The sequence below is a fragment of the Pseudoalteromonas sp. JC28 genome (assembly GCF_013319255.1).
In the GTDB taxonomy this organism is placed as follows: Bacteria; Pseudomonadota; Gammaproteobacteria; order Enterobacterales; family Alteromonadaceae; genus Pseudoalteromonas.
The window spans coordinates 57,672-173,014 of the sequence record NZ_QOKX01000003.1 but is presented as its reverse complement, the minus strand read 5'-3'; the positions used below and the strand labels follow the sequence as shown (position 1 = coordinate 173,014).

The window sequence follows — 115,343 nt, the reverse complement described above, 5'->3', positions numbered from 1 at the left end:
CAAAATGGATAGTTAATGTTACGCCTTGATGAGTTGACACATCAAGACTGCCGCCGAGTTCTTGGATCCGCTCCTGCATACCAGCCAGACCATTTCCAAATCGAATACTATTTAAGGTAATGCCGTTATCGCTTATTTGTACTTTTAATCCTTGTTGACAATACACTCGTACTTGCATTTTATCCGCCTTGGCGTGCTTCAAGGTATTAGTGATGGCCTCTTGGCAGCATTTTAGAATGCAATTGGCATAACTTAGTTTCTCGAGTAATGGGTGATGTTCATAGTCGAGTTCAATGTTAAGACGAGGGATAGATTCAGTAAGCCTCAGCAAAGCATCATGGAGATCGATATGCTCGTTGCTACGCTTGTCGCTGACTAAATCGCGAATACATTTTAGGGTGTCTTTAGCTTGCAAATAGCAGCTATCTAATAGCTCGGTCAATGGTGCCGCTGCAGTTCGTCTTGCGACATCTAAATTTACAATCAGACTGGTTATTTGATGTCCAACGTCGTCATGTAACTCTCGTGCTAATTGAAGCCGCTCTTGTTTAGCAATACTTTGGCTTAGCAGAGACTGCGTTGCAGATAGCTGACTGTGGGCGAGTTGTAGCGCTTCTTTGGCTTCTTGTTCCTTTTGCATTCTTTTACACACCACGTACGCAAATAACTGAAAACAGGCAAATAACACTGCGTTGAGATATTCAAAGCCATGTCCCCAAAAAAAGTATTGCGACGCAACATACAAGCAAGAGGTAACTAGGATATATCCAAGCGCAAAGCTCAAAGGAACATAAAAAGCAAGGATCCCAACGAGTTTTACATTGTAAATGAGATGAATTGCGGCGGGGGAGGTAAGGTTAATTGACTGGATCAAAAGCGCCAATACAAACAGCATCGAATATCTAACCTTGTAGCCATAGTATTTTTCGGATTCATTGATACATAAAAGCACGAGGATCAAAACACCGATATGCTGTACCCAAGGCAGCCATTGTGCTTTTTGCTGAGCATAAACCAAACTTGGTATTGCAACGGCTAACCAAGTGAAAATGGTTGTTACTAACCAAGCCGTCGGATAGCGAAAAAACGCCGACATCTACTTACTCCGCTAAAAACCTGCTCTGCAGGTATTATTCCTTTATTCTCTTGCGAACCTATCCTAGCAGATATTTGTGACTCTGTGATGATGACGAATGTCATAAGTTTTACATTGTAAATCAAAGTGCAATAACGGTTTTTCATCCTTAATAGTGCATTGATTTGTGGCACCACTATTCCTGTTCTATCTTTATGTAACAATCTTTTCATAATTAGGGATACTCAGAATGAAAAGTGTAAAGGCAAAACTTATTTCTGCGGTAACAGCGGGTTTAGTGGTAATGCTCATCGGGGCGATGGTTACTGTTTTGGTGATGAAACGCGTAGCGGAACAGTATGACAGCATGATAGACAATGAATTGGCTGCTCGCGAGCAAATAAACATAGTGCTCGATGATTTCAAAACCCAAGTACAAGAGTGGAAAAATGTACTCATTAGAGGAAGAGATCCTGCCCAGCTAAATAAATATTGGTCAAGATTTGAAACCAAAGAAGCTGAGGTACAAAAACAACTCAGTTCAATTGTTTCAGCCTATACGTTACCACCTACCCTAGAAAATAAGTTGCGTGAATATCAAAAAGAGCACCTCACCTTAGGACAAAAATATCGTGAAGCGGTGGATCTATTCAAAAGTTCAGGCTTTGATATTAACCTTGCTGATGCTTCAGTGAGTGGAATAGACCGCCAAGCAAGTGTGTACCTACTTGAAATTAATGAGCAAATTAACGCGTTAGTAGACACGAGAACGAGTGAAATTGTCGCAACAAAAAACCAACTTATCTTTTTTAGTACCCTAGGACTCATCGTTGTTGCGCTTGTGACTTTAGGATTACTGACTTGGTATATGCAGCATTTAATCACTCGTCCAATCCGCCGTGCATCTGATGTGGCAAAGGCAATTGCGAGTGGTCGATTAGACAACAAAGTCGTTGTACACAGTGACGATGAAATAGGTAACTTACTGACAAATCTACGGCAAATGCAAACTAGCTTACTTGATGCGACCCAAAAGCTAGAGCTACAAGCAAAAGAAAACTTACGGATCCGTTATGCGCTAAATAACGTGGCCGCGCCCGTGCTTTTATGTGATGACAGTAATCAAGTGATCTACGTAAACGCACAATGTGAGTCTCTATTTGATCGTTACCGCACTGCGCTAAGCGTGCCTACTGAAATTGTTAATCATCCAATTCCCGAAGCTTTACTTCACAGCTCTAAAGCACTACACCAAGCCTCGGGTCAATTAGTACGCCAGTTAGAGTGGGAGTGGTGCGTAGGTGACATAATCATTGCGGCTACCGCCAACCCGGTCTCCGATCAAAATGGTAGGGTGTTAGGTACGGTATTTGAATTTAAGGATTTAAGTCAGACAAGGCGTGCGGAGCAACAGGTTGAACAGCTCATTAAATCAGCTTCCGATGGCAAACTAAGTGAACGTCTAAACCTTGAGGGATACGTTGGCTCCATGAAATTAATAGCCAGCGGACTTAACAAACTACTTGATGCTGTTGAGCAACCTATTAGTCAAACAAAACAATATCTTACTTCGCTTTCAAAAGGAGAAATTCCTGAGCAGATTAACGGTGAGTTTAAGGGCGAATTTGCGCAAATACATATGGCCTTACAACGTGCCACGTCTTCGCTTTCGTTACTTATTGAAGATACTTACAGTTTAGTTGCCGCCGCAGGAGAGGGGAGGCTTTCTACTCGGGCGGATGAGGCTAAACACCAAGGTGAATTTCGAAAAATCATTCGTGGTGTTAATGAAACACTTGACGCGGTCTCTAAACCCGTTGCACTTACAAGCGGATATCTAGAAAGTATCGCAAAAGGAGAGTTACCCGCCTTCACGAATGATGGTTATAAAGGAGAATTTGATAGCATCTATCAAAGCCTCTTCGCTTGTGTTGGTGCGATAAAATTGATGCTAACCGATGCCGAAAAGCTTGCTGAAGCGGCCAGTGAGGGAGACTTACAACATAGAGCTGATGCCAGTAAACACCACGGCGCATACGCCAGTATAATCACAGCCATGAATGAAACGCTGGACTCGATAGAAGCGCCGCTTAAGGAGTGCATGAATGTGATGGATGGGCTATCTCAAGGCAATTTAACTCGCCAAGTTGAAAAAAGCTATGCAGGTGATTTTGCGCTGTTGAAACAATCTGTGAATACCAGCGTTGGCAACTTAGCCAATATGATGCAAAAGCTGCTGGCCATGGCGGAATCCATCACTGTCTCGGTACAGCAGATCACCACAGGTATTGAAGAGTTAAGTGAGCGGTCCTCTTCTCAAGCCGCATCTATTGAAGAAACACGAGTATCAGTCGGTGAAATCACCGAAACCGTGCACTCAAACGCCAATAATGCGCAATCTGCTAATCAGTTGGCTATAGAAGTTAACCAGCAAGCACAGCAAGGTGGAAAGGTTGTTGAGTCAACGATTGAGGCAATGACCGAGATTAGTAAGAGTGCCAAAGAAATACTCACAGTCATTGAGGTTATTGATTCCATTGCATTTCAAACTAACTTATTAGCACTGAACGCCTCTGTTGAAGCTGCACGAGCGGGAGAAAAAGGAAAAGGTTTTGCGGTCGTTGCCTCAGAAGTAAGAAATTTAGCGCTGCGTAGTGCAAGTGCCTCAAAGGATATCTCTGAGCTGTTGGGAAGCAGTAACGTCAAAGTGAAGCAAGGGTCTAAGCTGGCTTCAGAATCCGGTGAAACGCTAAAAACCATTGTGGAAAGTGTATATGGGCTTGCATCGCAAGTGCAAACGATCGCTGAGGCTTGCAATACGCAATCGAGTGGTATTGAGCAAATTAATCTAGCGATTAAACAAATTGACGGTATTACTCAGCAAAACAATACCTTGGTAGAGATGACGAATGCATCGGGGCTGTCATTGTTGAGTAAAGCCAATGAATTGCGAGAGATGGTTGAGCAGTTCGATATCGGCAAGACTAAAGCGGAGTTGATGAAAGTGGTGAGCTAAAGGTCAGCAAAATCTAGGGCCTGCTGACCTTTATTGTTTTTAGGAACATCACGTGACATGATTGGCGTAATTAGATGGCTTTTTAGCCGCTAACAATGTTAGGGGATAAGGCATAAACTATGGTTACACCAATCATCATTATACTGTTACTTTGCGGCCCGTTATTGTTCGGTGTTATCTATTCAAAGATAAGAGACGTACAGGTAGAGGCAGCAACGCTTGCCTGTTGGGGTCTCGGTATCGCATTTATGTTCTTTTTTATTGGCCATATCGTAAAAGCACAAGGGATGGTAGAAATGTTACCTAGTTGGATGCCGTATAGGCTTCCTTTGGTGTACTTCACTGGTGTCATCGAACTCGTAGTAGCGATTCTGTTATTTATACCAAAATACCAATTACCTGCAGCAAAAGCGGCAATTGCCATTTTTATGCTGTTTTTTCCCGCAAATGTGTATGCCGCGCTCAACAGCGTTGGCCTGGGAGGACATCAGTGGGGACCAGTTTATTTGCTAATTAGAGCACCACTGCAAATCATATTGATTGCTTGGGCATATTTTATGTGTGTAAAACCGCTATCAATGCCTGTGGCTGAAATTAAATAAAGCTCAGCTCAAGCAGAACACATAAACAGAAAGGGGTGTGAGATTTACCCGCTTCCCTTTCTGCATTTCGCGACTAGACTATTGGTCATTTGCTTTTTCATTCTCTAAGCAAGGTATACCAGCCAAATGATCAGCCAAAATTTGTGCTATTTTGTCGGTTAGCCAGCTCGGACCTTCGTCAGTCATGTCATTGTGTTTTGCGCTCGCTATCGTGACAACACAATCCTGATATTTGTGCTTTTCAGTACGACTTGGCAACACCCCTTTGTCCGCTGGAAAGTCACTTGCTCGTATCGACAATACCTTTACATCAAGGCTTCTCGGTAATGGCACTCTGCGATGATCTAGCGTAATGATTTGGTTTACAAATTTAGCCCCGTGATTGATTAACCATGCTGAAATGTCGCCGCCATTAGAATGGCCAATTAAGAGGATATGCTCAAAATCAAAGGTGGTGAACTTTGGCTTAAAGTAATCGTGAATAAACACCAGCGTATCAGCGCCTCGTTGCCAGTTTTCTGCGCGTGTTTCGTATAAGTTCCCCTCGACGGAAAGAGGAGGATCGTTGCAAGCTCATGGCCTACAGTAATAACCAAATATCCAGCTCGGTTTAGCGTCTTGACCAAAAATTGATAGTCAGTATGTGAGACACCATAGCCGGCGCTTAGCAGTGCAACAGGACAAGGTGCCGCTTTTGAACAGGGGTTGGTGTCGGTTGGCAAATGAGTTTCTACTGGAATTGCTCTATCACGAGCTGGATCAATTACGGTTTCAGCGGCCAAAACGAATGGCAGACATAATAATAATAAAAGTGGGCGTAACATATTTATCCTAAAAAATAGTGGCGCTCGGCAAAAGCCAAAAGCGCCACAACTGGTTGGAGTCTTTTACAGATTATTCAAAAATTGATTGACTGAAGCTAGCTCTCTTTGCTTTTGCATGATGCAGGTATTTGTTGCCAGTTCCAGCTGCTTAAGTGATTTACTTAAACCTTCTACTTCTTTTTGCATCGGTTCAAAAAACTGCTGAGCTTGTTTTAATGCATCCGCGTCACAATACGTAAATAGGTAAAAAGGTAGCTGTGGCTTTGCAAAAGGAGGGAAGCGTTCCTTTAAGCGCTCAAAGTGCTGATAAAACCACTTTTGATAAAGCGCTTTTCGCTCATCGCCTTTACCATTCCCGCTTAATATATAATTAAAGTCGGAGGCCGTTACATGCTCGCTTAGCGCATAATCTAGTACTTGTTGTTGCAGTTCTTGTGGACCAAAATAACCCATTGCAAGCAATAGATTAGTACGTTGAGTTGGGTTATTGGTGGTTTCAAATACTTTTTTGTATGACTTCAACAGCTCAGCATCACCGTAGTAAGCGGCAATTTGCAGGAAGCTTCTAGCCAAGTAGGGGTCAACTTTATCAGGTGACGTTAAATATAAACTCGCTTGCTTTTTTGCATGCTTAATAATGGTTTGATGCTTTGTCTCGAAAGCCAGTGCTCTGACCAATGCTGCACGTATTTCCGATGTGGCAGCTGGTTCATTTGCATTTGCCTCAAGTCCATATCGAGAAAACGCAGGCTCAACATAAGTGGTATAAAGTTTCTTCCAAAGTAACTTATTTGAATCGTCTTCATACTGTTTATGTTGTGATAGTAATTGAGTAAGAGCGGCCTTTGCTACTTTGGGATGAGTGTCGTTAATAAACTCACTGAGCGTTAACATCAACGCATTGGCGTTTATTTTTCCAGACTCCATCAGCGCGTCAACATTGCTTAGTAAGTCTAATCTCTCCCGCTCATTTAGCTTGTTTGGGGCATGTGATATTAGGCTTGCGAGTTGAGACTCAGAAAGATCCCAGCGATAATAACCTGTCGCGTTGTCGTTTGGTAAGATCCACTCAGGCTCAAAGTCTAATTTAATCTGTTGCGCCTTGGAGTCTAAAAGTATTGTCTTAGTGGCTGTTTTGTCACCTCTACCATAGCGCAGTGTGATGGGGATATGCCAAGTTTGTGCTGCTGCTTCTTGTCCTTTTATTACAAAACGTTGTTGCGATACGGTGGCATTCTGGCCATCTAACTTAATCGTCAAAAGTGGAAATGAAGCTTGTGATACAAATGAGTCTAGCACTGTCGCTACATCTTTATTAGATACTTTACCCAGCTCATTCCATAGATCTTTGGCTTCTGCATTCTTATAAGCAAATTTACGGATATAATTGCGCATGCCTTGCTTAAATACCTCTTCCCCAAGCCACTGCTCAACCATGTAAAGTACCGCGCTACCTTTGCTGTACGCAAGACCCAAGCCGTCTGTTACATCAGACTCTGTAATAACCGGTTTACGGATCGGTGAGGTAGTTGCTTGAGCATCATAGGGCATTGCATTGTGTTGAGATAGGGATAAATTTGTTTCTAGCTCAGGAAATAGCTGCTGGGTGATCTTTGCAGCCATCCAAGTGGCAAACGCCTCGTTTAACCACAGGTCATTCCACCATTTCATCGTAACTAGGTTGCCATACCATTGGTGTGCAAGTTCGTGAGCGATAACATTCACATGTGAGGTTTGAGCTTGTTGTGTTGACGTTGCAGGGTCAATAAGTAGTATATCCTCACGATAAGTCACCAGGCCTGCATTCTCCATTGCGCCGAACGGAAATTCAGGGACTGCAACTTGGTCTAGTTTTTTATAGACATAGGGTAAGTCAAAATAGTCTTCAAGTGCTTTGAGTATCTTTGGCGTGTTTTCGATGGAATAAGCGGCAAGATTTGATTTCTTTTGTGGGGTAATAATGTTACCCGGAACCGACATCCCTTTAACATCAAGTACTTCGAACGGACCAACGGATAAGGCGACTAAGTAAGAAGGAAGAGGCGGCGTCTTGTCGAAGTAATGGGTGGTCATGCCATTCGACTTTTTGGTCTCTAAAACAGGCGTGTTGGCGAATACTTTTTGATCGTCTGGGGCTGTAATAGTGAGCTGAAATGGGATTTTATACTCAGGCTCATCAAATGTAGGCATTGCTCTTCTTGCATCACTCATCTGAAACTGTGTAAATAAGTAAGGCACGCCGTTGTCTATGGTTTTGTAGAGACCGACGCTATTACGGTTGAAGGGGGCGGTATAGTCGATAGTAAGCGTGTAGCGACCGGGTTGCAGTGTTTTTTCGCAACTCAATCTCACTTTACCGGTTTCGAGCATTTTATCTCTGAGCTCACACGACGTTTTTCCGACTAGTTCAGCGGTATCTATCGCATAGTCTAATCCGTTGAGCTCAATAAATTGGGTGGCTTTGAGCACCTCAAGTTTTATAGTCGTGTGTCCTGAAAAACGCTCTTTAGAAGGGTCTAAGTTAAATGTGACCGCTTGCTCTATAGGTTTAGCCACGGTGGCTAGACGATGAAGTTCAGCATTTGGTTGGGCCTGAGCTGAAGCGCTGATAGACAGCAAAATAGCACTGCATATTAAAGACCTAGATAGCATAAAAATCCTTTATTCATTTTGTTATTGTTGATTTATCTTGCGAATCAATGCTCTGTATGTTGTCACTTGGTGTGATAAAAGCATAGATAGTTAGCGCAATGTTCCTTTTACTTTAACAAAACTTGTTGCAAAAAGAGTGGGGGTAAAGGTTTACTATCGGGCTAATATTTTAAATATTAAGTAATATCAATAAATTGAAGAGGTGGATTAGCCGACTTTTTGTGTAACAAAAATTGTAACAGACTCCACCGTACTTAATTAACCTGAGGTCTGGATAAGGAATGTTCCCACATATTGAAACTACTTATGTTTCACTATGTGTTCTAACTTCAGATAGGCCCCGATTATAGTTAACCAGTGTAATAACTGTGACTTTGGCTTTGGTTTACAATAATTCATTGTTGCTCCTGTCGTAGTAGTGAATAAACTGCGTTTAGGTTAAGTAATTTATGACTGTATCTTGGGTCAAAATATGGCAGGATACCAACGATAGTTAATTACAATTAATATAAGTTGAGCTTATGGATAAGAGGTTAAGGCACTTAAGTGCATTACGCTGTTTTGAGAGTGCAGCTCGGCTCCAAAGTTACACTCAAGCTGCACTCGAATTGAACATTACGCAAGCGGCAGTAAGCCAACAAATGCGGCAATTAGAAAATGCACTTGCAGTTAAGCTTTTTGTAAGAAAAGGCCGCAATATGCACTTAACTGAAGCCGGCGAAGTGTTGTTAATGTCTACTCAAAGTGCGTTTAAGCGCATTATTGGGGGATTGAACCAAATTCAAACACAAGAATTGGCTGGTAGCTTGACTATCACGTCAACCCAGTCTTTTTGCTCTTTATGGCTAATGCCTAACCTGTGCTCGTTTTACGAGTCTCATGACGACATCCAAATTCGCGTGCTTGGCTCTAATCGCTTTGAAGATATTCGTTTAAATCATATTGATATCGCGATCCGGTTTTCTACCAAGCGAGAGTTAGCCTGCCCCGCCGGACTTGAGCAGTTATATCTTGGGGAAGATAGTAACTATCCTGTTTGTTCACCAAGCTACAAAGAATCGCTGCAAATTAAGTCTCCGAATGATTTAGCAAGGTGTAATCTTATTCACCACGACGATGATAAAGTAAGCTGGGAGCAATGGTTTGAGTCTCAGGGGATATGCGGTTCAAGTATTTGTGCCAAAGGCCCACACACTCGAGTCTCTTCTAATGACATGGCATTGAGTGCAGCGCTTAAAGGCCAAGGTGTTGCAATCGTCTCCAGAGAGCTATTTTTAGACTTTCAACAAGCTGGCCTTATTGTGCAGCTTTTTGATACCCCTCACCCTGTGGTATGGCAACGCTATGTGTTATTTGATCCCTATTCACCAAAAAGAGCTCGGATCCAAGTATTTATTGATTGGCTTATCAATCACTTGCCATAAGGCCTCGTTATGGCTCATTTATTGAGCCACTTTCGTATTATTTCATGAATGCGGAAGTAAATGTGAACTTGAAATAAATATTAAACTAAAATTTAACATTGCCGGATTAGACTCCGTTCCCGCAAGGAAAACTAGCAAGGATGCCAACATTCAAATACCGAGGAAACGATGAAAACTTATACTCTCACGCCAGCCGTGTTGATGCTCATGAGCAGCGTCGCTAGTGCAGAACCTGAAGTTCACTACGAGTCTTGTAAATCCACCTTTAACTATCTAGCCGCACAGTATCAAGGGACAACGGATAAAAATAATTCAGGTTCCCAGTGGTGCTATTTAAAACAAAGCATCGAAGGCGCAACATGGGGTCATGTCAGAACAGAAACCATCCCAGAATTCAAAACAGTAACCGGAAAAGCGTGTAAAACGCCATCTGAGTATCAAGGTGAAAAGTTTTATGGCTGTACAACCCGAAATCACACCGCACCTTGGTGTTATGTCGAAGAGGGCGGTTGGGAAGAATGTCAACCAGAAGCGCCGCCAACGCTTTTAGCTCACACTCAACCCCTACAAAGTAAACGATTAGATAGAGTTGCGTTAGGTTCATGTTTCAAAACCAAAGGAGATATGCCAGAAGCGCTCGCTAAGTTAATTGGCCAACAACCGGATCTGTTTCTTTGGTTAGGGGACAATATCTACGCAGATACCACTGATATGGCGGTGATGCGCCAGAAGTATGATGATAAAAAGAATAATAGTGAATATCGCAAGTTTTTAGAGGCTAAGATCCCTGTGATGGCGACTTGGGATGACCATGATTTTGGTTGGAACAATGAAGGCAAACATTATCCAGAGAGAGTAAACGCACAAAAAGAATATTTGCGTCACTTTGATGTCGATAAAACAGATCCAAGACTGAATGGTCAAGCTGGTATTTATGAAGCAAAAATGTTGGGGGGATCGGGCGAAACCACGCATGTGATCACATTAGATGCCCGTTACTTCCGCTCTCCAACCTTCTCAAGTTACGGAACGTGTGAGGGGGAAAGTAGCACTATATTGGGAGAGGCGCAGTGGCAATGGCTTGAGCAAGAGTTACAAAAGCCATCAGAAATCAAGCTCATTGCAAGCGGCATTCAAGTACTGCCTCCGCTGCATCAAGGCAGAAGTAAAACTAACTACTGTGCTTATGGAGACGGCAAAACATTTAATGCTGCCATCGCGTCATTAGAAGAAACAAATATGTCTGGTACTAGTTATGAGTCTTGGGCTGAAATGCCAGCACAAAGGGAACGTTTGCTTAGGTTAGTACAGAAATCAGTGAACGAAGGTAAGACTAAAGCCGTTGTGTTTTTGTCTGGCGATCAACATTGGGGAGAGCTTTTGCAAAAGACTATTCCCGCAAGCAGCACATATGGTCAAGCAGTTAACGTCTACGAAGTGACGGCATCGGGTTTTGGTCAAAACTGGCCTTATCATATTGAAAATCCATTAAGATTACCTATTTACGCAGACGACAAAGGGGATGGCAATTTTGCCAAAGCATGTCAGCTACCGTTCAAATATGCAGGCATTACCTATCAAGGTTGTATCACGCGAGACAATGATAAGCCTTGGTGTTATACCCAAGTGGATGATAACCAAAAAGGTATTGAGGGTGAATGGGGCAACTGTGCGCCAGCTGGTGCTAATATCCCAACGGGACGAGTTGGCGTAGTTAGCAAAGATATCGCAAAGTTGACAACATCTAACCGCCATTTGATTAATAAATCGGGAAGTAACTACGGCTTGATAGACATTGATTGGCAAAATCGTGAGCTGAAAATGTCTATTGAAACGGCAAACGAGGAAGCGGTTTCCACTATCATTAAATTTTGATATGTTCATATTAGCTGGGCGCTCGCTCAGCTAATATGGGGCTTACATAGTAACTCTTTGTAAATTATCGAAATAAATTGTATACTGCGTGCAATCTCTGAATAAATCAGTTAGACTTCATTATGGATTGTAGGTCACGCAAATTAAAAGGACATTAATTTGAAATTTATCATTTCTCTTTTACCCGCACTTTTTTTAACTAAATTAGTCTTTTACATCACTGATTTTGAATATTTACTTTTTGAAGAGCCTTTCGATTTTGGCAAATTGCTAATTGATATCAGTGTGTTCGGATTCTTCTATTTTACTTCAGTTATCGTTTACGAATACTTTTTTGGTGAAAAGCTAGAGCTCAAACGTCAAGTGACGAGCAAGCGGACTAAAGGTTCAATGTAAACTTATTGGGAGCTGGAAGGCTTTTTATAAGGCTCAAGTAAGCGAAATACCATAAAGCCCACCGCGCTTAATACAATTGCGATTTCATATCGCTGGTATGCACTAGAGATCCCTATTGCCCCGGTTAACCAGATACCTGCAGCGGTTGCTGTGCCATGTGTGGAATTATCGTTTTTCACAATTGAACCGCCACCAATAAAACCAATTCCAGTAATGACACCGTACATGACTCTCGCTTGTGCTTCATGTGACTCAAATACATCCATACTTGTTAAAATAAAAGCACAACAGGAAATAGCGACTAATGGGAATGTTCTAAGCCCCGCGCTATCAGAGCGACTTTCTCTATTAATAGCTAAAGGTAATGTAAGTAAAAACGCAAAAACAATTTGGTAAAAGTGATACCAAATGAGTGCTAAATCAAGATTAATCCAATCTGGCATTTTTTATCTCCTATACTGTTATTGGGTTAATGCAAAAGGCATTCCTTTGAGTTGGCATAACCCATGCAGGATGAAAGCGTCTATAACTTTTAGGAGAGAACAATGGATTTATTGAGGATCATCATTGCAATTCTGCTTCCACCACTTGGTGTATTTTTACAAGTCGGTCTTGGCGGGGCTTTTTGGTTAAATATTTTGCTGACATTGTTGGGTTATATACCAGGAATTGTGCATGCAGTGTGGGTGATCGCCCGTCGGTAAAAAGCGGACAACAAGTAACAATAACACGGTAATCTTTGCAGGGTATTATCCTGCAAAGATCTCCAGCACAATTGGCATTACTGAAAGCACAAGTAATGCAGCCATCACAAAATTAAACCATCTACGACTTTGCTCATTTTTTAATACATGTTTCAGCGATGAACCAAACACCAACCAGATCCCAACACAAGGAAATGACACCAACAGAAAGACAATGGTGATCATCAAGTTTTGACTCATAAAATCTGCGTCAGCGGAGGTATAAGTTGAAATAGCACCTATAGCGACAATCCATGCTTTTGCGTTTACCCACTGAAATAACGCGCCTTTTAAAAACGAAAAAGGTTGAGGGGTTGAGTCTGCATCAGTCGTGGGTGAAGACATCGCGACAAGGTAGGCAAGATATAAAAGGTAAATGACGCCAATGCACTTTAAAATAAAGTGCAAACTAGGAAATAGCTCAAAAAGCTGTGCAAAACCCAAGCCGACCAGCAACAGCATGATCGAAAAGCCAACACAAATACCGCTTAACAGGGGGATGCTTCTCTGTAAGCCAAAATTAACGCCAGACGTCATTACCATAATATTGTTTGGCCCGGGCGTTACGGAAGACGCAATAGCAAATAAAGTGATAGCAACCAAATAGTCCATTAAGTAGTCCTTTTTATATAGCCGGAGTGTTACATCAAGGCATTTGTTATCTTGAGAGTGCCTTTTGTCTGGTAATGCCAAGTGGATTTCATACTTCACTATTGGGTTTGCGCGCAAAATAGTCAATAGGTGATTAGTCGAGGTGTTGTTTTTAGTTTTGTTATAAGATAACATATTTAAAGTTATGGTATAACATAAATAAAAATAGGATCTCTCTCATGGTATTAAAAGGTAAACTTTTGGCAGTTGCCATTTCCGCAATTCTTCTTTCTGCATGTGGTGGTACTGAGCACACAATTGTAAAAGTAGACCCGCCAGCACAAGATAATGGCAATGATGACGATGGTCATGATGATCATGATCATGGAGATGCGATCACAGACGCAAATGGTCGCCTGTTAGTCACTAGCGCAGAAAGTAACGTTGTGAATGTGTACTCAACGGCGGATAAATCACTTATCGACTCGATTGGCGTTACACACTATCCAAAATATGTATATAGCTCTGAAAATCACCGCTTTGCTGTCTTGGTACAACGTGACCAAGGTTTAGTGGAGTTTATTGACGGTGGTTTATATGAAGAGGAGCATGGCGACCATCACCATACTCACGAAGAGTCGCCTGCACTTGCTTCGTTCCATTTAGAATCAGTGAAGCCAACACACGTGACTGTCGGTGAGTCTGGTATTGCTGTGTTCTCAGATGGCGACAAAGACAGCCAACAAAATGCCAGTGCCGCGATGTTTAGTGAAGCGCATATTAGCGGCGAGCAAAGCGAAGTCGCTGCATTACATTACGACACTTACATGCACGGTGCGGCGCAAGCTCGAGGCGAATTTCTAATTAGCACGATCAGAGACCCTCAAACCGAAACTTCTCTACCCTCGCAAATTGGTTTGTATCATGCGCATGGTGACCATTTTCATCAAGAGCAGGTATTTAACGTAAGCTGTCCAGCACTTCACGGCAGCGCACAAAATGAAGAAGCAGTGGCATTTGGTTGTGGTGATGGTGTTGCGGTTATCACTCAGCAAGGCGAAAGCTTTAGTGCAGTAAAACTAGCTAATCCAGATTACTTTGCTGACGGGCAGCGAATTGGCACCCTCAAAGGCCACCATGATGCAGAGCAATTTATCGCATCAGCAGGTAATGATGTGCTGATGGTTGACCCAGAGCACGGCCATATCGAGAAGCTTGAATGGCAAGTAAGTGATAACTATCGCATTGCGAGTTTTGGATTTAGCTTTGCGGGTGAGCATGTTGTGGTGATGGATACCGCAGGTAAACTCAGCATTTTTGCCGGTCATGAGCATGATGGTGAACACCATTTTGAAGCTGCAGGTGAAGTACAAGTAAGTGATGCTGATTTAACTACGATGCCAGAAGGTCACGGCTTCCAAATTACATTTTCTCATTCAGAGCAAGCGGTATATGTGAGCGACCCAATCGCAAAACAAATTAAAAAGTTTGATTTAGAAGAAGCCAAACTGGTAGACACATTTGAGCTAGATTACGTACCAGAAAAACTAGTATGGCTTGGTATTACTGCAGAGGAATCTCACGACCATTAACACTTAACCTCATGTAGTCCCTGACAATTTTTAACACTGTAGATAGTGGCTTTGCCACCTTAGTTAAGCTAAGGTGGCTTTTTTTAAGGAAAAAATATGATAATTAGACCAGCCACCATCAACGACTTAACTACACTTCTAGGTTTAGAACAGCAAGTGATCGAAGCGGAGCGTCCGTATAACTCAACAATCAAATCACAAGACGCCAAATACTACGATTTTGAAAAATTACTCACTTGTTCGAATACGTTAGTGGTTGTTGGTGAAGTATCAGAGCAAATAGTGGCAACAGGGTATGTGCAGATAAGAGCATCTAAACAGCAGCTACAGCACACGCAGCATGGTTATCTTGGGTTTATGTATGTAGCACCTGAGCATCGTGGTAAAGGTTTGAATCAAGCGATCATGGAGCACTTAATCGCTTGGTGTAAAACCCAAAACATCAACGACTTCTACCTTGATGTATACAGTAGTAATGCCGCAGCAATTCGCGCTTATGAAAAAGCGGGATTTACACCTTGCCTGCTTGAAATGAAGCTACACCTCTAGATTAACCAAAGTTTACAGCCAACCTTTGTGTTTAAAGAATAAATAAGGCGCAAAACCAGAGAGCAGCATAATAGCAATGGCAAAAGGATAGCCCCAAGCCCAGTTTAGCTCTGGCATATTATTAAAATTCATCCCATACACACTGGCAACCACAGTGGGTGGCAAAAATACGACAGAGGCAATGGAGAAGGTTTTAATAATTTGGTTTTGTTCGATATTGATAAAACCCTGCGTAGAGTCCATCAAAAAATTCACTTTATCGAAGAGAAAGGCGCAGTGCGACATTAGGGTTTCGATATCTCGTGTGACTTCCCGTAGCGTTTCTCGCTCCTCAGATTGCACCCCCACATGACGCATTAAAAACGAGATATTGCGCTGCGTATCCATCAAACATAAGCGCACTTTACCGTTGGCATCTTCTAGCCTTGAAATACGACTAACAGCTTCTTCTAGATCTGAGTCTTCTTCCTCAAGCACATAGGCACTGAGCTTTTCAAGCTGGTGGTGCATATCCTCAAGCATGTCCGCATGGTTTTCGACTTTTTGGTCGAACAAAGTCACTAACAGCTGTTTTGGGTTATCGCACGCCACTTGCCCTTTACGCGCACGCAGTCGCAGCAACCTAAAATCCGCAAGCTCGTCATCACGAATGGTTAATAAGCAGTTTTTTTGTAATAAGCAGGCCACGGTTACCGTATTAAAACGCCCGTCATTGGGAGACATAAACAAAGCGTGTACATGCAGACCTTCGCTGTCGATAAAACAGCGCGAAGAGGCTTCGATTTCCTCTACGTCATCCGCACCAGGAAGGGTAATATTTAGCGTGTTTGCCAGAGCAACTCGCTCCTCCTCCGTGGGATTAATAGTATCTATCCAATGGGCGTTTTTGATTGCTATTTCAATCGGGGTGTCGGCGCTTGGTTCCATTTCGGAAATTACACCGTGTTCAATCGAAAAAAAACCTCAGCATCTCATTACTCTACACGACGACTCTTTGGCAAAGTATAAGAGTGAATGTATTAATCAACAATGACAATCCAAGGATTATCCGCAGATTATTCAGCTTGATAGGTGTAGATATTACGCGCCGCAACCGAGTTATTCATAATTGTTGTGTAATTAGCAACCAATTTAAAGCCATGGCGCTGAAATAAATGATTCACTGCTAAGGCATCTACTCGACAACGAGTGTGGATAGGTTGGCGAGTAGCGGCTAAGGTGTCTTGTAGTAATTGCTTGCCAATTCCTTTGCCGCGAATATTCGCATCAACCATAAAGTTCGAAATGTATAGGCCTGACGTAAGATCAAAGCGCGCTTTATCTTTAAAATGCGCGATTGGCACTAGCGACAAACTGCCTATAAGTTGCTGTGTTGAGTCATCAAAAATAACACGTACTTCGCCTTCTTCGATTTCCTTTTCCATAAGCAAGCGAATGGCTGCTTGATCTATTTCTTCATTGCGTGGTGGCGCTGAAAAGGTCGCGATGTATAGCTCAGTAAGCTGCTCAACAATATCGCGGGTTGGGGTAGAGATTATTTCAATCATGCAGATACGCTCCGTGTTTTTGGATCAGCTTGGTAACTTTCGAGTAAGTGCTCAATATTACGTTTAAACAACTCGCTGGCATGTTCTGTTAGTACCGTATTTTTCGCTATCGCATGGCCTAGATACAAGTTGTATAGCTCGTACGCCGCGCACTGCGCATCAAGCTCAGGATGAAAAATACCGCTTTCTATCCCTTGCACAATTTTATGCTTAATATAGCTAAATAATCGGTTATGTTGCTCGGTAACTTTGGTATGAATAGGGCTGTCTGTATGGCAATTAAATTCAACCAACGCTTTGATAAACGGGCAAGTTGAATGTGGCTCATTAAATAGTTCACGAGTCCAGTCTGCCCAAATAGAAAAGAGCATTTTGAGTTGCACTAGGGGATCTTGGTGTCGTGCCGGTGCGACGACATGCAGCATAAATTGATCTTCACAGTAATCGAGGATCGCCAACTGCATATCTTCTTTACTGTCAAAATGCGAGATAAGCCCGCTGCGAGACAAGCCACAAAGCTTTGCCATAGAACCAATAGTGACTTCTATTAAGCCATATTGGCTACTAAAGCGCATACCTTGCTCTAAAATGGTTTGTCTCGTTCTCTCGCCTTTATTCATCACTTATGCAGTTATTCTTTGAGTAATACGTTGAATAACGCCAGTATCGCCTAAAATGCGGCGATGTCCAAGGCCTGAGGTTTGGATTAAACGCTCAGGAGTGGCAGCGATAAGCGACTCTACGTGTTCAAATGGCGCAAATCGGTCCTCGGTATCGTGAATAAATGTCGGCTTAAACTTAAGTACACCGTCGTGGAATTTATCTCGGATCAAATGCCAATGCGTGCCATATCTTGTAGTGATAGCGCCTAACACTTGGTGCAGCATTTTTTCAGAAATACCCGCTCGCGCAACGCGCTCAAACATCAGCTCAAAAAACTGCACGGGAGTTGCAACATTTATAACCACACGATTTTCTAGGCGATAATCCGGTAAGTTCATCAGCGCCACAGCGCCCATAGAATGCCCCACCAAAGCCACGATATCATGGCGATCGGCTTCTAGCTTCTCAATCAGGGTATCCAGTGCTTCAACAAAAGCCAGCAAATGGGCTTGCTTACCATGAGATTGTCCATGACCAACATGATCAATCGCCACAACGCAAAATCCCGCTGCTACGAGTTCAGGGATCAAAGTATCAAAGCAACTGCTGTTATCGGCCCAACCATGACTTAACACAACGGTCTTCGGACCAAGGCCAAACACGTTTACATGAACGCGACCAAGCGAGGTAAGAATATTGAACTCACCATTGGGTTTTTTATTTTTAAACTGATATTGACGCTTACCATGCGGACTCATCAGTAGTACCTGACCTAACCTCGAAGTAATAGGTGGCGCAAGCGTGCACATAAGCCCTGTAACACCCCGACTTATCTTGGTAATAAGCGAGCCGTCTTTGTCGTTAAAGTAGCTGAATTTCATCCTGACCTCTAAAAAAGAACACTTGTACTTTTATTAAAATAGAACAGTTGTACTTTTTTGTAAAGCATAACAATCACCTTTTAATATTGCAGCTGGTTTACCCAGCGATACACCTCCATGTAGGAGCTGGTTTACCCAGCGATACACCTCGCGTAGGAGCTGGTTTGCCCAGCGATACACCTCCGCGTAGGAGCAAGTTTACCCAACGATACACCTCCGCGTAGGAGCTGTTTTACCCAGCGATACACCTCGCGTAGGAGCTGGTTTACTCAGCGATACACCTCCGCGTAGGAGCTGGTTTACCCAGCGATACACCTCCGCGTAGGAGCTGGTTTACCCAGCGATACACCTCGCGTAGGAGCTGGTTCACCCAGCGATCTTTATAAGGCACCAACCGCTACACAAAGCACCTTATACGGACTCCACACCACCCCGTAGGAGCTGGTTTACCCAGCGATCTTTTTAAAACGCCGGCTGCGGATTACTCAGGGCTATGAGGGGCATACCCTCAATAAGGTTTGGCTTTAAAGAACGGTTAAGCGTGAAAAACGATGAAAATGTTTCAAATTACGTAAAGTTGGTGAAGTATTGAGTGTTTTATTGTTTTTTCATTGCAATTTATCGAGAGAAGCTTGTCTTTATATTTAACTAAATGTAATGTTTGGGTTAATTTCAAGGGAGCTAACGTAAAACAATGGTGGACAGATGCAAACGCCAGAGGAATATGAGGTAAGCCAGCGGATAGGTAGGTTAATACTTGGGTTAAAGCGTACCAGAGGTATGACCCGAGAAGATGTCTGTAAACGTTTAGGTATAGGCTCGCGCACGTTAGATAATTACCTAAACGGGGTGAGCTCATTTAAACTTGGGACATTGTTAAAGTTTGCGGATCTTTGCAAGGTAAAACTGGCTGATATTTTGGATGATACCGACGCGCTGAAGCGCTTGTATCCTGAGAATATTAAAGACAAAGGCAATATCTTTTTGTTATTTACGGGCTATTTTGTCGGCGTTATGGTGCTTGAATTTACCTTATTTGCTTTTCTTATTTTGTTATTGTTTTATGCGCGTAATGACAAGAATAGCCAAAGCATTGTTGCAATTTTTATATTTGCTTTTTCGTTAGAAATCGTTGTTGCATACTGGTTGAATTATGTCGTCTTCCCAGCTATTGAAAGCTATTACATTGAAAATATCTATGCTTTTGCAACTCAACTTTTACTGAGTTTACTGCTGGCGCTAATGATCAAATACAGAATGTTCTTAGGTGCGTGGTTTACCAAAGGGAATTCAGCCAGCATTTTTGAGAAGAACCAAGTAGATGCGCCGCTTTATGCACTCGCATGTACGTTAGCTTTGATTGATTTTGCGGCATTGATGGAAAACTTTATCCGTAACCTAGAGCGTTTAGGAATAAGTGAAGAAGTTGCCAAACCATTTTGGGAGCTAGCCTTTATTTATAATTACTTTGCTTATATCAAGGCCGTGCCTTATCTGCTCTGCATGTTTGTTTTATACGCAGGAATAACAGCGCGTCGTAAGCAGGTTTTAAATAAAGCAAATGCTGCGCCTACACAATAATGTGAAGATTTTCACATAAAAATAGAGAAGTTTGTGTGTTTTTTAATTATTGATTTTAATGGTCTGCAAAACAACAAATAAGCAGGTTTAGCGAGGGTTGCTTGAATCAATTGATACCAAAAATTCAAATATAGTGATAAGTTTGTTTCTATTTTGGGTTGTTTTGCGAGTGTGCACCTAAAAATAGTACTGTCATCTACTTGTCTTTATATTTAACTAGATGTAAACTTTTGGTTAACTTGGTTGGGGTGATTGAGAGATATGGTGGGGCGATGCAGACGCCAGAAGAATACGAGGTAAGCCAACGTATCAGCCGACTGATACGGGGACTAAAGCGCAAAAAAGGGATGACCCGAGAAGAGGTTAGCCGGCGTTTAGGTGTGGGTGACAGGACCCTGGATAACTATTTAAATGGCTCTAGCTCCTTTAAGCTTGGGACATTGCTTCGGTTTGCTGAAATCTGTAAAGTAAAGTTATCAGATATTTTAGAAGATACAGATAAGCTCTCTGGCTTGTATGGAGAAAATAGTGAGGAAAAGAACAATGAAGGCTGCACAGAAAAAACTAATAAAAATAGCCCTTAGTCACTCATTGTGTAAGCAAGTTGCTGGTGGCGTAGGCATGACCACTGGAGAGGGGCTAGGAGATCGACGAGAAGCCTCATCACAAGAAAAGTCGAATTGTTGAGGTGTATCTTGAAAAGTTTATATAGCCTGATGTTGCCAACGAGTCAAAAGAAGCCCACATATAAAACTCTTTGTCGCTCGGTTTGTGAGCAAATCTATGGTGGCACGGGTTACGGTAAAGGGGATGGTGCCAAGCCACAGGCAACTGAAAACCCTGAAAGTGAGGTAGGTGCATGAAAAGTTTGTTTAATTTAGCTTTGTTAACGAGTATTGCAGCAGCACTATCGATTACTTTTATTAATACCTCTTTGATAGAGCTAGCAGTACCCATAGCTCTGATTATTTTAGTTTTTATGTCTAAAAATGATCATAACAGTCAGATGCTTACGCTTTGTTTTGCCTTCGTGTTTGTAATAACTTCAGTTGCCATGTATGTGTTAGATGCAGTAATTAAACCAGCAGAACCGAATGTGTTTTATCAGAACATTTATGCTTTCTTGATAAATCTATCATTGAGTTTAATCTTGCTTTTTCTACTCAAGCATAGAATGACAGTTGCTGTATTACTCACACGCGGCAAATCAGCTTCTGTATTTGAGAAAAATTATGCTGAAGGTCCACTTTATTTACTGGTTTTGTTTCTTGTGTTTGTAGACCTTATGGCTTTGTTAGAAAACTTTATCCGTAACCTTGAGCATATCGGCGTAAACGAGGAAACGGCGAAGATTTTCTGGGAGTGGACTTTCTTTTATGATTACTTTGAATACCTCAAAGCAGTACCTATTTTCTTGTGCGTTGCACTTTTATACGTTGGATTGATTGTCCGGACTAGAAGACAACCAATCCAAAGCCAACCTTAAACCCAAGCAAGCGCAGTATCCTCATTTGTCGTGATACTGCGTTTTAGTATTTGTAACTGAGATGAAATTTACTATTTAAGAACAAGAATTTTTAATTTTCCTTGTTTGTAATTTCGATTCAATATTGTTCGCTTCTCTCAATCCTAATATATGAACCGCTTAATCACAAACTGCCCTGAACATTTACTTGTCTTTATATTAAACAAAATGTAATGTTTGGGTTAATTTTGTGGTTTTTTTAAAGGGGAATGTGGGGCGATGCAAACGCCAGAAGAGTACGAAGTAAGCCAGCGCATAGGGTTGCTAATAAAAGGTCTAAAGCATAAACGCGGGATGTCTCGAGAAGATATATGTCGCCACCTCGGGATTGGCATGCGAACGCTAGACAACTACCTTAATGGTGTTAGTTCTTTTAAGCTTGGCACGTTAATGAAGTTTGCCGATCTCTGCAGAGTCAAGCTTGCCGATATTTTAGATGATACCGAAGCGCTCTCACGACTATATCCAGACAATATGAAGGACAAAGGCAGTATTCTTACATTGCTTTTTGGCTCTCTTGCAACGGCAATGCTTTTTGAGTCAATCACTTTGTTTTTGCTAATTATGTTGCTTTGCTATTCATACAAAGACAAAAACAATCAATGTATGGTCGCAATTTTTGTAATGATCTATGCATTAAGTAATGCATTTGGTTACTGGCTTAAATACTTTGTTTTCCCCACAGCTGCTAATAACTTCATTCAAAATGTATACGCTTTTTCAATAAACTTGGCACTAAGTTTATTTCTGCTCTTTTTAATTAAATATAGAATGAAATTTGCGGTGCTTATCACGCGAGGAAGGTCTTCCGAAGTATTTGAGAAGAGTCTTGTTGAAGCTCCACTTTACTTCCTTGCTCTGATCCTAGCAGTTGTTGATTTTTGTGCGCTAATAGAGAATTTTATTCGCAATTTAGATCGATTAGGAATGGATGAAGAGAAGGTAAAAATATTCTGGGAGTTGACCTTCTTCTATGATTATTATGAATACCTTAAAGCCCCGCTGATGTTGCTTAGTATAGCACTTCTCTATGCAGGGGTACTTGCACGGAAAAGCAATATGCAGCAGCCCCAAAGTGCGTAGTAATAAGTCGATAAATAAATCACGGAAATAGGAGATGGCGGGCGATGCAAACGCCAGAAGAGTACCAAGTAAGCCAGCGCATAGGACTGCTAATAAAAGGTCTAAAGCATAAACGCGGGATGTCGCGAGAAGATATATGTCGCCACCTCGGGATTGGCATGCGAACGCTAGACAACTACCTTAACGGCGTTAGCTCTTTTAAGCTTGGTACGTTAATGAAGTTTGCTGACCTCTGTAGAGTCAAGCTTGCTGATATTTTGGATGATACCGAAGCGCTCTCGCGACTATATCCAGACAATATGAAGGACAAGGGCAGTATTCTAACATTGCTTTTGGGTTCTCTTGCTTCCGTTATGCTCTTTGAATCCGTTTTCTTAGTTTTACTAATTTTACTGCTTTGCTACTCACATAAAGATAAAAATAATCAATGCATAGTTGCTATTTTTGTTGTGGTCTACGTGCTAACTAATATTGGTGGCTACTGGCTAAACTATGTCGCTTTTCCAGCAGCTGAAAACTATTATATGCAGAATGTATACGCATATTCGCTACACCTATCATTAAGTCTGTTACTATTCTTTCTGCTCAAGTACAGGTTGATGTTCTCGGTATTGGTTACTCGCGGAAAATCGGCAGCTGTTTTCGAAAAAAGCCTTATTGAAACTCCTCTCTACTTTTTGGCTACGCTGCTAGTTGCTATAGACTTTTTGGCGTTAATGGAGAACTTTATTCGTAATCTGGAACGATTAGGAATCGACGAGGAGAAAGCTAAAATATTCTGGGAGTTAACCTTTTTTTACGATTACTTTAGGTATCTTAAGGCCGTACCATTATTACTCAGTTTAGTACTCCTCTATGCAGGAATACTCGCACGGAAAAGAAATACGCAGCAGCCCCAAAGTGCGTAGTAATAAGTCGATAAGTAAATCACGGAAATAGAAGGATAGCGAGGCGATGCAAACGCCAGAAGAGTACGAAGTAAGCCAGCGCATAGGGCTACTAATAAAAGGTCTAAAGCATAAACGCGGGATGTCACGAGAAGATATATGCCGCCACCTCGGGATTGGCATGCGAACGCTAGACAACTACCTTAATGGTGTTAGCTCTTTTAAGCTTGGTACGTTAATGAAGTTTGCCGATCTCTGCAGAGTTAAACTCGCTGATATTTTGGATGATACCGAAGCGCTCTCACGACTATATCCAGACAATATGAAGGACAAAGGCAGTATTCTTACGCTTATCTTGGGATCTATTGCTGGGTATTTTCTTATTTTCGAATCTATCGTATTCCTCCTTCTATTATTTTTGTTTTTTTGCTGTTACAAAGATAAGAATAGTCAAACTATCACAGGCATTTTCCTTTTTATTTATGCACTTGAGGTCGCTGTCGCATATCTCTTGAAGTTCATTATTTTCCCTGCTGTTGAAAGCTATTATATCGAGAATATTTATGCTTTTGGACTGCAGTTAACTCTTAGTCTCATGTTACTGTTTTTACTTAAACATAGAATGACGATTAGTGTATTTTTAACTCAGGGAAGATCTGCATCTGTATTCGAAAAGAATGGTATAGAGGCCCCAATTTATCTTTTGGCAATGACGTTAGCACTTATCGATTTTTTGGCTCTAATGGAAAACTTTATTCGAAATTTGGAGCGCTTGGGGGTTAGTGAGGAAACAGCAAAGATATTTTGGGAGCTGAGATTCCTTTATGATTATTTCGAATACCTCAAGGCAATCCCAATTTTTCTCTGCATCGCTTTACTTTATGTAGGGTTTATCGCGCGACGAAATGCGCCGCTACAAGTTAGAGCTACACTGTAACTTTAGTAATAACAGGTTCAGTACTAATTGATAGTTTAATATAAAAGGATAGTGAGGCGATGCAAACGCCAGAAGAGTACGAAGTAAGCCAGCGCATAGGGCAGCTAATAAAAGGTCTAAAGCAAATGAAAATAAGTGACACCTACCACTATAATTAGAGGTTGGTGTCAGCGATTTGGTGGTTCTTTTAATTCACAGATCCAAGAATGCCTAGCTTCTTAAAGATGGCTTTGAATGCTGATGATGACGTAATGTAACAAGCCACCACACTCGGAAATTTCACTTACTCCGCTCCCAAAGTTCCGGTGAGCGGAGTGTTGGTTACCTTATCAATATTACATGCTCAATTTACTGTACAAGTAGAATGGTGAAGACTATACTTGTTCCATTAAATGTACATGTAGAGGTTCTTATGAGAATTGTATCTTTTACTGAAGCTAGAAATGGTCTTAAAGCTGTTCTAGACGGTGTAGTTAATGACGCAGATACAACAGTCATTACACGTCGTGACTCTGAGGATGCTGTGGTTATGTCTTTAGATTACTACAATAGCCTTATGGAGACTGTCCACTTACTACGCTCTCCTCAAAACGCTGAACACTTAAATCGTTCGATTGCACAGTACCGTGCTGGTAAAACAACAGCACGAGAGTTAATTGATGAGTAGTAGTCAACGTTTACTGTCGTGGACTGATGACGCTTGGGATGACTATCTGTATTGGCAAACTCAAGACAAGAAAACACTCAAGCGCATCAACAAACTCATCAATGGTGTTAAGTGCTCCCCATTTGAGGGCATCGGTAAACCAGAGCCGTTGAAAGAGAGTTTATCTGGTTTTTGGTCTCGTCGTATTGATGACACTAACAGGCTTGTTTATGCAGTTGATGATCAAGCGATAACGATAATTTCGTGTCGTTACCACTACTAAATTAGAGGCGGCGATAATACAGCAAGCGACTTAGGTGTATCGAACCTGTGTTCGGCAACATCATAGTGAATAAAGGAATGAATAAACTCACATTACGAGGGCAAGGGAAAGTGAATGCGCAATGGAAGTTGTATTGCTTGGTGCATAATCTAGAAAAGTTGCAAAAAATAATACACTAAGAAGTGTAGCTCATTTTAAACCTCAAAAAGCCACAGAGACCAGCCTTATAGCCTCATAAAACACAGTAAAAAAATGACAGTGACGTTTAGAGTAAACGATTGAATCAAATAAAGAACTCGGCTAAGGTTGATACCACTATGCAAAATGTATTAAGGATGGATTGGTGATACCCATCACTAATTGCATTGACGTTAGGAAAATGAAGGCTTGAAACTTGTGGTGGGTGTCAGTGATTTTTGTTAGGAAGGTGCAAATTAAGTGGTGGGTGTCAGCGATTTGAGCGATTTGGTAACTATGTTTGACTGGTAGCTTGCTAAAATTATTAAATAAAATTTTCTTGATGATTGCGATTTTATCTCTTGTGGATAAGTGAGATATTCAGAATTTACACTAGTAGGTTGTTATATGCTTAAATGGAATTTGAAAATGCGGTTACTTTTTTTACTCTACTTTCTTCCTTGTTTTGTTTCAGCTGAGATAAATTTGCCATTGCAAGCTCAACTCATTGAAATGGCAAAACAGGATCAGGCTGTACGAAAACAGTTAGGAGATGCCGGTTGGGATAAAGCTCCAAAAGAGCTTCATGCTAAATTATCATCAGTTGATCATCAGAATACTGAAAAACTCAAAGCAATATTAAGCAAACGACAATGGCTAACACATGCTGAGGTCGGAAAGGAGGGGGTTGGAGCAGCATTTCTTATAATACAGCACTCGTCAGATACTGAGTTTCAAGAAAGAATGCTTCCAATCTTAAAGAGAGCATATTTAAATAATGAAGGCGTATCAGGACAAGAAGTCGCATTATTGACCGATCGCGTACTTATACATAGGGGGCAAAAGCAACTGTACGGCACACAAGCAGATATTAAAAATGGTAAAGTCACTTTCATGCCAATCTCAGAAGTTGATAAAGTGGATGAAAGGAGGGCTGAAATGAATATGCCTCCATTAGAGTTTTATAAAAAGATAATGGAAGAAATGTATGGTATTAAAGAGCACCCCGAAATAGAGCTGAATTAGAACGCATACAAGAGACTATGGCGTCAATGACTAAAGGATGGATTGGTGACACCCATCACTAATTGCATTGAAGTTAGGAAAATGAAGGCTTGAAATTTGTGGTGGGTGTCATTGATTTTTGCTTCTTGAGTTTTGAGCTTGGCAAATATGAAGCGTCATTCGACTTTGATTGTTTGATATGATATTTGCAATCTAATGATGACTCAGGCTCCTTGCAATGCTAGCTTCGTGTGTGGGTCATTCTGTCTATGTGCCTGAAAAACTCAGAGGACAACATGTCTAATAAAAGTCTTCGTGCTCGAATTCCAGCCTATAAAATGGCATTTGCAAGTGGCGAACTGCAGAGAACCTATAAGGATCTGGTCTCTATTGTTCAAAGTCTCAGAGCTGAATTCAGTAAGCAGTATAAAGGCCAGTTTACAGTCGCAAACGTGTTACACGGATATATTGACTTTACATACTTTTATCTGCAAAACGATTACCTTAAAAAACACAAACTCAAATTGGCAGTTGTGTTGAACCATCAAGAGGTGCAATTCGAACTTTGGCTCATTGGGCAAACAAAGGATGTTCAGATTGATTATTGGGCAAAGTTACAGGGGGTTAGGTGGGTGGATCAAGATGTTATGCCTGAGTGGTCAATCTTTGAAATTTTAATGCTTGCTGACCCTGATTTCGATAATGTAAAAGCGCTATCTGAGCGGATCCACGGTGTGTTTGCAGAACTGTCCGAGGAAATCTTTACTACATTGAAGGTGTACCAATAGTACACCTAACACACATGAATTTTCGCAGGTTATCCGCGTCGTAAAGTATGTGCAGCTAATTTTCAAACTTTAACTCTATTTCTAGCGAAAAAAAGAGTGCTAGTAGTAGCACTCTTGTCAATGCAAAACTCAACAGCAATAACCCGTAGTTGCTAGTCCATGCTTGGGGCGCTGGAATATACCAACTCAATTAGGTTATTCATCGTTCTTGATTTTTGCATATAAGCCTTTTCCATATGGGCAAGCTCTTGTAATTCAAATAAGGTCGTTTCTACGAGTGCCAGCCATTTTTCTGTGGTGTCTGGTACCGCTTCACTTTGCTTTGTTGCTTTTTTTAGTGCGTCGTAATAAATAGTTAAGTCACGATATTGGCTTTGATAGTCCATTGATGCTCCAACCCGTCTCTTTTAATTTACAGCAAGGTAACAGGAATTCTCAGCAGAAATCTGCGGAAAATAATTTTTTTTACAACTTTTTAATTCGAAAGATAATTAATATTAGCAAAGGCGGAGATCACATCTTTTGCAAAAGCAATGCGTGGGTGTTTTAACGCGCCCTTTTTCCATACTAGATAGATATTGTTTTCAGGGCCTACAGGGCCAAGTTGGATCAGTTCACCTGCTTTTATGAGATCTCGGCAGAGATAATCAGGGAGGACGGAGTAACCTATTCCAGAGCGAATGATGTTAGCAATTGCTCTAATGTCTGGGCAAATAGCGATGACATTAGAGTTGCAGCCCGCATTAAATACACGATCAAAGTATTGTCTAACCAAAGGCAAGTCTTGATCGTACGTGACGACGTTATAACTAGAGAGTAAGTCGGCGGTAATATCGCTGTCTTGAATTTCTCTGCCCTCTAAACGGTTCATCACTAGCCACAATTGCTCTTTGTCTAAAACGAGATAGTCAAAGCTTGTGGGATCTGGCGCAGAGGCGGCAATGGCGATGTCGGCGGTGTCGTTTATTAGTGCGTCGAAAATGTTAATTTTATTGCCAATATGAAGTACCACGTTAATGTTGCCCGCTTGCAATAAGTTGGCGATTTGTGGACCGGAGACAAAGCTTAAATACTCCGCGGGGCCAGCAATATTTAGTGTGCCAAACACCGCGTTGGAGCGCGCTCGAATTGAGGTGATCTTCTGCTCTAAAATATCGATATGACCAGACACCTGCAGCGCTAAGTCATGTGCTGTTGGCGTTGGCTTTACCCCTCTTGCTTGGCGTTCAAACAGGGCTTTTCCTACTACCGCTTCCATGGTTTGAATATGTGCCGTGACAGCTGGCTGCGACATCCCTAAGTTGGCCGCTGCCTTGGTGATATTTTTGCAGCGGTATACTTCCACAAAGGTTTTTAGTTGGGTGAGATGAGACATAAATTACTTGAGCCATAAATATTCTGATTGCTCCTACCAATTTATCCGAATTCACCTGTGTCCGCAAATCGCCTAAACTCGTCGATATTGAACTGGTATGAGGAGCCGGGATGAAAAAGAGTATACTGAATACGATGGTGTGGGTGTCATCGTTATTGGGTGCAACACATGTGCTTAGCGCTCATGCAAGTGAAGGTGAAGTATTAGTGTTACTTTCGAGCGAAACCTCTATGGAACTTGCCAGTGGTGAGACAATAGAAACAGGTTATTACCTCAATGAGTTTGGGATACCTGCAAAGGCTTTAGTGGATGCTGGATATAAACTGATATTAGCAACACCAAAAGGCAATGCCCCTGCTGTTGATCAAAAATCAGTGTCGGTTAATTACTTCGGCGGTGATGAGACTAAATTACAAAGCATCAAAAAATTTATTGCTAACCTGCCAGATCTTAATGATACCGCAAGTTTTAGCGAGATCCTTGCTGCGGGGCTAGACGAATTTGATGCGGTATTTATTCCAGGCGGACACGCACCGTTAATTGATTTGGCGAATAATCCGCAGGTGGGTGAAATTTTGCGCCATTTTAACCGCGAGAATAAACCAACAGCTGCGATTTGCCACGGCCCAATTACGTTGCTTTCGGCACAAAGTGAACCAAAAGCGTATTATCAGAGTTTAACAACACAGTCACCTGTTCAAACGAAAAACTGGATTTATGACGGATATCAAATGACGATATTTTCGAACCCAGAAGAACAAGTATTTGAAAGCACGTTAAATGGCGAAAAACTCAACTTTTACCCAGCAGCCGCGATGTCTCAGGCTGGAGGAAAAATGCAGTTTGCAAATGCATGGCAGCCAAAAGTGGTTGTTGATAGAGAGCTAATTACAGGGCAAAACCCGTTTTCAGACACATTACTAGCAGAAAAGCTGCTAGAAATGTTAGCTGAAGAACCGAATATTAAACAGTAAGGAATTGAGCATGCTTAATTTTGTATTTAAAAATCAAACCGAAATTCTTTTTGGTAAAGGCCAAATGAGTGAAATCACCTCACGATTACCAGAGGCTGCAAAGGTGTTGCTACTGTACGGCGGCGGCTCGATTAAAAATAATGGTGTATACGACCAAGCAATGAATGCATTGACAGATGTTGAGGTTGTGGAATTTGGTGGTGTGGAGCCAAACCCAACATATGAAACGCTAATGCAAGCGGTCGCGACGGCAAAGCAAAATAATGTGAATTTTATTCTTGCGGTTGGCGGCGGCAGCGTTATCGACGGCGCAAAGTTTGTGGCGGCAGCCGTGAATTTTGACGGTGAGCCTTGGGACATTTTGGTAAAGGGCGCAAGCTTTAGCAATCCATTACCGATTGGTGCTGTGCTCACTTTACCTGCTACAGGCTCTGAGAGTAACGGCAACTCAGTGGTTACAAAAAAGGCAACTTCGCAAAAGCGTGCGTTTTCGTCACCAACTGTGCAGCCGCAGTTTGCGGTACTTGACCCAGAATACACCTATTCACTGCCGCCTCGCCAAGTGAGTAATGGGGTAGTGGATGCGTTTGTTCACGTGATTGAGCAGTATTTAACTTATTCAGTAAATGCGCCACTGCAAGACAGATTTGCAGAAGGTATTTTACAAACGCTTATCAGCGAAGGGCCAAAGGCATTAAGCGAGCCTAACAATTATGATGTAAGAGCAAACGTTATGTGGTCTGCAACTATGGCGCTAAATGGCCTTATTGGTCAAGGCGTACCACAGGATTGGTCAACCCATATGATTGGTCACGAGCTAACGGCATTGTATAACCTTGACCACGCGCAAACGCTTGCGATTGTATTACCTGCGGTGATGTATGTGCAACGAGACAAAAAAGCCGAGAAAATCAAGCAACTTGGTGAGCGTGTATTTGGTATTACAGCCGCAGACGAAGCGCAGCAAATTGACCAAACAATAAAAGCAGTTCAAGACTTTTTTGAGTCGATGGCGGTGCAAACCCGTTTAGCGGATTATCAATTAGACGAAAAAGCAGTACAAGAAGTTATCGCTAATCTAGAAAAGAACGGCATGACGGCACTAGGTGAGCACGGCGATATTGATTTAGCGAAGGCGAAAGAAATTTTAATGCTGGCGTTGTAAAACAAGTAATCAGTGGCAATGTGTTACCCTTTGATAACAAAAGTAAGATGGTTTAGAGGTAACTAAACCATCTTACTCCATCGGCTTTTTATAGGCTTCTTAGTTGATCAATAACAGCCTGAATTTTGTTAAATTTGGTTTGCCTGTATTCTGTTTCAGCTTGGGATTTTTTGCGATTCCAGTATTCAACATCATCTGGATATTGTGGCTCTACCACGTACGATGCTAAATAGTTACCATACGGGTCTTTAAGCCAGCATTTATATTCAACGATTTGAGAATAAGGGTCAGGTGCTTCACAGCCGCTTCTAAGTGGCAAGTCCGCCTGCTTTTTCTGTGCCAGCATTATGCTTAACTGATCCGCTAGATTTTTAGCTGCGGTAACGACGGTTGTTTTTGGCACCATGCCAGCCAAATAACGCTCAGTATACACTGCCACTACAACCGATGCTGCTAAGGCATAGGTGTCTGCAAGGTAGAAAAAGTCATCATTGTAGCTACTATTTAAAGCTCGGTGATTTATCAGATCGTTAGCTTTTAGTAATAATCCACCAAGTAATACAGGGTCTTCTCCATTGTATTTTACGGTATCGCCATAGTGTTTTAAGCTTGCTTCAACGCTTCTAAACTCAGAAAGAAAGTCGAACTCCGCATCACGTACAATTTCTTCTCTAACGCGCTCTTGTATTGCCTGCAGGCTCTCTTCGCTCAGCATAACGTATTGTGGTCCACCAGAACCAAATACAGCATCAGCTAAAAGTGAACCAAACCCCGATAGTAATTTACTTTTTACTTTATCTAAAATCTGCTCACCGATTGTCGCGGTTTTTTCTTCTTGTTCAGTAGCACCAACAGTAAATGTTGCACTACATAACGCTAAGCTTACTACTGCGGCGATTGAATGAAATTTCATAGAAATAATCCTTTTATATTAGAAAGTATGTTTTTATAGACCTTAGCACCCACAATCCACATCAAATACAGGCTTTTTACCTAGCTTTAGAATTGTTATGCTTACTGCTTTTGGATTGGTTTGATTTATAAACTTAGTTCCAAAGGCTGGGTCTTACCTATGTTAGGTGAGTTGTGTTAAAAAAAGATTAAATAAACGATGTTTTCTTTTACGATGCGGCTAAATTGGAAGGTGTTATTAGTTTGAAAACATTTTTCATACTGCAAATGGCTTAGTCCGGATATCGCAAAATACGTAGTTTACCTAGCTTATCTTCAGTGCTACTCTACGGTGGTATTCAAAAAAAGTTTAAGGAGAATTTGATGATTGTTTTATTGAGCCACCCGGTAAAAGTTGTAGCTAGGTGTGATTAGTAGACTTTAACTTTCGTCTTTTCTAAATTTTTTACTCCTTTTACCCGGTGTGATGCCTAATGGGCTTATCCGGGGTCAATGATATTCATTAACCCTGCTTGATTTTTGCAGTCTTTCTGCATTTTTGAGATTTTATAATGAATACATCTTATTCGCCAACACAGCTTGGTTGGCAAGCATTTTTTCAACAGCAACTGACACTAACAGAACTAGAATCATCAAATCTTGGCCGCGTGATAGCGCACCACAGAAGTAATTATTTAATCCAGTTGCAATCACGACAAATTTCTTTAGCTACTCATGTATCACTGCCTAGTATGACGGTTGGTGATTGGGTTTTGTTGGATGAAAATTATCAATTTATTAGGCTATTATCCCGCAAATCGGTTATTTCAAGGAAAGCTGCGGGCAGTAAAGTCGCGGAGCAATTGATAGCTGCAAATATCGATAGCCTGTTTATTGTTTGCTCGCTAAATCAGGATTTTAATCTAAACCGGATCGAACGTTACTTAGCACTGGCTAACGAAGCTCAAGTGGAGCCAATAGTTGTTTTGACCAAGAAGGATTTGGTCGATTGTTGGCAACAGCAAGTACAACTCGTTCAGGAGTTGGATCCATTTTTGACAGTCGAAGTGATAAATGCGTTGGAGCCGAGCTCCGTTGAGTGCCTAAAAGCTTGGTGTAGCGCGGGCAAAACGTTGTCATTTGTAGGCTCATCAGGTGTGGGTAAGTCCAGCTTGGTGAACACGCTGTTAGAGTGTAAAGAGCAGCTCACCGGTTCAATCCGTGAAGATGATGCAAAAGGGCGGCACACGACAACCTCTCGCTCGTTACATTTTATGGACAATGGCTCAGTGTTGCTCGACACACCAGGAATGAGGGAGATCCAACTAGCCGATTGCCAACAAGGGATCAGTAAAACATTTGCAGAAATTGAATTGTTAGAAAGCGCTTGCCGCTTCAGTGATTGCTCACATCAAAATGAGCCCGGATGTGCTGTTCAGCAAGCGATAGAGAGTGGCGAACTTGAAGTTAGGCGCTTCAACAACTTCATAAAACTAAGAAGTGAACATCAAAGAAACAACGCCAGCCTAAAAGATAAGAGAGACAAGGAAAGAGCACTTGCAAAGAAATATCGTTTTGTACAAAGCGATACTAGAAGACTAAAAAAGGGCTACTGAGCAGTACTAGCTAGTTCTGTTTTATCTTAAACCAAAGTGGACTCGCTCCACTTTGGTTTTCGCTTTTCTACGCTAAAGTACGGCTAAAGAGACACCCACTTATCTTTTTAGGTGATAAGTTAAAAAGACACCCATTTTTAAACTGTGACGCTAGAGTGGGTGTCTGCATATGCCAACATGAAATTGTATCGTTTCAGCAAAGCTCAGAAATAATTAATGACCAAATTTAATACGGATCCCTGCATTGACCGTAAATCCGTCGTTACGAGACCAAATATCAGTTGTCCATCGTCCACTTGGAGCCTGTTGGGTTAGCAATATTGGCTCTTCTTTAGTTTGCCGAACATTGAGCAAGTTCTCTGCATTTAAGAAGTAACTTACGTTACCAAGAGTGATTTGACCAAGTAAGCCTAAGTGCCAGTAAGCGTCGCTTCTATCACGGTAAGGGTTATTTTCGAGATGCTGTGTACCAGTATAATAAGCTTCAAAACCTAGTAGGTGACTGCCATGCTTTTCCCACATAATTACTGCACCAGCAGAATGTGTTGGTGTTAGGGTTAAGGGAGTTCGGCCAGTGCCTAATCCGCTAAGTTTTGTTGCGTCAGTATATAAATAGCTTCCAGTTATTTTGATGTCATGCCAGCGGTATCGCAAGAGCAATTCTGCGCCACGAATTTCGGTCTGGCCTGGGTTATTCACTAATCGAACGTGGTTATTTGTATTCGGGCTTTGGGCTTCGATGATCTCAAGCTCAGTGACATTGTCGACATCCGAGGCAAACAGGGTGACACTTGTTTCAATGTCATCAAATATATAGCTGAGATCAATAGACGCTGTAGTCGCCAGTTCCTCCTTTAAGTTACTTAAAGGCTCAAGGCGAGACAGGCCACTGTCTTCAATATCTTCAATAAAAGGTGTCGGCGCAAAGAAGCCTTGACCGTAGGATCCGCGAATTGTCCAGCTGTTTGGATTGTACAAAATGGATGCGCGTGGACTAAACTGAGTGCCGTATTCACTGTGCCAATCGGTTCTGGCGCTCAATGATATTGAAACGTCTTTTACTGTGTCATAGTCTATCTGTGAAAATAACCCAGGTACTTGATAGTTATAGTTAAACTCTGAAAAGTCATCAGACTCAAAGCGGTCAGACTGATAGGCTATTCCAACAAGCCAAGCAATAGCTTCACGATAACCCGATACACTAGATTCAAATAAGTAACTTTCATGGTTATCTGTTTCTTGAGTCAGCCCATAAACATGGTCATGCTCCTGATGCATAGCTGAACCACGAACACTGAGGTTTATTTCTTCACTAAGTGGTTGGTCGAAAATAAAACCGCTATCTAACCTTAATGAGTCTTGGTGTTGAGGAAATGATTCGCCAGTAGGTAATGTATCCGTTTGTTGCGTACCACCTTCACGATTTTCTTTCATCGCACCAAACGTCCAATAAAGGTTGGCACCGTCTTCATCTTCCCAATAAAAACGTGGGCGAACGGTCGCGCGCTCATAGCCTGCTATATCAAGCCAGCCATCCTCATCTAAATCTTGCTGAGCTTGATGATGAAGTCCCAGAGTAATTGACGCACGAGTACTTGGGGTCAGTGGGGTTGCAAAATAGGAGGTAATATCTTGACCACTTTTTGATGTTGCATTGAGTAGCACTTCACCTTCAAATTCATCCCCTGGTGTACGAGAGATAAGATTAATCACCCCGCCTAAGGCTGACCCACCATACAAAGAAGAAGCTGATCCTTTGATAATTTCAACATTGGCTAAGTCGGTTGGAGGGATTTGAAGCAACCCAATTGACGCAGTTTGTCCACCATATAATGGCAAACCATCACTAAGTAGCTGGGTATAGCGACCATACAGGCTTTGCAATCTTATGTTGGCACTGCCTAAAGCCGGAGAGGTATTTTGTACTCGTACACCGCCAGTTTCAGCAACTAGCATAGAAATATTTCCGGGCCGCATTAAGGCTTTTTCTTGGATTTCTTCATTATTGATAATTTCAGTTCTAGTTGCCGATTCGTTCACGATCCGACCAAGTCGTGACGCGGTTACTTGAATTCTTTCTATTTTATTCTGGTTATGTTCGTCATGATGTTGGTGTTCTCCTGCATAAGATACAGACGGGCCAAGTAAGATAGCCAGCGCCACCTTTGAATATTGATTAAGCATGTTTTACCTCAAGTAATGCAAAACACTGTGAAGTTTTTTATTAGTTTAATACCAGCTCAAATTGAGGAGAAAACCTGACACGAGCTACGTTAAAGGCTTATTATTTAGAACGACTAAATAATAATATTTTCGTCTTGCCCACATGGGTGTAGATACCTTGGCGATAGCAGGGCGCGGTAGCTGTGTTATCGACAAGATTTTTTCGCCTCAAAATAAACCGCTTAATTAAGTCAATTGGTATAACTTTCGCAGCATATAAATTAAATTTTTAGTAAGAATTTAGTTTGGCTGTAGCCTAAGCGGTAAAATAGGAGGCCGATAGAATGAGGTCACAATACTATGAATATCTGGAGTCGGAGTCGATCGTACAGGACCACCAAAACGAATGAGTTCTGAGGCAATAGGGTTTACAGGAATGTATGCAAAGGTTGCACAGGTGTTTTCTGGGCAAATGCAATCGTTCTCGCAGCAATCTGTGTCACAACAATCATCTGCACCTTGCTGGTATTCGTTTTGAGATTCAAGTGTGGTTGATTGCGTGATAATAATGTCATCATCAGATACAAAAAAGGGTGATGCTAATGCTTGCCCAACAAAGGCAACCAACATCGTCATCATAATAAGTAGTTTTGACATTCCCTTACACATAATAATCTCTACTCGAAACCGCCGCACATTGTAGGGAATAATTTAAGATAAGTGAAGTGTATCGGAGACGATAAATTAGCGCTGATTATAAAAGCCTGTGGCGTAGCGATACTAAAAAGTTAAGAAAGGCTGTTTATTATCCAATATGAACTCAGGTTTTGGGTCAAGGTGGACTTATTCCACCTTTTTTGAAATACGTATAGCGACTTAAAATTATGTAAACTAGAAAGTAAATTTCAGATCTTTAATAACTCTTGATTGGATACCTCTAATCAAGCTATTTTCTTTAAGTTCACCGTTAAAATGACCTGTTCTAACTCTCTGAATTTCCATGTCAAATTCACATGGTTTTGAAGTTGAAATCTGTTCTAGATCTATGAAGCCAGCGCTTTTTGCATTGAATGTATTGCTTGTCGAGCTTCCAAACTGTGTTGAGAAAGAGCCTGTCACTAACCCCCCCGTATTATTTGAACATGCATAGTTAACGATAAGAGATGTCTCACTCGCTAAGTCTATTCCATCAATATGAATTTCAATATCTTCATCATATCGAAAAGTTTTCTCTGCTTCGGGGGTAAGTATCAGGAAGCCTAAGGGAAGCTCAACTGACGCTGAAGCATTTTCTTCCTTCTTCCGATTTAACTGGATAGTATATAGGCTGTTACCAGTTACAACAGAGGATCTGCCCTCGTAATCAATATCTAGAATGTCAGTATCTTTAATCAATTGGATCGTCTGACCATTTACGATCGCTCTTAGTGTATCGCCTTCGCTTAAATTTACATTAGAGCCGAACGAGTCCCCAACATTTAACTCGGCCACAATTCGGGCTCTTTCTCCATTTGAATTTATTGATATATCCGCACTAATTGCGTTTGTTTTCAACAGATCAGATTCTGTTTCAGATGTGCAGGCCGTGAGAAATGTGCTGATACTGGCTACTGTTATAGGTAGTAGATAAAGTTTGGATGGTTTCATTTTTTACCCGTGATTCATTTAAAAACAGATTCTCCAATTTAGAAACATAGATTGCAAGTTAAAAAATGTAATGGGATTGTACGGTATAAGGAAACAGTCAGTGTTAATAGCTGGAGTTATTTAACAACTTTTCAGTGCATTAATGCTATTCCTGTTTATGATTCACGGCTTTTGCCGTAGCTGCTCAATGCGCTGCTCAAAACTTGGGTATGTGTTTATCCAACTATGTTGCTCGTCGCTTTCCTCGGAGAGAGAACGTTAAAAAGACACCCATTTTTAAACTGTGACGATAAAGTGGGTGTCTGCATATGCCAACAATACAGGCGCTACAGTTAGTTTGATGTTTGAAACTTAATTGTCGTCAAAGCAAACTTTTTACGGCCTCAATACGACAATAATATTTTAGTGTTTGAATAGGCCGATATATGAGAGTCATGAAAATCACACTGCTGGCAGCTCTGGTTACTGTGGCGAGCTGTGCAGAACAAAAGTTGAAAGCTGTAGCACCAGATTATGTAAATAAACAACGAGTATTCGAGCAGAGTATTCGCGAAATTAATGATAACGGGGTGAGTAGTGAAACAGCGAGTACACTTCAATCCAGAATGAGCACATACCGCGTCCCTGCTGTTAGCATTACTGTTTTTGATAATAATCATATTCTTTGGTCGAAAGGTTACGGCGTTACAGATGAGTACTCAAAAGTGAATGTAACGCCGGATACGCTGTTTCAGGCTGCTTCCATTTCTAAAGCTGTAACGAGCTTTGGTGCTTTTAAGATGATAGAGCTAGGTCGTTTTGGACTACATGAAGATGTAAACAGTAAGCTTACACGCTGGCAGGTCCCCAATAATAAATTTACTAAAGAAAATAAAGTGACACCCAGTCGAATTATGAGTCACACCTCAGGGCTCAATGTACAAGGGTTCGCTGGTTATGGCAGAAACCAAAAAACTCCTTCGCTCGTACAGGTTTTACAAGGGAGTGAGTTGAGTAATTCCCCATCAGTTAGAGTGTTTCAAACACCTGGGAAGTCTGAATTTTATTCAGGTGGTGGCATGACAGTTTTGCAACTGTTGATGGAAGATAGTAGTGGGCTGTCATTCTCTGAGTTAATGGAAAAGCAGGTATTAAAGCCCCTAAACATGAATAACAGCTCTTTTAAGTTAGCGTCGCTGAATCTGCCTCAATATAGAGTTGCTAAAGGTCATGATTTACAAGCAAATATGATCGCTGGAGGTTATCGTCTATATCCTGAAAAGGCAGCTGCGGGGTTATGGAGTACTCCTTCTGATTTAGCATTATTTATGATTGCTCTAGGTAAGTCCTATCGTGGTGATGAAGAAAGCTTATTATCTCCACATCTTGCGAAAGTCATGCTTACTAGAGTTCCCGGTGCTGGTGGTACAGGAATAGGACTCGATGGAGAAGGTAACGCTTATAGATTTAGACATAGTGGTGGGAATGCCGGGTATACTTGCTATGCTGTGTCTTTTGCTAGTGTTGGCCGAGGTTTTGTCGTTATGACAAACTCAGACAATGGCTTTCAATTAATCCATGAAATCTCTAGAGCCATTTCTGAAGTTTATGATTGGCCTGCATTATGGATGCATGAATAAGCAAGCTATATTGCTTCTCGCTAAGGTGCAATTGGTCTAGGCTCTCAATTATTAATTAATTTGATGATTAACCAAAAAGTGCTAAACAATTGGAGATATTCGAACGCCGTTGAATTGAGAGTGAATCACAATATTTTTGCTTTGCTGCTGAGCTACCTGCAGCTCCATGGATCACAGTACTAAATTGTGTTGTCAGGGTTATCCAGTTCTTAGAGGTTAGATTTAACCTGTCTAAAATCGGTTGTTTGTTTATAATGCAACCTATTTTGTCACTTCTTATGCAACGCCCTGTGAGTTCGACCAGTTCGAGATATGATGACAGCTCAAGCGGTATACCTTTAGGCATATGCTTTCTCGGATTGCCAGCAAATCGGAATAGTGAGCGAGGTTGCTTACCTTGTTTGGCTAATTCAATACGCTTTTTTACACTCGTGTATTTAGATTCTTCAGGTAGCTTAGCTAGGTTAGCGCGAATGGGATTTAGATCAACATAAGCCATGCACGCAGCAAGTGCAGCTTCATCAAGTAGTGCTTGTGATTTGAAGCGCCCTTCCCAAAACCGACCTGTGCATTGGTCTTCTCGATTTGCTCGTCGTGCAATATACTCATTAAGAGTTCTCATAAACCAGCTTATACAGGTTATGCGTGATCGATATATATTGATAGTGTTATCAAGTATTGATCTTTCCGCATCTGATAATGGCTCATTACGAATAAACTTATGTGTGAGCCAATTGCCTTTAAACTGCTTGTGCCAGCGAATGATAATAGCTTTGTCAGTTAGACGTTTGGCTTTTTGAATATCAACGTGCAGAACTATATGAGTGTGGTTATTCATAACCGCATATGCACAGACATCAATGCAAAACGTTTTTTTAAGGGCGAGTAGCTTTTCTTCGACCCAATCTCTGCGATGCTCGTAAGAACGCCCAGTGGCTATATCCTGACCGCAAAGGTAGGCTTGCCTAACACAGCGAGAAATACAGTGATAATATTTGGTTTCTGATAGACAAATTTGTCGGCAGCGTGCAGTGGCCATATTAGATACCTTCAATCCTTTGAATGTATCTTAAGAGTAGATTGCCTTAGCCAATTTAACAAATGAAATACTAAATAACCTGAGCTGTGGATAATTAATGCCTTTCTAGCAGCCAGTTTTAGTGCTAACTGCGTTGAATTCACTTCCAATAGCCAGCTATTGGCGCGTAAATTCGCCTTGCCTACAGGATGTAGGTACCTTAGCGAGAGCAGGACGCGGAAGCGGTGTTTTCCCTAAAACTCTCTGGCTAGACAAGGAAAAAACTAAGTTGTGCTTTAGCAACAATGAGTTGGAACATTCCTTATCCAAACCTCAGGTTAAATAGGTGGGTGTCTTTTTAAAAGCTTCTTTTTAAAAGCTGTTTTTAAAGTTTCTACTGAGCAGAATTTAATAAGACACCCATTTTAACCTTTAAGGATCACGGGTTTTGTTTGAGCTGCTCGATGCGTTGCTCAAAACTTGGGTGTGTGCTTAACCAACTATGCTGTTCATCGCTTTCCTTGGCGAGTTTTTCGAATATAGAGATCATTGCGTCACTATTACCATACAGCGCCATTAGCTTGTTATGCGCGTACAAATCAGCCTCGAGTTCAGCTTGCTGAGAGTAATTTTGGTTGATACCTAACATTGCGCCCTGCATCATAAGATCTGAGAGCGCAGAGATGTCACCCAATACGACACTCAAACTGACAAATACGATGGACGAGCTCACAAGAGATTCCATGACGTGATTATGCTCGACATGACCAATCTCGTGGAGTAATACTGCGCTAAGCTCTTGCTGAGTAGATGCCAGTTCGACCATGTTATCGGTGATCACAATGCTACCATCGGCCAATGCCATGGCGTTGGCTTTATCTTTCCACTGCCTAAATTCAAGTTTAAATTCACGTTCACTCGATGCATTGGTGCCAAGCAGTGAGACAAATAAAGCGCGAGTCTCTTGCTGTTTGATTTCACTTAGCTTTGACTCCGAGAATTCCGAGTTATCTAGCTCGTTTAGGCTTCCTTCGTCGATGATTTGGTAGATTTGTTTGGGCAATGAGGCCGAGATCTCTTCAGCGAAGTACGGCACGCCTTTGGTATAAAACTGATAACCACTAAATAAAACGACCACTACTGTGGCCGCTATAATCCAAAGCCACTGCGTTTCTTTAGATTGTTTGACTCTGTTGTGTATCTTTGAGCTCATCTAGTACTTCTCGCATTACATCGATGTTGTATTTTCTCACTATTTTTTGGCTGTTAAATAACTGAGGTAGCTCAATTAAACACACTAAAATTAGCAGAACCCAGCCATAAAAGAGAATAAATACAAGCCCCAATAGCATTAAGGTGAGGTTAATTACACCTCGTGCTGTTTTACCCAGATAAAAGTGATGTAAACCTGCGGCAAAAAAGTAATTGAGTACGGCGTAAGTATCAGGATCTTTTACTAGCTGTTCTTCAAGTTGGTAGTACTGCTTGCGCGCTTCAGGACTTAGCTGAGCAACTTGGTTTCTTAACGACTCTTCTTGTTCTCTTAATGCTATTTCGTCCATGCAAACTCCTAGGATTGGTCACGGTAGGGGGTCTGACTTTACTTCAATACAATCTGGGTCATTACAGCGCTTGATACGACAAAAGCCGATACGCACGCCTTTAAAGAAGCCGTATTTTTCGATTGCTTGATAGGTATATTCAGAGCATGACGGCGTAAAGTTACAACTTATATTGAAGTGGGTTTTTGCTCCACCATTCGCTTGATAGCGGCGAATGGCAGACAGAGCAAAGCGTTTAAGCACGTTTACGACCAAGTGTTAAGATCACGGCTTCACGGCTCCAAAATAGCAGAAAACGTTTGTTTTCGATAACTTGGAAAACAAGCTGCCAGCCATCTTGCGCTTCCATGTTTAAAGTTGCTTCAAGTTTTTTTAACGGTAATCCACTTGAGCCAAGTAACAGTGTGCCGCAGCCACCTTCAACTACATGGATAACTTTATATTCGTCGTATTGGGTCATAATACATCCCTGATTTAATTAGAATAAGTGAGATTTAATTCTATAGTAGCCAAGTAATCGCGACAATAGCGATTTCGTTGTTATTTTTTAATTACAACAAAATTTGATATTACTCATGAATAAAGCAAGATGTAGCCCCGAGTGACCACTCTACAACGGCTTCGGCATGAAGTTTGGTCGTGTCATAAAGAGGGACTTGAGTATGCACTTGTTGAACGAGCAAACCGATTTCTGTGCAACCTAAAATAACCCCTTCAGCCCCTTGTTGATAGAGTGCATCGATGATGTCTAGATAAGTTTGCCTTGAGCTCGCGTTGACTTCACCGCGACATAATTCGTCATAAATTATGTGGTGAACTAAAGCTTGTTGGTCCCCATCAGGTGTTATGACCTCAATGCCGTGAAGATCTTGTAATCGTGCTTTATAAAAGTCTTGCTGCATCGTAAATCTCGTACCTAACAGCGCAATGCGTTTTATGCCGTCATTTTTAAGTCGCTTCGCGGTTGCGTCGGCAATATGCAGTACAGGCAATCCTGACGCTGCGCTAATTTCATCTGAAATTTTATGCATGGTGTTGGTACAGATCACAATGGCATCTGAGCCGGCAAGCTTCAATGAAGTAGCAGCACCTGCCAAAATGGTCGTCATTTTCTGCCAATCACCAGCTGCTTGAAGCTCTGCAATTTCGGCAAAGTCGACGCTATACAAGCAAAGCTTAGCACTGTGTAGTCCGCCAAGCTTTGCTTTAACGGTTTGATTGATAAGCTGGTAGTAGCTTTGTGTTGACTCCCAACTCATACCACCAATTAGCCCAAGTTGTTTCATAGTGATTGCTCGTTATTTGCTGATAATAACGACAATAACGGATCTGGATTGAAACTTGAACCGTCAGCTTAGGGCGAGTTGCCGGTTTTTCTTACTCTTGAGTTTCTTACGCTTTCTTTGCCACCATAAATATAACCCAGTAAAGCCAAGCAATACGGGGGCGAGTCCCATAATGCACCAAATTATTTTACTGGTAAGCCCTGCAAAGTGGCCAAAGTGAAGTTTTCTAAAACTGTCGATTACCCTGTCTACAGTAGAGGCCGTTCGAATATCGTAGGCAAAGGTTTGTATACCAGACTGCGCGTCAAAACTAACCGTTGCTGCATAGTTACTAATGAACGGGTTGGCATCGGCGACGCTACCAAAAATGGTAATGTTGGTTTGCTCTGGCTCAAATGGAAATAGCCAGTAGGTTGGTTTAAGTCCGTTAACCGCACGATGGCTTTGGGTCATCATGGCATCAAAATCTAATGAGTGATTAAACATTGCGTGGCTGACAATATGGTGCTCATCTTCTTGGTGTTCAAAAGCCTCGTGGTAATACTCCACTGCATTAAAGTAAACGCCAGTAATACCGAGCGCGAGCAATACTGGCGCACTCCAAATGCCAATTACCTTATGCAAGTCGCTCATCATGACGAGCTGAGGAGCTTGTCGCCTAAAGCTAAAGAATCGCCGCCAAAAGCGCCGATATATCACTAAACCGGAAACACCGAGCAGGGTAAAAAGTATAGCCACAGCTAAACCGATAACGACACCCATGTGTGGAAAGGTTTTACTCACATCATCGAGTAGTAAGGTGTAATGTAGGTGAAGAATAAAATCGGTAAAGTCGCTGTGAATACCCACAGGCTCGCTTAGCATTTTTCCCGCGTAAGGATCTAGATACGTTTTAAACCATGTGTCTGTGCCATGCTTTAATAAATAGACTCTATCAGCTTCGTAGCCATCATCGAATATTTCCCAGCTACCAATTTCATAATTTGGATGGGTGTCTGCGACATAATTAACGAGCACCTTCATGGGCTGACGTTGGACGCCTTGGTCCTGATAAGTCAATGTTGCTTGCTTTGGAAGTAATAGGCTGTCTATCTCGAATTTAAACACCAACATGCTACCCGTGATTGACATAACGGCGAGCGGCAGTATCGCGATTAATGCCATTGCACTGTGCCATTTAAATAGTGTTTTACGCATTGTTTTCCTTTGAGTTAAAGCTAAATGAGAATGAATAAAGGGATGAATAAACAGGCTGAATTAACAAGGACACCCACCTTAATGCTTGCAGGCGCGTTAATGAATTAACAAGGACACCCACCTTAATGCTTGCAGGCGCGTTAAGGTGGGTGTCCGTTTAAATCTTTCTGTCTATGTCCTTCCGTAAATTCTCCTAGATGAGTGACTAAAAGCGGTAGTGAAGACCAACATCGGCTTTGCGCTCTGCCCCCATCCAGCAGTTACTTTCGTCATAGCATGCGCCAACGTAACGCTTGTCACTGAGGTTACTAATGCTAAAGGTGAGCCTGGCTTGCTCGCTGAGTTCATAATCAAAGGCGATGTCAAATAAGGTATAGGATGGCACAGTATCAGAGTTGTATTTGCCAACATAACTCTCGCCAACATACCGAGCACCAACACTTACTTTAAGTGCGTCTAGCAGGCTTGGATAATAGTTCAACCAAAGCGATGCGGTGTTATCTGCAACCCACACTAAGCGTTTCCCCACCAAATCTTGGTCTAATTCATTTTTAGTGACTTTCTGGTCTAGATGCGTGGCATTGAACTGCACATCAACTTGTTCGTTAAAGGTGTGAGAAGCCTCAAGCTCAATACCTTTGGATTGGATTTCACCGGCTTGAGTTTTCGTGACAAAGTCTTTGCTGTTAATGATTTCGTTCTGCTTGGTGAGATCGAATAGCGCAAATGTTAGCTGTGTATCGCGAGATTGATATTTAACGCCAAGTTCCCATTGTTCTGCTTCAGTTGGTTTGAAGGCTTGTTGAGTTACGCTATCTTCTCCTGCAACGGGCTCAAATGACTGACTATAGCTTACGTAAGGTCGCCAACCAGAGTCCAGCTGATAAAGTGCGGCAATCCTCCCGGTGAGTTGGGTGTCATCAATAGTTGATTCCGTTTGCCACTCGGTGCCAGCGTAGTTTTTATCAGCAGTAACATCACTGGTGAAACTGTCGTATCTAAGACCTGCCAAGAGGGTTAGCGCTGATATTGTCACTTCGTCTTGGACGTAAAACGCACGGTTACTCTGTTCAATATCGTGCGCTTCGGTATAGAAGTTAAGTGGCAAAGCGCCTACATCAAAGGCTGCATAATTGGGCGCTGCTAGATTAATGTTTGGTGTGCCTGTCCCGAGTGTATCCCAATACCCTACGGTTGAGCTTAAGGTTTTGTATTCAAAACCCAAGAGTAAGTGATGTGATGAGTTGCCAACCGTAAAGTGAGTAGACAATTGGTTGTCTAAAACATAGCCATGTTGCGTTTCATCGGTTTTATATGCTGCACGGGCAAGTATGGTATCGCTATCTGCAATTAAGTTTTGGTTGTAGGTATTTTGCTGTAGGCCTTCTGCATCGGTGTAACGCCAGTTGGCAAATAAAGCCCAATTGTCGGACAAATTGTGTTCCAACTTTAGCCCTGCCATTAGCGTTGTTCTATCAAAATTAGACCAATTGATATCGCCTGCAAATGCATCGGCATCTAGATAACCGTAACTTGCACGCGTGAGCGTACCAACGCTATGTAAGGGAGTGGACGGTATAGCTTTGGGATCGTCTTGGTAATAAAGCTGTGTAGTTAAAGCCGTATCATGGCTCGGTTGCCAGCGCAGTGATGGTGCAAATACAGTGCGTTCTTCTTCAGTTGTTTTTTGCTGGCCATCACTTGTTCTTGATAGCGCAATGGCACGATAGCTCAGCTCATCGGTGATCACACCTCCATGATCAACGCCGATTTCTTTGAGCGCTCTGCTACCGACTCTCAGGCGGACCTGTGTTTGCTCAGTGCCATTGGCAAGCTTTGCGATTTGATTCACCATGCCACCTGGCGGGGCTGAGCCGTAAAGTACTGACGCTGGGCCTTTTAGCACCTCAATGGTGTCGGTGGCAAAGGCATCAACTTGAGGATATAAATTCCAAAGGTTATTGGATTGCAGTTCTAGGCCATCGTAATAGTTTCGATAAGATTCAAAACCGCGAATAGTGTATTGGTCAAAAATGGTGACCGTGCTGCGGCTTTCTGGTGTGATACCAGAAACATAGCGTAACGCAGCATTGACCGAGTCAGCTTGGCGTAGTTGCAGGGTATCTTGATCTATATGAGAAATAGAAAAGGGCGCGTTGATTGGTGCTAAAGACGACTTTGTTCCGGTACTTTTATATTGGCTGCCCTGAACTTCTATTCTTTCTAACTCATCTTTTTGGTTTTCATTGGCACTTGTGGTTTGAGAAAGCAGTGAGAGGCACACTGCAGCATAGAGCGTGTTAATTTTCATTGTTCTACTACTATGGATAATGAGAGTGATTCTTATTATATATATTTTGCACGGTTCAGTTTTGTCTAAGAGTGCACTCGTTGTGAAATTTGTTTGGGAGAAAGAGAAAATAATTGCTTAAAACGACGGCTGAAGTGCGCCTGATTTTTAAATCCGCTATCAATAGCAATTTGATTTAAGGATGCAGAGCTATTAAGTAACTCAAAATAAGCATGAGTGAGCCTAGTGCGGATAAGATATTCACTGGCACTCAGATCAGATGCGGCAAATAGTTTGTGAATATAACGTTTTGACCAGCCTGAATGGTCACATAGCATGTCGATACAAAATGCTTCATCATTTGCATGTGTAGAGATGAGCTGTTTTAACTCCGCTAGCGGCGACGTTGGTAATTGAGTCGGCTGGCAAACACTTAGATGCAGTACAATTTCATCTTCAAGCCATTTTGCCGCTGTTAAATTTAGCGTTGTGGCGGTTAAGGCGCTTTTGAGTAATGTTGTTAGACCAGAGGGAATTGTCAGTGCTTGTCCATGCAAAAGCCGCTTGCCCGTTCGAGATACGAGCCAATTGATTGGAAAGTTGAAGCTAACAGCGAGGTATTGTGTCGGAAGGTGAAACACATGTTTTTGATTTGCTTCAAGATAGATTAGCTGCGTTAGATCAGCACGCTGTAAAGACTGTTCAGTCAACCACCAACCACTTCCTTCAGTGATAAGGATTAAACTACCATAGTTTTCAGGCATCATCGCCGCAGTTTGCGCAGTGCGATGGTAAATAATGCCATCGAGCTTTACTTGCGAGATGCTACTGGAGATGAGTGGTACTTCGTTGTGTAATTCACCGTCAGATACATGGTCATAAAATCCTTGATGTAATAATTGGCTGTAGAGGTCTAGTACAATACTCATTAAAAACAAAAGTGGCGGCTCAAACGAACCACCACTGTACTTGTTTTTTCAATAAACCCCAAACGAAATGAGATTTATTTGTAATAAAGCCAATTAGTAGCTTGCAACAAGCGTTACGCCAGAGAAGCTAGAGTAGCCACGCAATTTGATGTAATAGGTTGCACCTTGACCTGAACTTAAACTACAAGACTCGTTATTACCATTTAAGAACGGACGACAGTCATAGGTTGATGTCGTAGGTGCTGCACCTTTACGAACATACAAGTCTGCATCGCCAGAGCCGCCAGAGCTCGCAACTGTCAAGGTTACATTTGCTGGAACATCAATGGTGTATAGTAACTCTTGGCCAGATGAACCGGCAAGACCACTTACTGGAATACCATTTTCTAAGCAGTTGCTACCACAGCCACCAGGATCTGATGAGTAAGTGCCAGTGAGCGTTGCATTTGCATACGCAGAGTACCCATTTAGCATCACATACCAATCACCAGCAGTCGGATTAGTGAAATCGCATGATTCATTGTTACCGTTTTTGTAAGGGCGACAAGCGTAACTATTCAGCGTTGGCTGTGTGCCTTGCTGTACATACAGGTCGGCATCACCAGTGCCACCAGCAAGTGAGAAGTTCAGCGCGCTAGCGCCTGCTGGAACAACCAACTTATAGAAAGTTTGCTGACCAGATGCACCAGATGCACTGACGCCTTGGCCGTTAACTAGCTCTGTGATTGGATCTGGGTCCGGATCCGGATCAGTGCCATCAGCTAGCGTATAAAGTAGCTCGTTAGGTGAACCGCTTTGTGGGTTAGACACTTTACCTTTTGATGAGCGTTGGCTCAGCAAGCTATCAATTTGTGATGGGCTTAGACTTGGGTTTTCATCCAAATATAGCGCAACAGCACCCGCAACGTGCGGCGCGGCCATCGAAGTACCACTGATGGTGTTGGTTGATGTATCTGAGTTATACCAAGCTGAGGTGATGCTTGAACCCGGTGCATAAATATCTAGACAGTTCCCATAGTTTGAGAAGCTAGAGCGGGCATCGCTGCTTGTGGTTGAACCCACAGTGATTGCATCGGCTGCACGTGCAGGTGAGTAATTACAGGCATTGCTATTGTCATTACCCGCCGCAACAACAAAGCTAACGCCTGAGGCAACTGCATTATTTACTGCGTCATCAACCGCTTGAGAAACGCCACCACCCAAACTCATGTTAGCAACGGATGGGCCTGATGCATTGTTTTTAACCCAATCGATACCAGAGATAACGCCTGAATATGAACCCGAGCCGTTACAACCCAATACTCTTACCCCAACAATGTTGACGTTTTTTGCTACCCCATATTCACCGCCACCAATTGTGCCTGCAACATGGGTACCATGGCCATTACAGTCTGTTGCATCATTGTCATTATCAACAAAGTCATAACCATGTGATGCACGGTTACCAAATTCATTGTGACTAATGCGAACACCGGTATCGATAACATAGGCCGTTACGCCAGTACCATCAAAATCATAATGGTAGTTTGAGTTTAGCGGTAGATTACGTTGATCGACACGATCTAGACCCCAAGTAGGGTTAGCTTGGTCGCCGCTTGCTGTGATAGCGGGAGTCACTGTAACCATTTGGTCTTGTTCGATATAGTCAATATTAGGGTTATTAAGAAGCCCTTTTAGTTGTTTTGCAGATGCATTAATGACCACACCATTTAGTACACCACCAAATTCTTTTGTAATGCTTACGTTATGTTTGTTTTCTAACGCTTTTGCCTGCTTATTAGCGAAGGCCGCAATTGCTTTGCTGTTTTGAACGTTAAGGACTGAAGGGGTGCTAAATACAACGATGTATTGATCTTTAATTGCTTTGTTTGATTCTACGCTAAGTATTTTAGCGGCTTGTGCGTTGACTGAAGTCAAACCCGCTAATACTGCAAAACTAATAGCACTTAATTTACGCATTTTGTTGTTCCTTGCATGTTGTTTTGTTTAATTGTGTTTACCAATCTCAAGGTTATGAACTTATCTAGCTGCTGTAGACGCGTTATTCACTAAATTTCAACGCTTGGTTGCGTTTGTTTTGTGATAGTGAACAACGCCAACTAAATTAAAATTGCACATAATTTCGACTGGTTACACTAGGATAGAAGTAAAGCTTAAAAAATAAACAAAAAATACAAAAAAAATTTACAATGCGTATTTTAATGCATAGATTAGCTGACCAGATAAGCGAGAGGTTTGCTCCTGCTTTTTATATTTTACCAATAAATACATGTGGTTAATTTTTATTTTAGGGAGAGGTAACACTACAAGGAAAGGGGAATAAATAGGCTGTAAAAATTCCAAATGAGTATAGGGTATGTGATTTTTGTTAATTTATCTTTACATTTAGGTTCGGTTTTTGACTTTTGAATTGTTAACAAGGACAAAACCAACCAAGGTGAAAACCATGCTTATTATTAAACCTGGTTGATACAGCTTTAGCTTCTCTTTGATCCTCATTTTCTATGCCGATTTGTTGAATATCGCGGTTATATAGCAACTTTAAAGCCACTAAACCATCCCAAGTTAAGCCCTTTTTGCAGTAACTGCATCACCATTGCTGTGCCTTGTGCTAAATCATCACTTTGCTCGGCCGCGTATTCACAAACAAAACTAAACGGCAGTGCATTCTTCATGCTTTGTAGACAAGCAAATTCTGCTTCCGTTAACGAGTGATACCCAGTGCGCATATCGCGCTCTCTGGCGAGTATCCAGTAGTTTGGTTTTGTCGACACTTCAGGGACCGGTGTACTGTTCTTTAGCGCTTGCCAGCAGTCAACCGCATTATGTGTAAATCCTAATAAATGAACGCTAGGGTGAAAAGTAAACTGCAAGTTTGGAAATTGTGCTGCTGCAATTTTTTGTAGGTGCACAAGTCCCAATTGAGGCGCATCTTCTGCGTCAAATGCACTGAGTAATGTACGTTCAAATTGTGCGATTTCAGTGAGAATAGGGTAGAGCTTAAATGGCTCAAATTGACTTAAATATTCAGGAAGCGAATCGCCAAACTGGCGCAATGAGGTCGAACGTGAAGGAAAGTGCTGTAGATAGCCCGAGAACATCTCATCAAACAGGGCATCACCCAAATAAAAGCCAAGCATTTCGTGATCTTGTTCTAACACTTTTTTTAATCTGATGTGGTAAGCGTTAGTGTATATTTGCGCACGTTGCGCAACATTCAGGCCACTTTGATATTCAATTTCAGCCATTAATTGGTTGTCATCGCCTTTTAGCATTGTAATAAAGGCGTGTTGCAGCGCGGCGAGATCAGCCATATGTTCTCCAACTGCTAGGGGCTATTCCTTTGGCCAAGTTCAGCTCTTGTAACAACCCCGCGAGCTCAGGAAAGTTATCATCACGCTCAATCATGGTGTTAATGGGAGATCTGTTTTGAGTATATTGTCGATATAAACTCCATACCTCTTCGCAAATTGGTTGGTCGTGCGTATCAACAATATGGGTCCCAAAATCGCTATGGCCGGCCAGGTGGATTTGCGCGACTGCTTGTGTTGGTATGGCGTTTAGGTAAGTTATTGGATCGAATTGGTGATTGCGCGAGCTTACATATACATTATTGATGTCGAGTAATAACTGGCATCCGGTACGCTGGTGTAATTCGCTCAAAAACGCCCACTCTGTCAGCTCAGATTGTTTGTAGTTTAAATAACTTGAGACATTTTCAAAGATCATTGGACGCTCAAGGTAATCTTGTACTTGATTGATTCTTGCGGTGAGATGTATCAGCGCTTCTTCAGTGTAGGGAAGTGGCAATAAATCATGGCTATTAAATTCGCCTAAGCTGCTAAAGCAGAGGTGATCTGACACCCATTCGGGTTCAACCCGTGCGATGGTGCGTTTAAGTTGCGCAAGGTAATTCATATCTAGGGGCGAAGTACTGCCTATCGACATCGATACTCCGTGCATCACAATGGGGTAGTGCTCTTTAATCTGCGAGAGGTAATACCAAGGCTTGCCGCCGTCGACAAAGTAATTCTCAGAGATAATCTCAAACCAATCTACATGTGGCTGAGTGTCGATAATAGCGTCAAAATAACACGTGCGTAGGCCAAGACCAAAGCCCAGAAAGGGTACTGACATAATTGCGCTCTTTTAATGCATTGTGCGTGTTTGTCTATTGCAATAATAATCTTGATAGATAAACACGCGCCGAGGTTAAAGCTTATTAGCTTTTCACTTTGCCACCAATGTCAGCACAGGCCTTTGCTGGCATGCTGACAAATCCAGTCCCTTTGCAAGAAGCGTGTCCCGCACAAGCATTACTTGCGGTTTTACAATCGTTATGGCCTCCGCAAACGTTGACATCGTGGCAGTGCACAAGGTCGGCCTTTGCGACACTGCCAACCCAAGTGTCTTTTTGATTGCCACCGACATCACTACACGCTTTGCTCGGCATGGCAACAAAGCCAGTGCCTTTGCAAGAAGCTTGTCCTGAGCAGGCATTACTCGCTGTTTTACAATCGTTATGTCCACCACAAACATTGACATCATAACAATGCACTAAATCTGTTTCAGCTGTCGCAGCTTGTGCGCTTGTAGAATTGTTCTCTGTGCTATTACAACCGACCAAACCCGCTACCATCATCGCCATTGCAGCGCCCGTTAATGCTTTCATGTTTTTAATCCTCTTTGTTATCTATTAACGTGCTTAGCTTCGGCCAAGGGGCTGCTTATCTTTCAAGTTTGTTTTTGCAGCAGTTTGATTGCCATTTATACAAGGCAGAGCCAGCGTAGCATAGTTGTTCTATGTAAGTCTGGCGATAACACAGTAGAAATGCCAATCAAGCGCTGCCCTTCGGGTTCACCTGAGTGTGCTTCGTTCTTTGTTGCTCAACTTTAGCTTAGCCCACTATGCGGCAAGTCGAGCACCGCGATCAAAACTCACTCAGGAGAACAAAAATCAAACAGCAAAGGTAAGCAGCCCCTGGGATTATCGAAACGCAGTCACGTTATAAAAGACCTAGTAACCGCAAGATCCATTTCAGTGTAGAAGAAAAAATGAGGGATAAAGTTAAATCTTACGAAAATAGGAAGGCGTTAATCCCGTCCATCGCTTAAATGCACGGCGAAAATTAGTGATGTCGCTAAACTGTAAAGCGGTTGCAATTTGTTCATTGGAATAGCCTTGCTCAGTCACATAAAACATGGCTTGTTGACGATGCAGTCTGTCTTTTTCGTTAATAAAAGTAGTCTGATGCAGCTTGAGTTTGCGTTTAAAAGTTGCAGCGCTCATGCCCATCATTTCGGCGATTTGCTCACTATGATATTTAGGATATTTTAACTGTAAGCGGTGCAGCTGGGCGAGAAATCCACGCTGTGGTGAGGGCAAGGCTTTTAACTGCCGAGCCACTAAATAAGGAAAAGTGCCAATTTGTTGCTGAGCTAAAGCTTGGTTACTCATTACAACGGCAAAATCACTGTGATCAAAGCTGTAAGCTAGGTGTATATGGCTCAGGTATTGCGCGACTTGTTTTGGCTTTGTATACGGAAACTGCAATGTTAATGTGGTTTCTGGGCTGCGCCACTTAAGGTAGCCACAACAAAGGCTTGCCATTGCTTCGCATAAAAATCGCGTGACCGCAGGCTTACCTTCTGCAATGGCGGGTGAAAACAGTAAATGGCAGCTTGTTTCTGTCTGGAGTTTTCTAATGTGGTAAAAAGGCAGTATATCCAAACCTTTAAGCAGTAGAACTTTGAGCAATTGTTGTATGTTGTGGCAATTAAATAACAGCTCGGCATGGTGACTGATTAGCGTATTAAGTAGGTATTGGCCGTAAATAAAACTGACTTCCTGACAGCTCGCCTGACTGACAAGGTTGCTTACTATTGTTTCAAACTGCTCATAACTAATGAAGGTTGGGTTAGCGTGCAGATCGGTATAAAACAACTTACTGCCTTTCAAAATGACGTCTGCATGTACACCGCGCTGGGAAGCCAACTCCACTAAAGGGAGTGCAAAATAGCGACTCGCAAGCTGTTTTGTTTGACACTCAAAGTAGGACATTAAGCCGCAGCTACCTTGGCCTGATTCAGCTCGTTCACAAGCGCTGCTATCAGAGATTCAAATTCACAGTGTTTGTCATTAACTTCGATACAGCTCCATCTCACTGCACTATATTGCGGCTGGTTTTCACCATCATCATAGTTGGCATGGCGAGCGATAAATTCGGCCGCACGATTGGCAAAAGCTTGGGCTTGAACATGGTTGGTTTGTGGGTGAACGACCACAAATTTATCTGCCGCAAAACGACATAGCAGATCACTCTCTCGCATGCTTAAAGAGAGCATATCGGCAATATCGCGTAGTAACTGATTACTTTTTTGCATACCATGCTGGCGAGCGTAAGCGGCAAAATCACATATATCGAATAGCGTTAAGCAAAATGGGCTATTGCCATTGGCAAGGCGAGATTGTTCGTGGCGAACTTGATTTTGCATATACTCTACGCTGTAGAGGCCGGTGACAAAGTCGGTCATGCTGTGGTCACGATAAAAGCGCTCTTTTTTCATTAAGGTTTGATTGAATATGCTTTGTTCTTTATACCAGTAATAGGCTGAAATACTCATCAGCACCATGCCAAAGCAAGCAGGGATCGCTTCAAAACTGGTTAAATAATGGGGCGTGAACACCACCATCTCATCTAAAAAATCCCACAGCATAGAAACATACATGGCACTCAACCCTGCAAACAGTAGGTTAGTGACGAGTCCTTTTGGTCGAGTGAGCAAGGTCACCGCTATCCAAATCAGTGTCATCAGCGTGAGGCCACCTTCACCAACGCTATCGAGCCAATTGACGTCCGACAGTGGTCGCAATACAGAGGTATAGGCCGTGATGGTAATGGCAACCAGTGTAAGTACCACCAGTAGCAACCACCGCGATTGATGCAGTAAAAAAGGCTGAAGTTTCATGTTTGTCGTCTAGTCAAAATTTAAAGCGATATAGTAAAAACTTGCGCTTGGTGCTGATAGGGTCAATTTAGCTCAGTAAAGGCGATGTTTTTATGACAAAAACCGCAATACTTTTGCATAACAGCAGCTAGCAAACCGATTGTTATTCAGAGTTCAGGTTAAATATCGTTGCCAAAATTCTAAGGGCTGGGGGGTCATATCGGCTCAAATTTACGCGTTCGGCTGGCATAAACGCCCTGTTATAGGCTGCAGCGCACTCAAGTGAAATAAAAGCGTCACGTTTTCGCACTAGGGTAGCCGCGACGTTTTAGCGGGGCGCTAAAATTCTACTCAACCTGTGCGAGCAAATAATGAAAAAAAATCTACCGACTAGCTTTACACTTTCTGCCGTTGCGATGATCTGCGCTGGACTGACGTTAAGCTCAGCTGCAAATGCTAACACCCTAACAGGGCAAGTCAGTTCCGTATCGAAAAAGAGCCACTTTCAAGGGGCTAAAGTGGTGATCAAAGAATTAGATAGAACCCTTATCTCTGAGCGAGATGGTCGCTTTACCGCAACGAATGTCCCAGCGGGTAATTATACGCTTGAGATAAGTTATCTTGGCGCTGAAACCGTGACTAAAAGCATCACAATTACTGATAACCAAGTCACCGATGTTCAAGTACAGCTTGGTTCTCAAACGGGCCAAATGGACGATATTATTGTTGTTGGGCAAAGAGCCGGACAAGCAGGTGCACTAAACCGACAAAAAAATGCCCTGTCACTTAAGTCGATCGTCAGCGCGGATTCCATCGGTCAGTTGCCGGATCAAAACGCAGCAGAAGCACTGCAACGTCTGCCTGGACTTTCTATTCAACGAGATCAAGGTGAAGGCCGTTTTGTGGCAATTCGTGGGATCGACCCAAATCTCAACAACGTGACCATCAATGGTGCCAACGTGCCTTCTCCTGAAGCGGGCGTGCGCTCGGTGGCGATGGATGTCATCCCAAGTGAATTAGTGCAAAGCCTAGAGGTGAGCAAAACGGTCACACCAGATATGGACGCATCAGCGGTGGGTGGTAGCATCGAAGTAAAAAGCCTCAGTGCTTTTGACCGAGAAGGGCAGAGCTACAGCGTGACGTTACAAGCGTCACACAATGAACAGGTGAGCGAGACCAGCCCAAAAGCGTCGTTTAGCTTCACCGATATTTATGCCGCAGGCAAAGAGGTGGAAGTTGGGGTTGCAACGGCGGTATCTTGGTTTGAGCGTGAGTTTGGTTCTCATAATATGGAAACCGATGGCGGCTGGATGGAACTAGAAATGGACGATGTGAACTCAGAAGAAGAAGTGAGCTTTTTTGGTGCTGAGGAAATGGAGCAGCGCCACTATCGTATTACGCGAGAGCGTTTAGGGGCGGCACTGAATCTTGATGTGCATCACAAAGGGTTTAACAAATACTACTTACGCACGCTCTACAGCAAGTTTTCTGACGATGAATTTCGTCAACGCAATGAGTACAAGTTTGACAAAGGCGATGTATTTGCCGATGAGCTAAGCCAAAATGCGGCCTATTTCTCAGGTGCAGAAATGGATAGAGATACCAAAGACAGATATGAAGAGCAAAGCATTTTATCTGTGGTTTTGGGCGGCGAAAACTTAGTGCAGGATTGGTTTATTGAATACAGCATTGGCTACTCGAAATCAGATGAAAGCGAGCCAAATCGCTTGGATACTTCATTTGCTGGAGAAGATTTTGCGTTAGGGTATGTACTGGATGGTAAGACACCCACGCTTGCAGCGGATGAAGCTTCTCAGCAGCTTAGCAATTTTGAAATCGATGAAATTGTCTGGGAGAACAACCTAAGTGAAGATGAAAATACCAGCTTTAGGCTGGACTTAACTAAAGACTTCACTTTACTTGGTCACAATGCGCAAATTAAATTTGGTGGTAAATATGCCGACCGTGAAAAGTTTAACCGCGTTGACGCCAAACTATATGACGGCGGCTTTGATGACCTAACGGCGAAAGACTTTGCCGCCAATGAACCTGAGTATGAGCTTGGGGCCTTTGGTCCGGGTTTAAATCGCGGCCAGATCCGCGACTACTTCTACAGTAATCGCAGTGCCCTTGAGCTAAACCAGCTTGAAACTGACATTGAAACACAAGGTCGTTCATACACCAGTGAAGAAACTGTCACCGCGCTCTACGCCATGCTGACGGTCGACATTGATAAACTCAATGTTATTGCAGGCTTTAGATACGAAGACACAGATTATGCAACGAGTGGTAATCGTGTTGAACTCATTAATGATGAAGTGAATGACGTTGAGCGCGTCGAGATCAACCAATGGCAAGTTGAAGATAGCTACGACCATTTATTACCAAATTTAACATTACGCTATGAAATCAGCGATAAGCTGATCACCCGTTTTGCCTATACACAAACTCTTGCGCGTCCAAGCTTTGAAGATGCAGCAGCATTTCAAATCATAGAAACAGAGACCACAGAAGATGATGGCGAAATTGAAATTGAGCGTAAAGCCGAAGTCGGAAACCCAGACTTAGACCCATACAAGTCAACAAACTATGACTTCTCGGTAGAATATTACCCCGGTGCGATTGGCGTGTTATCTGCGGGCGTTTTTCACAAAAACATCGATAATTTTATTGCCAAAGCCGAGGTGCAAGATAACGGTCAGTGGCAAGGCTATAAAGAAGTTATTCAAAGTGTTAATGGCGGCGCCGCTGAACTAACAGGGGTAGAACTTGCGTACACGAAGAACTTTAAAAATGGTTTGATGCTCTCAGCTAATGGTACATTTATTGATGCTGATGACAATCTACCAAACCAATCCGACACCGTGGGCAACCTAATGTTTGGTTATGAAAATAGCCAAATAAGCGCAAGGTTGAGTGCGTCGTACAAGAGCAAAAGCTTTTTGTTTGAAGAGAACAAGCAGCGCGTTTTCCAAGACGACCATCTGCAACTCGATTTAAGCATGAAGTACTTTTATACCGAGCAAACTCAGCTGTATTTCAACGCGATCAATTTAACCGACGAGCCGATGAGTATTTATCAAGGCGACACTCGTTACAACTACCAATACGAAACCTATGGGCGTTCATTTGAGCTTGGAGTAACGGTAACGTCTTTCTAAGAGAGAAGTAGAGGTGGGTGTCCTTGTAAAAGCAAAAAGATGTATTGAAAGGAAGGATGTATTAAAAGGACACCCACCGTATCGAGCTAGGGTCTTAGGTATAGGATGTATTAAAAGGACATCCACCTTATTTATATGCAGGAGGATGCAGTGGTAACACTGTGTCGGTAACAATGAAAATAACATCAATAGCATTACTATTCGCGCTTAGTAGCACAGCGCAAGCCGCAGAAAATATTAACTTTCTGGCCTTTGGTGATGGCGGCTATCACCCAGATTATCCAAAAACGAAGCACATTAAATCGCCTAAAAATAAGGCCGAGTTTATTGCTGCTGAAAAGGCGGATTGGTTAGAAGAGCATCGCCCGCTCGAAGAGTTTAATCATGCGCCTATCTATGTTTATCCGGGAACCGAAACCGCAACGGAGGAAACCGGTGCGTTGGTGGTTGGACAGGCAATGGCCTCTTTGTGTGAGAAAAAGCCATGCGACTTTGCTATTCAGCTTGGTGATAATATCTATCCTGATGGAGCGGCGGCTAACGATGGCAAGGACGACCAAAAGCGTATGGATGACTTGATTTTAGGGCCGCTAAAGCCGCTCCTTATTCAAAACCCAGAGTTGGTCGTGTACTCAGCATTAGGCAACCACGATTGGAAGACGTCTCGTCGCGGCGTGAAATTACAGACCGAGTGGATGGCTAAGCAAGCTAATTTTCACATGGATGGCAAAGGTTATTACAGCTACACCTTTGGTGAGACAGGCAATAATGTCGAGTTTTTTGTACTTGATACCAATATGTTGCTCTCTGGCCAGCATTATTACGAAATTCCACTAAAACCGGACGGTAGTGAACAGGGACTGGCGAGTGCACTGGCAAGCGGACAAGCTGAAGTAGAAGACATTGAGAAGCACGAGCAACCTGTAAATGGGGAAGATCACAGGCAATTGGCCTGGCTTGCAAATGGGCTTAAAAACTCAACCGCAAAATGGAAAATTGTATATGGACACCATGTACTTTGGTCTATTGGTGGCACCAAATATGACGAAGCTCATGTATTACGCCGCTTAATCTTACCCGAACTATGTGAGTACGCAGATGCATATATTGCAGGCCATGAGCATGATTTGGAGCTGTTAACGGACGACTGCTCGCGTGTACTTCCCGGAAACACAAAGCCTAAGTTACCACTTATTATCAGCGGCGCCGCATCAAAAATGCGTGGCACGCATACACCGCTTGCTAACTATCAAGAAAAGCGTTACCCAGAGTACGAGCTAGTCTGGAATAAAGCTTTTACTTGGGGCTTTGCGCATATCGAATTAGACAACCAAAAAGACATGTTAAATGTGTCGTTTTACTCAACGCCAAACGATTTAAGCGGTCAGCTGGTGCCAGAGCAAAGCTTTAGCTTCGCTCACCGCAGTAAGTAACGGATCAGCAGGCGATAAACATGCGGTTTTAAGCATTAAAAAAGGGTGAAATACAGATTAAATGTAATGCTGTGTAATTGATAACTTCCGTTTTGATGAACTAGATTTAACAGGAGTTTTACATCTTAAGGAAAGCATCATGCTACCGTCATCAATTACACGCACTAAACTTCAACTACTTGGAATATCATTATTGCTTGCTACAAGTACATTGGCTGCGCCAAGTGCGCTTGCTTACTCGAATGATACTTCTTGTAAACCGAATAACGATTGGTTTGGCAGCCCTGTGCCAAATCCTCCTGAAGGTGCAAATAGTCCGTTTGCATTTAAAGATGGTAAAGATCTTTCGACAAACTGCGATTTTCATCAGTGGTCGTGGAATAAGTTTCTCTATTTAACGCAGCCTGACAAGCGTGCTCCTGGTGGCTTGTTGATGTTTGGTTCTGGGTTTTGGCAGGTTGATAATGCGCTAAAACCTTATTTTGCCCCTTGGAATGATTTATTAAATCCAACCGGACTTCGCCCCGCAAATGTGTTGATCCTTGAAGATATAAATCAAGCTGGATCAGATGGCGTTATTTACAGCAAGTTTGGTGGGACGCCCGTACATTATTCGATCCACGTTAACGATACTTATATGAAGTCAGCAACCTCCCACCCTAAAGCAGATAGCAAAGCTGAATTTGCTGTGGGGTCGGTTGAGTTAAAGGTTGCTTGGATGGATGTCAAAGCGCTGCAGCAAGTCTATCCAAAGCTTGATTTAGCTGAGCATTTTTATATTCGTAAAGCGGTTTACCAAAAAGACAATAAATATAGCGGTACGGGAGAAGTAGCGCTCGTTGGCATGCATGTTGTCGGTGTGGTTGAAAATCACCCAGAGTTTATTTGGGCGACGTTCGAGCATAAATTGAGTGCACCAGATTACTATAGCTCTGAGGGAAAGTTTAAGAAAAGCACGGCTTACTTACAGCAAGATAAAGTAGTGAGTAACAGTCATGATCTGCTATTTTATCGGGGCGGAACAGAAGTGCAAAATGCACATTTAACGTATCCAGCTTCTGAAACTACGACCAACACGTTTCGGTTATATCAATACGGCGTGCCAAACGGCAATCCATATATAGCGGGTAATAACCCTGAGCTGGTGGGGAGTCAGACACAACAAGCTCAAGATGAAACTAACTTCAATAATATTACTGAACTAAATAGCTTAGTGAATGTAAAACTGGAACAAAAGAATCCCGTTTGGAGTAACTACTTTTACGCCGGATCAATCTGGCTGAGCACGCAAGATTACGATTTTGCAAATGGCATTAGTGGCGATATTGTGGGTAAGGGAGCCAACGAGGCGTTACGCGGCTCATTGGCGGTTGCCAATATCACTATGGAAACTTATACCCAAACTTCCATCGATAGTGATGTAACAGGCAGTGAGCCACAAATTAAGTCGTCTAACTGCTTTAGTTGCCATGGTATAAGTGCAGGTAAATCAACGATGCAAGTAAGCCATATTTACAACAACTATTTAAAGTTAATGCAAAAGAGTCAGTAAATCAGGTTTCCTGAATGCGCTCAGGCTCATAATAGTAAGCCACCGATTTTTGCGGTGGCTTACTATTTCAAGGAGTTTAATCAATTTGCTTTATGGGTTGCTTTATCTTATGCATTAGAAAGAACAAAAGTCCTATAAAAACGATATTGATGAAAGCCATGATAAGGGCTACTTGATCCTCTGAGTGCCCGCGAAAGTCAGACAGCAAATCAGCAAAGATAAACAGGCTATAAAACGTACCTGCTACATTTAAGCCCCATCCTACAAAACGGGATGTCTTTACAAGCTGAGTGTAATCGCTAAGCTTTGCCATAATAAAGTGATACCCATACATCACACCAACGGCTGCCATCATTAAGCCGACTGCTGCATTGTCGCCTCGTTTATTTAAATAATATGCATCGAAACATAAAGCACCAACTGCAAAGATGCCTATCAAAATAACAATGGCTTTAATCAAAAATTCAGCGACTGGGTTGGGCTCTCGCTTTGTTGAAACTTGAGATCTTGTCATCGTAACTTGCTGACCATTCCGTATTACTTGTTGCGGCTGTTGTTGATAAGCTTGACCATATTTGGGTTGTTGATTTTGCACACTCACATCACTGATTGCACGAGTGGGCGTTCCTTCATCTAGAATATGCTCAACGCATTTCTTAATTAACTTATTTATTGTCACAAAAACTCCTTGTCATAGAGATTAATTCGAGTATTACCAAAACTCTTTATCTAGTGGGCGGTTATTTTTTAGGTCATAAAAGGGGGCTTGTTTTACTAAATCTTCGCCTAATATTTGAATATGGTCTTGGTGGTCAAGATAGGGGCTTTCTATCGTTTCTTGCCAACCTTTATAAAACGAACTTGGTATGGGCTGAGTGGTATCCATAAAACGGTGGATTTCACTCCACAACTGCACGCTGCTGTCCATATCCTTTGGCTCCCAATCGGTTGAATAAAGTGTCTGGCGCTTAAGTGTTTTTGGGTATCGCAGTGGGGCTAAAAACGCCAAGTTATGCCTCACACCTTTACCCGAGGAGACCTTTACAATATACAGTTCAACTTCATCAAGTGTTAACGAGAAGCTCCCTTCGTTATTGCCAATGGGAAAAGTGACAAGGCCAGTATTTCGGAAGAAGTCTACCCGTAGTATCTCAGATGTATGGTGTTTAATTCTGTGAACTCGATAAAAAACGAAGCTTGCAAACGCCACTAACCCAATCATAAGGTAAAGAATATGAGGCTCAGACTCTTTCAGATATACGGGGAGACAAACAAGCGCAAATATTGAGGCCATATAAGCAAAAACGATATTCGCAAGTTTCCCTGCTCGCGCAAAGTCAGCTCCGCCTAATGCGATACGTAGGTTCGATGAGAGCACGTTATTATCTTGCAAGACAAAGTCTGCTTTACTATTTACAGCCACTTTTTGCATGCCTTTACTAATGTTAAAGTCTCGTGGTATCGAGTCCTCTATTTTTAGTAGCGGTGTTTTTTCTATTGGCCGATCATGCACTACCTTATCTACAGGCGCCGAGGGAGTTAACGTTTGCGTCTCCTTTTTACCCTCAGTTTCCATCACCATTTTTACTATTTTTTGCAGACCTAAAGCGAGCAAGGCCACCACTTTTTTCCAACTGCGGTTATGGGTAGGGCTGACTTCCTTGTGGTGTGCTTTCATTGTTTTATTGCTACCAAAACACTTTATCTAACGGACGGTTATTTTTTAGGTCATAAAAGGGGGCTTGTTTTATTAAATCTTCACCTAATATTTGAATATGGTCTTGGTGGTCAAGATAGGGGCTCTCTATCGTTTCTTGCCAACCCTTATAAAACGAACTTGGTATGGGCTGAGTGGTATCCATAAAACGGTGGATTTCACTCCACAGCTGCACGCTGCTATCCATGTCCTTTGGCTCCCAATCGGTGGAATAAAGCGTTTGGCGCTTAAGTGTTTTTGGGTATCGCAGTGGGGCTAAAAACGCCAAGTTATGCCTCACACCTTTCCCCGAGGAGACCTTTACAATATACAGTTCAACTTCATCAAGTGTTAACGAGAAGCTCCCTTCGTTATTGCCAATGGGAAAAGTGACAAGGCCAGTATTTCGGAAGAAGTCGACCCGTAGCACTTCAGAAGTATAGTGTTTAACACGGTAAACATAGACAAACAGGGGCAAAGCAAATGCTAGTAGTCCCGTGGTGAGCCATAAATACAAACTATCACCACTACCGAAATAAAAAATAATTGAAAGTAGCGCGATGATGGATGCCATATAGGCAAATACAATGTTTGCTAATTTACCAGTTCGTGAAAAATCGGCACCACCAAGCGCTACTCGCTTATTCGAAGAAAAGAGGTTATTTTGTTGGACTGGTTGAGTACGAGTAGATACCGCAGGACTCACTTTCAGCATCCCTTTACTAATGTTAAAGTCTCGTGGTGTCGAGTCCTCTATTTTTAGCAGCGGTGTTTCTTCTATTGGCCGATCATGCACTACCTTATCTACGGGTGCCGAAGGAGTTAACATTTGCGTCTCCTTTTTGCCCTCGGTTTCCATAACCTTACTTACAATTTTTTGAAGACCTAAAGCGAGCAAGGCCACCACTTTTTTCCAACTGCGGTTATGGGTAGGGCTGACTTCCTTGTGGTGTGCTTTCATTGCTTTATTGCTACCAAATCACTTTGTCTAACGGACGGTCGTTTTCTAAATCGTAAAAAGGGGCTTGTTTTACTAAATCTTCGCCTAATATGATTATTTTATCTTGCTCCGTAAAGTCACTGCTTTCGATTACCTCTTGCCAGCCTTTGTAAAAGGATGCTGGTATAGGTTGTGTGTTATCCATAAAACGATGGATTTCACTCCACAGCTCCATGCTATCTTCTAAGTCTCTTGGCTCCCAGTCGACAGGGTACATAGGTTGATGGCGAAGATGTTTGGGGTAGCGCTTTGGTACCAAATAGGCCATGTTAAACTGCACCCCTCGACCTGCAGAAACTTTACCGATATACAAATCAACCTCATCTAACGCTAACGAAAAGGTGCTAACATTGTTACCAACGGGAAAGGTAACAAGGCCACTATGGCGAAAGAAATCAACACGGAGTACTTCGGCTGAAGTGCGTTTTATATGAGAAGTACGAATGAATATAAGTGTAGCCAGTACGCTGAGCGTACCACCTAACCAGAGAAATCTTGGATCAGGATTATGAAAATAACTCCAATAGCAGATCGCCACAACTAATATTGCCATATAAGCAAAAGCTGCATTCGAAAGCTTATCGATACGATCAAGGTCAACACTCATCAATTTAATATCTCTGCTGGAGGCCATTAGGTTATTTTGCGAAAGCATGAATCGACTGTTTAGCTGAGCTGGTACTCGCTCAAATCCCCCCTTTACTTTTTTACGTCTTGGTACAGAGTCTGCTATTGGTAGTAGAGGAGTCTCTTCCACCGGTCGACCAAAATCAATGGGTGGTAGATTGTCCTCTGTATGCTCTTTTATCTCTTGTGGTGTTTTGGGAGCTACCTCAGTTTCCATCACCTTACTTACTATTTTTTGCAGACCTAAAGCGAGTAAGGCCACCACTTTTTTCCAACTGCGGTTATGGGTAGGGCTGACTTCCTTGTGGTGTGCTTTCATTGTTTTATTGCTACCAAATCACTTTATCTAACGGACGGTCGTTTTCTAAATCGTAAAAAGGGGCTTGTTTTACTAAATCTTCGCCTAATATGATTATTTTATCTTGCTCCGTAAAGTCACTGCTTTCGATTACCTCTTGCCAGCCTTTGTAAAAGGATGCAGGTATAGGTTGTGTGTTATCCATAAAACGATGGATTTCACTCCACAGCTCCATGCTATCTTCTAAGTCTCTTGGCTCCCAGTCGACAGGGTATATAGGTTGATGGCGAAGGCGTTTGGGGTAGCGCTTTGGTACCAAATAGGCCATGTTAAACTGCACCCCTCTACCTGCAGAAACTTTACCGATGTACAAATCAACATCATCTAACGCTAACGAAAAGGTACTAACATTGTTACCAATGGGAAAGGTAACAAGGCCACTATGGCGAAAGAAATCAACACGGAGTACTTCAGCTGAAGTGCGTTTTACAAAGCCAACATGGATAAAAATAGGTATGGCGACCGTAAGCAAAACGGCTATCTTCCAAACAAAAAATTGATCGTGTGTAGCCAAATAAAAACACGCCGCAATCATTGCCCCTGCTAAAGCAATATACGCAAAAGCTGCATTTGAAAGCTTATCGATACGATCAAGGTCAACACTCATCAATTTTATATCTCTGCTGGAGGCCATTAGGTTATTTTGCGAAAGCAAGAATCGACTGTTTAGCTGAACTGGTACTCGCTTAAACCCCCCTTTTACTTTTTTACGTCTTGGTACTGAGTCTGCTATTGGTAGTAGTGGAGTTTCTTCCACCGGCCGACCAAAATCAATGGGTGATAAATTGTCCTCTGTATGTTCTTTTATCTCTTTAGGTGCTTTGGGAGCTACCTCGGTTTCCATTACCTTACTTACTATTTTTTTGAGTAAAATAGCAGATAGGGCTGTAAACGTTTTTAGATTTAATTTTTCTCTCATTATTTGGCCTTTTAGTTTAATAGCCTCTGTAGCAACCCTGCTGCACTTAAACCATAATCATCGATCTCTACCTCTACGGTTTGTTCACTCCATAGCCGTGCTTCTGAAATATTGCCATCTTGATCGTGCTCTGGAGCTGGTAGCCTAAACTCTTGACTCGAGTTTGGGCTAATGGTTTGCCCCTTACCAAGGGGGTATTTTGTACAGCGCATACGCAGTTTTAACTTTGTGCAGTTTAGCTTGTCAAAATAAGGGTACAGCGCGGTTTCGTCGAATTGTAACTGAAACCCGGTAAACTGAGGGCTAACGGTAATTTTGACATGTTCCCAGAAGTGATCGATTGCGGTGGAGGCTTGCCCCTTTGCCGCTGTACTTAGCAATGATTGCCATGGTTTATTGGAAGCTACGGGTTTAATATCGAACTCTAGGTCTAAATAACTCAGTTGAGATGCAGGAATATGCCCTGGAACCTGCATATTAAAGTTTACGATATGAAATTTACCACGTTTTGATATTTTATCAGCAACACGTGAAAAGGTGTTGAGCTGCATGACCTGAGATTCAGCCATAATAGATGGGGCAAATAGCGCGTCGTAAAGTGCATGCAGAGCATACTCTGGGTGAGTTTGCCAAGAATAGGTTGGGTTGTCTGCTAGTAGCTTTTTTTCACCACCTTCAAAGGCATTTTTACCCCAAGGACAGACGGTTAACCAGTTTTTGAGCGGATCTTTATAGATTAAATAGAGAATACCGTAGCCTATAAGCACTGCTATTAGACCATAGATACTCAACCTGCCAAATTGTAACATAACTGCAGCACGGGAATATTTGGCCAACACCATAGGCAGGCTATCTATGGCCATTCCCGCAAAACCCGCTGTCACAAGTAAGTTTCCTGTGGTTGCCCATGCATCGCCCCGTTTATAGGCATAGTAAGCATCAAAAGCAGATATGGTTGCACTGTATGCTGAGGCAAGTAAATTTAATCTACTCGTCCATTTCATTAATGATGCTTTGCTTGAAAAGTTTGAACCATACTTTTGTTGTGCGCTTCGACCACCAAAAACGCGCCTATAATGCTCAAAGGCAGCATATTGTCTTACAGTTGGCAGTCCTGAGCGCATCTGGGTTACTGAAGATAGTACTGTGTAATGAATGGCTGCTAAGTCAAAAGCCATGCCGAAAGAGTCAGCTAAAGCTCTGCTTTCTAACTCTAAGTTTGTTGCAACCTGCCTCACATTTGCAATTTCAAAGATATATAAAGCGCCTAATACACCCACCATCCCTCTTTTTAGCGACTGGCTGGATGCGGCCTCGGTAACAACTTTATTTTGCCATTTCTCTAGGTTTGCTGTGCGCTCTGCGAGATTTTTGATAGTGGTGTGTTGGGTTTCTAACTCGGTTGAATAGTGTTTTGTATTTTGTACTGTGTCATCATAAATTTGTTTTGCCCTTGCTGCTGAGGCTTCAGCAGACAAATCGGCACCAGTTGCTTTAACCAAATAGGCAATGACTTTCTCTTTACTTTCAATAAAGGTGGTTGTTTGTGCTCTATCTAACGATTGAATTAGAAGTTCAAGGCGTTTATTCAAGTTTAAAACATCTTCCAGAGACACCTTATGGCTGGCGCCTCCGTATTTTATATTGACGTTTCGCTTTCTGTTAGCTCGTATCACCTGGTTTAATTCTCGGCAGAAAGCTGGCGAGATTTGGGGTCAAGCGGCATGTAACCTTTAGGAAAGTTACCATTTATATAATCGGAGACCCTCATTTCGACTTCAACAAGGTGCCCAGGTGTTGAGATATCTACTAATCGCATCAGTGGCTGTAATACATCCGCTTTTGCATCAATCAATTTTGCAAAAGGGTATTTGTGCCAGGCATTATTGACCTTTACGAAGGTAGATACTTGTTTTTGAGCTCGTGTAACCGACGCTTTTGCTGCTGCAAACTTGGCCTCAAGTCGTCGTAATCTTGCTCTTTCAACTTGTATCTTTGCGTCTAATTCTGCAGCTTTGAGCTGATGCTCTTCAGGAGTCAAACGCGATAGTTCAGACTTTCGTTGTTCATACTCAGCTTCTTTTTTTGTCAGCTCATCAAGCGCTTCATCTCTTGCAAGTTCGGCCTCTTTCAGTGCTTTTTGAGTTTGTTCATACTGCTGTTGAGTCGCGTTTGTGGCTGCTTGAGTCGCGGATTTTTGTTGGCCTAACGTCCCTTCGTGACTCGAAAGTTTATGGGCGATATCGGGGATCTCAAATACGCTAACGGCTAAACCAAAAATCACCTGAGAAAGCCGCCTGCCTAATTGTTCTCCTTCATTCCAATCTATTAATTCCTCTTGTTTATGGATCTTTTCGATTTTTGCGCTCGCAAGCTTAAGCTCAAAGCGGTTAAAGTCACGCTTTTCGTATTCACTTAGCTTATTTCCCGTAGGTTTTGGAAATAAAAACTGCGCAATTTCTTTTCCTGGTTTGCTTGGGTGTTGATCTAGACATTGCAGAATAAAGTCTTGTCCTCGGTGGCCGCTACTTAGCGTGTGCCAAAACTCTTTGTCTCTATTAATTTGGGCTATTTGTGCTGCCGGATGGGGCTTCAAAACCAAAAATAAATCGGTGAGTAAGTCATAGGCTTCAAAAAACCTTAAGTCAGTTTGATGCGCATAATCCTTAAAGCACTCGGTAAATCCAGCGGCTAAGGATTCTTGATCGAGAAAGTTAATGAGTTCATCAGTGAGCTCCGCTATATTTTCTGCAAGTTCTCGAAATGTTTTTTCCTGCAAAAACTCAAAAAAGGCCTCTTCATCTAAGCATTCTGTTCGCCATTCTTTAAGTTTGTTGGCAAAGTCGATGGCGTCTTCATCCGATTCGACTAGTTTTTCACCAGATGACTGTATTTCTATGTCTTTATCTAAAACGGCATCTGTTTGCAGATAGAAAGTTTGCAGCATGTAAACTGCAAGCTCGTATTTATTACGTTGCTGATAGTCGATTTCACCTGTGTCGCTGTTTACACCAGAGAGGTGGTTCATAAGCGCTTCAATTTCAACCACCAAATTTTGAATTTTCACCACATACATTCGAGCCACATGGATCCCGTCAAAAATCGGCACTTGGGCGATTTTATCGCGTTCTGGAAGGTGCAGTTTTTGATGGAGTGTCGGGGTGTTAACTACTTTGCCTTGGTCGTTATAGCCTGTGGCAAATTGCCCTAAGTTATCCAGCTTAGTCATGCGCTGTGCTCTGAGCGCTGCAGCATCTTCTGGGGCGGGGCAATGTCTTTCTTCGTCAGCGAGTGGCGTGCCGGTATTTAAGCGCGGATCCTGTTCATTAAAACCGCCAAACAACAAGATCTGTTCCCACGACCACTGTACTTCAGACCATGCGATTTCTACGCTTACTTCGTTGCCATTTAGTTTATGCGGGACGAGAATGCTGCTGATTGGCTTACAGGTTGCTGCACGCGTGCCTTGCGGTCGTGAGTTTGGCTTATTGGCCGACTTTTTCCAACTTAAAAAACCTTTTTGCCAATACAAATTCACATCTGAGAATAGCGCCGGAGCGTCAAAGTCTTCAGGTTCGATAACTTGTAGTTCACGCCATAAATAGCCATCGACATAAATATAGATAAACCCGCTGGTTACCGGAGAGGCCGATTGTAGTTGCTGTTCTGGCGTGTCGTATAAAAATGGATAAATGTGCACCAGCTCAATGTCGGCATCGCTGCTTTGTTGGTCTACCGTGTTTGAAGTGTAAAGGGGGACCTTATAATAGCCTTCTTTCGTGCCATCAACCGAGGTGTCTTTGAGCATCAAAGAGACCACTTCTTTGTCGCTTGCATAGCCCTCAAAAACAAGTTCTCTAAAATTACCGTTAGCATTGGTTTTGGTTGGTAAAGTGTGGCTCATCCTATCTTCACCTCTTCATCGCTAGGTTTGCTACTACCCGACACTTTTATATTGATCTTATTCGTACCGTCTTGGCTTAATGGCTCTGCGCCGATTACTACATCAAGACCTGCAGGAGTGGCACCGCCGGGTTGGCTCAAAGGTGCGGGGGGCGTATTTTTATTATTAGATACCATTAAATCTCCCTGCCGAACCGCCGGTTTTCCCTCGATGTAAACATCAAAGCTGCCTTGCAGAAACTCCGCTTTTTTACCCAATGTTCGACTAGCGATACCTTTTTTATTACCGGGTTGGTCTCCCGTACTTTTTGAAAAGTTAGACTTGATATTGGCCGCACCGTTACCTTGAATTTTTACTGAGCTGGCAACGCTTGCGGCGTCTGATGAGCGGGCGATGTTGCCATAAGGAATAGGCACAACCACTTTGCCTATCTTAGTCAAACAAACGTCTACTGTGCTTAACACACCGCCGCTGCCACTATGTACAGCGGTTCTGCCGTTAATGAGAACATTGGTATTTGAAACGATAGACGCTTGTCTGGCTTCGGCTTCAAAGTCTCTGGCAACATCACTCTCAGTTCCTACTTGCCAACCCAGTTTAAGGGTTACCAAGTCTAAGAATGCTTGTGGGTCGCTAATTGGCAGATTAACATCCATTCCCGTTATTGGCTCAATATGCGGTAGAACAGCCGTTTGGTTTTGTTCATCCCATTGTGGCGGGTCGATGATGTAGTCAGGAATAAACGCATTGACCATTTGGCCTAAGGTAAAATCGCCGTATTTGGCTCTTTCGATTTCTTCTAAAAAGGCTTGCTCTCCCGCAGCACGGTCGGGGAATATTGCAATACGATAGGCCTGTCCCAGCGCTTGATTTCGCTTTGCACTAATATTTAATGGCAGTAGGGCTGGATTGTTGTGCCGCCAAGAAGCAGAACCTGAGGTTCGTAATTTGGCAGTTTGCGCGTCGACATTGTATTGCACGCTCTGGGCTTCGTTGCCTGCACCGGCGCCGATAAAGCTCATTGTGTTGTCCTTAAATTATTCCTTTAGTCGCAGTTGTATTGGTTTTATCTAATACAAACGGCGTAATTGTTCCGCATTGTCTGCGCTTTGTCAAAGTGTGAATTATTGTGAGTGTTTATTAACGTGAGCTGTATAAAATAAGTGAGAGTGGCAATGAAGGTGGAAGTGAGTGGATAAACCACCTTACTAATGCAAAGTGGTTTGGGTCGACTTGGATTGATAAGTTCTGGGAGTTAGGCAAAGCTTTCGTTGATATAGCCTGCGTCGCCAATAATAGCGATAACGTCGTCTTCTCCTTTGGTGTGTAAATTCGCCGTGTTATCCCTAAAACTTACTGGCTAGGTGAGAAAGAAGTCATTATTTCTCTTAAAGGCAATGAGTTCATCTATTTCTTATCTAAACCTCAGGTTATTTATCTATGAAAACTCTTTTTTCTTCTGTTAGATAAATGAACAATTTTGTTTGACCTTACCATAGGGGTAAGGGTTAGTGTCCAACAATGAGAATGAACGCGTTTGCGGAGATAGAAATGGACAAGGTAATAAAATTTAATGTATCAGGCATGACATGCGCCTCGTGCGTTGGCCGAGTTGAGAAAGCCTTAGAGAAAGTGTCTGGCGTTGTCAGTGCCAGTGTTAACTTAGCCTTGGAAGCGGTGTCTGTTGAGGGCAGTGCGGAAGTGTCGGCGTTGGTCAGTGCGGTAAAAGATGCAGGCTACAAGGTCAATACCAATGAAGTGCAATATCAAGTTAAAGGCATGACTTGCGCGTCTTGTGTGAGCCGAGTGGAAAAGGCGGCGCAAACATTACCGCAGGTAATTAAAGCCGAGGTCAATTTAGCGACTGAAAAGCTAACCTTAACTTTAGTGGCAGAGTTACCGTTCGCTGAAATCGAAGCCAAGCTTAACGACGCCGGTTACACTGTGGTACAGCCACAAGCAGACCCTGATGAGTCAAGCGAACAAGTGGCAGCAATTCCCTTTTATCGCGCTGATTGGTTCCCGGCAGTGGCGTCACTGACGCTCACCTTACCTATGGTGTTACCCATGTTTGCCATGTTGTTTAACCAAAACTGGATGCTCCCGGCGTGGATGCAATGGGCATTGGCCACGCCTGTTCAGTTTTATTTTGGTGCGCGTTTTTATCGTGCCGGATGGGGAGCAATAAAAGCGGGAACGGGGAATATGGATTTGCTGGTGGCCATCGGCACCAGTGCGGCGTATGGCCTGTCGCTGTATTTGTGGTGGACATTCAGCGGTGAGCATGGCGCTCCACATTTATACTTCGAAAGCAGCAGTGCCGTGTTGAGTTTGGTGCTGTTGGGCAAGTATCTTGAACACCGAGCCAAGCGACGTACAACCAGCGCCCTTAAAGCGCTTGAAAGCTTAAGGCCAACATCGGCTATGGTCTGGCGTGATAACAGTTGGCAAGAAGTCCCTGCTGGGGCAGTAAAAAGTGGCGAACGACTATTGATCAAACCTGGTGAGCGTATACCGGTTGACGGCGTTGTAGTTGAAGGTCACTCACAGGTAGATGAAGCGCTTATCAGCGGTGAAAGCGTGCCTGTTTATAAAGCACAAACAGATAAAGTTACTGGTGGTTCGGTGAATCTTGATGGCGTGCTTGAAGTGGATGCAACCAGTGTTGGCGCGGAATCAACTTTGGCAAAAATTATTCGTTTGGTAGAACAAGCACAAGGCGCGAAAGCACCAGTGCAAGCGTTGGTGGATAAAGTGAGTGCGATATTTGTACCAGCGGTATTGGTGATTGCAATCATTACATTTTTTGCATGGGGGCTAAGTACTGGAGATTGGCCAACAGGTATTCTGAATGCGGTGGCGGTTCTTGTTATTGCTTGCCCGTGTGCGCTTGGTTTAGCAACACCTGCCGCGATTATGGCAGGTACAGGCACTGCCGCGCGCTATGGGATCTTAGTAAAGGATGCCGGTGCACTGGAGCAAGCAACTGCCATCGATATGGTGATTTTTGATAAAACGGGCACGCTTACGATGGGCAAACCTGAGCTTAGCAATATGCACACTTTTACGTATCATCAAGACGATGTGTTACAGCTGGCGGCATCGTTACAGCAATACAGCGAACACCCGCTTGCCAAGGCGGTGGTCAATAAAGCACAAGAAAAGCAATTGTCATTACTTCCTGTAAGCGACTTTAAAGTGGTAGCAGGTAGAGGCGTTAAAGCACAATACCAAGATCAAACAGTCTATTTGGGGAGCGGCTTTTGGATGCAAGAGTTAGGCTTAACTTTGCCTGCGCTACCAGAAGAAATACCCGGCGCTTCTTTATCTTGGTTAGTGAGCCAAAATAGTGAACTGAGCTGCGAGTTTTTGGCGCTATTCTACTTTACTGACGAGCTTAAAGCTCATGCCTATACCGCGGTCAAACAGCTTAGGCAGCAAGGGATTAAAGTTGCAATGTTGACTGGAGACAGCCAAAGTAGTGCACAGTACAACGCTAAATTGCTAGAACTGGACGATTATAAAGCGCAAGTTCTGCCAGAGCACAAAGCTGAGTATATTGCTAATGCCCAACAGCAAGGTTACTGTGTGGCAATGGTCGGCGACGGGATCAATGATGCCCCTGCGCTGGCACAGGCTGATCTGGGTATCGCAATGGCAACCGGTACGGAAGTGGCGGTAAGCGCATCGGCAATGACGCTGATGCGTGGCGAGCCAAGCTTAGTGGCATCTGCTTTAGCGATGGCAAAATTAACCTATCGCAAAATCAAGCAAAATCTATTTTGGGCATTTATCTTTAATGTCATTGGCATTCCATTGGCAGCACTGGGTTACCTTAGCCCTATTTTTGCAGGTGCGGCGATGGCGACCAGTAGTTTACTAGTCATTAGCAATGCGTTGTTATTGCAACGTTGGCAACCAAAGGAGTAAACGTCATGGAAAAACTGATCACAATCGGCGAAGCCGCGCAGCGTACAGGACTCTCGGCAAAAATGATCCGCCATTACGAAGCGAGCGGGCTACTAAAGTGCAGCAAAAGAAGTGAAGCAGGCTACCGGCTGTACGATTCACAACAATTACAATTGCTAGGTGTGATAAAGCAAGCACGAAAACTGGGGTTTCCTATTGCGCAGATCCAATCTTTGCTCGATTTGTTACAAAACCCAGATCGTACTAGCCGTGAAGTCAAATCGATAGCGCAGCATCATTTGAATGAGATTGAGCATAAAATCAATGAACTTCAGCAAATGCGTGAGACTTTGAAACAACTGTCGGACAACTGTAATGGTGACGAAAATGCAAACTGTCCAATTTTAGATGGGCTTTGCCAAAATAGCCTAAAGTAGCCGAAGGTTAGAATAAGCAAACGTTAAATAGCCAGTCTTCATCATTGAAGACTGGCTATTTTTGTAGTTGCTGTAATGTCTCTGTAATCTGTTGTAACTCGGTGTAATAGATAAAATCACCACCCTTAAATATGCTTTTAAAGTAATAGCTTAAAGGAGCATATTAAAATGAATAAAGAACTAGATATTGCCATTGTGGGTGGCGGTGTATCAGGTGTCTATAGTGCATGGCGTCTGCAACAAGAGCTTGGTGATACACATCGCATAGGCTTATTTGAGTATAGCGATCGTATCGGTGGTCGTTTGTACAGTCGCACGCTTCCGGGGTTACCCAACGTCGTGGCTGAGCTTGGTGGCATGCGCTTTATTCCTGATGATCATGTGATGGTGAGTACGCTGGTGGATGAGCTAAAACTCCAAACCAAAGACTTCCCTATGGGCTCAAAGCTGCCGTTATACCCTTCAAATGCAGAAAGCTCTCCTGAAGCAGGCAGTGAAAACAACCTCTTTTACCTGCGCGGACAATATTTTAGATATCGTGATTTCGCCGAGTGTCCAGACAAAATCCCATACAAGCTTGAAGAAACAGAGCGAGGCTATGGGCCGGAAGATCTTCAAGTTAAAGTCATGAACCTCATCTGTCCGGGCTTTGCCGATATGTCTCTTGCAGAGCAGATGAAAGTCAAAGTGTTTGGCAAGGAAATCTGGCGCTTTGGCTTTTGGAACTTGCTTGAGCATGTGTTGAGTAACGAAGCATACCTTTTTATGAAAGAAGCGGGGGGCTACGATGCTAATGTGGCGAATGCCAGTGCGGTTACTCAGTTGCCTGCCACTGAATATAGCGATGATACGGTATTTAAGACCCTCAAAGATGGTTTTCAGGCGTTACCGCTGAAGTTATGTGAAGAGTTTGCAGCGGCACCGGGCTGCCTTGACCGCTGTAAGCGCGTTAATATGTTGCATCGACTTGCAAAAATTGAGCTGCATCATTGTGGCGAGTATCGTTATGAACTCACCTTTCAACCAACACAAGTGAACAGCAGTGGGAAAGTGGTTGATAAAGATGCTCCAGCGTACAGCGTTAAAGTGAAGCGGCTTATTTTGGCTATGCCAAGGCGCTCGCTTGAGCTGATTGAATCGCCGTTCTTTGACGACCCTTGGTTAAAAGAAAACATTCCGTCTGTGCTTATCCAAAAAGCGATTAAGATGTTTATGGCTTACGAGCAACCTTGGTGGCGCAGTTTGGGCCTTGTTGCTGGTCGCTCTGTCACTGACTTACCAATCCGTCAGACTTATTACATGGGCACGGAATGCGATCAAAAAGAATGCCTTGAATACGAGACCAACGAAAAAGGCGAACGGGTATGTAAAGTAGAGCATACCTATGGTGAGCCTAATACCAACTCGCTGCTAATGGCTTCTTACAATGATATTGGCACTATCCCTTACTGGAAAGGTTTAGAAAAGGGTGAGCATTACCAAGGCTATATGCCAGCCTATGGTGCACAAGGCTATGCCGAAAATGAGATAGTACCTAAAAACCAGTATCAAATTACCACTGGGATGGTTGAAGCGGCACATCGCCAAATTCAAGCGTTACATAATCAAAAAGCGCTCCCAATGCCATATTCTGCAATCTACCAAGAGTGGGGGGATGACCCTTATGGCGGTGGCTGGCATGAGTGGAAAGCCAATTATCGTCTCGATGAGATCATGTGCAGAATGCGCCACCCTGTTGCGAGTGAAGAAATCTATATTGTTGGCGAAGCGTACTCCTATGAACAAGGCTGGGTTGAAGGAGCGTTAAATACGGCTGAATCAACATTGGCTGAGTTCTTTGCTTTACCAACACCGAAGTGGTTATCCAAAGACAAAGCCCAGTATGAACAGTGGCTTGAGTCACACCACAATTACTTACCAGTAGATTGCCGTAAAGGTGGCTGCTCGTGTCAGCATTCAGCGCAGCAGCCAAATGCCAGTTCGGACACCCTGGACGAAGTCACTGAATTCGCCTATCGAGGTATTAATCATGAGTACCGCTAATTTTACGGTTGCTGACCATTTACTGTGGCGGTTAAAGCAGTTGGGCCTTGATAAGGTGTTTCAAGTGCCTGGTGACTATGTGCAAGAATTTATGACCGCACTGGACAACTTTCCAGGTATTGACGCTGTAGGCGATGTAACCGAACTAGGGGCAGGCTACGCGGCGGATGGATATGCAAGATACCGAGGTATTGGCGCGGTGTCTGTGCAATACGGCGTTGGCACGTTCAGCGTATTAAACGCCATCGCCGGCGCTTATGTCGAGCGTAATCCTGTTGTCGTTATATCGGCAAGTCCGTCGGCTGAAAACCGTGTAGATATTGAAGAAACAGGCGTGTTATTTCATCACTCTACCGGCGACTATAGCGCAGATAAAAAGGTGTTTGAAAATGTCACTGTCGCCAGTGAAATTCTTTCGGATCCCGCTTCTGCTCCTGACATTATTGACAATGCGTTACGCCTTGCCATGAGTGAAAAGCGGCCTATTTATCTAGAAGCATGGCAAAACGTGTGGGGCGCAGCTTGTGATAAACCAGATGGCCATTTAGTGATCCCAAGACCTGCATCTAATCCTACGATGATGGCAAATTTACTCGATAAAGTAATCAACCGACTCAAAGAAGCTGAGAAGCCGTTGGTATTATTAGGCATAGAGATCACGCGACTTGGCATACAAAGGGAAGTCGAAAACTTGCTCTGTAATCTCAATATTCCGTACACCACGACCACGCTAGCCAAATCAGTATTAAGTGAGGCGCAAGGGCTCGGGAAGGAGCTGTTTGTTGGCACCTATGCGGGTGAAGCGTCATGGCCTGAAACGTTTGACTTTGTTAGCAAACGAGATTGCATTTTAGCGTTGGGGGCAATATTCACTGATGACTACCTGACCATGTTAAAAACGCAAGACAACGAATTGATCCGCGTGAATATGGGCGAAGCAAGAATTGGTAACTGCGAGCATTTTGGTGGTATCGATTTAGCACAGTTTATTGATGATTTAACGGTGTATATTGAGCATTACCCGATGCAGCATCATGCGCTTTGCTCGTTGCCGGAAAACCCCTACTTGAAAAGTCCCGTACGAGATTGCGATACCATCAGTTACGAAAACTTCTTTTGCACATACCAAAAGCAGTTAGCCCAATGCCAAAAGGTGCGTGACTTCAACCTTATTTTAGGTGAAAGCTCTTCGCTTTATATGGCGGCTCGTTTAACTGGTATTGAAGAAAGTCGCTTTATTAGTGACGCGGCTTGGGGGTCGTTAGGTCATGAAACCGGTTGTTCACTCGGCACAGCTTTGGCTGACAATCGACGTAGTGTTGTGGTTGCAGGCGACGGTGGGTTTATGATGATGTGCCAAACACTGTCTACCATTAGCCATAATAAACTCAATACTGCGGTGTTTGTAATGAGTAACCAAGTGTATGCAATTGAGCAGTCGTTTGTTGATATTTGTGCGTTTACTCCTGCGGGCGCGTTTGCACCATTTGATGATTTGCATCATTGGGACTATAAATCATTAGCGAGTGCGTATTTTGTCGAATATTTGCATGTAGATACCGTCGCGGATCTAAATGGGGTTTTTGCTGCGCTTCATGAAAACCCATGTAAGCCGTACCTCATTAAAGTCAATATTGATAAAAAAGATCTCGCACCGGCGATACAAGATCTCGCCGAAGCCATTACGGGTAACAAAGTGGACGACTGTCCATGTGGAAATAGCACAGCGCAAGGAAACAACAATGCCTAAACAATCCAATAAACCAATCCCTGAATATCAGTTAGAAGAAGCACAAAAGCGTATCGACCGCTATTGGCGCGCGACACAAGGATTTATACTCGCGTTAGAAAGTAAGCATGGCTTTTCTGCAAAGCAGTTGCTTACTTTATTGCCAACGGGGGATACTTCGATGGAGCGCTTTAGAGAATATCAAGCTAAAGCGCTTATCTTTAACACACGATTTCAGTTTTCGCCCTCGGTGATTGTGATGTGTAATAACACCGATGATGTAATGCGCGCCTATCAAGAGGCGATAGCGTTTAACTTACCCATTCGGGTGCGCTCTGGCGGCCATGATCACGAAGGGGAGTGTAGTGGCACAGATGTGGTGCTACTGGATTTAAGCGGTTTAAAAGACTTCTCCATTGAGAAAGAAGGCGATGACTATATTGCTCATATTGGCTCTGGATATCGCTTTTATCAATTAGTTCCAAAGCTTGCGGAATCTGGTTACAAGGATATTCCGCCGTTAACCATTCCGCACGGCACCTGTGCCACGGTTGGGTTAGCTGGGTATATTCAAGGCGGTGGTTGGGGCCCGTGGACGCGAGCAAAAGGGATGTGCTGTGAGTCACTCGTTGGTGCGACTGTTATTTTGCAAGATGGTTCGAGAGTTGAGGTATCTGAGACTGAAAATGAAGATCTCTTATGGGCACTACGCGGAGGCGGGGCGTTAAGTTATGGAATAGTGACGGAGTTTAGAGTCAAAGCTTTTGAGCTACCTGACGAAATCCACCGCTTTGAAATTAACTGGAATAATGAGGCGGTTGGCTCTACAGACTTAGCAACTTGGCAGCTGCTCAGCCAGTGGGAAGATGCGATTAACGATACGGGAAAGGATACCGAGAACTTAGTTGGTACTAACCTAAAAATCAACGCGATCCCAGATGTTAGCGAGTGTGAAAAGTCATCTGGCTACGAAAAAACGTTAAAGCACCCAAGCACCATGTATGGTTATTGGCAAGGCTCCGAAAAGGCGCTACTTCGGTTTGCTAAGCAGTATTTTCCCACTGCTAAAGTGCAGGTGACGGGCACGGACACCAAGCAGAATTATAGCGAAGCATTGATGTCTGACTGGTCGCGAAACTCTTTGGCTAATCTCAAAAAACTGGGGTTAAAAGGGACGCTTGCCGCAAGCCTTGATGGCGAACCATTTACACCAGACTTCGACGCCCCAGCGCCACACAAGATCACCTCGAAGCTAGTGCGTGAGTCTGGTCTTACCGAACAAGGCAAGTTGGCGCTATTGCGTTCACTCACATCGCCTTTATTGTTTGCACAAAATGCCCTACTTGGACTATTTAGTTATGTCACTCTAGGTGCCATTGCAGGTAAGTTTTATGCTAATGATACTTGTGATGATGCTAAGGAACGTGTTGCCTTTCCTTATACTACTGCGCAGTATACCATTCAATACCAAACTTGGTGGAATACCGAGTTAAAATATGACGGCAGTTATGACAGCAAACGCCTTGGTCAAGCAAATCCAGTATACCGTTATGTAAACCGTGCACTTGATTGGATTGAAGTTAGCCGCGACACCAGCATAGAAGGGGCATACGGCGCGTTTATCAGCTTTAAAGACGCATCCATCCCGACGCAAATCTACTTCCAAGAGAATTACGAAAAACTCATTGAAATCAAAGAGGAGTATTCGGGTTTCACAGTTAAATTAGACTGTGGTAAAGAGGTTTACGTCAACTTTAATCGCCTAAGAACCCGTAAGACAATTATTTAACAGTGTTAAATGTGAAGAGCAAAAAGCCAGTATCGGCTTTTTGCTTGGTTTCACCTTGAGGTAGGAGATGTTTTACACAGCGACTTTGTTGTTTTTATATTGAATTTTTGGCTGGTGAGATGAGGGGGATTTTTCATCAAAAATTCGTTAGAAAACATAAACTGCTCGGCGAATGAATCGCCTCCTACAAGCCTATTTACGCTACGTAGCAGGAGCTGTTTTACACAGCGATCTTGTTGTTTTTATATTGAATTTTTGGCTGGTGAAATGAGGAGATTTCTTCAGCGAAAATTCGTTAGAAAACATAAACTGCTCGGCGAGTGAATCGCCTCCTACAAGCATGACTTCACTACAGGGTAGGAGCTGTTTTACACAGCGATTTTGTCGCTTTTATCATGTGCTTTATGCTGCGGCCTTGAAAGCATTTTAAATATCTAACACCACCACTTCCATTTGGTCTTGCGTATCATAAGGCTGGATCTGCATTTTTATTTGGCTCTCAGAAAGCAACTCCAGCTGACCTTCTGCGGCTTTGTATTTGCTGTGAACGACCTTTACTGCATGAATACCAAATCCGATTTCTCGCTCTAAGCGTAAAACTAAACCATATGAAGTGGTGGCTCCGCGGTCGGTTCGGTAAAGCACATAGTTATCGTCATTGACATTCAGTCGATTAAGTTCGGCAAAGGAGTTGTCAACGCCGCTTTGTTTGATCTCGGAATAATCACCAGCGGCAAAGATGAATACGATGAAACTCGGCACTGCTGCTGCCAAAGCGACTAATAAGCCAGACATTTTGAGCAGCTTGGTGCGTCGACATAACGACCACAACAACACTGAAGCGGGTAAGATGATGGCCAGTATCATAACGAAAAGGTAATTATGCTGAGGCGCTGCAAATCTTAACTCCCAAGGCAAATTACTCATATTAAGGATGACTAGTAATACAACAATGACCAACGCAATACTTGAAAATCGTTTCATAAATTAAACCTAAACTACAACCAAAGTAAGTGATACCAAAAATAAACCTCAGGTTATTTAAACAAGCTGAATTTCCCTGTAAATTCTTTAAGCTCCGCGCTATCGCCAAACATGCAAATGCCAAAGTACTCTAAGTCTTGCTCTGGTGTTTCAGCGGTGGCGCTTACTTGCTGTTCGGATGTGCCAACAATCATGGTATTTGTAAAGTCGGTAAAGGGGATGTTACGAGCCACAAGCTCTGCTCGCACTTTTCTGATTTTATTACTGTTATCTGCTTTAAGCACAATAAAAGGGTAGTGCGAAATCGAAGGGTGAATGCCGCCATCTTTGTCTCGATACGGTAAAAAGCAGAGCTCATCAGTATTACCAATTTGGTCAATGAGCCCAGCGGTCATATGGCCAAGCGCATTAAAAAGTCGACCAAGTTCAACTTTTTTATTGAGCACAGCAACAAATCGCTTCGAGTTTTCGTCCGGTAAAACGGAAAAATCAGTCATAGACTTCCTTGAATAAGAAAAGAGACGCTTAACCATATCATAATAACACTATCACCGCGCCTAGATTTCGATAATTGATTGTAATTCCTTAAAAATTTCCTAAGGAGATACAGTAAATTTTGTTAGGCCAATCAGTTGTCCTGAACTGGTGACAACGTGCACCTCCCACTTACCTGTTGAGTCGGCGGGAAAGTTGCTCTTATGGCTCCAAGCTCGATAGCCTTCCTCGCGTCCACCGCTAATATTTAAGGGGATTCGGTCAACCACTTGCTTGTTGTGTACCCACACGTGAAAGATCTTTTCGTTTAGTCCCCGTGGTGCTTTTACCGCGCTCCAACTATACAAGCCTTGTTCGTGAAGCGAATGGGTATCGAGGTGCTGGATACTGTTCATTGGCTTTCGTTGCTGCCTATCAACTTCATAAGCCAGCGTAATGTCGGTGAGTCGTAAGGCCGCCGGGGGAACCCAGCTACGTAACTGCCACAAACCAGCGCTAAGTGCACTTAGCAGCAGAGCCAATAAGGGAAAACGCCACCATCTTGCATGTGGCATGACATTACCAAGACTCGGTAGGGTAAGAATAATGGCGGTGACTAGCGCTATTTGTATACTTTGGTCGGTTGTCAGGTGAAGCAAAATAGGTAGCGTAACTGAAATCACAACAAACAAAGCAAAATTGTGGAATACCATAAACAGCACATTGTGCCGGGCTAGCTTTTTGTAATATATCGGGTCCACAACGGAGATAAACGCGCAGAGTGCAATTAAGCAGGTAAACGCGGCCTGTGGATGATTCCATGTCGTGGCAGCCAAGAAAAAAGGCAGTGCGAAGAATAGGCTTTCCTGTTGCACCATTTGTAGGGCAAAGCGCATAAAGTTGGGTGACAACACAATACCAAAACGTTGCTCCACTTGGTCGCGAAGCCAGTTATCAATAATAAGCCACAGCCAACTGGTGAGTAAAAGCAGAGCGATGATCTGTGAAAACGACTCTTTACGTTCAACTAAAATAAAGCTCGCTATACCACTGCAAAAAGCCAACAGCGCCATTAGGCCGGGCCACTTCTGCATCATCAAAATAAATTTTGTTATTAGGTTTTTGAAATAACGCATTGAAATAGAAATTGCTTGCTGGTCTGTAAGATTCAAGCACTTCAACCATGAATGCAGTATGAGTTTAGTAATTAACACACATAACTAGCTAACATTGGTTTGGATGGCGTTAAATGTGTTTTGATTTTAGCGCGAATGTCACTCGACTGGTTTTGGCTTAACTTAAAAGCGCCATGCATCGTATTGATTTTAATCTTGAAAAAGTTAATGGCGTTAAACAGCGATTGGCGTTGATTAGCAGGCACGCTATCAAGTTGCCAATTACTATTTGAAAACTGCTCAAAATGCATTATCTGCGCTTGCATTGACGCGTATTTTTCATCATCAGTAGCAATAAGTGCGAGCTCACCTTCAACTACCACATTTGCGTACAACCACGTGGGGAGCTTAATGTCAGGGATAACCGTGGGTGAGAGGTAATGATCTTCACAGTGGAAAACTGCTTGAATAACACCACCTGTGTGAAAAATCGGGTTGTCTTTTGTAGCGTGTCCGAGCAAATAAGCATGGTCATCACTTAATGTTAGCGGTACAAAAACCGTCTTTATCTTGCCTTCCTGGATCACCGTCAGCGTGGCCAGCGGGTGTTTTGTGATCACAGAGCTGAGTATGTTTGGATTGCTTTCAATGTAGTAGTTTCTTGGGTAGCTCATAACTTTTCCTCCAACCTCGCTTTCACTTCAGGCCACATCTCATCAGTGATGGCAAATCGTGCTGTATTACGGTAACTTCCGTCAGGCAAGCGTCTATCTTTTAACGACAAGCCTTCAAAATGGGCACCGAGTCGAGCGATGGCATTACGAGACTTATGATTACATTCATGCGTTTGAAATTGCACACGCACCAGTCCAATCGCTTCAAAGGCATATTTGAGCAACAGGTATTTGGCGTGGGTATTAACATGCGTACGTTGAAATTCAGTACCAATAAAAGTATGGCCGATTTCGGCACTTAAGTTGAGTTTATCAAGTCTAAACAAGCGGCTATTACCAGCCAGTTTACCTGAGTCTTTATCTATGATTGCAACAACAAGTTGTTCGCTTTCGTCAAATTGCGCAGAGCCGTAAAACCATTGCTCTATGGTTTTTTGATCGCGACAATAATTATTAAATACCCATTTCCAGATCTCAGTTTTTTTGCCTCGAGCCAATAACTCAGGTAAATGCGCGGCTTCAAGCGGAGTGAGCTTAACGCGATTGGATTCTAGCGTTTGTTTTGAAAGCATCAATTTTCCATTCATTCTGTGTTTTTAATGCTTGCATATTGCGCTGATTTTGGTTGATATAAAACAACCAGATTTAATAATTTAATTAGACCAGACTTGATTTCTATTAGCCCAAAAACACAGTCTCAAGATGCTAAACATAAACGCTTAGCAGATGTTTTGCGCAGTGCCATTACTGAAGGTAAGCTCACACCCGGTGACAAACTTCCTTCTGCCCGAAAGCTGGCTGAGTTACATGGTATGAATCGGCACACGGTGATGAATGCGCTACAAAACTTGGTAGCTGAAGGCTGGCTGGTGGTTAAAGAGCGCAGCGGCTATCGAGTCAATACTGAACTACCTATTTTCAGTAGCCAACAGATAGACACAAGAGTGCCTGCTACACCACAAATCGTACCGCAATTTGCTAAAACACTGACCCCAGTAAGCAGCACTAAGCGTACGGCCTACCGCTATAGTTTTGCAGGGGGCTTACCAGATCTTCATGCTTTTCCTTATGATGAGTTTAAGCGGTTTTTAGTAAAGGCGTGCCGCAAAACCAATGTCAGTCATTTTCACTATTCAGACATTGCGGGGTGCGAGTTACTGAAATCCCAAATTCAGGCGTATTTGCGCAGAGCGAGGGGACTGGTATGTGATGATTTACTGATTTGTAATGGCTCCCAAGAAGCGCTCTCATTGGTGGCAAATGCATTTATTAATCCAGGTGATGGTGTTGCCATCGAAATGCTTGGTTATCCGCCTGCGCGACACGCCTTTACTAATGCAGGGGCTGAAGTTTTTGCATTAGCACAAGATGCAGAAGGCATTAAAGTGGAGGCCTTGGCGCGCTGCCTTGAACAAAACAAGGTGAAGCTGTTGTATTTAACTCCTCTACATCAATACCCCACGACAGTGACTTTATCTGTACCGAGGCGCATGGCGATTTATCAGCTGTGCCAGCAGTATGGCGTGTTTATTATTGAAGACGATTACGACCATGAGTTTCATTATCTCTGCCCACCGTTACAGCCGATGGCGGCAAGCGATCCAAGTGGTATTGTGATTTATATTTCTACTTTCTCAAAAATCATGTTTGCCGGTGCTCGTGTGGGTTATATGAGTGCGCGGGCAGATGTGCTTGCGCAATTGGTGGCACGTAAGCAGCTACTTAATCACAAAAATGATGCCCTTACCCAGTTGGCTGTGGCTGACTGGATGGAAGAGGGAGGGTTTGAGCGCCATTTACGCCGCATGACCAAAGCCTATCAAGGACGCCATCAGGCGATGGCGCAGCATCTAAGCGAGCTTAAAGCCAAGTTAGATATTGACTTTGAAGTGCCACAAGGCGGCATGGCGTATTGGGTAAACAGCAAACGCGACGTCTCGAGATTATCTGAAAAAGCACTTGAAAAAGGGATTTACGTACAATGTGAGCCTGAATTTACTCTCGGTAAGGCTAGTAGTTTAAGTCATATTCGCTTAGGCTTTGCGGCGCAAGAAGTCGAGCAACAGCAAGCGGGGCTGAGTGAGTTATTTGCTTTGGTCGCAGAGCTGGAGAAAAATCATGAATAAGCAACAAGTACTGGCCGAGTTTGTTACATTCGGCCCACACAAAGAACAGGCATTAAATATATTATTGAGCGATAACAGTGCAGTATCGCTCGCTATCAGCAAGGCGATGTTAAGCGTGGTATTAGCAAAATATCTCAGCGGTGAAATTGACGAAGATGACCTCGAAAATTGGGCTGGGTTTGTTGAACTGCGTGACGAGATTGATTGCACCTTGATAGAAGATTACCTCTATGCGTTGAATAATCCAGAGCTGATGGGTGGAATTAACCTCGATTCCATCGGTAATATGTTGAAACTCATTAAAGGTTAAATACAAAAGGAAATATCATGAGATTGATAGCGGCTGCATTGTTTTTATTAAATTGCCAAATCGCGTTGGCGGGAGGAGATGTGTGTGAAAACCCTATCTCAACCATAGACATCAACGAGTGTGCAATGAGCGAGCTTAACGCGCGAACCGAAGCGCTTGAACGTTACTACCAAAAAAGCCTTGAGCATAATGCCTTTGATGTGCAACTGGTGGAAGCGATTAAAGCCTCGCAGTTGGCGTGGCAAAGCTATCTCGATGCCCACTGCGGCGCGGTATATACACAATGGCGAGAAGGCACTATTCGTGGCGTGATGGCACTCGAGTGTCGTAAGGAATTAGTAAAAACTAGAACCCATACTCTTTGGGCTAACTTTTTGACTTATATGGATAGTACGCCTCCAGTATTACCAGAACCAGAGTAAACGCGTGGTTCTGGCAATAATTTTGCAATTGCCCCTTGGAGATATTATCCAGCTGTGGTTATGCGCCTATGCTGGTGTTTCATCTCTCAATAACATCACACCTAATACGATAAACCATAGGATTTGCCCCAACCCGAAGATAGCAGTGGTCACGTCAAAAAATGGGTTTGCTGAGAAAGAAGAAAGGCCAGAAAACAATGTAAGGATTCCTGCAATACTGACCAACAACCCCCAATAATGCAACAGTGGACTAAAAACGTTATGTTTAATGCCAACATAGCTAACCGCTAGTACCCATATTGCACCGACCAACTCGATACCACCGCCAAGCGCATCTACCACTATCGAGATGGTGCGATTAACCGTTAGGGCAAGTGCTGGATCGATCTCATAAAATTTTGCAATTGCTGCAATGCTGGTTAAAAAAACCATGGTACTTGCAAGTACAATTGCGGCCCATATATAACCCACTATGCTAGCAAATTTCATCAGCTCAGGAGAGGCTTTACTCAAGCGCTGCTGCATGGCTTGTACCAATACGATAAGCGTGAAGCTGAAAATAATCCCAATGACAATATAGCCGAGGAAAAAGGTGTCGCGATTTTGGATGAAAAAATCTAGGTAAAGCGCTGGGGTATTATGTCCACTGGAGTCCAATACTCCAAAAAATAATACAAAGCCAAACAAATAAGTTGCCGCTTCTGTGAGTGCAGCGACTCCTCCCCATTTTTGTAATGACATGGCTACTCCAAAAACTTGATTATTATTGTTGTGCTCAGTTTAGCAACATATGGAGAGTCAGCGCCAAAACAGGGGGGATTATTTGTAACAATAGTTTATCGGTGTGGGTGTTTTAGGAACAACGCTATCCGCATTACTATTTCGCATCATAATCACAGTACAGGCTGCAGGTGGAGCCATTGAGATGCCAGACATGGGTTCTCATGCAATCTGGTGAAGGTAAACAGCATAGCGAAGCGTCGCTATGCTGTTGAAATGAGGTATGCAGGTTATGCAGGTGTTCTGCGTCTAACAAAAGCCAACAGCGTGCTTAGCATCGCTAGTAAAAAGCCGAACGCACCACCGGAACTACCTTTATCTTCCTTATCGGTAGTCGTTGGATTAGAACTCGCTTTATACTGCGCTTTAACAACTAGTTCACTGGTGACGTTGTCAAAAGTAGTATCCCACCCAGTAAATGCGTAGCCATTTCGTTTTGGCTCTAGAGGCGGTGTTGCTGCTTGCCCATGAGAGATTTCCACGGCCTTGATGACTGTACCATTCCAATCTACGAACTTAACTTGATACATATTAATTTCAAATTGTGCAGTAATGATAAGGTCTTGCTCCACTTTGCTAAAATCTCCATTCCATCCAGAGAATGTGAAACCTTCTCTGGGCGGAACTTGAGGAGCATTCGCGGAAGTACTTTCTTCAATAGTTTGAGTAGCAAGCACGCCACCATCCCAATTCTTAAACACGACATTAAACAGTTTTGGTTCGTAGCTTGTTACTTGAAACGCGGTTTTGTTGTCTGTGTAGTCTAATTCAGGGAATTCTGACGAGAAGCGGACGGTTGGCGTAAATACGCCTACTTCGCTGGGCGTTACATTAAACGAGACTTGAACTGATTTAATGTCAGCGCCATTGCTAAAACTACATATGTGACGGTTACTTAACGCTTCACAGCTAGTAGTATATTCGTTATCTACTGACTCGAAATCAAGCTTTAATGCGGCTTCAGAATCTAGGTAAAGATGAAATTGACTAGGTAAACTGGGTAGTGTGTTTTCAGTTATTTCTAACGTAACTGGGATGCTAGACCCCATTTTTACCTGCTTGGCTCCCGTTATATCCCTAACAGAAATTTTATTGATCTGTTCTTCATCAACAAAGATATAAGGCGTAGCGCCTAACGTTGTTAACTCTCGCGCTTTAGCACCTTGGCTATATATTCCCGCAGAGTCTATTTGAGTACTAGCGTCTAATTGCCAAACACCTTGACCTTGTTGCAAGTCATCGTTGCTGAAACTCAAACCTTTAGTACCAACAAACTCATTTTGACTATTGCCTTGTTGCCATTGCTCTATAGTGAAAAGCTTATCTTCCGCGTCAGAACCTTCTGGTGCTCTGAGAGCATAATAACCTTTGGCCATCCCCGATAGATCCGACGCTGTGACTGTTAACGTTATGTTTTGCTCACCATTCGCTGATGCCAGTTGATTAGATGAAAAAGCGATATGGTTGATTCTGGGTGGTACTAGATCTAGTTCCGTTTCATTTTTTACAGTGATGACAGAAGGTAAGCCTAGTGTATTAAAGTGTCCTCGGTTGTAAACTCCCATATTTCCGTTGCTGTCAGTGAGCATAGCTGTGGCAACAAACCACTCACCAGGTAGGTCTTTATCAGTAAAGGTGAAAGAATAATTCGAACGATAAATTCCTTCGACATCTGTTTCTTGCCAATCAGATGACTCAGCCTGTTTTATAGCAAGTGATTTATACTGGCTAGGTGGTGAAACCCTAATTACGCCTTTAGACATAGTCGACTGGTCGTAAGCTTCTACGGTTACGTTAACCGTCTTATCGCCTGTATTTACATCAACTTCAGTGTCAGAAATCGTAATAGATTTTATTTCAGGGTTAACGCCCTCTGAGACTTTATCATTTGAGACGACGATGTATGGGTTAAAGCCGGCGGCTTCAATTTCACTCTCGCGAAGCCAAAAACGAACCGCGTTATTTACGTCAGTTACGTGGCCTAAGGTTAAAAACCATTTACCATTGATGTCGGCATCAGTGAAAGTAAAACTGACTTTACTTTCATACACACCAGTCTCATCGGTTTTCTGCCAATTAGAAGCTACTGCTGATTTGTTGCCACCCCAACTAAAGCCTGTTGGTGGTGATAAATAAACACGTGCGGATTTTACACCGCTTTCATCGTAAAATCTCAAGTTAATATCTACGGTTTTGTCACCGTCGTTGACATTAACTGAGTTTGAGGTCAAGTGGATTGCTCTTAGCTCAGGTGGGGTTCGTTCAGTTTCATTTGTAGTTTGTTGGTGTTGCTGGCAATGGGTATTGAGCACTTCTAACATAGTCTCAGCGGGCAATAAATTGTCACTTACGCCACTGGCAGCATTTGCCATCAGTAATTCAATTTTTGTATCACAACCTATTTGTGGATCGGTGATGGTATCTAAACTGAGCGGTTGGCTTGCTTGTGCATTCATTGCAGCTAGCCCAGAGACTAGTGTTGCCAGTGTGGTTTTCGTGAAGAGATTAAAACTCATTGTTAGTCCTTTAAAGTTATAGTATGTGGCTCTATTTTTAGCGAAATACTCTGTTAGCACGGTTTAGTACTACAAAGTTGAGTAAATATCCTAAATTAGCATGTGGCTCTAAATCTTTAGAGAATTTTTTGTACTTGAATTGTGAACAAATGTGAAAGTCATTCTTCTCTACTCTGTTGCTTTGAGGTGCTTTTTAAGGTGATCAATAAAAAGTTGAGTTTTATAGGGGGTGTAGTTTGCCTTCGGATAATACGCCCACAATTGTTTTGTTTCTGATTTCACTTCAGGTAAAACAGGTGTGAGCAAACCTTGGTCAAGCTCTCTTTTCACATAGCTAGGAGAAATAAACACCAGCCCCAAACCTTGCACGGCCGCAGTCAGCATTGCATCTAACTGATCAGAGACGAAGTTGTAATTGTCAAATTGGAAGGTGTCTCCATTTTCAAGAATAATCCCACCTAGCTTATGGTAGTAACTGCTTAACAACATTTTATGTTGGCGGAGATCATCCAGAGATTCGATAGGGTTATGCTGTTTGAGATAGTGAGGAGCACCAAAGATTTGCATTTGGTAGTCAATGAGCCGGCTGCCTTTGTGAGAGGCTGAGTCAAACGCTTCATAGTAGCGTGTGATCACTAAATCGTGATTAAGATCTGGGTGTGCGCCAGGGGCGATGACATTAAGATGAATTTTTAGCTTGGGATATTTAGCTAAAAATGAGGCGATATTTGGCATCAAGATGGTGCTGCCTACCGCGAGAGTTGATGCGATTTTCAAGCTACCTGATGGCGCTTGATTCAGCGTTTGTCCGTGATCAGTTAAACATTCAAACTGCGCAAGCCATATTGAAGCTTTCGGCAAAAAGTGCTCCCCAGCCTCAGTGAGATTGACTTGGCGAGTAGTGCGAATAAATAGCGTTAAGCCTAGTTGTTGTTCTAGCCAGTCAATTCGTTTGCTCACTGCAGACGCTGAAACACCTTCTTCATCTGCGGCCCGGGTAAAACTGCCAAACTCTACAACTTTGCTAAAGCTCCGTACTCCGGTTAACCAATCCATTAATTGTTTCCTGATGGGAATAAGTGTTTTTATTATTACCTTGTTTTTTGGATATTAAAAGCTCGGTAAAATTACCCTCTATTAAGTTAAGAGGAGCTGACGTGTTTCAAGTGGTGTTTTTAGCTGTTTTGCTGATGTCTTGCTCTCAGATCGCAAGCCAAATCTACATCCCTGTTTTACCTAATATTACGGATTCCTTACAGCTTACGCCTAGTCAAGGACAAGCAGCAGTAATTAGCTATTTCACTACACTAGGAGCTGCGCAACTGCTGGTTGGGCCGCTACGAGATAAGTTTGGCGATAGGCCTTTATTTTTTAGTGGGCTGGGTATTTTACTGTTAGGTACGGTTTTTTGCTCAATAGCATCTAGCGCCGAGGTATTTTTTATCGGTCGAGTGTTGCAAGGCATTGGTGCTGCATCGCCGGTGTTAATTGGCAGAACGCTTCTTGCTGCAAGATTATCAGGTGCAGAACTTAAAAGCGCGATGGCGACACTGGCAATGTCGGTGAGTGTGACTGCTATTTGTAGTCCATTCTTGGCTGGGGTGTTATCTGGCTGGGTAGGGTGGCAGGGGATGTCATGGTTTGCATTCGCATACTATGTTTTGATTTTGGTGTACGGCTATAGAATTATGCAGCAGAGCAGTAAAACTACTTTGTCGTTACGGCCAAACGCGCTCTTTTATGAATATCAAAGTCTATTGCTAAACCGATCATTTATTTCCCTCGCGTCGCTCAAATGGTTACCTACTTTTTTGTATCTTACCATTCAGTTGTATCTGCCGTTTTTACTGGCAAGGCAGTTTGGCTTGGAATCCAAAGCAATAGGTCAGGCGATGATGATCCCCATGTTTGGCTTACTCATAGGGTCAATATTAACTAAGGTATTGCAACGTAAGCGCTCCTATTTAGATATTGTAATTTGGACTTGGCCTGCATTAGTTGTCAGCGTGTTATTGCTGCTATTTGCAAGTGGTAGTGCGCTTGCTGTTCTGCTCGCTTATGCTGCGATTATGTTTGTATTTGGCGCGTATTTTCCAAGTTACATGCATCTCATTGGGGTTTTACATCCAGAAAAGGCAGGAACAGCGAATGCGCTGGTTGGGGCGGTTGAGCTGCTATTTTTTTCTTGCGTGGCATGGGTAGTTAATAAGTGGTTACTGAGTGGTGTAGAGTCTCTTGCGGTACTCGTTTTTGGCTGTGCACTGTTACTGTTTTTAACCTGGCGGCATTTATGCACTGTTTTTATGCCGGTTTGTAAAGAGTAATAAAATGCAGGGCTGCTTGCTACTACGGGGCGTTTATTTATGAGACTGGTGATTATGTGTGGTCTGCGAGTGAGGAAAAATACCAATGCAGTTTGAAACCGAACGTTTGTCCATGAGACGTATGACAATGGACGACCTTGATGCAGTTTATAGCCATCGGAAAAATCCAAATACGTCAAAATATATTGGTGCGCCTGCCACGTTCGAGTCGGCAAAAGAGCGGCTAGTTCAAGCATGCCAGCCTTGGAAGGGAGAACAAAACGAGCGCTTGATCTTGGCTATAGTGAGCAAACAAAAAAGAAAACTGATTGGCGAACTAGTTTTTAAATATGTCGACGAAGAGAAAAAGGTTGGTGAAATTGGATTTCGATTAGCGGAGGATGAAATTGGTTGTGGTTACGGCTATGAGGCTGCTGCGGCGCTGATAAAGGAGGCTTTTCAACAGTGTTCTGTCGATACCATTCAGGCAATGTGCGCTGTTGGCAATCAACAGTCGCAGCGGTTGATGCTGAAGTTAGGGATGAAACGCAAATGTCGTTTAAAAGCATTTTTGGATATAGGCGGTGAAAAGCACGATATCTATATCTATCAATTAACTAAGGCCTGTTATCTGGAATTGTAAAGGGAACAAAATACAGTTACTGTAAAAGTGGTTGATAATCCTTTGTCCGTATTATGTTTATTTGAGGGATTAAAATGGAATTTAAACTTTTAGCGCATCACAAAGCATTCATCCCAATCATTGCCAAGTGGTATTTTGATGAGTGGGGAAGTATTGTTGAGGAGGCCTCTGTAGAGCGTTTTGAGCAAAAGCTTTTAGACTACCTTAGCGACTCTAGTATTCCTTGTGTAATCGTCGCGCTGGATGGCGACACAATCGCAGGAGTTGTGCTGCTTAAATTTCATGAAATGAGTATCTACACAGATAAAGAGCACTGGATTGGTGGCGTTTATGTGGATAAGCCCTATCGTGGAAATAAACTAGCGTCACGCTTAGTCAAAGAAGCAGAGCGATTAGCCTCAATATTTGGTGTTACCACGTTATATTTACAAACAGAGCATCCAGAAGGTGGACTCTATCGAAAACTCGGCTGGCAACCGCTCGAAAACGTCAATTACCGAGGTGTTGATGTCGTGGTGATGAGCAAAACAGTAGTTTAGTTAAACAAGCTAGATTATAAGCTCAGGTATAAGGCTTTGAGGCATTAACGCAAGCACCAAGGCGATAGTTTCTTATAAAATAATGAAGCGATTAGCTTAAAGTGAATAATATTAACCAGAACTGTTAGATTTGAAAGCTGGGGCTTAATCAAACCTGATCGGTTCCAGCGTGAAAGTGTCATTCAGACAGAGTGGCTCAAGCATTCTGAGCAAATTAGCACCATTTTAAACAGCCGATATTCGGTGGTGCCCGCGCAAACCTGCAACTGAATTTTCCCCATTTTTTAACAGTTTTTTATGTATACAAGTGCCTTACTTGACCAAATAAAGTTAATAAAGTAATTACTACAAACAACAGTTGGTGGGCTAAATAAAAGCGCTTTATGGCATTTAAATCAACACTTGAAAAATACGCCTATTTATAAATAGCCCCGTAAATAAGCACCACTGCAAGCATAGCTAAAACAAGAACCAAAGCCACTAATTTTGTAACAAATGGATTTAGTAATTTAAAAAACTAGAGCCAGCTAACGCAATAAACATAGTGAGAATCGTAGTCTCAAAAAGGGCTTCAAATTTTACTTTTGACTTTTCCATTTGCACTAATTCTCAACGTATAACTGACACCTTGCGAAGGTATGAGCAGCGCAATACTGAAGCCGTCACATACCACTTTTAAATACCAATCACAACGCATAGTAAAATGCCACACGTTGCGAATCACTCTTAAACAGTTTGTAGGTTTTAGCCGAAATGTTCCTCTCGATGACAATTTGGACACAGGGCCAGAACATTTTCGATTGTGTCGTCTCCACCTTGTGCTAGGGGTAGAACATGGTGAACCTCTAAATAAGGCGTGTTATCTGATTTTCTGATGAATGGTGCAGGCTTGTTGCAGTTTTCGCAGATTCCGTCAGCACGAATCAATGCTTCTGCGACAACATCTGGATTGCGAATATAGACAGTTGTTTTAACCTGAATTGCTTTTGGTGTAGCTTCCGCTTTTGATAAACGCTCAACTCTCTGAGCTCGAGTTAATGCTCTAGACCACGTTACTTGTTGTTCAAATTCTAATTGCTCGCTTACCTCGCTAAGGTATATTGCCCTACTAAGTTGATACTTTCGCCCTGCTTGCTTTCGGATCTTTTCTAGAGTTGATCCGTCTACAATCGTCGATTCTACTGAGAAAAGTCCTTGGTATACCCATTCATTTGCCTTTCTCTTTACGAATATCGGCACTGGCTCATCCTGTTGAGACAGCCAAAGACCATGTTTAGCGATATCTATTCCAGTGCCACATAAAATTTCTCTTGGTGCATTTGGGTTCGAATTCAACTCAAGGTAAACACCAATAACTTTTTTGTTCCGAGTTCCCATGTAGCCTTGTATTTGACCACCGATTAAAGAACTAATTTCTTTACGGCTATATTCTTGACCTTGTTTGAACATGCTTAGTCCTATTCGAAATGGATATTTACAAAGAAACATAACGCAGCATTAAGTGGTTAACCGCGCATGCCGCCGAGCCTAAGCCATTGTGCCGTAAATACTTCAGTTGAATCAATCCAAAAATGCGGAGCATTGGGAGCCAATCTTAAACGCCTTATTAGTTTTCCTTTCGTGCAAATTGCACAAAGGAAAATAAAAAATAGGTGACACCCGTCACTATTAGCATCAAAGCCGAGCAGCACCTTATTTAGGGTGGCTCAAAGTGACTGTTTATCAATACATACAAATAGTAAATGAGAGATAAATAAAAGAAGCAACAAAAAAATAAGAAAAATAAGTGACATCCATCACTATTAACGTCAAAGCTGAGGAATAGGCAAATTAGTGGTGGGTGTCAGCGATTTGTTGCGCATTTTCTAATAAAAAGGAGTTGGCTGTGTGGCTTGGGATCACACCACGTCAATATGCTTCGGGTGAAACCAATAAGATGGGAGGGAGCACCAAACGAGGTGATAGTTATCTAAGAACAACTCATTCATGGTGCCCGTACAGTGGTCAATCATGCGCACAAAAAGCAGGATGATTTAAACAAATGGATCAACGCATTGGTAGAACGTCGTGGTAAAAATAAAGCGGTGGTGGCCACGGCCCATCGATTGGCTCGCTTAATGTGGATATTGCTACGAAGAAATGAACCTTATAAAGCGCAATTCACACAAAGTGAGGCGCAATCATGACTCAAATTATGGTTATCAAGGAGCTCGTTCAAGACAAGGGTTCTGAGCCCGCGTGGGTGTATTCTACTTTTTGGGTGGCTAGGTTCGAATCTCATTAGGGGCGCTGAAAATACAGTTAAGCCCGGATATATGTCAGAGCAGTACCTTATTATTTGAGGTGACTCAAAGTGACTGTTTATCAGTGTATAAATGGCTAATGTGGGAGAAATAAACGAAAAAACAAGGTTGTTAAAACAGCTTTGTGGGGTGGGTATTACTTGATAGCGGCAGAGCGTCCATATAAGTCTGTGTTAGCCCTTTTGAGTTTCGTAACAGCTGGTAGCCGGCCGAAAGCGTATCGTATCTTTGGTGTACTTAGACGGTTTGAAGCCGTTTTCCGTGGGTTTGAGTAAAAGCCATCAGATGGCAGCTTGAAATACCCGTTGTCCGGCATTTTCTCTGATGATTTGCACTGGACTGGCCACTTGGACATAGGTTGGGGACGGTTGGTGTTAGGTACAAATTCACTTCCAGTGGCTCTACCTCGCTTTAACAAAAGGAAGCTTCTGTAACTTTGAGTTGTCCGCACATAACACTGTCCTTCTGCGTAACCATGACAAGCATAATCTGATTTTTAGCACATTGTTGGTGTTTTAAATAGGATGGGGTGCCGCAACGGTTTGTTGGAAATTTAAACAATTTATTGCGTCAGCTTCTTTCGACGTTACAATTAACATTGGATAGGTTCAATGTGATACTTTCGTTTTTTCTTTTTCAATAATCATTGCAAAAACTCCAGTTTATTGTGTTTCAGGCTAGGGTAAACAAAATATGCGCTTTACATTTGTAACTATATTTTTATTGTTTCATGTTTTTTTTGGAGTATCAGCGTTGGGACAGGCGTTTGAGACTGTCTTTGAGCTGGGACACTCTCATCATGTCACGAGCTTAGATTTTCATCCCACGAAAAAGATTTTGGCCAGTGGCGGACGTGATTTCACAGTGAAAATTTGGGATTTGGATAATTGGGCATTGAAGCGAGCTCTACCTAACCATGGTGGTACTGTTTTGATGGTACGCTTTTCGCCAGATGGGCTGTATTTGTTAACAGGGGATAGAGGTAATGTAATTCAATGGGATTTCGAAACCGGGACAAAAATCCACACTTATCAATTGGGCTGCAGTCACATTGCGCAGCTTAAATTTATAGATGCTACGCGTTTTATCAGTGGCTGTATTGGTGATATGAACGTGTGGGATCTTGCAAGCAAGACCAAGGAATACTCGTTTGGCATAGTAACTCCTGGCTGGGTGACACGATACTTGGATACCTCTCTCGATGGGCGCTGGGTTGCCTATACCAATTCTAAGATGATAGAAATATACGATTTAGTGAGTCGTCGGTTTGTCAGAAGGATAGATGCTGAAAAGAACCCCGTTTCTTACTTAGGTTTTCTTAGGGATCATCTCGTTTTGTTTCATCGAGATCAAAGCCTGAGTGTTCGAGAAGTTTCTAATTTTAATGAAGTAGAACAGTTTAAACTTGATGGGCGGCTAAATAGCATTCAAATAGACAAATCCAAACAGATAATCAAAATCTTTTCAGCAACGACTATTTCTCATTTATCCATGGGTGACGAAGGTGCTCAGTTAAACGTTTACGACAATCCCTCTCCACATCAATCGGCTTTGGCAGCAACAGCCTATAGTCAACCTTTGGACATCGTTGCAACAGGCGGCTATGACAATAAGATAAAACTGTTTAATTTCACAGAAGGTTATCATCATCTGGGGAGTCTTGGTGAGCAAATACCGGAGGTGTCTCAAGTACTCTTTTCTGACAATGATCTAATTGTAGGTGATAGCCTAGGTGGTGTTTCACGTATTCACTTGCAACAAGGTAAGAGTGAGCAGCTTGTGCAGCGAGTTAAAGGAATTTCTGACCTTAAGCAAAGCGGCGACATGTTGGGGGTTGCGTCAGGAGAGTCGAAGGCCTTGGTGTATGACCTAACAAACAGGAAAACATTATTTGAAGTTGAAGAGTCAAACAAGCGTATTGCAAAGGTAGGTTTCACACCTGATGCCAAGCATTTCGTCACTGCCACCAATCAAATCAGTTTTTGGAATAGTGAGAATGGAAGTAAGGCGTTTTCTTTACAAGAAGATATTGCGCATATCAATGGGTTTGCTTTCAATGAAACGGGTGTTCAGTTGGTTACGACAAACTCCGTTTCTAATAAATCCGAGACGGGTATTTATCTTTGGGATCGACAATCTGGGAAGGTAAAGCAACATTTTAAAGGGCATTCTAGGTCAGTTAGTAAGTCTGTATTTAGTGGTGACGGCGATTCTATTTTTAGCGCTTCTCATGATAATCATCTGATCCAATGGGACGCGACAACGGCAAAGAAAATCAAGCGATTTGTCGATCCAAATTTGATCACCAATGCAGGCAACACTAATGAGTATGGCTTATTCTATTTTGAGTTGCTTGGGGATAGTAATAGAGTGGTTACCGCGGGCCTTCAAGATGGTTATTTGAAGCTTTGGGATACTGTTTCGGGGAATTTGTTAGCACGCACAACAATACCTCGAATGATAAAAGGACTCAAAGTTTTTGCCCATGATGATTCGACATTTAGCCTTTATATTATGACGCGAAATGGCGAGATTAAACATATTTCTAAGTGGGATCCCCTAGATTCAATTGGTTTACAAACAATCCATTTGCAATCACCAATTCGAACAGGTGTGAACACGACATCTGCATTTGATATATGGGGGGAGACATCAGCGCTCGTTGTAGGGACAGAATCAGGTGAGCTGGTAAAAAGATCGTTTATCGAACCAGGCAGCATACAAAGGATTAAGGTATTTAATGACTATGTGTCACGAATTGCATTTTTAGGCAGCGACAACCTGGTTGCTGCTAGTGCATTGAATTCCCCTGAAATTGTGCTGTGGAACTTGGTCAATGGACAAACTAAAAAGATCGACACTGGACATGAAGGTAGAATAGTACAACTAGCCTATATGCAAAATACTGGCGAACTTCTTACGAGTGGGACTGATGGTCGTGTTAAAAAAATTGCATTAAACGGAGCAGTGAGTGAGCTTTATAGTCATCCTACCGGTGGTATTTATTCTGTGACTGCTCATTCGTCTAAGCCAAATTACTATTTACTCTCAGGTGGCGGGCGATTAAATCGAAATCAAGTGAAAGCTTGGACAATAAAACCCAATGGAGCGCCCACAGCAATCGGTGGTGGAACGTATAGGGGCTCCCAAGTGAGTTATCATGAGAAACAACGCTTTTTTGCATGGAATGACGGTCAGCAGTTTTCCTATTTTCGATTACTGCCTAATGCCAGTGGTGCCGGTTACTATAAGCACTTTTTCACTAAACATACTGCCCTCTCTCGAAACAATGAGTTTATGCCAAATGGCCAATATTATTGGGGCACTAAATTAAACTCCATAGGCCAATATCGTTTGAGTGGTAGCCTTGTGAAAAGGTTCACGGGCCTATCGGGTACGATAACGGACTACAGTTGGTCAGAAAAACTCAACTTACTCGGGGCGGCTACCCGAGAAGGTTGGATCTATCTTTGGCATCATGATAAACCCGATCAATATCTCAAAGTCTTTAGCCAAAATGGCCATACATTGATTATGGATAGTCGGGGCTATTATTTTGGAAGTAAGTATTTAATGAACAAGCTTAAGTTTAAATTGAACGATAAAATATATGCTTTTGAACAGTTCGATTTGATTAAGAACCGCCCCGACATCATTCTTTCTCAACTTCCGTTTGTAGATAATAATACCCTAACTCTGTATAGAACCGCTTACCAGCAACGACTCAAACAAAACCAACTCCACTCATTGCAGGCGAACGAACAACAGCTCAAGGAAGCTCCTGAAGTAGTGATTACGAATAAAGACAAATTGCCTTTGGCGACCAAGAAAAGTTATCTTGAATTGGCACTCAAATTAAGTACGAAAACGGGCAGTTTAAGCAATCTTTTCGTAACTGTTAACGGCTCTACGATGGGACATCATGAAAGAGGTATTCTTCTGGACAGTGAAGTGACACAACATAAAAAGTTGCACGTTCCCTTGTCTGATGGCTCAAACCGCATTCGTATTTCAGTGCGCAATAATAGTGGCATAGAATCCGCTCGGGAGTCTTTGCTGGTCAATTACATCGGCCCAAAGGTTGAATCAGCGCTTTATGTTGTTGCCGTTGGCGTTTCCCAATACGCCTCAGAAGCTGATCAACTAGTTTATCCGGCAAAGGATGCCAGGGCTATTGGCAACGTTTTTGGTGATGATCCAAAAGTAAAAACTTTGGTTCTTACTGATCAGCAAGTATCTAAGGCCAATATGCAAGACATTAAAGACTTTCTTGAACCTATGAAAGTAAATGATAGGTTGTTAGTGTTTTTATCTGGGCACGGTGTTGTGGATGAAGGGGTTTATTACTTTGTGCCTCCTGATGCAAATGCGGGCAACGTCACTGTTAAAGGGATTCCTTATTCCAACCTCGTCGATTTGCTTAGTACGGTTGATTCCCGAAACAAGTTGATGATTATTAATACCTGTTATTCGGGTGAATTTAGTGATGCGAAGACGTTGGAAGAGTTGGAAGCTTTTAATTTATCTACCTCCATTTACACCAAGTTATATCGTTCAAGTGGCGCGACTGTTGTTGCAACTGCAGAAGGCAGAAGTACCTCCAAAGAAATTGTTGGATCTAATAAAAAGCAGGGGCTAATCGCCTCAGTGATCGTAAATGCAGTGGAGCAGGGAAAGCCGTTACGAGTATCAGATTTGATCGACAATTTTGTCAAAACGTCCCAAAAGAAAAGCCTCTTTTCTCGACAACAGAACAAGAGCCCTAAAGTTAGAGAAGTGAATCTAAATAACGATTTTTGGCTAATTGATTAGGGTTAAATATCTGTCACAAAAATCGGCGATTCAACTGTATAAATTGATTGATCTGGTCGTACAAAGTGAAAACGAACATAGAGTACATGTCGATTTCGGATGAATTTTCCTTCCCAGAATGGTTTATCCAGCAGTTTCAAAGAGAGTGTGAAATGGGTTTTATCTACAATATGAGTTTGTTTGAGTTTGGTAGTCAATTTTTTATTTTCATCCAGTTTTTCTTTATCCAGTAACAGTAATTCTTTAGCTTCAGTTTCGTTACTAAAATATTTCTGATGTGTAGCTTGGCTGTTCTCATAAGCGAGCAGGACAACTTCTAATTCATTTAGCGAGTATTTCTTTGTATCCAAATTGCTAAACATAAAGCTGACATCAGGTGATGACTGGACATACTTTCCATGACACGCTCGAAGCTGTTGCTTCCAATAATCTAAAAATTCGGGCCTGATATTAGATGGTAGCTGCTCCCATTTGGTTTTTATACTAAGCGTTTTGTTTTCACAAAATAAGACTTCGTTTTTAAAACTTGTGTCGGAAACTTGATATTCAAACAGAGCGATTTTCGGGCCACTAATGTCGTTCACTTTGATCACCTGTTCTGCACTAAGCTCAAGCTCGAAGATGAGCGATTTATCTATTTGAGATTCTTTGTAGTGCTTTCCGCTGAACTTGGTATCAATGAGAGCGATTTCGCAGGCAGCATTGATGGGTATCGAAAGAACTAATGAGAAACATATAAATATCGTCTTCAGCATTATATAGGATCCAATGTGACAGGTGGCATTGATTGCCAAATGGGTTTTACGAGGAAAATCTTTCCTCCTGGGAACAATTGTTCATTGTCGTCCGAATGATAGTAAAAGAGTTCGACTTCACCCGTTTTTAGTCTCAATTTAATGCCTTTATTGGCCGGCAATGTTACTATTTTTTTATTTTTGAGGGCGATTATTTCCAGAGTTATGGACTTGTCTTGGCTGTGTGCTATATGAACTTGCCGGTAAGCTAGATTTTGATAACTTACTAGTACCAATAACAAAGCGAAAATACTGTTTATACTGCCTAATAAAACTACTTTATTAAGCAGGCTACGGTAGCCTGCTCCAAGGGTTTTTAGTGGCTCCGCTTCAGGGCTTAATAAGCCCAAAACAAAAATAAGGGCAGCCCAACAACCGGATACTAAATAGGCTATAAATTCGTAGTACTTTCTTGAATCATCGAAAATAGGATCTGAACTATAAAGAAATATCAGAAAAGATAAGACTGTAGTAAACAGGAGCACGAAATGCAGCGGTTGCTGCAGCTTGGCGTTCAGAAGAACAGAGAAAAATTTGTTAACGTACTTGATTATATCCATATATTTTTTGTTTCTAAGTTTCGAGTGTAGTTTCGAACAGAAATCTAAGTTTAAACTAGTTTTCGACTTCTGAGAATTTTTTTAAGGGTTTAATTCAGATCCCGAATGAACAGACTTTTAACTTCAAGTGTTGAATCATCCTCATTATCACCAGATGACCCTATGGCTCTGAATAAAGCAGCGAGCCAGACAATGTAACAAAGCCAATGGGCGGGAAACAAATCGTGAGAGGAGTTTCTTCCTGATAACCACAATCGGGTGGTGCTAGGGAATCAGTATGATGAACGTATGTGAATCCATGTAAGGTGCGTTATACGATAAGCAGCGGAAGTGGTTTATACGCTCAACGTGAGTAGGAAAGAGATTGGACAGTGCTCTTTCGTGATTGATAGGCTCACCGCACTATAGTGGGCATCTAACCTGATATTGCGCGACATGCGGAACAAGGTAAGCCTGTATTTCTCCCTATGGGAAAGTAACCTGTGAAGGTTGTCGATAGTTGTGCGGGTAAAGGAGGTTGGAAAAAGCCAATGCTGCGTTGTAATGATGCAGATACAGATTTTATCTGGCACGAAAGTGAGCCCACTTCCAACTGGTCTCCCGTTGCAAGATGATTTGAAGAACTTTATTTATGAGGATACGCAAATGATGACTTCGCTTGAAGTTAGTGCCTCTTCAGACAAAAGCGAATGGCAATCCATTAACTGGAAGGCTATTGAGCAAAATGTGTTAAAGCTTCAGATGCGCATTGCAAAGGCAATTCGAGAAGGTAAACAAGGTAAAGCGAAAGCGTTGCAATGGTTACTGACTCACTCGAAGTCAGCAAAGTTACTTGCTGTCAGACGAGTATCACAAAACAAAGGTAAACGAACAGCAGGTATTGATGGCATCATTTGGAATTCTGATGCACAAAAACTTGCGGCAGTTAACCAACTGAGTAGAAAAGGTTACAAGGCCAAACCGCTCAGACGCATTTATATCCCCAAGAAAAACGGCAAACTCAGACCCCTTGGTATTCCTTGCATGATAGACAGAGCGCAACAGGCGTTACATCTTCTCGCCTTGGAGCCAATATCTGAAACCATTGCCGACCCAAATAGCTACGGGTTTCGACCGAATCGCAGCACCGCTGACGCAATTGCACAATGTTTTAAGTGTTTATGCAAACCAAGCTCAGCGCAATGGATACTCGAGGGTGATATTAAAACCTGTTTCGATAAAATTGGCCATCAATGGCTAATCGATAACATTCCAACGGATAAACGAATGTTGAAACAATGGCTTGGATGCGGGTTTATCGAGAAAGGGTTATTCTACAAAACCGATAAAGGAACACCTCAAGGTGGAATAATCTCGCCAACATTGATGTTACTGACGTTAGCAGGCTTGGAAAAGCAGGTTAAGTCAATCGCACGTCAAACTAGCACACGGATAAACTTTATTGGTTGTGCTGATGACTTCATTATCATGGGGACATCGAAAGAAGTGCTCGTTAATGACGTTAAACCGCAGCTCGTTACGTTCCTACAAGAAAGAGGATTAACGCTATCTGAGGAGAAAACCCATGTTACTCATATTGATGACGGCTTTGACTTTTTAGGACTCAACCTTAGAAAGTACAAAGGCAAACTGCTTATTAAACCAAGTAAGAGCAATGTGCTGTCATTCTTGAATAACATGCGTGAACTTATCAGAGCACACGCAACCGTATCAACGGTAGATCTCATTAAACTAATGAATCCAAAGTTACGCGGTTGGGCGAATTATTATCGCCATTGTGTGGCAAAGCGAACCTTTATCTACATGGGACATCAGCTCTTCTGGGCGTTGTGGCGATGGGCGCGAAGGCGTCATACTCGTAAAAGCAGAATGTGGATTGGCCGTAAATACTTTCAAGGTTTAAATGGTCAATGGCTATTTCACGGTTATCAAATGATAAGCAGTGAAAGGCAAGTTCTCACACTGGTTCAAATCAACAAAACACCAATCAAAAGACACGTTAAGATCCGAAATACGTCAACGCTATATGATCCTATATATCAGGATTATCTGACGAGTAGGAAGACTAATAATTACGGACGAAATACTTGGAACCAACCTGTCTTAACTGCATTGTGATATTGCTGGGTGACATGACGTTGCCTTAGTGGAGGCTTGAGCCGTATGTGGTGAAAGTTGCATGTACGGTTCTTAGGAGGGCGGCACTTGGTAACAAGTGCCGCCTATCCGACAAAGATGAGTTTGCCCGGCCATCTATTTTTCGCCCATAACAACCGGTCAGGTAAAGCCTAAACCTATCCATCTAAGCTGTAGGAGCAATCAAATATGAGCTACCAAACATCACGCTTGTTGCTGATGTGAAATAAATATCAAAAAGCTCGAATCGAAAGGCTAAGTGAAAAATAACAGGAAAAATAAAGGACATTCACCACAATTATACCCAGAATTAAGTGGGCATTGATACCAATTACTGCTAAGTGGTACTTTGACGAAAGGGGAAGCATTGTTGAGGAGGCTTCCGTGGAAGATTTTGAGCAAAGCTTTCAGACTATCTTAACGAGACTCTACTATTCCTTGTGTAATCGTTGCCCTTGATGGCTATACAGTCGCCGGAGTCGTACAGCTTAAATTTCATGAAATGGGTATCTATACAGATAAAGATCACTGAATTAGTGGCGTTTATGTCGACAAGCCTTATCGTGGGAATAAACTAGTGGCACGCTTAGTTTAAGAAGCGGATCGATTAGCCTCAATATTCGGTGTAAAAACGTTATATTTACAAACGGAATACCCAGAAGGTGGACTTTATCGGAAGCAGGGGACGATAAACAGCTCGAAAACGTCAATTACCAAGGTGTTGATGTCGTGGTGATGAGCAAAGCTTTGCTTTAGCTGTATACTGTTCCAAACCGAACCTGACGCAACTATGGGATCCTCCTTCCAATGGCAGACCAAGCTATTTCACTTTCTAAATATAATCAAGATTGGCCACGAATGTTTCAAGATGAAAAGCTAAGGTTAGCGCCTTTGCTATGCCCTTGGATTGAAGGTGGTATTGAACATGTGGGTAGTACAGCTGTGGTTGGTATGGTTGCTAAGCCGGTGATAGATATTATGGTGGGTGTTAAGTCGCTAATAGCGTCAAAAGAAGCCATCCAAGTGCTCACTCAACACAGTTATTGTTATTACCCCTATAAAGCTGACGTAATGCACTGGTTTTGCAAACCAACGCCTGAGTTTAGAACCCATCACTTACACCTTGTTCCTTTCAACAGCCTACTTTGGCAAGAGCGTATTTCTTTTAGGGAAAAATTAAGAGCATCATCAGTTTTAAGAGCTGAGTATTGCGCGTTGAAGCAGGCGTTAGTACAAGAATACAAAGATGACCGTGAGCAATATACTCAACAAAAATGGCCGTTCATTAAACGGGTGTTGGGTTGTTAATTTAATGTTGATATTTTGGTTCTAAGCCCAATATAACGTAAAGCAGTAGTCGAGTATTAAATAGGTGAGGCTTGGCTCTGTTGTGATTTTTACGTTAGAGGAGTCGAAGAAAAGGAATGAAAGGAAAAAAGGTATTAATTGTTGGTGGGAGTACAGGTATTGGTCTCGCATTGGCAAAACGCGTAAGTGAAGATGGAGGTGAGGTATTAATAGCCTCGAGATCTGCATTTGACAAACAAGCTAGCATTAGAAGTCAGCCATATCTTGAAAGTTGTACTTGTTATTCGGTTGATATTACGGTTGAAAGTGAGATTAAAAACCTACTTGAGAAAATAGGAAAAATTGATCACCTTATTTTTACTGTTAAGTCTCCACTCATTGTTTCTCCATTTTTAGAACTCGACCTCAAAGAGGTTCGTCATGCTTTCGATACTAAGTTTTGGGGGCAGTATAGCTTTGCTAAATTGGCTCACCAATATATTAACGATGGCGGGAGTATTGTGTTTTCGTCGGGAACATTAGGTAAACGGCCTTACAATGGGTACTCAACATTAAGTACGATAAGCGGTGCAGTTGAGTCACTTGGGAAGGCTTTGGCAATTGAGCTTGCTCCTATTCGGGTCAATACCGTTTCACCAGGATTTAAAACATTGAAAGAGTTGGAGGAAAAAATTCCTCTAGGTCTTGGAAGTGATTCACAAATTTCCAATGCATATTTGTTTTTGATGAATGACAGTTATATAACGGGCGCATCGATAGTGAGTGATGGTGGGGCTATGCTCGTTTAGGAGTGACCTACAATGCCAAGAAAAACCCAAGAGCCTTGGCTCTTGGGTTTTAGATCAAAGCAGCAATTAATTCGCTTTTGTCGCTTTATATTTGATAGTTACATTGTAATAAGGGAATAGGCCGCGCAGGCGGAAATTCCATTTACCTTCTGCTGGCTCGTCAAATACACAGCTTTCTTCACTACCCCAAAGGTATGGACGGCAGTCGTACTTAAAGAAGTTTGGCATTTTCTTATGGCGTACATATAGGTCTGCTTCGCCTTGGCCTGTGATTGACACTTCTAGTTTATCAAAGCCCGCTGGTAGCTCGATTGAGCGATGTTGCCACCAGAACCAACCTGCAAGGCCTGTAAACTCGCCTTCAATAATCGTCGGCTCTTTAGCAAGGTTAAGGTCGATAACCACTGGGTCATGATCCGATGCGCGATAAGCGTGTGCTGCATAAAGACTTGCTTTGTGAGTATCTGATTTGTACTCAGTGTTGTAATCTAGCGCGACGGGTTCATCCGCATTGATATGCCAATCCGTCACTGACTTTACTTTTTCCATCATCGTGTTTGAAGCAAAGGCGTGATCTAGGCTACCGATACGTCCTTGATACACGTATGAGTAATCTGAACTATTGCCATGAAGCGTTTGCTTGATGTTGGCATAACCATTCTCGACATAGGTGTTGATTGGATCTTCCTGAGCGTATGCATTCATGTCACCTAGAATAATCACATCATCTTCTGCAACTCCTGTCGGATTTGTGCCAAGCCAAGTTGCTAGGGTATTAACCGCTGTGACTCGAGTTTGGTTCCAACAACCTTGACCATCATTTTGGTCTTGATCTAAGCCCTCAGCCTTTGAACAACTGCCTTTAGAGCGTAAGTGAGCCATTACCACAGTGAAGACTTCGTCGCCGTTTGCCTCTTTGAAAGTTTGTACGACAGGAGGGCGGTTACCGTAATCAAATGGTACGGCTTCGGTAAATGCTGGCGTGCCTACTTCAGCTACTTTGTTACTACGATAGATGATACCGGATGTGATTGCGTCCCCACCTACTTGATCAACATTTAGGTTTACAAATGCGTAAGTATTAGCAGAATCTGCCGCATTTAAAGCGTTAACGAGATCGGCAATCGCACTAAACTCACCGAAACCGTCGTTCTCCACTTCTAGCAGACCGATAATATCGGCATCGAGTGCCGAAATTGCAGCAACCGTTTTTGCTTTTTGGCGTTCAAACTCTTCTAGATTGTCAGCTCCTCGTGACGTTGGGAAACCTGCGCCTTGACCGTCACCATTGAAATAGTTTAATACGTTGAAGCTAGCAATACGTAAATCTCCACGCACTTCTACCTGAGGTGCTTCTGTACGTAGATTAGTATGAACAAAGTTTGGTGTTGTCGTTGGGTGAATACGGTATTGGCTATAACCATATCCCATTACACCCTCAAGGCCCGTCACAGAATCGCCCAGTCGCAAGGTGTTATAGGCATCAAGTGTGGGTGATGGGTAAGGAATAACCTCAGGGTTTTGTACTGATGAACCATCATCAAGTAAAATTTCTTTGCGCTTGTTCTCTGCTTCTAGCTGGTTTGCTGCATCACCAGGAGTTGCTACTTGAGTGCTTTGATACAAACGTTCAGTACCTAGGCGTACTTCGCCGTAGCGTGCAAGTCCGTATGTATCGTTAACGACCAACTCATTTGAAATCGAAACCAACATGCCCTCGTAGGCTTCAAGGCCATTCTCTGCAGGTAAAGTAACGGTAGTCGCTGAAGCCGTTGCAGAACCGCATAGCTCAATTGCGTCGACGTTAATAAGTTGAGTTTGACCATACTTCTCTTCAACTTTACCACGTAATTTAACCACATCTCCTGTGCTTACTGGTGTTGCAGTATATACGACAAAAATACCTTCGGAAGTATTATTATCAGCATCATAGTCAGTGCTTTCTTCTTGAATGAAGAAGCCGCCAAGCCCTGCATCTGATTGTAGGCTTGCAGTGACAACAGCTTGAACTTCAACCGTTTCTCCAGCCAATGGACTTGTATCGCCTGCGCCCTGAATGGCACTGATCAAGGTATTATTTTCGCCACAAATAACTGGCTCTGGCTCAGGTACGTCACCGCCATTAATGTGGATACCTAGGTTGCTAAAATCGTCTTTAGCGAGTGCGAGCCATTGTCCAGCGCCAACAAATGCAGAAGTTGCATCGGTGCGGCCAGTTGTTATTGCAGGATCTCTGACAAGCGTTTTATCTTTTGTTCTAATATCGCCATCAATCCATTCACTACCTGGATCGACACCAACCTGACCTAGGCTATCAACAACTGCACCATTGAGCGTAAGCGTCACGGCATCATCACCATTAAACCAGCTACTTGTGTTTGTTAACTGTGCTTTTGCGATGATCTCTGCTGCTGAGTCAGCATGAGCAATAACATAAGTTGATTTAGCCGCAAGTTCACCACTTAGTTCTATATTCGTGCGAGCTTCTGTTGCGCCATTAAAGAAAAAGTTGACTGAGTAACCAGTTAGATTGACAGCTTCATCACTACCATTGTAGAGCTCAACGGCTTTGTTATAACTGCTACCTTCCACATACTCAGAGATAATCACCTCTGCTTGTGCATTTAGGCAAGCTAATGCAATAGCTGAAGCTAGGATAGATTTTTTAATCATTTTTTATTTTCCCGTGTATTAGAATTATCCGAATTTTTATTCGGACGCAGTATTTTAATCGCTATTGATGACAATTCAATTAAACTTCACGGTTTGTTTACATTGGTTTACACTAAATTGTGTGTTGAAGGACAAAAGTCGTTGAATTTTATGCCATATTCAAACGTTGCCAGTGAGCAAGTGTGTGTATATTTCGTGATGCAACGGTTGCGCTATACTCAATTAGGGTCGGAGCAAACATTTATAGCAAAGTTGTCAGCCAACTTAGTTTGAAGGTAAAAGTGGGAGAGAGTGGACATGGCGATAAAAAGTTTAAGACAGTCATGCCTCCTGCTTATTGCCCTGTCGTGCACATCATCTGCAAATGATGCCATAGTGGGGGCGCATAATGTTTGGCCTCCCTATGTCATAGATGAAGATTCTGGTTTTACTGTAGATTTAGTTCGTGCGGCATTAAAGGCAGAGAATCAAGATTTTGAAATGCTTATTACGCCTTTCAGTCGTGCCATGCGAATGGTAGAGAAAGGGCAGGTCGATATTATCCCCGCATTATGGCGTTCGGACAGTCGCGATGAACGTTTTATTTTTAGCAAAGCTTATTACAGTAACCGGCTGGTACTTATTTCACGTACAGAATCTGAGATTAACTTTGAGCACTTGGAAGATCTAAAGGGGTTGAGTGTATGCGCTATTCGGGGTTTTCGTTCTGAAATTGCGCTCGCGCAGATTTCGCAAATTCGTTTAGAAAAGCTCACAAATTTGACCTCTTGTTTATCACTCCTTAATAAGCAACGAGTAGAAGCCGTAGTAAGCGATGAGCTTGCCTTTGCCTATTTACGGAGTCAACACACTGAATTTCATCACCTTAAAGTACATCAATCGACCATTGCACAATGGCCTCTTCATATCGGTATTAGCAAATCCCATCCAAAAGCAACGGAAGTTATTGAATTGTTCGATAAAGGCCTTTTACTACTACAGACTAATGGTATTTATAAAGCGACACTTAAAAAGTATCAATTAGATGAGTGAGTAGCCGAGCATGCTCGGCTCTATCGCCACAGTGCTTTATCGCTAAAAGAAAGGGGTAATGAAGTGCAACTTCATTACCCCTTTCTAGTGTGGTTTTTAACCTGTTCAGGTCGTTAACGTGTTATAGCTTGCCACCGACGAATTACTACAAATGCAAGGCTGAGCCAAATCAACCATACCGGCATACTACCACTATCACTCTTGTTCGTGACGGTATCAGTAGGTGCTTTGTTGACTGTAATATTCACACTACCTTGAACACTCGCTTCACCATCTGTGATTGTGTAGGTAACGGTTTCACTGCCAACAAACCCAGCATTTGACTGATAGGTTAAGCTGTAATCAGCATTAACTGCGACACTACCGTGCTGTGCCGTTGCCTCAGTTACTTGCAGCGTATCGCCATCGCTATCACTGTCGTTTGCTAGAACATTAATGGTAATTGGCTTTCCAGAAACAACTGTTGCAACATCGGAAACCGTTATGGGAGCCGTATTGGCAACTACAGTAATTACTACACTCGCTCCTGCGGTTCCTCCATTACCATCGGTTATGGCGTAACTCAGCGTATCTACTCCGACATACCCCGTGTTTGGTGTATAGTACAGAGTATTATCTGGATTGATCAGCATGGCTATGAGAGCTGACTACCCAGCGAATTGGTTGTTCAGTTACATGTTTAACTGCTGATAATAGCGTTACCAATGTGCTCGGATGAACCAGAATCGAACACTTACACACCTTGAGTCGTAATAATAAAATGACTGTTTGAATTCCACACATTATTCTCAGCTGTTGGTCTGCCATAAAAAGGAGAGGTTACACTATAGACATTCTTTGAGACCGAAACGGCTTCTAACTCAAGTGATTGAGATTATGCATTGACGTGAGCACAGAAGAGCCCAACAATCGTGAGGCCTGATTTAATTCGATTTAGCATCGTTTAGCCATATTATTGTTATTATTTATATCAGTACTTGAAGCTGTTTACTTCAATGGGCCAATTGAAACAAATATTTTCTCCAAAATGAGTTTAAGTGCTTGCGCTGCTTAAAGTGTAAGCAAGCGTGTCACCTTATTAAACTCGCCTTTTTAAAGCCTCATATTATCGTTCAGCAGTCGATCTTGATTAGCTAATGCATACGTATTCAGTAGATTGTTTAGCTAGGAATTCTATATTGTTAATCTTGTGTGAACAAGAGGCGCAATAATGAAAAATATAAAACTAAACCAAATTGCAGCGGGTGTGTTGTTAACATCCAGTTGCGTTACACCTGCACATGCAGCTGAAGGCGACCCAACAACATTCGTTCATTTATTCGAGTGGTCTTGGGCAGATGTTGCGACGGAGTGTGAAACATTTTTGGGGCCAAAAGGCTACGCGGCTGTGCAAGTATCGCCACCCAATGAGCATATCACAGGTGATCAATGGTGGACTCGTTATCAGCCAGTCAGTTATGAGATAGCGAGTCGTAGTGGTAGTCGAGCCGAATTTGCCGATATGGTCGCAAGGTGTAAATCTGCCGGAGTAGACATCTATGTTGATGCCGTTATAAACCACATGGCCCATGGCAGCGGCATCGGAGTTGCGGGTAACGCTTTTGGCAACAAACAATATCCTATCTATAGTCCACAAGATTTTCATAACACCTGTGCAATAAACCCTGAAGACTACGGTAATAATGCATGGCGAGTACAGCACTGCGAACTCGTAGGGCTTCATGATTTAGACACCGATGCGAGCTACGTACAAAATACCCTAGCGGGCTTTTTGAACGATTTACAGTCTCTGGGCGTGGCAGGGTTTAGGTTAGATGCAAGCAAGCACATGCCTGCAAGTGATATTGGCGATGTGTTAGCCAAGTTAAATCAACCAGCGGTCGTTTTCCAAGAGGTGATTGATCAAGGAGGTGAGGCGGTTTCTGCTTCTGAATATCATCAAAATGGCTTAGTCACCGAGTTTAAATACAGCATTAAACTGAGTGAGACATTTAAGCAAGGCAAGTTGGCTTGGTTAAAAAGCTTTGGCGAAGCTTGGGGTATGATGCCAAGTTATAAAGCCGTGGTATTTACAGACAATCATGACAACCAACGCGGGCACGGTGGTGCAGGCTCTATCGTTACCTTTCATGATGGTAAACTGTATGATTTAGCAAATGTATTTATGCTGGCATATCCTTATGGTTATCCTAAAGTGATGTCGAGTTACGAGTTTAATGGTGACACCGATGCTGGTGGCCCTTTGGTGCCTGTTCATCAAAACGGTAACCTCAACTGTACTAGTCAACTATGGCAGTGCGAGCATCGTCGCCCAATGATTACAGGTGCGATGCAGTTTAGAAATCATACTAATGGCAATTGGACGGTGGCAAATTGGTGGGACAATGGTAATAACCAAATTGCATTTTCCCGAGGTGATTTAGGCTTTGTTGCCATTAACCGAGAATCTTCTAGTATGGGTCAAAGCCTGCAAACAGGGCTTGCAGCGGGAACCTATTGTGATGTGCTAAGTGGAGGTATCGGCCAAGGAAACTGCGCGGGTAGAAGCATCGAAGTTGATACCAATGGTTACGCACAAATTAATTTAGCTGCTATGGATGCCTTAGCCATTCATCATCAAAGTAAACTGGCAACACCACCAGAGATTGGTGATTGGCAACGCACATTAGTCTTTATTAAAGCTGAAACGCAATCTGGTCAGGATATGTTCGTCCGAGGTGGCCTTGATCATGCCGCAGCATTGCAGCGCGGGATTGATTGTAGCGCTGACCCTACGCTTTGCTCTTTACCTGTCAAACATTTGAACATGCGAAACATGACAACTGCGTCTTGGAAAGTGGCTGATAACAGGCTGGATTGGCTAGCGGCTGAAGCAGGCCAGTCTAGTGATGCCCAAGGGAGTCCGCTGGATTGGACAACCAATATTTGGCCTGCTAGCTGGGGGGCGGAAAAGCGTTACGATAGCGATGGTTTTGGCGTCATGTCACTCAATCAATGGGGAGCACATTACTGGTTGCTGGAAGTAGAAATGGACTGTAGCAAAACATTCAACGGTTGGTTTGAAGTAAAAGCATTCGTGAAAAATGGTCAAGGCTGGGAAGGGGATATTAACCAACAAGACACGCCATACACGAGCAATAATCACTTTGCTCAATGCGGAAAATTGAACGTGTTTGAGTTTGGCACAAACTCAGCCTCTATCTCTTCATTATAATAAAGATGGACTAGGGCTAACCTAGTCCAGATTTACATTCCTCTGTTCTGTAAAGATTACATCCAATCAATACACTAATCTTTAATATTTATATATTTCATAAGGTTATATGATGGTATTGATTCTGCATAAGTATCCGCATCTACCTCTACACCAGCAACGTATTGAAGGAGAGAATGATGACGGAGTCAGACAATATTTCAGTCGCGATCTTAGCCACTGACGGGTTCGAACAAAGTGAGCTAATTAAACCTAAGCAGGCGCTTGAAAGCGCTGGATTTAATGTTGATATCATTTCATTAAAAAAGGGAGATATTACCGCTTGGGATGAAGACAATTGGGGTGAGAAAGTCGCCGTTGATTTAACCTTGGATGAAGCCATACCCAGTAAATATGCGGGGCTCGTTTTACCGGGCGGGTTATTCAACCCTGACAGACTAAGGCAGGAAAAATCTGCGGTTAAATTTATACAGGCCTTTTCACAGTTTGGAAATAAGCGTCCAATTGCGGCGATATGCCACGGCCCTTGGCTGTTAATCGAAGCTCAGTTGGTAGAGGGAAAAACGCTTACCTCTTTCCCAAGTATCAAAACCGATCTTAAAAATGCAGGTGCAGACTGGATTGACCTTAAAGTTGCGGTAGACGACAACTTGATCACAAGTCGCAATCCAAATGATCTTGATGCTTTTAATGAAGCAATTATTGAGGCTCTGCAACAAGATACTATCAATTAATCGAAAGAGTGGGTTTGTGCCGTTTCAAGCAGACGCTAATTGATATAAATAAGGAGAAGATAATGTCAGACATAAAGAAAACTTTTTGGGAAGCGCTAGACAGCAGCCCCAATGTGATGATTGGTTTGAGTGATGACAATAATCACCATGAGCCAATGCGAGCACAGTTGGATAAAGACGCCAACGGCGAGTTTTGGTTTTTTACCAGCAAAACAAATCGTATTGCTAAGTGTGGCAAAGCAACCGCACAATTTTCCAGTAAAGGGCATAATGTATTCGCTTGTATTCGCGGACACTTAATCGAAGAAACAAGACAAGACGTACTTGATGCCCATTGGTCAAGGCAGGCAGAGAGTTGGTTTGAAAAGGGTAAAGATGACCCAGAGCTTATCATGCTCCGTTTTGAACTGGACGATGCTGAAATTTGGCATGTAAGCCCTGACTTGAGCGGCTTATTAAAACTAGCCGTGGGCAAAAATGTGGAACCGGAAGAAATGGGTGAGCGAGAAACCATCCGCTTTAGGTAGCTATATCACCCAATGTAAAGAAACAACTAGGGCGCAAAGACGGTACTTGTTTTTGCGCCTTAATTGCTTCCATTCTCTCAAAAATGTTCCCAAACGTATTGTTAGTAGTTTAAATATTTAGGACTTAGGGGAATTCTCTGGACAACGGCTAACGCTGTGATAACAATGAATGTATTGATTTAAAAGTAAGCTGTTTTAGCGAATTCAGGAGTTTACATGGCCACCGAGGGTACCTTTGATAATTGGCAACACGCCTTATCTGCCAGTTACGAGCAATTAATCAATCAACTTGTGACTCATACGCCGCAACTATTGGGTGCGGCACTCATGCTGTTTGTCGGTTGGATAGTGGCCTGGCTATTGAGCAAGCTGACTATTTCGTTATTTAAGCTTTGCAATCGTGCATTGGCGGGTTTAAGTCAACGAGTGCAAACCGAACAAACGCTTCAGCTAAATCTAAAACACGCTCGATTAATAGGGAAAACCGTGTTTTGGGTCACGATGATGTTTTTTATCGCAGCGGCCACATCCAGCCTTGGCTTAAACTTCTTCAGTGATTGGATCTCCTCGCTACTCAGTTACTTACCAAATCTACTCGCTGGGATATTTATTATTGTTGGTGGTTATCTGCTTGGCAATTTGGCCAGTGCTATGGCAAGAGCCGGAGCGCAGTCCGTTGGGTTTGCGCGAGTCGAAGTCGCGGGTAACATAGCCAAGCTCGCGATTCTATTTACCGCAACGGTAATAGGTATTGAGCAATTAGGGATCAATATTCAATTTGTGACCAATATGGTGGTGGTGCTGACAGGCGTATTGTGTGCAGGAGTTGCGTTGGCCTTTGGTCTTGGGAGTCGAGAGTTAATCGCAAATACCGTCGCGGCAAAACAAGCGCTGCGTCACTGTCGAATTAACGATCAAATTGAAATTGCAGGCGTTTCAGGCACGCTCACCGAAATCACAGCAACGATGTTAGTGATTGAAACCCAAAAAGGGAGAACCCTAATACCGGCAAGGCAATTTTTAAAAGAATCGGCACATATTACCGCGACACACAGCCATTCAAGTAAGCAGTAGGGAGGCTCTATGTCAGCGTTAAACCTCAAAATTGCGCAACACTTTTTACAAGAGGAGCCGGCAGGCGCCGCGCGCTTACTTTCTTTGCAAACGCCAGATGTCGCTGCCAAGTTACTAAAAACTTTATCAAATGAAGTTGCTTTAAACGTGCTTAAAGTCATGCAGCCCCGCAGTGCAGCGGAAATTCTGATAACGCAAACGGATGTGGATATTGCGAGATGGCTTGGCAAAATGAAGTTGGCTGATATTGCTGCTATCTTTAGGCATTTACAGGATGAAGAACTTGCCCGTTTTCTTAACCTCATCTCAGTAAGACGACAAACACTCTGTAAGATGTTGATTAGCTACCCTGATTATACCGTGGGAGCATGGGTTGAAACGGACGTATTAATTCTTGAAGAAACAATGACAGTTGAGGAGTCACTGCTGCGCTTAAAAAAACGTGACTATATCGGGTTTACGCTAGTTTATGTGGTAAATCAGCATCGCCATGTGGTGGGTCAGCTATCACTAACTCATTTGCTTCGCAAAGCGCCGCAACAGAAAATTGCAGATTTAATGGATACTCACGTCGTTTCTCTAAGTGGTTATACCGAGTTGCATAGTGCATTGAAATCGCCCGTTTGGGCACAACAAGATCAGGTTGCGGTTGCTAATCGAAGTGGTGATTTTATTGGGGTATTGCCACATCACAGGGTGAGAAGTGCACTTGTCAGAATGGATGAAACACAAGACAAGCCAAGCGAATCTTTAGATTTGTTAGATGCCTACACCAGTTCGTTTGCCAGCATGTTAGATACATTAGTGCCAGTTAAGGTCAGGGGAAATAAGCGATGAGCGTAGCAAAAGATACATTAGATTCAGCGGTAGAGCAGCTCAGTGATGAGTTTTTAAGTAAGTTTCCGCTCAAAAGTGCGCAGCTCCTTGGCACTTTACCTCCAGACGAAGCCGCTGAATTATTACAACAGCAGGCACAACATATCATTTATCGTTTATGGAAATATTTGCCGCCGGGAGCCGCTGAACAAATTTTCCAGCAATTCCCTGTGGAATATCAAGCACAATTTATCGCGAGCCTAGATAGCCATATTGCGGTCGGGCTTTTGAACAAGCAGTCGCAGGAAGCGCAGCAGGTGCTACTCGCTAAATTAAAGGAGCAGCATTCAACCATAGCGAATGAACTTAGTGAGTTGCTGGTTTTTCCTGAAAATACCGCTGCGAGAATGATGAACAAAAAGGTGCAAGCGTTTTACTCAGATACAACACTACGTGAAGTGCTCGCGCAGCTGAAGCGATTAGACGGTAAAGTGCCAGACGTCATCTACGTATTAAACGAGCAGCAGGATTTAGTGGGTGAGACAACACTCAATGTTTTAGTGGGAAGCTCCTCAAGTAAAACGCTAATGCAGGTTGCGACGCCGATCCGAGTCACGCTAAATGTAATGGATCATAAAGATCAGGTCGTGGAAGCGTTTGAAGGGCACAAAGTGCGAGCAATTCCAGTACTTGATGCGCAGCAACAGCTAGTTGGGCAGATCCGATTTTTTGATGCCTATCAGTCAACCAAAGAAGATTTAGCGAGTGATATGCAGACCATGGTAGGTGCGAGTAAAGACGAAAAAGCCCTATCAAGTAGTTGGTTTGCAGTAAAGAAACGGCTTCCGTGGTTACAAATTAACTTGTTAACCGCATTTGCAGCCGCTGCCGTAGTGGGGGCATTTGAGGGATTGATTGCTCAAGTTACCGCTTTAGCTATTTTGCTGCCAGTAGCAGCTGGGCAGTCGGGTAACGCAGGGGCTCAAGCTTTGGCTGTAACGATGCGAGGCTTAACACTACGAGAAATTTCAACGCGACACTGGTATCAGGTGATGCTAAAAGAAATGATGGTTGGGCTGTTAAATGGCATAGCAATAGCGGTTACTTGTGGCATTGGCGTATATTTGTGGAGTCAATCACTCGGCCTTGCACTTGTTATTGCGCTGG

98 protein-coding genes and 4 pseudogenes (2 of these 102 cut by a window edge) are annotated in these 115,343 nt (G+C 42.7%); 51 read left to right on the top strand and 51 right to left on the bottom strand.

Annotated elements, in window-relative coordinates; all coding sequences use genetic code 11:
* On the bottom strand, positions 1-1,096 hold the 5' portion of the coding sequence (locus DS891_RS08455; protein ID WP_039496529.1) for a sensor histidine kinase. Its footprint begins 17 nt before the window's first position; the window shows 1,096 of its 1,113 coding nt (coding positions 1-1,096); it begins with the start codon at positions 1,094-1,096; the stop codon falls past the left edge of the window.
* 229 nt (positions 1,097-1,325) lie between these two features.
* Here DS891_RS08455 and DS891_RS08450 point away from each other — a divergent pair, with 229 nt between their 5' ends.
* Together DS891_RS08450 and DS891_RS08445 are read left to right on the top strand one after the other, a co-directional pair.
* Positions 1,326-4,091 (top strand): methyl-accepting chemotaxis protein, encoded by a 2,766-nt coding sequence (locus tag DS891_RS08450; protein WP_174169507.1) that lies wholly within the window; start codon positions 1,326-1,328, stop codon positions 4,089-4,091.
* Between the two features lie 119 nt (positions 4,092-4,210).
* Positions 4,211-4,693, top strand: coding sequence for a hypothetical protein (locus DS891_RS08445; protein ID WP_174169506.1), 483 nt, complete (start codon positions 4,211-4,213; stop codon positions 4,691-4,693).
* A 78-nt stretch (positions 4,694-4,771) separates the two neighbouring features.
* Here DS891_RS08445 and DS891_RS24530 read toward each other — a convergent pair whose 3' ends face one another.
* Together DS891_RS24530 and DS891_RS08435 are read right to left on the bottom strand one after the other, a co-directional pair.
* Positions 4,772-5,182, bottom strand: a complete 411-nt coding sequence (locus tag DS891_RS24530) for a hypothetical protein (protein ID WP_254605773.1) — start codon at positions 5,180-5,182, stop codon at positions 4,772-4,774.
* Positions 5,183-5,580: 398 nt separating this feature from the next.
* The gene (locus DS891_RS08435; protein ID WP_174169505.1) at positions 5,581-8,169 is read right to left on the bottom strand and encodes a M1 family metallopeptidase; all 2,589 of its coding nucleotides are present in this window, start codon (positions 8,167-8,169) and stop codon (positions 5,581-5,583) included.
* A gap of 521 nt (positions 8,170-8,690) precedes the next feature.
* Here DS891_RS08435 and DS891_RS08430 point away from each other — a divergent pair.
* The 3 genes from DS891_RS08430 (at position 8,691) to DS891_RS08420 (ending at position 11,864) form a co-directional block, all read left to right on the top strand.
* Positions 8,691-9,593 carry a LysR substrate-binding domain-containing protein gene (locus tag DS891_RS08430; RefSeq protein WP_174169504.1) on the top strand — a complete coding sequence of 301 codons (903 nt, stop codon included), beginning with the start codon at positions 8,691-8,693 and terminating at the stop codon, positions 9,591-9,593.
* Positions 9,594-9,761: 168 nt separating this feature from the next.
* Entirely contained in the window at positions 9,762-11,468 is a 1,707-nt protein-coding gene (locus DS891_RS08425; RefSeq protein WP_174169503.1) for an alkaline phosphatase D family protein, read from the top strand.
* 159 nt (positions 11,469-11,627) lie between these two features.
* Positions 11,628-11,864, top strand: a complete 237-nt coding sequence (locus DS891_RS08420) for a hypothetical protein (RefSeq protein WP_010603705.1) — start codon at positions 11,628-11,630, stop codon at positions 11,862-11,864.
* A gap of 2 nt (positions 11,865-11,866) precedes the next feature.
* Here the strand turns inward: DS891_RS08420 and DS891_RS08415 are convergent, their stop codons facing one another.
* Entirely contained in the window at positions 11,867-12,307 is a 441-nt protein-coding gene (locus DS891_RS08415) for an MgtC/SapB family protein (protein ID WP_010603704.1), read from the bottom strand.
* A 102-nt stretch (positions 12,308-12,409) separates the two neighbouring features.
* Between DS891_RS08415 and DS891_RS08410 the strand changes: the two genes are divergently transcribed.
* Positions 12,410-12,568, top strand: coding sequence for a YqaE/Pmp3 family membrane protein (locus DS891_RS08410; protein WP_010369885.1), 159 nt, complete (start codon positions 12,410-12,412; stop codon positions 12,566-12,568).
* Positions 12,569-12,613: 45 nt separating this feature from the next.
* Here the strand turns inward: DS891_RS08410 and DS891_RS08405 are convergent, their stop codons facing one another.
* The gene (locus DS891_RS08405; protein WP_010603703.1) at positions 12,614-13,219 is read right to left on the bottom strand and encodes a LysE family translocator; all 606 of its coding nucleotides are present in this window, start codon (positions 13,217-13,219) and stop codon (positions 12,614-12,616) included.
* A gap of 218 nt (positions 13,220-13,437) precedes the next feature.
* Here DS891_RS08405 and DS891_RS08400 point away from each other — a divergent pair, with 218 nt between their 5' ends.
* On the top strand, positions 13,438-14,790 hold the full coding sequence (locus DS891_RS08400; protein WP_174169502.1) for a YncE family protein: 1,353 nt from the start codon (positions 13,438-13,440) through the stop codon (positions 14,788-14,790).
* 96 nt (positions 14,791-14,886) lie between these two features.
* Complete coding sequence (locus DS891_RS08395) at positions 14,887-15,339, top strand: GNAT family N-acetyltransferase (protein WP_174169501.1); 453 nt, start codon at positions 14,887-14,889, stop codon at positions 15,337-15,339.
* A gap of 12 nt (positions 15,340-15,351) precedes the next feature.
* On the opposite strand, the gene corA is transcribed toward DS891_RS08395, so the two are convergent.
* From corA to DS891_RS08375, 4 genes are all read right to left on the bottom strand, one after another.
* Positions 15,352-16,266 (bottom strand): magnesium/cobalt transporter CorA, encoded by a 915-nt coding sequence (gene corA, locus DS891_RS08390; RefSeq protein WP_174169500.1) that lies wholly within the window; start codon positions 16,264-16,266, stop codon positions 15,352-15,354.
* A gap of 128 nt (positions 16,267-16,394) precedes the next feature.
* Positions 16,395-16,886 carry a GNAT family N-acetyltransferase gene (locus DS891_RS08385; RefSeq protein WP_010603699.1) on the bottom strand — a complete coding sequence of 164 codons (492 nt, stop codon included), beginning with the start codon at positions 16,884-16,886 and terminating at the stop codon, positions 16,395-16,397.
* Entirely contained in the window at positions 16,883-17,506 is a 624-nt protein-coding gene (locus DS891_RS08380) for a TetR/AcrR family transcriptional regulator (protein ID WP_029215706.1), read from the bottom strand. Before DS891_RS08380 ends, DS891_RS08385 begins: the two co-directional genes overlap by 4 nt.
* A 3-nt stretch (positions 17,507-17,509) precedes the next feature.
* Entirely contained in the window at positions 17,510-18,370 is an 861-nt protein-coding gene (locus DS891_RS08375) for an alpha/beta fold hydrolase (RefSeq protein WP_010603697.1), read from the bottom strand.
* Between the two features lie 705 nt (positions 18,371-19,075).
* On the opposite strand from DS891_RS08375, the gene DS891_RS08370 reads away from it, so the two are divergent.
* The 12 genes and pseudogenes from DS891_RS08370 to DS891_RS08315 all read left to right on the top strand — a co-directional run bounded on the left by DS891_RS08370 (position 19,076) and on the right by DS891_RS08315 (position 27,282).
* Positions 19,076-19,951, top strand: coding sequence for a helix-turn-helix domain-containing protein (locus DS891_RS08370; RefSeq protein WP_174169499.1), 876 nt, complete (start codon positions 19,076-19,078; stop codon positions 19,949-19,951).
* A 272-nt stretch (positions 19,952-20,223) separates the two neighbouring features.
* Positions 20,224-20,490, top strand: a pseudogene (locus DS891_RS08365) (helix-turn-helix domain-containing protein); the annotation flags it as partial.
* Positions 20,491-20,646: 156 nt separating this feature from the next.
* Entirely contained in the window at positions 20,647-20,814 is a 168-nt protein-coding gene (locus DS891_RS08360; protein ID WP_174169497.1) for a hypothetical protein, read from the top strand.
* Entirely contained in the window at positions 20,811-21,437 is a 627-nt protein-coding gene (locus DS891_RS08355) for a hypothetical protein (protein WP_045965562.1), read from the top strand. Before DS891_RS08360 ends, DS891_RS08355 begins: the two co-directional genes overlap by 4 nt.
* Positions 21,438-21,695: 258 nt before the next feature.
* Entirely contained in the window at positions 21,696-22,559 is an 864-nt protein-coding gene (locus DS891_RS08350) for a helix-turn-helix domain-containing protein (protein ID WP_174169496.1), read from the top strand.
* Positions 22,560-22,603: 44 nt separating this feature from the next.
* On the top strand, positions 22,604-23,467 hold the full coding sequence (locus DS891_RS08345; RefSeq protein WP_174169495.1) for a helix-turn-helix domain-containing protein: 864 nt from the start codon (positions 22,604-22,606) through the stop codon (positions 23,465-23,467).
* A 46-nt stretch (positions 23,468-23,513) separates the two neighbouring features.
* Positions 23,514-24,383, top strand: a complete 870-nt coding sequence (locus tag DS891_RS08340) for a helix-turn-helix domain-containing protein (RefSeq protein WP_174169494.1) — start codon at positions 23,514-23,516, stop codon at positions 24,381-24,383.
* 412 nt (positions 24,384-24,795) lie between these two features.
* Entirely contained in the window at positions 24,796-25,050 is a 255-nt protein-coding gene (locus tag DS891_RS08335; RefSeq protein WP_005526636.1) for a type II toxin-antitoxin system Phd/YefM family antitoxin, read from the top strand.
* Positions 25,043-25,312: a Txe/YoeB family addiction module toxin gene (locus DS891_RS08330; RefSeq protein ID WP_174169493.1), complete on the top strand. Its 270-nt coding sequence runs from the start codon at positions 25,043-25,045 to the stop codon at positions 25,310-25,312. The genes DS891_RS08335 and DS891_RS08330 overlap by 8 nt, the downstream gene beginning before the upstream one ends.
* Positions 25,313-25,341: 29 nt before the next feature.
* A pseudogene (locus DS891_RS24525) lies at positions 25,342-25,491 on the top strand (transposase); the annotation flags it as partial.
* Positions 25,492-25,897: 406 nt separating this feature from the next.
* Positions 25,898-26,515 (top strand): DUF6624 domain-containing protein, encoded by a 618-nt coding sequence (locus tag DS891_RS08320; protein ID WP_254605771.1) that lies wholly within the window; start codon positions 25,898-25,900, stop codon positions 26,513-26,515.
* Between the two features lie 275 nt (positions 26,516-26,790).
* Positions 26,791-27,282 carry a hypothetical protein gene (locus DS891_RS08315; RefSeq protein WP_174169492.1) on the top strand — a complete coding sequence of 164 codons (492 nt, stop codon included), beginning with the start codon at positions 26,791-26,793 and terminating at the stop codon, positions 27,280-27,282.
* A 152-nt stretch (positions 27,283-27,434) separates the two neighbouring features.
* Here DS891_RS08315 and DS891_RS08310 read toward each other — a convergent pair whose 3' ends face one another.
* Both DS891_RS08310 and DS891_RS08305 read right to left on the bottom strand, forming a co-directional pair.
* Positions 27,435-27,668: a hypothetical protein gene (locus DS891_RS08310; RefSeq protein ID WP_010369844.1), complete on the bottom strand. Its 234-nt coding sequence runs from the start codon at positions 27,666-27,668 to the stop codon at positions 27,435-27,437.
* Positions 27,669-27,757: 89 nt separating this feature from the next.
* Entirely contained in the window at positions 27,758-28,657 is a 900-nt protein-coding gene (locus tag DS891_RS08305; protein WP_010603674.1) for a LysR family transcriptional regulator, read from the bottom strand.
* A 110-nt stretch (positions 28,658-28,767) separates the two neighbouring features.
* Between DS891_RS08305 and DS891_RS08300 the strand changes: the two genes are divergently transcribed.
* Positions 28,768-29,631, top strand: coding sequence for a type 1 glutamine amidotransferase domain-containing protein (locus tag DS891_RS08300; RefSeq protein WP_174169491.1), 864 nt, complete (start codon positions 28,768-28,770; stop codon positions 29,629-29,631).
* Positions 29,632-29,641: 10 nt separating this feature from the next.
* Entirely contained in the window at positions 29,642-30,796 is a 1,155-nt protein-coding gene (locus DS891_RS08295; protein WP_174169490.1) for an iron-containing alcohol dehydrogenase, read from the top strand.
* Positions 30,797-30,884: 88 nt separating this feature from the next.
* On the opposite strand, the gene DS891_RS08290 is transcribed toward DS891_RS08295, so the two are convergent.
* Positions 30,885-31,709 carry a hypothetical protein gene (locus DS891_RS08290; RefSeq protein ID WP_010603671.1) on the bottom strand — a complete coding sequence of 275 codons (825 nt, stop codon included), beginning with the start codon at positions 31,707-31,709 and terminating at the stop codon, positions 30,885-30,887.
* A 550-nt stretch (positions 31,710-32,259) separates the two neighbouring features.
* Here DS891_RS08290 and rsgA point away from each other — a divergent pair.
* On the top strand, positions 32,260-33,303 hold the full coding sequence (gene rsgA / locus DS891_RS08285; protein WP_174169489.1) for a ribosome small subunit-dependent GTPase A: 1,044 nt from the start codon (positions 32,260-32,262) through the stop codon (positions 33,301-33,303).
* Between the two features lie 213 nt (positions 33,304-33,516).
* On the opposite strand, the gene DS891_RS08280 is transcribed toward rsgA, so the two are convergent.
* The 3 genes from DS891_RS08280 to DS891_RS08270 form a co-directional block, all read right to left on the bottom strand.
* Positions 33,517-35,487: a TonB-dependent siderophore receptor gene (locus DS891_RS08280; RefSeq protein WP_174169488.1), complete on the bottom strand. Its 1,971-nt coding sequence runs from the start codon at positions 35,485-35,487 to the stop codon at positions 33,517-33,519.
* 279 nt (positions 35,488-35,766) lie between these two features.
* A complete protein-coding gene (locus tag DS891_RS08275) occupies positions 35,767-36,123 on the bottom strand; it encodes a hypothetical protein (RefSeq protein ID WP_174169487.1) in 357 nt (118 codons plus the stop codon).
* A gap of 234 nt (positions 36,124-36,357) precedes the next feature.
* Positions 36,358-37,113 (bottom strand): hypothetical protein, encoded by a 756-nt coding sequence (locus DS891_RS08270; protein ID WP_174169486.1) that lies wholly within the window; start codon positions 37,111-37,113, stop codon positions 36,358-36,360.
* Between the two features lie 434 nt (positions 37,114-37,547).
* On the opposite strand from DS891_RS08270, the gene DS891_RS08265 reads away from it, so the two are divergent.
* A complete protein-coding gene (locus DS891_RS08265) occupies positions 37,548-38,732 on the top strand; it encodes a serine hydrolase (RefSeq protein ID WP_233525270.1) in 1,185 nt (394 codons plus the stop codon).
* 67 nt (positions 38,733-38,799) lie between these two features.
* On the opposite strand, the gene DS891_RS08260 is transcribed toward DS891_RS08265, so the two are convergent.
* The 13 genes from DS891_RS08260 to DS891_RS08200 all read right to left on the bottom strand — a co-directional run bounded on the left by DS891_RS08260 (position 38,800) and on the right by DS891_RS08200 (position 51,686).
* Positions 38,800-39,771, bottom strand: a complete 972-nt coding sequence (locus DS891_RS08260; RefSeq protein ID WP_174169485.1) for a transposase — start codon at positions 39,769-39,771, stop codon at positions 38,800-38,802.
* Positions 39,772-40,189: 418 nt separating this feature from the next.
* Positions 40,190-40,963: a M48 family metallopeptidase gene (locus DS891_RS08255; RefSeq protein WP_010603667.1), complete on the bottom strand. Its 774-nt coding sequence runs from the start codon at positions 40,961-40,963 to the stop codon at positions 40,190-40,192.
* Entirely contained in the window at positions 40,926-41,312 is a 387-nt protein-coding gene (locus DS891_RS08250; RefSeq protein WP_174169484.1) for a TM2 domain-containing protein, read from the bottom strand. The genes DS891_RS08255 and DS891_RS08250 overlap by 38 nt, the downstream gene beginning before the upstream one ends.
* Before the next feature lie 18 nt (positions 41,313-41,330).
* The gene (gene yidD, locus DS891_RS08245; RefSeq protein WP_095727766.1) at positions 41,331-41,555 is read right to left on the bottom strand and encodes a membrane protein insertion efficiency factor YidD; all 225 of its coding nucleotides are present in this window, start codon (positions 41,553-41,555) and stop codon (positions 41,331-41,333) included.
* Positions 41,548-41,772 carry a DUF4177 domain-containing protein gene (locus tag DS891_RS08240; protein ID WP_010603664.1) on the bottom strand — a complete coding sequence of 75 codons (225 nt, stop codon included), beginning with the start codon at positions 41,770-41,772 and terminating at the stop codon, positions 41,548-41,550. The genes yidD and DS891_RS08240 overlap by 8 nt, the downstream gene beginning before the upstream one ends.
* Before the next feature lie 109 nt (positions 41,773-41,881).
* Complete coding sequence (locus DS891_RS08235; RefSeq protein ID WP_174169483.1) at positions 41,882-42,598, bottom strand: aspartate/glutamate racemase family protein; 717 nt, start codon at positions 42,596-42,598, stop codon at positions 41,882-41,884.
* Positions 42,599-42,661: 63 nt separating this feature from the next.
* A complete protein-coding gene (locus DS891_RS08230) occupies positions 42,662-43,795 on the bottom strand; it encodes a PepSY domain-containing protein (protein WP_174169482.1) in 1,134 nt (377 codons plus the stop codon).
* Between the two features lie 205 nt (positions 43,796-44,000).
* A complete protein-coding gene (locus DS891_RS08225; protein WP_174169481.1) occupies positions 44,001-46,106 on the bottom strand; it encodes a TonB-dependent siderophore receptor in 2,106 nt (701 codons plus the stop codon).
* A gap of 65 nt (positions 46,107-46,171) precedes the next feature.
* Positions 46,172-47,014 carry a response regulator transcription factor gene (locus DS891_RS08220; protein WP_174169480.1) on the bottom strand — a complete coding sequence of 281 codons (843 nt, stop codon included), beginning with the start codon at positions 47,012-47,014 and terminating at the stop codon, positions 46,172-46,174.
* Between the two features lie 93 nt (positions 47,015-47,107).
* Positions 47,108-48,973 (bottom strand): S8 family serine peptidase, encoded by a 1,866-nt coding sequence (locus DS891_RS08215; RefSeq protein ID WP_010603659.1) that lies wholly within the window; start codon positions 48,971-48,973, stop codon positions 47,108-47,110.
* 569 nt (positions 48,974-49,542) lie between these two features.
* A complete protein-coding gene (locus DS891_RS08210; RefSeq protein ID WP_174169479.1) occupies positions 49,543-50,328 on the bottom strand; it encodes a DNA-binding domain-containing protein in 786 nt (261 codons plus the stop codon).
* Entirely contained in the window at positions 50,321-51,151 is an 831-nt protein-coding gene (locus DS891_RS08205) for a DUF692 domain-containing protein (protein WP_174169478.1), read from the bottom strand. The genes DS891_RS08210 and DS891_RS08205 overlap by 8 nt, the downstream gene beginning before the upstream one ends.
* Positions 51,152-51,236: 85 nt before the next feature.
* On the bottom strand, positions 51,237-51,686 hold the full coding sequence (locus DS891_RS08200) for a hypothetical protein (protein ID WP_174169477.1): 450 nt from the start codon (positions 51,684-51,686) through the stop codon (positions 51,237-51,239).
* 159 nt (positions 51,687-51,845) lie between these two features.
* Between DS891_RS08200 and DS891_RS24520 the strand changes: the two are divergent.
* Positions 51,846-52,061, top strand: a pseudogene (locus tag DS891_RS24520) (hypothetical protein).
* A gap of 21 nt (positions 52,062-52,082) precedes the next feature.
* On the opposite strand, the gene DS891_RS08195 reads toward DS891_RS24520, so the two are convergent.
* Both DS891_RS08195 and DS891_RS08190 read right to left on the bottom strand, forming a co-directional pair.
* Positions 52,083-53,075, bottom strand: coding sequence for an AraC family transcriptional regulator (locus DS891_RS08195; protein ID WP_174169476.1), 993 nt, complete (start codon positions 53,073-53,075; stop codon positions 52,083-52,085).
* Positions 53,075-53,983: a diguanylate cyclase gene (locus DS891_RS08190; protein WP_174169475.1), complete on the bottom strand. Its 909-nt coding sequence runs from the start codon at positions 53,981-53,983 to the stop codon at positions 53,075-53,077. Before DS891_RS08190 ends, DS891_RS08195 begins: the two co-directional genes overlap by 1 nt.
* Positions 53,984-54,333: 350 nt before the next feature.
* Here DS891_RS08190 and DS891_RS08185 point away from each other — a divergent pair, with 350 nt between their 5' ends.
* The 3 genes from DS891_RS08185 to DS891_RS08175 all read left to right on the top strand — a co-directional run bounded on the left by DS891_RS08185 (position 54,334) and on the right by DS891_RS08175 (position 60,108).
* Positions 54,334-57,123 (top strand): TonB-dependent receptor, encoded by a 2,790-nt coding sequence (locus DS891_RS08185; protein WP_174169474.1) that lies wholly within the window; start codon positions 54,334-54,336, stop codon positions 57,121-57,123.
* A gap of 173 nt (positions 57,124-57,296) precedes the next feature.
* Positions 57,297-58,556, top strand: coding sequence for a metallophosphoesterase (locus DS891_RS08180; RefSeq protein ID WP_174169473.1), 1,260 nt, complete (start codon positions 57,297-57,299; stop codon positions 58,554-58,556).
* A gap of 139 nt (positions 58,557-58,695) precedes the next feature.
* Positions 58,696-60,108, top strand: a complete 1,413-nt coding sequence (locus tag DS891_RS08175; protein WP_174169472.1) for a hypothetical protein — start codon at positions 58,696-58,698, stop codon at positions 60,106-60,108.
* Positions 60,109-60,184: 76 nt separating this feature from the next.
* Here the strand turns inward: DS891_RS08175 and DS891_RS08170 are convergent, their stop codons facing one another.
* The 8 genes from DS891_RS08170 to DS891_RS08140 all read right to left on the bottom strand — a co-directional run bounded on the left by DS891_RS08170 (position 60,185) and on the right by DS891_RS08140 (position 69,634).
* Positions 60,185-60,787 (bottom strand): hypothetical protein, encoded by a 603-nt coding sequence (locus DS891_RS08170; RefSeq protein WP_010603650.1) that lies wholly within the window; start codon positions 60,785-60,787, stop codon positions 60,185-60,187.
* A gap of 33 nt (positions 60,788-60,820) precedes the next feature.
* A complete protein-coding gene (locus DS891_RS08165; RefSeq protein WP_174169471.1) occupies positions 60,821-61,786 on the bottom strand; it encodes a hypothetical protein in 966 nt (321 codons plus the stop codon).
* Positions 61,787-61,796: 10 nt separating this feature from the next.
* On the bottom strand, positions 61,797-62,765 hold the full coding sequence (locus tag DS891_RS08160) for a hypothetical protein (protein ID WP_174169470.1): 969 nt from the start codon (positions 62,763-62,765) through the stop codon (positions 61,797-61,799).
* Positions 62,766-62,775: 10 nt separating this feature from the next.
* Entirely contained in the window at positions 62,776-63,750 is a 975-nt protein-coding gene (locus DS891_RS08155; RefSeq protein ID WP_174169469.1) for a hypothetical protein, read from the bottom strand.
* Positions 63,751-63,760: 10 nt separating this feature from the next.
* Positions 63,761-64,708 (bottom strand): hypothetical protein, encoded by a 948-nt coding sequence (locus DS891_RS08150; protein ID WP_174169468.1) that lies wholly within the window; start codon positions 64,706-64,708, stop codon positions 63,761-63,763.
* An 11-nt stretch (positions 64,709-64,719) separates the two neighbouring features.
* Positions 64,720-66,324, bottom strand: a complete 1,605-nt coding sequence (locus DS891_RS24515; RefSeq protein ID WP_254605769.1) for a hypothetical protein — start codon at positions 66,322-66,324, stop codon at positions 64,720-64,722.
* 65 nt (positions 66,325-66,389) lie between these two features.
* The gene (locus tag DS891_RS24510) at positions 66,390-68,612 is read right to left on the bottom strand and encodes a hypothetical protein (protein WP_254605767.1); all 2,223 of its coding nucleotides are present in this window, start codon (positions 68,610-68,612) and stop codon (positions 66,390-66,392) included.
* The gene (locus DS891_RS08140) at positions 68,609-69,634 is read right to left on the bottom strand and encodes a DUF4150 domain-containing protein (RefSeq protein ID WP_174169467.1); all 1,026 of its coding nucleotides are present in this window, start codon (positions 69,632-69,634) and stop codon (positions 68,609-68,611) included. The genes DS891_RS24510 and DS891_RS08140 overlap by 4 nt, the downstream gene beginning before the upstream one ends.
* 529 nt (positions 69,635-70,163) lie before the next feature.
* Here DS891_RS08140 and DS891_RS08135 point away from each other — a divergent pair.
* From DS891_RS08135 to DS891_RS08115, 5 genes are all read left to right on the top strand, one after another.
* Complete coding sequence (locus DS891_RS08135) at positions 70,164-72,542, top strand: heavy metal translocating P-type ATPase (RefSeq protein ID WP_174169466.1); 2,379 nt, start codon at positions 70,164-70,166, stop codon at positions 72,540-72,542.
* A gap of 5 nt (positions 72,543-72,547) precedes the next feature.
* Positions 72,548-72,958: a Cu(I)-responsive transcriptional regulator gene (gene cueR, locus DS891_RS08130; RefSeq protein ID WP_174169465.1), complete on the top strand. Its 411-nt coding sequence runs from the start codon at positions 72,548-72,550 to the stop codon at positions 72,956-72,958.
* A gap of 168 nt (positions 72,959-73,126) precedes the next feature.
* Complete coding sequence (locus tag DS891_RS08125; RefSeq protein WP_010603645.1) at positions 73,127-75,001, top strand: FAD-dependent oxidoreductase; 1,875 nt, start codon at positions 73,127-73,129, stop codon at positions 74,999-75,001.
* A complete protein-coding gene (locus DS891_RS08120; RefSeq protein WP_174169464.1) occupies positions 74,988-76,751 on the top strand; it encodes a thiamine pyrophosphate-binding protein in 1,764 nt (587 codons plus the stop codon). The genes DS891_RS08125 and DS891_RS08120 overlap by 14 nt, the downstream gene beginning before the upstream one ends.
* Positions 76,744-78,519, top strand: a complete 1,776-nt coding sequence (locus DS891_RS08115; RefSeq protein WP_174169463.1) for an FAD-dependent oxidoreductase — start codon at positions 76,744-76,746, stop codon at positions 78,517-78,519. Before DS891_RS08120 ends, DS891_RS08115 begins: the two co-directional genes overlap by 8 nt.
* Before the next feature lie 426 nt (positions 78,520-78,945).
* On the opposite strand, the gene DS891_RS08110 is transcribed toward DS891_RS08115, so the two are convergent.
* The 5 genes from DS891_RS08110 to DS891_RS08090 all read right to left on the bottom strand — a co-directional run bounded on the left by DS891_RS08110 (position 78,946) and on the right by DS891_RS08090 (position 82,338).
* Positions 78,946-79,503, bottom strand: a complete 558-nt coding sequence (locus tag DS891_RS08110; protein WP_102058464.1) for a hypothetical protein — start codon at positions 79,501-79,503, stop codon at positions 78,946-78,948.
* Between the two features lie 53 nt (positions 79,504-79,556).
* Positions 79,557-80,000 carry a DUF2000 domain-containing protein gene (locus DS891_RS08105; RefSeq protein ID WP_174169462.1) on the bottom strand — a complete coding sequence of 148 codons (444 nt, stop codon included), beginning with the start codon at positions 79,998-80,000 and terminating at the stop codon, positions 79,557-79,559.
* 99 nt (positions 80,001-80,099) lie between these two features.
* Positions 80,100-81,113: a DUF5924 family protein gene (locus tag DS891_RS08100; RefSeq protein ID WP_010603640.1), complete on the bottom strand. Its 1,014-nt coding sequence runs from the start codon at positions 81,111-81,113 to the stop codon at positions 80,100-80,102.
* A gap of 71 nt (positions 81,114-81,184) precedes the next feature.
* Positions 81,185-81,766, bottom strand: a complete 582-nt coding sequence (locus DS891_RS08095; RefSeq protein ID WP_174169461.1) for an FMN-binding negative transcriptional regulator — start codon at positions 81,764-81,766, stop codon at positions 81,185-81,187.
* Positions 81,763-82,338 (bottom strand): GNAT family N-acetyltransferase, encoded by a 576-nt coding sequence (locus DS891_RS08090; protein WP_010603638.1) that lies wholly within the window; start codon positions 82,336-82,338, stop codon positions 81,763-81,765. Before DS891_RS08090 ends, DS891_RS08095 begins: the two co-directional genes overlap by 4 nt.
* A 96-nt stretch (positions 82,339-82,434) precedes the next feature.
* Here DS891_RS08090 and DS891_RS08085 point away from each other — a divergent pair, with 96 nt between their 5' ends.
* Genes DS891_RS08085 through DS891_RS08075 form a run of 3 tightly spaced genes read left to right on the top strand, consistent with a single transcriptional unit; the run spans position 82,435 to position 84,624 of the window.
* Complete coding sequence (locus DS891_RS08085) at positions 82,435-83,892, top strand: PLP-dependent aminotransferase family protein (RefSeq protein ID WP_174169460.1); 1,458 nt, start codon at positions 82,435-82,437, stop codon at positions 83,890-83,892.
* The gene (locus DS891_RS08080; RefSeq protein WP_174169459.1) at positions 83,885-84,202 is read left to right on the top strand and encodes a hypothetical protein; all 318 of its coding nucleotides are present in this window, start codon (positions 83,885-83,887) and stop codon (positions 84,200-84,202) included. Before DS891_RS08085 ends, DS891_RS08080 begins: the two co-directional genes overlap by 8 nt.
* A 17-nt stretch (positions 84,203-84,219) precedes the next feature.
* Complete coding sequence (locus DS891_RS08075) at positions 84,220-84,624, top strand: lysozyme inhibitor LprI family protein (RefSeq protein WP_174169458.1); 405 nt, start codon at positions 84,220-84,222, stop codon at positions 84,622-84,624.
* Positions 84,625-84,690: 66 nt separating this feature from the next.
* On the opposite strand, the gene DS891_RS08070 is transcribed toward DS891_RS08075, so the two are convergent.
* The 3 genes from DS891_RS08070 to DS891_RS08060 all read right to left on the bottom strand — a co-directional run bounded on the left by DS891_RS08070 (position 84,691) and on the right by DS891_RS08060 (position 88,976).
* On the bottom strand, positions 84,691-85,365 hold the full coding sequence (locus DS891_RS08070; RefSeq protein ID WP_174169457.1) for a DUF4386 family protein: 675 nt from the start codon (positions 85,363-85,365) through the stop codon (positions 84,691-84,693).
* 269 nt (positions 85,366-85,634) lie between these two features.
* The gene (locus DS891_RS08065; protein WP_174169456.1) at positions 85,635-87,920 is read right to left on the bottom strand and encodes an InlB B-repeat-containing protein; all 2,286 of its coding nucleotides are present in this window, start codon (positions 87,918-87,920) and stop codon (positions 85,635-85,637) included.
* A 168-nt stretch (positions 87,921-88,088) separates the two neighbouring features.
* A complete protein-coding gene (locus tag DS891_RS08060; protein ID WP_174169455.1) occupies positions 88,089-88,976 on the bottom strand; it encodes a LysR family transcriptional regulator in 888 nt (295 codons plus the stop codon).
* 101 nt (positions 88,977-89,077) lie between these two features.
* Between DS891_RS08060 and DS891_RS08055 the strand changes: the two genes are divergently transcribed.
* The 3 genes from DS891_RS08055 to DS891_RS08045 all read left to right on the top strand — a co-directional run bounded on the left by DS891_RS08055 (position 89,078) and on the right by DS891_RS08045 (position 91,405).
* Positions 89,078-90,244: an MFS transporter gene (locus tag DS891_RS08055; RefSeq protein ID WP_235368178.1), complete on the top strand. Its 1,167-nt coding sequence runs from the start codon at positions 89,078-89,080 to the stop codon at positions 90,242-90,244.
* A gap of 85 nt (positions 90,245-90,329) precedes the next feature.
* Entirely contained in the window at positions 90,330-90,866 is a 537-nt protein-coding gene (locus tag DS891_RS08050) for a GNAT family N-acetyltransferase (protein ID WP_174169453.1), read from the top strand.
* Between the two features lie 74 nt (positions 90,867-90,940).
* Positions 90,941-91,405, top strand: coding sequence for a GNAT family N-acetyltransferase (locus DS891_RS08045; RefSeq protein ID WP_174169452.1), 465 nt, complete (start codon positions 90,941-90,943; stop codon positions 91,403-91,405).
* A 744-nt stretch (positions 91,406-92,149) separates the two neighbouring features.
* Here DS891_RS08045 and DS891_RS08040 read toward each other — a convergent pair.
* Positions 92,150-92,854 (bottom strand): HNH endonuclease signature motif containing protein, encoded by a 705-nt coding sequence (locus DS891_RS08040; protein WP_174169451.1) that lies wholly within the window; start codon positions 92,852-92,854, stop codon positions 92,150-92,152.
* Positions 92,855-93,223: 369 nt separating this feature from the next.
* Here DS891_RS08040 and DS891_RS24505 point away from each other — a divergent pair.
* A pseudogene (locus tag DS891_RS24505) lies at positions 93,224-93,591 on the top strand (transposase); the annotation flags it as partial.
* A gap of 810 nt (positions 93,592-94,401) precedes the next feature.
* Positions 94,402-98,520, top strand: a complete 4,119-nt coding sequence (locus tag DS891_RS08025; protein WP_174169448.1) for a caspase family protein — start codon at positions 94,402-94,404, stop codon at positions 98,518-98,520.
* A gap of 2 nt (positions 98,521-98,522) precedes the next feature.
* On the opposite strand, the gene DS891_RS08020 is transcribed toward DS891_RS08025, so the two are convergent.
* Both DS891_RS08020 and DS891_RS08015 read right to left on the bottom strand, forming a co-directional pair.
* Positions 98,523-99,275: a hypothetical protein gene (locus DS891_RS08020; protein ID WP_174169447.1), complete on the bottom strand. Its 753-nt coding sequence runs from the start codon at positions 99,273-99,275 to the stop codon at positions 98,523-98,525.
* Entirely contained in the window at positions 99,275-99,874 is a 600-nt protein-coding gene (locus DS891_RS08015) for a hypothetical protein (RefSeq protein WP_174169446.1), read from the bottom strand. Before DS891_RS08015 ends, DS891_RS08020 begins: the two co-directional genes overlap by 1 nt.
* Positions 99,875-100,519: 645 nt before the next feature.
* On the opposite strand from DS891_RS08015, the gene ltrA reads away from it, so the two are divergent.
* The 3 genes from ltrA to DS891_RS08000 all read left to right on the top strand — a co-directional run bounded on the left by ltrA (position 100,520) and on the right by DS891_RS08000 (position 104,106).
* On the top strand, positions 100,520-101,992 hold the full coding sequence (gene ltrA, locus DS891_RS08010; protein WP_174169445.1) for a group II intron reverse transcriptase/maturase: 1,473 nt from the start codon (positions 100,520-100,522) through the stop codon (positions 101,990-101,992).
* An 825-nt stretch (positions 101,993-102,817) separates the two neighbouring features.
* The gene (locus tag DS891_RS08005; protein ID WP_174169444.1) at positions 102,818-103,318 is read left to right on the top strand and encodes a GrpB family protein; all 501 of its coding nucleotides are present in this window, start codon (positions 102,818-102,820) and stop codon (positions 103,316-103,318) included.
* Between the two features lie 116 nt (positions 103,319-103,434).
* A complete protein-coding gene (locus DS891_RS08000) occupies positions 103,435-104,106 on the top strand; it encodes an SDR family oxidoreductase (protein WP_102058479.1) in 672 nt (223 codons plus the stop codon).
* A 66-nt stretch (positions 104,107-104,172) separates the two neighbouring features.
* Here the strand turns inward: DS891_RS08000 and DS891_RS07995 are convergent, their stop codons facing one another.
* On the bottom strand, positions 104,173-106,779 hold the full coding sequence (locus tag DS891_RS07995) for an ExeM/NucH family extracellular endonuclease (RefSeq protein ID WP_174169443.1): 2,607 nt from the start codon (positions 106,777-106,779) through the stop codon (positions 104,173-104,175).
* A 297-nt stretch (positions 106,780-107,076) separates the two neighbouring features.
* Between DS891_RS07995 and DS891_RS07990 the strand changes: the two genes are divergently transcribed.
* Positions 107,077-107,811: an ABC transporter substrate-binding protein gene (locus DS891_RS07990; protein ID WP_174169442.1), complete on the top strand. Its 735-nt coding sequence runs from the start codon at positions 107,077-107,079 to the stop codon at positions 107,809-107,811.
* A gap of 113 nt (positions 107,812-107,924) precedes the next feature.
* Here the strand turns inward: DS891_RS07990 and DS891_RS07985 are convergent, their stop codons facing one another.
* Positions 107,925-108,443, bottom strand: coding sequence for an Ig-like domain-containing protein (locus tag DS891_RS07985; RefSeq protein ID WP_254605765.1), 519 nt, complete (start codon positions 108,441-108,443; stop codon positions 107,925-107,927).
* A 578-nt stretch (positions 108,444-109,021) separates the two neighbouring features.
* Here DS891_RS07985 and DS891_RS07980 point away from each other — a divergent pair.
* From DS891_RS07980 to DS891_RS07955, 6 genes are all read left to right on the top strand, one after another.
* Positions 109,022-111,025, top strand: a complete 2,004-nt coding sequence (locus DS891_RS07980; protein WP_174169441.1) for an alpha-amylase family protein — start codon at positions 109,022-109,024, stop codon at positions 111,023-111,025.
* Between the two features lie 179 nt (positions 111,026-111,204).
* Positions 111,205-111,759 (top strand): type 1 glutamine amidotransferase domain-containing protein, encoded by a 555-nt coding sequence (locus DS891_RS07975; RefSeq protein WP_102058483.1) that lies wholly within the window; start codon positions 111,205-111,207, stop codon positions 111,757-111,759.
* A 62-nt stretch (positions 111,760-111,821) separates the two neighbouring features.
* A complete protein-coding gene (locus DS891_RS07970) occupies positions 111,822-112,286 on the top strand; it encodes a pyridoxamine 5'-phosphate oxidase family protein (RefSeq protein ID WP_010369644.1) in 465 nt (154 codons plus the stop codon).
* Between the two features lie 216 nt (positions 112,287-112,502).
* Positions 112,503-113,360 carry a mechanosensitive ion channel domain-containing protein gene (locus DS891_RS07965; protein WP_102058484.1) on the top strand — a complete coding sequence of 286 codons (858 nt, stop codon included), beginning with the start codon at positions 112,503-112,505 and terminating at the stop codon, positions 113,358-113,360.
* A 9-nt stretch (positions 113,361-113,369) separates the two neighbouring features.
* Positions 113,370-114,197, top strand: a complete 828-nt coding sequence (locus DS891_RS07960; RefSeq protein ID WP_174169440.1) for a magnesium transporter — start codon at positions 113,370-113,372, stop codon at positions 114,195-114,197.
* On the top strand, positions 114,194-115,343 hold the 5' portion of the coding sequence (locus tag DS891_RS07955; RefSeq protein ID WP_174169439.1) for a magnesium transporter. Its footprint extends 185 nt past the window's final position; 1,150 of the gene's 1,335 nt are visible here — the first part of the coding sequence; the start codon lies at positions 114,194-114,196; its stop codon lies beyond the right edge, outside the window. The genes DS891_RS07960 and DS891_RS07955 overlap by 4 nt, the downstream gene beginning before the upstream one ends.

Coding starts and splice junctions, on each gene's coding strand:
- DS891_RS08450 (WP_174169507.1), top strand. CDS start 1,326: ATGAAAAGTGTAAAGGCAAAACTTATTTCTGCGGTAACAGCGGGTTTA.
- DS891_RS08445 (WP_174169506.1), top strand. CDS start 4,211: ATGGTTACACCAATCATCATTATACTGTTACTTTGCGGCCCGTTATTG.
- DS891_RS08435 (WP_174169505.1), bottom strand. CDS start 8,169: ATGCTATCTAGGTCTTTAATATGCAGTGCTATTTTGCTGTCTATCAGC.
- DS891_RS08430 (WP_174169504.1), top strand. CDS start 8,691: ATGGATAAGAGGTTAAGGCACTTAAGTGCATTACGCTGTTTTGAGAGT.
- DS891_RS08425 (WP_174169503.1), top strand. CDS start 9,762: ATGAAAACTTATACTCTCACGCCAGCCGTGTTGATGCTCATGAGCAGC.
- DS891_RS08415 (WP_010603704.1), bottom strand. CDS start 12,307: ATGCCAGATTGGATTAATCTTGATTTAGCACTCATTTGGTATCACTTT.
- DS891_RS08410 (WP_010369885.1), top strand. CDS start 12,410: ATGGATTTATTGAGGATCATCATTGCAATTCTGCTTCCACCACTTGGT.
- DS891_RS08405 (WP_010603703.1), bottom strand. CDS start 13,219: ATGGACTATTTGGTTGCTATCACTTTATTTGCTATTGCGTCTTCCGTA.
- DS891_RS08400 (WP_174169502.1), top strand. CDS start 13,438: ATGGTATTAAAAGGTAAACTTTTGGCAGTTGCCATTTCCGCAATTCTT.
- DS891_RS08395 (WP_174169501.1), top strand. CDS start 14,887: ATGATAATTAGACCAGCCACCATCAACGACTTAACTACACTTCTAGGT.
- corA (WP_174169500.1), bottom strand. CDS start 16,266: ATGGAACCAAGCGCCGACACCCCGATTGAAATAGCAATCAAAAACGCC.
- DS891_RS08385 (WP_010603699.1), bottom strand. CDS start 16,886: ATGATTGAAATAATCTCTACCCCAACCCGCGATATTGTTGAGCAGCTT.
- DS891_RS08380 (WP_029215706.1), bottom strand. CDS start 17,506: ATGAATAAAGGCGAGAGAACGAGACAAACCATTTTAGAGCAAGGTATG.
- DS891_RS08375 (WP_010603697.1), bottom strand. CDS start 18,370: ATGAAATTCAGCTACTTTAACGACAAAGACGGCTCGCTTATTACCAAG.
- DS891_RS08370 (WP_174169499.1), top strand. CDS start 19,076: ATGCAAACGCCAGAGGAATATGAGGTAAGCCAGCGGATAGGTAGGTTA.
- DS891_RS08355 (WP_045965562.1), top strand. CDS start 20,811: ATGAAAAGTTTGTTTAATTTAGCTTTGTTAACGAGTATTGCAGCAGCA.
- DS891_RS08350 (WP_174169496.1), top strand. CDS start 21,696: ATGCAAACGCCAGAAGAGTACGAAGTAAGCCAGCGCATAGGGTTGCTA.
- DS891_RS08345 (WP_174169495.1), top strand. CDS start 22,604: ATGCAAACGCCAGAAGAGTACCAAGTAAGCCAGCGCATAGGACTGCTA.
- DS891_RS08340 (WP_174169494.1), top strand. CDS start 23,514: ATGCAAACGCCAGAAGAGTACGAAGTAAGCCAGCGCATAGGGCTACTA.
- DS891_RS08335 (WP_005526636.1), top strand. CDS start 24,796: ATGAGAATTGTATCTTTTACTGAAGCTAGAAATGGTCTTAAAGCTGTT.
- DS891_RS08330 (WP_174169493.1), top strand. CDS start 25,043: ATGAGTAGTAGTCAACGTTTACTGTCGTGGACTGATGACGCTTGGGAT.
- DS891_RS08320 (WP_254605771.1), top strand. CDS start 25,898: ATGCTTAAATGGAATTTGAAAATGCGGTTACTTTTTTTACTCTACTTT.
- DS891_RS08315 (WP_174169492.1), top strand. CDS start 26,791: ATGTCTAATAAAAGTCTTCGTGCTCGAATTCCAGCCTATAAAATGGCA.
- DS891_RS08310 (WP_010369844.1), bottom strand. CDS start 27,668: ATGGACTATCAAAGCCAATATCGTGACTTAACTATTTATTACGACGCA.
- DS891_RS08305 (WP_010603674.1), bottom strand. CDS start 28,657: ATGTCTCATCTCACCCAACTAAAAACCTTTGTGGAAGTATACCGCTGC.
- DS891_RS08300 (WP_174169491.1), top strand. CDS start 28,768: ATGAAAAAGAGTATACTGAATACGATGGTGTGGGTGTCATCGTTATTG.
- DS891_RS08295 (WP_174169490.1), top strand. CDS start 29,642: ATGCTTAATTTTGTATTTAAAAATCAAACCGAAATTCTTTTTGGTAAA.
- DS891_RS08290 (WP_010603671.1), bottom strand. CDS start 31,709: ATGAAATTTCATTCAATCGCCGCAGTAGTAAGCTTAGCGTTATGTAGT.
- rsgA (WP_174169489.1), top strand. CDS start 32,260: ATGAATACATCTTATTCGCCAACACAGCTTGGTTGGCAAGCATTTTTT.
- DS891_RS08280 (WP_174169488.1), bottom strand. CDS start 35,487: ATGCTTAATCAATATTCAAAGGTGGCGCTGGCTATCTTACTTGGCCCG.
- DS891_RS08275 (WP_174169487.1), bottom strand. CDS start 36,123: ATGTCAAAACTACTTATTATGATGACGATGTTGGTTGCCTTTGTTGGG.
- DS891_RS08270 (WP_174169486.1), bottom strand. CDS start 37,113: ATGAAACCATCCAAACTTTATCTACTACCTATAACAGTAGCCAGTATC.
- DS891_RS08265 (WP_233525270.1), top strand. CDS start 37,548: ATGAAAATCACACTGCTGGCAGCTCTGGTTACTGTGGCGAGCTGTGCA.
- DS891_RS08260 (WP_174169485.1), bottom strand. CDS start 39,771: ATGGCCACTGCACGCTGCCGACAAATTTGTCTATCAGAAACCAAATAT.
- DS891_RS08255 (WP_010603667.1), bottom strand. CDS start 40,963: ATGAGCTCAAAGATACACAACAGAGTCAAACAATCTAAAGAAACGCAG.
- DS891_RS08250 (WP_174169484.1), bottom strand. CDS start 41,312: ATGGACGAAATAGCATTAAGAGAACAAGAAGAGTCGTTAAGAAACCAA.
- DS891_RS08240 (WP_010603664.1), bottom strand. CDS start 41,772: ATGACCCAATACGACGAATATAAAGTTATCCATGTAGTTGAAGGTGGC.
- DS891_RS08235 (WP_174169483.1), bottom strand. CDS start 42,598: ATGAAACAACTTGGGCTAATTGGTGGTATGAGTTGGGAGTCAACACAA.
- DS891_RS08230 (WP_174169482.1), bottom strand. CDS start 43,795: ATGCGTAAAACACTATTTAAATGGCACAGTGCAATGGCATTAATCGCG.
- DS891_RS08225 (WP_174169481.1), bottom strand. CDS start 46,106: ATGAAAATTAACACGCTCTATGCTGCAGTGTGCCTCTCACTGCTTTCT.
- DS891_RS08220 (WP_174169480.1), bottom strand. CDS start 47,014: ATGAGTATTGTACTAGACCTCTACAGCCAATTATTACATCAAGGATTT.
- DS891_RS08215 (WP_010603659.1), bottom strand. CDS start 48,973: ATGCGTAAATTAAGTGCTATTAGTTTTGCAGTATTAGCGGGTTTGACT.
- DS891_RS08210 (WP_174169479.1), bottom strand. CDS start 50,328: ATGGCTGATCTCGCCGCGCTGCAACACGCCTTTATTACAATGCTAAAA.
- DS891_RS08205 (WP_174169478.1), bottom strand. CDS start 51,151: ATGTCAGTACCCTTTCTGGGCTTTGGTCTTGGCCTACGCACGTGTTAT.
- DS891_RS08200 (WP_174169477.1), bottom strand. CDS start 51,686: ATGAAAGCATTAACGGGCGCTGCAATGGCGATGATGGTAGCGGGTTTG.
- DS891_RS08195 (WP_174169476.1), bottom strand. CDS start 53,075: ATGTCCTACTTTGAGTGTCAAACAAAACAGCTTGCGAGTCGCTATTTT.
- DS891_RS08190 (WP_174169475.1), bottom strand. CDS start 53,983: ATGAAACTTCAGCCTTTTTTACTGCATCAATCGCGGTGGTTGCTACTG.
- DS891_RS08185 (WP_174169474.1), top strand. CDS start 54,334: ATGAAAAAAAATCTACCGACTAGCTTTACACTTTCTGCCGTTGCGATG.
- DS891_RS08180 (WP_174169473.1), top strand. CDS start 57,297: ATGAAAATAACATCAATAGCATTACTATTCGCGCTTAGTAGCACAGCG.
- DS891_RS08175 (WP_174169472.1), top strand. CDS start 58,696: ATGCTACCGTCATCAATTACACGCACTAAACTTCAACTACTTGGAATA.
- DS891_RS08165 (WP_174169471.1), bottom strand. CDS start 61,786: ATGAAAGCACACCACAAGGAAGTCAGCCCTACCCATAACCGCAGTTGG.
- DS891_RS08160 (WP_174169470.1), bottom strand. CDS start 62,765: ATGAAAGCACACCACAAGGAAGTCAGCCCTACCCATAACCGCAGTTGG.
- DS891_RS08155 (WP_174169469.1), bottom strand. CDS start 63,750: ATGAAAGCACACCACAAGGAAGTCAGCCCTACCCATAACCGCAGTTGG.
- DS891_RS08150 (WP_174169468.1), bottom strand. CDS start 64,708: ATGAGAGAAAAATTAAATCTAAAAACGTTTACAGCCCTATCTGCTATT.
- DS891_RS24510 (WP_254605767.1), bottom strand. CDS start 68,612: ATGAGCCACACTTTACCAACCAAAACCAATGCTAACGGTAATTTTAGA.
- DS891_RS08140 (WP_174169467.1), bottom strand. CDS start 69,634: ATGAGCTTTATCGGCGCCGGTGCAGGCAACGAAGCCCAGAGCGTGCAA.
- DS891_RS08135 (WP_174169466.1), top strand. CDS start 70,164: ATGGACAAGGTAATAAAATTTAATGTATCAGGCATGACATGCGCCTCG.
- cueR (WP_174169465.1), top strand. CDS start 72,548: ATGGAAAAACTGATCACAATCGGCGAAGCCGCGCAGCGTACAGGACTC.
- DS891_RS08125 (WP_010603645.1), top strand. CDS start 73,127: ATGAATAAAGAACTAGATATTGCCATTGTGGGTGGCGGTGTATCAGGT.
- DS891_RS08120 (WP_174169464.1), top strand. CDS start 74,988: ATGAGTACCGCTAATTTTACGGTTGCTGACCATTTACTGTGGCGGTTA.
- DS891_RS08115 (WP_174169463.1), top strand. CDS start 76,744: ATGCCTAAACAATCCAATAAACCAATCCCTGAATATCAGTTAGAAGAA.
- DS891_RS08110 (WP_102058464.1), bottom strand. CDS start 79,503: ATGAAACGATTTTCAAGTATTGCGTTGGTCATTGTTGTATTACTAGTC.
- DS891_RS08105 (WP_174169462.1), bottom strand. CDS start 80,000: ATGACTGATTTTTCCGTTTTACCGGACGAAAACTCGAAGCGATTTGTT.
- DS891_RS08100 (WP_010603640.1), bottom strand. CDS start 81,113: ATGCGTTATTTCAAAAACCTAATAACAAAATTTATTTTGATGATGCAG.
- DS891_RS08095 (WP_174169461.1), bottom strand. CDS start 81,766: ATGAGCTACCCAAGAAACTACTACATTGAAAGCAATCCAAACATACTC.
- DS891_RS08090 (WP_010603638.1), bottom strand. CDS start 82,338: ATGCTTTCAAAACAAACGCTAGAATCCAATCGCGTTAAGCTCACTCCG.
- DS891_RS08080 (WP_174169459.1), top strand. CDS start 83,885: ATGAATAAGCAACAAGTACTGGCCGAGTTTGTTACATTCGGCCCACAC.
- DS891_RS08075 (WP_174169458.1), top strand. CDS start 84,220: ATGAGATTGATAGCGGCTGCATTGTTTTTATTAAATTGCCAAATCGCG.
- DS891_RS08070 (WP_174169457.1), bottom strand. CDS start 85,365: ATGTCATTACAAAAATGGGGAGGAGTCGCTGCACTCACAGAAGCGGCA.
- DS891_RS08065 (WP_174169456.1), bottom strand. CDS start 87,920: ATGAGTTTTAATCTCTTCACGAAAACCACACTGGCAACACTAGTCTCT.
- DS891_RS08060 (WP_174169455.1), bottom strand. CDS start 88,976: ATGGATTGGTTAACCGGAGTACGGAGCTTTAGCAAAGTTGTAGAGTTT.
- DS891_RS08050 (WP_174169453.1), top strand. CDS start 90,330: ATGCAGTTTGAAACCGAACGTTTGTCCATGAGACGTATGACAATGGAC.
- DS891_RS08045 (WP_174169452.1), top strand. CDS start 90,941: ATGGAATTTAAACTTTTAGCGCATCACAAAGCATTCATCCCAATCATT.
- DS891_RS08040 (WP_174169451.1), bottom strand. CDS start 92,854: ATGTTCAAACAAGGTCAAGAATATAGCCGTAAAGAAATTAGTTCTTTA.
- DS891_RS08025 (WP_174169448.1), top strand. CDS start 94,402: ATGCGCTTTACATTTGTAACTATATTTTTATTGTTTCATGTTTTTTTT.
- DS891_RS08020 (WP_174169447.1), bottom strand. CDS start 99,275: ATGCTGAAGACGATATTTATATGTTTCTCATTAGTTCTTTCGATACCC.
- DS891_RS08015 (WP_174169446.1), bottom strand. CDS start 99,874: ATGGATATAATCAAGTACGTTAACAAATTTTTCTCTGTTCTTCTGAAC.
- ltrA (WP_174169445.1), top strand. CDS start 100,520: ATGATGACTTCGCTTGAAGTTAGTGCCTCTTCAGACAAAAGCGAATGG.
- DS891_RS08005 (WP_174169444.1), top strand. CDS start 102,818: ATGGCAGACCAAGCTATTTCACTTTCTAAATATAATCAAGATTGGCCA.
- DS891_RS08000 (WP_102058479.1), top strand. CDS start 103,435: ATGAAAGGAAAAAAGGTATTAATTGTTGGTGGGAGTACAGGTATTGGT.
- DS891_RS07995 (WP_174169443.1), bottom strand. CDS start 106,779: ATGATTAAAAAATCTATCCTAGCTTCAGCTATTGCATTAGCTTGCCTA.
- DS891_RS07990 (WP_174169442.1), top strand. CDS start 107,077: ATGGCGATAAAAAGTTTAAGACAGTCATGCCTCCTGCTTATTGCCCTG.
- DS891_RS07985 (WP_254605765.1), bottom strand. CDS start 108,443: ATGCTGATCAATCCAGATAATACTCTGTACTATACACCAAACACGGGG.
- DS891_RS07980 (WP_174169441.1), top strand. CDS start 109,022: ATGAAAAATATAAAACTAAACCAAATTGCAGCGGGTGTGTTGTTAACA.
- DS891_RS07975 (WP_102058483.1), top strand. CDS start 111,205: ATGACGGAGTCAGACAATATTTCAGTCGCGATCTTAGCCACTGACGGG.
- DS891_RS07970 (WP_010369644.1), top strand. CDS start 111,822: ATGTCAGACATAAAGAAAACTTTTTGGGAAGCGCTAGACAGCAGCCCC.
- DS891_RS07965 (WP_102058484.1), top strand. CDS start 112,503: ATGGCCACCGAGGGTACCTTTGATAATTGGCAACACGCCTTATCTGCC.
- DS891_RS07960 (WP_174169440.1), top strand. CDS start 113,370: ATGTCAGCGTTAAACCTCAAAATTGCGCAACACTTTTTACAAGAGGAG.